Annotated in this window: 123 protein-coding genes, 1 tRNA gene, 1 pseudogene and 1 riboswitch (2 of these 126 running past the window's edge); of the genes and pseudogenes, 52 read left to right on the top strand and 73 right to left on the bottom strand. The window is 28.9% G+C overall.

Going from position 1 to position 115,343, the window contains the following annotated elements:
- A protein-coding gene (locus PB7211_RS03305; RefSeq protein WP_008544579.1) for an Rne/Rng family ribonuclease crosses the window boundary here: on the top strand, nt 1-187 show its final stretch. The gene continues 1,640 nt to the left of window position 1, outside the view; the window shows 187 of its 1,827 coding nt (coding positions 1,641-1,827); its start codon lies off the left edge, out of view; the stop codon is at nt 185-187.
- On the opposite strand, the gene PB7211_RS03300 is transcribed toward PB7211_RS03305, so the two are convergent.
- Both PB7211_RS03300 and thiS read right to left on the bottom strand, forming a co-directional pair.
- Nucleotides 180-956, bottom strand: a complete 777-nt coding sequence (locus PB7211_RS03300; RefSeq protein ID WP_008545000.1) for a thiazole synthase — start codon at nt 954-956, stop codon at nt 180-182. The genes PB7211_RS03305 and PB7211_RS03300 overlap by 8 nt on opposite strands.
- Complete coding sequence (gene thiS, locus PB7211_RS03295) at nt 957-1,175, bottom strand: sulfur carrier protein ThiS (RefSeq protein WP_034398929.1); 219 nt, start codon at nt 1,173-1,175, stop codon at nt 957-959.
- A gap of 16 nt (nt 1,176-1,191) precedes the next feature.
- Here thiS and aroQ point away from each other — a divergent pair, with 16 nt between their 5' ends.
- Genes aroQ through accC form a run of 3 tightly spaced genes read left to right on the top strand, consistent with a single transcriptional unit; the run spans nt 1,192 to nt 3,404 of the window.
- On the top strand, nt 1,192-1,632 hold the full coding sequence (aroQ, locus tag PB7211_RS03290) for a type II 3-dehydroquinate dehydratase (RefSeq protein WP_008544788.1): 441 nt from the start codon (nt 1,192-1,194) through the stop codon (nt 1,630-1,632).
- Nucleotides 1,629-2,063, top strand: coding sequence for an acetyl-CoA carboxylase biotin carboxyl carrier protein (locus PB7211_RS03285; RefSeq protein ID WP_008545970.1), 435 nt, complete (start codon nt 1,629-1,631; stop codon nt 2,061-2,063). The genes aroQ and PB7211_RS03285 overlap by 4 nt, the downstream gene beginning before the upstream one ends.
- A gap of 3 nt (nt 2,064-2,066) precedes the next feature.
- Complete coding sequence (accC, locus tag PB7211_RS03280; protein WP_008544082.1) at nt 2,067-3,404, top strand: acetyl-CoA carboxylase biotin carboxylase subunit; 1,338 nt, start codon at nt 2,067-2,069, stop codon at nt 3,402-3,404.
- On the opposite strand, the gene PB7211_RS03275 is transcribed toward accC, so the two are convergent.
- Together PB7211_RS03275 and PB7211_RS03270 are read right to left on the bottom strand one after the other, a co-directional pair.
- The gene (locus tag PB7211_RS03275) at nt 3,401-3,808 is read right to left on the bottom strand and encodes a DUF2155 domain-containing protein (RefSeq protein WP_008545170.1); all 408 of its coding nucleotides are present in this window, start codon (nt 3,806-3,808) and stop codon (nt 3,401-3,403) included. The genes accC and PB7211_RS03275 overlap by 4 nt on opposite strands.
- A complete protein-coding gene (locus PB7211_RS03270) occupies nt 3,771-4,130 on the bottom strand; it encodes an NADH-ubiquinone oxidoreductase subunit NDUFA12 family protein (RefSeq protein WP_008544642.1) in 360 nt (119 codons plus the stop codon). The genes PB7211_RS03275 and PB7211_RS03270 overlap by 38 nt, the downstream gene beginning before the upstream one ends.
- Nucleotides 4,131-4,245: 115 nt before the next feature.
- On the opposite strand from PB7211_RS03270, the gene PB7211_RS03265 reads away from it, so the two are divergent.
- Nucleotides 4,246-5,070: a TSCPD domain-containing protein gene (locus tag PB7211_RS03265; protein ID WP_008545236.1), complete on the top strand. Its 825-nt coding sequence runs from the start codon at nt 4,246-4,248 to the stop codon at nt 5,068-5,070.
- Nucleotides 5,071-5,073: 3 nt separating this feature from the next.
- Here PB7211_RS03265 and aspS read toward each other — a convergent pair whose 3' ends face one another.
- The 3 genes from aspS to PB7211_RS03250 are packed head-to-tail and all read right to left on the bottom strand — an operon-like array spanning nt 5,074 to nt 8,597.
- Complete coding sequence (aspS, locus tag PB7211_RS03260) at nt 5,074-6,858, bottom strand: aspartate--tRNA ligase (protein ID WP_008544476.1); 1,785 nt, start codon at nt 6,856-6,858, stop codon at nt 5,074-5,076.
- Entirely contained in the window at nt 6,859-7,521 is a 663-nt protein-coding gene (locus PB7211_RS03255; RefSeq protein WP_232208824.1) for a DnaA ATPase domain-containing protein, read from the bottom strand.
- Nucleotides 7,518-8,597, bottom strand: coding sequence for a membrane protein (locus PB7211_RS03250; protein ID WP_008544149.1), 1,080 nt, complete (start codon nt 8,595-8,597; stop codon nt 7,518-7,520). The genes PB7211_RS03255 and PB7211_RS03250 overlap by 4 nt, the downstream gene beginning before the upstream one ends.
- A gap of 11 nt (nt 8,598-8,608) precedes the next feature.
- Here PB7211_RS03250 and purM point away from each other — a divergent pair, with 11 nt between their 5' ends.
- Both purM and purN read left to right on the top strand, forming a co-directional pair.
- Nucleotides 8,609-9,637: a phosphoribosylformylglycinamidine cyclo-ligase gene (purM, locus tag PB7211_RS03245; RefSeq protein ID WP_008545968.1), complete on the top strand. Its 1,029-nt coding sequence runs from the start codon at nt 8,609-8,611 to the stop codon at nt 9,635-9,637.
- On the top strand, nt 9,615-10,193 hold the full coding sequence (gene purN / locus PB7211_RS03240) for a phosphoribosylglycinamide formyltransferase (protein ID WP_008546003.1): 579 nt from the start codon (nt 9,615-9,617) through the stop codon (nt 10,191-10,193). Before purM ends, purN begins: the two co-directional genes overlap by 23 nt.
- Here the strand turns inward: purN and ndk are convergent.
- Both ndk and PB7211_RS03230 read right to left on the bottom strand, forming a co-directional pair.
- Nucleotides 10,183-10,593, bottom strand: coding sequence for a nucleoside-diphosphate kinase (gene ndk, locus PB7211_RS03235; protein ID WP_034399224.1), 411 nt, complete (start codon nt 10,591-10,593; stop codon nt 10,183-10,185). The genes purN and ndk overlap by 11 nt on opposite strands.
- Nucleotides 10,586-12,043 carry a leucyl aminopeptidase gene (locus PB7211_RS03230; RefSeq protein WP_008545210.1) on the bottom strand — a complete coding sequence of 486 codons (1,458 nt, stop codon included), beginning with the start codon at nt 12,041-12,043 and terminating at the stop codon, nt 10,586-10,588. The genes ndk and PB7211_RS03230 overlap by 8 nt, the downstream gene beginning before the upstream one ends.
- 61 nt (nt 12,044-12,104) lie before the next feature.
- Here PB7211_RS03230 and PB7211_RS03225 point away from each other — a divergent pair, with 61 nt between their 5' ends.
- Genes PB7211_RS03225 through rsmA form a run of 6 tightly spaced genes read left to right on the top strand, consistent with a single transcriptional unit; the run spans nt 12,105 to nt 20,011 of the window.
- Nucleotides 12,105-13,232 (top strand): LptF/LptG family permease, encoded by a 1,128-nt coding sequence (locus PB7211_RS03225; RefSeq protein ID WP_034398922.1) that lies wholly within the window; start codon nt 12,105-12,107, stop codon nt 13,230-13,232.
- Nucleotides 13,233-13,236: 4 nt separating this feature from the next.
- On the top strand, nt 13,237-14,310 hold the full coding sequence (locus PB7211_RS03220) for an LptF/LptG family permease (protein WP_034398919.1): 1,074 nt from the start codon (nt 13,237-13,239) through the stop codon (nt 14,308-14,310).
- Nucleotides 14,300-17,344 carry an LptA/OstA family protein gene (locus PB7211_RS03215; RefSeq protein ID WP_008544278.1) on the top strand — a complete coding sequence of 1,015 codons (3,045 nt, stop codon included), beginning with the start codon at nt 14,300-14,302 and terminating at the stop codon, nt 17,342-17,344. The genes PB7211_RS03220 and PB7211_RS03215 overlap by 11 nt, the downstream gene beginning before the upstream one ends.
- A 3-nt stretch (nt 17,345-17,347) precedes the next feature.
- Nucleotides 17,348-18,277: a peptidylprolyl isomerase gene (locus tag PB7211_RS03210; protein ID WP_008544873.1), complete on the top strand. Its 930-nt coding sequence runs from the start codon at nt 17,348-17,350 to the stop codon at nt 18,275-18,277.
- Nucleotides 18,267-19,229, top strand: coding sequence for a 4-hydroxythreonine-4-phosphate dehydrogenase PdxA (locus tag PB7211_RS03205; protein WP_008544145.1), 963 nt, complete (start codon nt 18,267-18,269; stop codon nt 19,227-19,229). Before PB7211_RS03210 ends, PB7211_RS03205 begins: the two co-directional genes overlap by 11 nt.
- Nucleotides 19,226-20,011 carry a 16S rRNA (adenine(1518)-N(6)/adenine(1519)-N(6))-dimethyltransferase RsmA gene (gene rsmA / locus PB7211_RS03200; protein ID WP_008544978.1) on the top strand — a complete coding sequence of 262 codons (786 nt, stop codon included), beginning with the start codon at nt 19,226-19,228 and terminating at the stop codon, nt 20,009-20,011. Before PB7211_RS03205 ends, rsmA begins: the two co-directional genes overlap by 4 nt.
- On the opposite strand, the gene gmk is transcribed toward rsmA, so the two are convergent.
- The 4 genes from gmk to fabD are packed head-to-tail and all read right to left on the bottom strand — an operon-like array spanning nt 20,000 to nt 22,591.
- Nucleotides 20,000-20,632 carry a guanylate kinase gene (gene gmk, locus PB7211_RS03195; protein ID WP_034398916.1) on the bottom strand — a complete coding sequence of 211 codons (633 nt, stop codon included), beginning with the start codon at nt 20,630-20,632 and terminating at the stop codon, nt 20,000-20,002. The genes rsmA and gmk overlap by 12 nt on opposite strands.
- A gap of 8 nt (nt 20,633-20,640) precedes the next feature.
- Nucleotides 20,641-20,880: an acyl carrier protein gene (locus PB7211_RS03190; RefSeq protein WP_008544320.1), complete on the bottom strand. Its 240-nt coding sequence runs from the start codon at nt 20,878-20,880 to the stop codon at nt 20,641-20,643.
- Nucleotides 20,881-20,930: 50 nt separating this feature from the next.
- Nucleotides 20,931-21,668, bottom strand: coding sequence for a 3-oxoacyl-ACP reductase FabG (gene fabG / locus PB7211_RS03185; RefSeq protein ID WP_008544734.1), 738 nt, complete (start codon nt 21,666-21,668; stop codon nt 20,931-20,933).
- Complete coding sequence (gene fabD / locus PB7211_RS03180) at nt 21,665-22,591, bottom strand: ACP S-malonyltransferase (RefSeq protein ID WP_008544977.1); 927 nt, start codon at nt 22,589-22,591, stop codon at nt 21,665-21,667. The genes fabG and fabD overlap by 4 nt, the downstream gene beginning before the upstream one ends.
- Nucleotides 22,592-22,678: 87 nt before the next feature.
- Between fabD and rpsF the strand changes: the two genes are divergently transcribed.
- From rpsF to PB7211_RS03115, 13 genes are all read left to right on the top strand, one after another.
- Entirely contained in the window at nt 22,679-23,032 is a 354-nt protein-coding gene (rpsF, locus tag PB7211_RS03175) for a 30S ribosomal protein S6 (protein ID WP_008544857.1), read from the top strand.
- 2 nt (nt 23,033-23,034) lie between these two features.
- Nucleotides 23,035-23,307 (top strand): 30S ribosomal protein S18, encoded by a 273-nt coding sequence (rpsR, locus tag PB7211_RS03170; RefSeq protein WP_008545601.1) that lies wholly within the window; start codon nt 23,035-23,037, stop codon nt 23,305-23,307.
- A 1-nt stretch (nt 23,308) separates the two neighbouring features.
- Nucleotides 23,309-23,767, top strand: a complete 459-nt coding sequence (gene rplI, locus PB7211_RS03165; RefSeq protein WP_008545455.1) for a 50S ribosomal protein L9 — start codon at nt 23,309-23,311, stop codon at nt 23,765-23,767.
- A 68-nt stretch (nt 23,768-23,835) separates the two neighbouring features.
- The gene (locus tag PB7211_RS03160) at nt 23,836-25,254 is read left to right on the top strand and encodes a replicative DNA helicase (RefSeq protein ID WP_008545251.1); all 1,419 of its coding nucleotides are present in this window, start codon (nt 23,836-23,838) and stop codon (nt 25,252-25,254) included.
- A gap of 20 nt (nt 25,255-25,274) precedes the next feature.
- Complete coding sequence (locus PB7211_RS03155; protein WP_008546110.1) at nt 25,275-27,671, top strand: efflux RND transporter permease subunit; 2,397 nt, start codon at nt 25,275-25,277, stop codon at nt 27,669-27,671.
- A 5-nt stretch (nt 27,672-27,676) separates the two neighbouring features.
- Nucleotides 27,677-28,222, top strand: coding sequence for a CvpA family protein (locus tag PB7211_RS03150; RefSeq protein WP_008544251.1), 546 nt, complete (start codon nt 27,677-27,679; stop codon nt 28,220-28,222).
- On the top strand, nt 28,176-29,657 hold the full coding sequence (purF, locus tag PB7211_RS03145) for an amidophosphoribosyltransferase (RefSeq protein ID WP_050754613.1): 1,482 nt from the start codon (nt 28,176-28,178) through the stop codon (nt 29,655-29,657). Before PB7211_RS03150 ends, purF begins: the two co-directional genes overlap by 47 nt.
- A gap of 2 nt (nt 29,658-29,659) precedes the next feature.
- The gene (locus PB7211_RS03140) at nt 29,660-30,217 is read left to right on the top strand and encodes an HD domain-containing protein (RefSeq protein ID WP_008545915.1); all 558 of its coding nucleotides are present in this window, start codon (nt 29,660-29,662) and stop codon (nt 30,215-30,217) included.
- A gap of 29 nt (nt 30,218-30,246) precedes the next feature.
- On the top strand, nt 30,247-31,542 hold the full coding sequence (locus tag PB7211_RS03135) for a glutamate--cysteine ligase (RefSeq protein WP_008544597.1): 1,296 nt from the start codon (nt 30,247-30,249) through the stop codon (nt 31,540-31,542).
- A complete protein-coding gene (gene gshB / locus PB7211_RS03130) occupies nt 31,535-32,458 on the top strand; it encodes a glutathione synthase (RefSeq protein ID WP_008544771.1) in 924 nt (307 codons plus the stop codon). The genes PB7211_RS03135 and gshB overlap by 8 nt, the downstream gene beginning before the upstream one ends.
- A complete protein-coding gene (locus tag PB7211_RS03125) occupies nt 32,455-33,303 on the top strand; it encodes an FkbM family methyltransferase (RefSeq protein ID WP_008545748.1) in 849 nt (282 codons plus the stop codon). The genes gshB and PB7211_RS03125 overlap by 4 nt, the downstream gene beginning before the upstream one ends.
- A gap of 9 nt (nt 33,304-33,312) precedes the next feature.
- Complete coding sequence (locus tag PB7211_RS03120) at nt 33,313-34,188, top strand: DMT family transporter (RefSeq protein WP_008545880.1); 876 nt, start codon at nt 33,313-33,315, stop codon at nt 34,186-34,188.
- A gap of 43 nt (nt 34,189-34,231) precedes the next feature.
- Nucleotides 34,232-35,542: an MFS transporter gene (locus PB7211_RS03115; RefSeq protein WP_008544643.1), complete on the top strand. Its 1,311-nt coding sequence runs from the start codon at nt 34,232-34,234 to the stop codon at nt 35,540-35,542.
- 9 nt (nt 35,543-35,551) lie between these two features.
- On the opposite strand, the gene PB7211_RS03110 is transcribed toward PB7211_RS03115, so the two are convergent.
- Complete coding sequence (locus tag PB7211_RS03110) at nt 35,552-35,920, bottom strand: TlpA family protein disulfide reductase (RefSeq protein ID WP_008544193.1); 369 nt, start codon at nt 35,918-35,920, stop codon at nt 35,552-35,554.
- Between the two features lie 315 nt (nt 35,921-36,235).
- Here PB7211_RS03110 and PB7211_RS03105 point away from each other — a divergent pair, with 315 nt between their 5' ends.
- The 5 genes from PB7211_RS03105 to PB7211_RS03090 all read left to right on the top strand — a co-directional run bounded on the left by PB7211_RS03105 (nt 36,236) and on the right by PB7211_RS03090 (nt 38,405).
- Nucleotides 36,236-36,523 (top strand): DUF1330 domain-containing protein, encoded by a 288-nt coding sequence (locus PB7211_RS03105; RefSeq protein ID WP_008545583.1) that lies wholly within the window; start codon nt 36,236-36,238, stop codon nt 36,521-36,523.
- Between the two features lie 6 nt (nt 36,524-36,529).
- Nucleotides 36,530-36,703, top strand: coding sequence for a hypothetical protein (locus tag PB7211_RS07960; protein ID WP_008545279.1), 174 nt, complete (start codon nt 36,530-36,532; stop codon nt 36,701-36,703).
- A 2-nt stretch (nt 36,704-36,705) separates the two neighbouring features.
- Nucleotides 36,706-37,713: an HNH endonuclease gene (locus PB7211_RS03100; protein ID WP_008545672.1), complete on the top strand. Its 1,008-nt coding sequence runs from the start codon at nt 36,706-36,708 to the stop codon at nt 37,711-37,713.
- On the top strand, nt 37,703-38,083 hold the full coding sequence (locus PB7211_RS03095; protein WP_008544235.1) for an HIT family protein: 381 nt from the start codon (nt 37,703-37,705) through the stop codon (nt 38,081-38,083). Before PB7211_RS03100 ends, PB7211_RS03095 begins: the two co-directional genes overlap by 11 nt.
- Before the next feature lie 94 nt (nt 38,084-38,177).
- Entirely contained in the window at nt 38,178-38,405 is a 228-nt protein-coding gene (locus PB7211_RS03090) for a hypothetical protein (RefSeq protein WP_008544432.1), read from the top strand.
- Here the strand turns inward: PB7211_RS03090 and PB7211_RS03085 are convergent.
- The 6 genes from PB7211_RS03085 to PB7211_RS03060 are packed head-to-tail and all read right to left on the bottom strand — an operon-like array spanning nt 38,398 to nt 44,605.
- Nucleotides 38,398-39,450 carry a threonine aldolase family protein gene (locus tag PB7211_RS03085; RefSeq protein ID WP_008544170.1) on the bottom strand — a complete coding sequence of 351 codons (1,053 nt, stop codon included), beginning with the start codon at nt 39,448-39,450 and terminating at the stop codon, nt 38,398-38,400. The genes PB7211_RS03090 and PB7211_RS03085 overlap by 8 nt on opposite strands.
- A gap of 2 nt (nt 39,451-39,452) precedes the next feature.
- Nucleotides 39,453-40,568, bottom strand: a complete 1,116-nt coding sequence (locus tag PB7211_RS03080; protein WP_008544514.1) for a serine/threonine protein kinase — start codon at nt 40,566-40,568, stop codon at nt 39,453-39,455.
- 4 nt (nt 40,569-40,572) lie between these two features.
- Nucleotides 40,573-41,790 (bottom strand): aminopeptidase P family protein, encoded by a 1,218-nt coding sequence (locus PB7211_RS03075; RefSeq protein ID WP_008544891.1) that lies wholly within the window; start codon nt 41,788-41,790, stop codon nt 40,573-40,575.
- Nucleotides 41,791-41,794: 4 nt separating this feature from the next.
- The gene (locus PB7211_RS03070; RefSeq protein WP_008544630.1) at nt 41,795-42,700 is read right to left on the bottom strand and encodes a DMT family transporter; all 906 of its coding nucleotides are present in this window, start codon (nt 42,698-42,700) and stop codon (nt 41,795-41,797) included.
- A 50-nt stretch (nt 42,701-42,750) separates the two neighbouring features.
- Nucleotides 42,751-44,004, bottom strand: coding sequence for a molybdopterin molybdotransferase MoeA (locus tag PB7211_RS03065; protein WP_008544933.1), 1,254 nt, complete (start codon nt 44,002-44,004; stop codon nt 42,751-42,753).
- The gene (locus tag PB7211_RS03060; protein WP_008544376.1) at nt 43,997-44,605 is read right to left on the bottom strand and encodes a molybdenum cofactor guanylyltransferase; all 609 of its coding nucleotides are present in this window, start codon (nt 44,603-44,605) and stop codon (nt 43,997-43,999) included. The genes PB7211_RS03065 and PB7211_RS03060 overlap by 8 nt, the downstream gene beginning before the upstream one ends.
- 43 nt (nt 44,606-44,648) lie before the next feature.
- On the opposite strand from PB7211_RS03060, the gene PB7211_RS03055 reads away from it, so the two are divergent.
- Genes PB7211_RS03055 through PB7211_RS03030 form a run of 6 tightly spaced genes read left to right on the top strand, consistent with a single transcriptional unit; the run spans nt 44,649 to nt 52,259 of the window.
- The gene (locus PB7211_RS03055) at nt 44,649-45,047 is read left to right on the top strand and encodes an iron-sulfur cluster assembly scaffold protein (RefSeq protein WP_029453632.1); all 399 of its coding nucleotides are present in this window, start codon (nt 44,649-44,651) and stop codon (nt 45,045-45,047) included.
- Nucleotides 45,048-45,524, top strand: a complete 477-nt coding sequence (locus tag PB7211_RS03050) for an HPP family protein (RefSeq protein WP_008544915.1) — start codon at nt 45,048-45,050, stop codon at nt 45,522-45,524. It abuts the gene before it with no gap.
- Nucleotides 45,525-45,527: 3 nt separating this feature from the next.
- Nucleotides 45,528-46,367, top strand: a complete 840-nt coding sequence (gene fdhD, locus PB7211_RS03045; protein ID WP_008545003.1) for a formate dehydrogenase accessory sulfurtransferase FdhD — start codon at nt 45,528-45,530, stop codon at nt 46,365-46,367.
- Nucleotides 46,368-46,384: 17 nt separating this feature from the next.
- The gene (locus PB7211_RS03040) at nt 46,385-48,040 is read left to right on the top strand and encodes an NADH-ubiquinone oxidoreductase-F iron-sulfur binding region domain-containing protein (protein WP_008545971.1); all 1,656 of its coding nucleotides are present in this window, start codon (nt 46,385-46,387) and stop codon (nt 48,038-48,040) included.
- On the top strand, nt 48,040-50,808 hold the full coding sequence (fdhF, locus tag PB7211_RS03035; protein ID WP_008545972.1) for a formate dehydrogenase subunit alpha: 2,769 nt from the start codon (nt 48,040-48,042) through the stop codon (nt 50,806-50,808). The genes PB7211_RS03040 and fdhF overlap by 1 nt, the downstream gene beginning before the upstream one ends.
- Nucleotides 50,809-50,813: 5 nt before the next feature.
- Nucleotides 50,814-52,259: a protein adenylyltransferase SelO gene (locus tag PB7211_RS03030; RefSeq protein WP_008545649.1), complete on the top strand. Its 1,446-nt coding sequence runs from the start codon at nt 50,814-50,816 to the stop codon at nt 52,257-52,259.
- A 2-nt stretch (nt 52,260-52,261) separates the two neighbouring features.
- Here the strand turns inward: PB7211_RS03030 and PB7211_RS03025 are convergent, their stop codons facing one another.
- Nucleotides 52,262-53,365 (bottom strand): NAD(P)/FAD-dependent oxidoreductase, encoded by a 1,104-nt coding sequence (locus PB7211_RS03025; protein WP_008545548.1) that lies wholly within the window; start codon nt 53,363-53,365, stop codon nt 52,262-52,264.
- Nucleotides 53,366-53,367: 2 nt separating this feature from the next.
- Nucleotides 53,368-53,835 carry a TspO/MBR family protein gene (locus tag PB7211_RS03020; protein WP_034398908.1) on the bottom strand — a complete coding sequence of 156 codons (468 nt, stop codon included), beginning with the start codon at nt 53,833-53,835 and terminating at the stop codon, nt 53,368-53,370.
- Here PB7211_RS03020 and PB7211_RS03015 point away from each other — a divergent pair.
- Nucleotides 53,792-54,619 carry an SDR family NAD(P)-dependent oxidoreductase gene (locus PB7211_RS03015; RefSeq protein WP_008545803.1) on the top strand — a complete coding sequence of 276 codons (828 nt, stop codon included), beginning with the start codon at nt 53,792-53,794 and terminating at the stop codon, nt 54,617-54,619. The genes PB7211_RS03020 and PB7211_RS03015 overlap by 44 nt on opposite strands.
- Here the strand turns inward: PB7211_RS03015 and PB7211_RS03010 are convergent.
- The 15 genes from PB7211_RS03010 to PB7211_RS02945 form a co-directional block, all read right to left on the bottom strand.
- Nucleotides 54,616-54,861 (bottom strand): DUF2061 domain-containing protein, encoded by a 246-nt coding sequence (locus tag PB7211_RS03010; protein WP_034398906.1) that lies wholly within the window; start codon nt 54,859-54,861, stop codon nt 54,616-54,618. The two genes, PB7211_RS03015 and PB7211_RS03010, sit on opposite strands and share 4 nt — an antisense overlap.
- Before the next feature lie 39 nt (nt 54,862-54,900).
- Nucleotides 54,901-55,077 (bottom strand): hypothetical protein, encoded by a 177-nt coding sequence (locus PB7211_RS07955; protein WP_008544457.1) that lies wholly within the window; start codon nt 55,075-55,077, stop codon nt 54,901-54,903.
- A gap of 119 nt (nt 55,078-55,196) precedes the next feature.
- Nucleotides 55,197-55,745, bottom strand: coding sequence for a DUF3833 domain-containing protein (locus PB7211_RS03005; RefSeq protein WP_008544972.1), 549 nt, complete (start codon nt 55,743-55,745; stop codon nt 55,197-55,199).
- Between the two features lie 20 nt (nt 55,746-55,765).
- Entirely contained in the window at nt 55,766-56,944 is a 1,179-nt protein-coding gene (locus tag PB7211_RS03000) for an SAM-dependent methyltransferase (RefSeq protein WP_008545510.1), read from the bottom strand.
- Entirely contained in the window at nt 56,944-57,708 is a 765-nt protein-coding gene (locus PB7211_RS02995) for a DUF1365 domain-containing protein (RefSeq protein WP_008545253.1), read from the bottom strand. Before PB7211_RS02995 ends, PB7211_RS03000 begins: the two co-directional genes overlap by 1 nt.
- Nucleotides 57,701-58,948 (bottom strand): NAD(P)/FAD-dependent oxidoreductase, encoded by a 1,248-nt coding sequence (locus PB7211_RS02990; RefSeq protein ID WP_008545553.1) that lies wholly within the window; start codon nt 58,946-58,948, stop codon nt 57,701-57,703. The genes PB7211_RS02995 and PB7211_RS02990 overlap by 8 nt, the downstream gene beginning before the upstream one ends.
- Before the next feature lie 6 nt (nt 58,949-58,954).
- Nucleotides 58,955-61,825: an aminomethyl-transferring glycine dehydrogenase gene (gcvP, locus tag PB7211_RS02985; protein ID WP_008545393.1), complete on the bottom strand. Its 2,871-nt coding sequence runs from the start codon at nt 61,823-61,825 to the stop codon at nt 58,955-58,957.
- Complete coding sequence (gene gcvH, locus PB7211_RS02980) at nt 61,825-62,205, bottom strand: glycine cleavage system protein GcvH (RefSeq protein WP_008545709.1); 381 nt, start codon at nt 62,203-62,205, stop codon at nt 61,825-61,827. Before gcvH ends, gcvP begins: the two co-directional genes overlap by 1 nt.
- Nucleotides 62,205-63,308 carry a glycine cleavage system aminomethyltransferase GcvT gene (gcvT, locus tag PB7211_RS02975; RefSeq protein WP_008544917.1) on the bottom strand — a complete coding sequence of 368 codons (1,104 nt, stop codon included), beginning with the start codon at nt 63,306-63,308 and terminating at the stop codon, nt 62,205-62,207. Before gcvT ends, gcvH begins: the two co-directional genes overlap by 1 nt.
- Nucleotides 63,309-63,317: 9 nt before the next feature.
- A riboswitch (glycine riboswitch) is annotated at nt 63,318-63,392 on the bottom strand.
- A gap of 210 nt (nt 63,393-63,602) precedes the next feature.
- Nucleotides 63,603-64,112 (bottom strand): TRAP transporter small permease, encoded by a 510-nt coding sequence (locus PB7211_RS02970; RefSeq protein WP_034398900.1) that lies wholly within the window; start codon nt 64,110-64,112, stop codon nt 63,603-63,605.
- Nucleotides 64,113-64,116: 4 nt separating this feature from the next.
- On the bottom strand, nt 64,117-65,400 hold the full coding sequence (locus PB7211_RS02965; RefSeq protein ID WP_029453648.1) for a TRAP transporter large permease: 1,284 nt from the start codon (nt 65,398-65,400) through the stop codon (nt 64,117-64,119).
- A gap of 90 nt (nt 65,401-65,490) precedes the next feature.
- Complete coding sequence (locus PB7211_RS02960) at nt 65,491-66,531, bottom strand: TRAP transporter substrate-binding protein (RefSeq protein ID WP_008545902.1); 1,041 nt, start codon at nt 66,529-66,531, stop codon at nt 65,491-65,493.
- A 147-nt stretch (nt 66,532-66,678) separates the two neighbouring features.
- Nucleotides 66,679-67,557, bottom strand: coding sequence for a DMT family transporter (locus tag PB7211_RS02955; RefSeq protein WP_008544361.1), 879 nt, complete (start codon nt 67,555-67,557; stop codon nt 66,679-66,681).
- A complete protein-coding gene (locus PB7211_RS02950) occupies nt 67,557-68,501 on the bottom strand; it encodes a 5-oxoprolinase subunit C family protein (RefSeq protein ID WP_008544833.1) in 945 nt (314 codons plus the stop codon). The genes PB7211_RS02955 and PB7211_RS02950 overlap by 1 nt, the downstream gene beginning before the upstream one ends.
- Nucleotides 68,494-69,168, bottom strand: coding sequence for a 5-oxoprolinase subunit B family protein (locus PB7211_RS02945; protein ID WP_008544866.1), 675 nt, complete (start codon nt 69,166-69,168; stop codon nt 68,494-68,496). The genes PB7211_RS02950 and PB7211_RS02945 overlap by 8 nt, the downstream gene beginning before the upstream one ends.
- A 28-nt stretch (nt 69,169-69,196) precedes the next feature.
- On the opposite strand from PB7211_RS02945, the gene PB7211_RS02940 reads away from it, so the two are divergent.
- Together PB7211_RS02940 and PB7211_RS02935 are read left to right on the top strand one after the other, a co-directional pair.
- Entirely contained in the window at nt 69,197-69,970 is a 774-nt protein-coding gene (locus PB7211_RS02940; RefSeq protein ID WP_008544001.1) for a 5-oxoprolinase subunit PxpA, read from the top strand.
- A complete protein-coding gene (locus PB7211_RS02935; RefSeq protein ID WP_008545020.1) occupies nt 69,970-70,461 on the top strand; it encodes a tetratricopeptide repeat protein in 492 nt (163 codons plus the stop codon). The genes PB7211_RS02940 and PB7211_RS02935 overlap by 1 nt, the downstream gene beginning before the upstream one ends.
- A 2-nt stretch (nt 70,462-70,463) precedes the next feature.
- On the opposite strand, the gene PB7211_RS02930 is transcribed toward PB7211_RS02935, so the two are convergent.
- Genes PB7211_RS02930 through PB7211_RS02920 form a run of 3 tightly spaced genes read right to left on the bottom strand, consistent with a single transcriptional unit; the run spans nt 70,464 to nt 73,297 of the window.
- A complete protein-coding gene (locus PB7211_RS02930; protein WP_008544551.1) occupies nt 70,464-71,774 on the bottom strand; it encodes a TRAP transporter large permease in 1,311 nt (436 codons plus the stop codon).
- Between the two features lie 2 nt (nt 71,775-71,776).
- Nucleotides 71,777-72,268 carry a TRAP transporter small permease gene (locus PB7211_RS02925; RefSeq protein ID WP_008545187.1) on the bottom strand — a complete coding sequence of 164 codons (492 nt, stop codon included), beginning with the start codon at nt 72,266-72,268 and terminating at the stop codon, nt 71,777-71,779.
- Nucleotides 72,269-72,322: 54 nt separating this feature from the next.
- A complete protein-coding gene (locus tag PB7211_RS02920) occupies nt 72,323-73,297 on the bottom strand; it encodes a TRAP transporter substrate-binding protein (protein WP_008545424.1) in 975 nt (324 codons plus the stop codon).
- 125 nt (nt 73,298-73,422) lie between these two features.
- Here PB7211_RS02920 and PB7211_RS02915 point away from each other — a divergent pair, with 125 nt between their 5' ends.
- Nucleotides 73,423-74,037, top strand: coding sequence for a YjbE family putative metal transport protein (locus PB7211_RS02915; protein WP_034398897.1), 615 nt, complete (start codon nt 73,423-73,425; stop codon nt 74,035-74,037).
- Here the strand turns inward: PB7211_RS02915 and panB are convergent, their stop codons facing one another.
- Genes panB through PB7211_RS02875 form a run of 8 tightly spaced genes read right to left on the bottom strand, consistent with a single transcriptional unit; the run spans nt 74,038 to nt 80,930 of the window.
- Nucleotides 74,038-74,811 carry a 3-methyl-2-oxobutanoate hydroxymethyltransferase gene (panB, locus tag PB7211_RS02910; protein WP_008544240.1) on the bottom strand — a complete coding sequence of 258 codons (774 nt, stop codon included), beginning with the start codon at nt 74,809-74,811 and terminating at the stop codon, nt 74,038-74,040.
- A gap of 51 nt (nt 74,812-74,862) precedes the next feature.
- Nucleotides 74,863-76,425 carry a glutamine-hydrolyzing GMP synthase gene (gene guaA / locus PB7211_RS02905; protein ID WP_008545984.1) on the bottom strand — a complete coding sequence of 521 codons (1,563 nt, stop codon included), beginning with the start codon at nt 76,423-76,425 and terminating at the stop codon, nt 74,863-74,865.
- Entirely contained in the window at nt 76,415-76,852 is a 438-nt protein-coding gene (locus PB7211_RS02900; RefSeq protein WP_008544500.1) for a tetratricopeptide repeat protein, read from the bottom strand. The genes guaA and PB7211_RS02900 overlap by 11 nt, the downstream gene beginning before the upstream one ends.
- Entirely contained in the window at nt 76,852-77,928 is a 1,077-nt protein-coding gene (gene guaB, locus PB7211_RS02895) for an IMP dehydrogenase (protein WP_198001881.1), read from the bottom strand. Before guaB ends, PB7211_RS02900 begins: the two co-directional genes overlap by 1 nt.
- Before the next feature lie 37 nt (nt 77,929-77,965).
- Nucleotides 77,966-78,577: an RlmE family RNA methyltransferase gene (locus PB7211_RS02890; protein WP_034398895.1), complete on the bottom strand. Its 612-nt coding sequence runs from the start codon at nt 78,575-78,577 to the stop codon at nt 77,966-77,968.
- Nucleotides 78,578-79,477 carry a glycosyltransferase gene (locus tag PB7211_RS02885; RefSeq protein ID WP_008544101.1) on the bottom strand — a complete coding sequence of 300 codons (900 nt, stop codon included), beginning with the start codon at nt 79,475-79,477 and terminating at the stop codon, nt 78,578-78,580. It lies immediately after the preceding gene.
- On the bottom strand, nt 79,477-80,280 hold the full coding sequence (gene pssA, locus PB7211_RS02880) for a CDP-diacylglycerol--serine O-phosphatidyltransferase (protein WP_008545496.1): 804 nt from the start codon (nt 80,278-80,280) through the stop codon (nt 79,477-79,479). The genes PB7211_RS02885 and pssA overlap by 1 nt, the downstream gene beginning before the upstream one ends.
- A 2-nt stretch (nt 80,281-80,282) precedes the next feature.
- A complete protein-coding gene (locus PB7211_RS02875) occupies nt 80,283-80,930 on the bottom strand; it encodes a phosphatidylserine decarboxylase (RefSeq protein ID WP_008545615.1) in 648 nt (215 codons plus the stop codon).
- 76 nt (nt 80,931-81,006) lie between these two features.
- Here PB7211_RS02875 and PB7211_RS02870 point away from each other — a divergent pair, with 76 nt between their 5' ends.
- The gene (locus tag PB7211_RS02870; protein WP_034398893.1) at nt 81,007-82,221 is read left to right on the top strand and encodes an NADP-dependent isocitrate dehydrogenase; all 1,215 of its coding nucleotides are present in this window, start codon (nt 81,007-81,009) and stop codon (nt 82,219-82,221) included.
- Here the strand turns inward: PB7211_RS02870 and alaS are convergent.
- The 6 genes from alaS to PB7211_RS02840 form a co-directional block, all read right to left on the bottom strand.
- Nucleotides 82,213-84,879: an alanine--tRNA ligase gene (gene alaS, locus PB7211_RS02865; protein ID WP_008544381.1), complete on the bottom strand. Its 2,667-nt coding sequence runs from the start codon at nt 84,877-84,879 to the stop codon at nt 82,213-82,215. The genes PB7211_RS02870 and alaS overlap by 9 nt on opposite strands.
- 100 nt (nt 84,880-84,979) lie before the next feature.
- Nucleotides 84,980-86,128, bottom strand: a complete 1,149-nt coding sequence (recA, locus tag PB7211_RS02860) for a recombinase RecA (RefSeq protein WP_008545641.1) — start codon at nt 86,126-86,128, stop codon at nt 84,980-84,982.
- Nucleotides 86,129-86,235: 107 nt separating this feature from the next.
- Complete coding sequence (locus PB7211_RS02855) at nt 86,236-87,528, bottom strand: TolC family outer membrane protein (protein ID WP_008545890.1); 1,293 nt, start codon at nt 87,526-87,528, stop codon at nt 86,236-86,238.
- The gene (locus PB7211_RS02850; protein WP_008545384.1) at nt 87,525-88,454 is read right to left on the bottom strand and encodes a uridine kinase; all 930 of its coding nucleotides are present in this window, start codon (nt 88,452-88,454) and stop codon (nt 87,525-87,527) included. The genes PB7211_RS02855 and PB7211_RS02850 overlap by 4 nt, the downstream gene beginning before the upstream one ends.
- Nucleotides 88,455-88,460: 6 nt before the next feature.
- Entirely contained in the window at nt 88,461-88,826 is a 366-nt protein-coding gene (locus PB7211_RS02845; RefSeq protein ID WP_008544721.1) for a GFA family protein, read from the bottom strand.
- Nucleotide 88,827: 1 nt separating this feature from the next.
- Nucleotides 88,828-89,196 carry a GFA family protein gene (locus PB7211_RS02840; RefSeq protein WP_008545493.1) on the bottom strand — a complete coding sequence of 123 codons (369 nt, stop codon included), beginning with the start codon at nt 89,194-89,196 and terminating at the stop codon, nt 88,828-88,830.
- Nucleotides 89,197-89,377: 181 nt separating this feature from the next.
- On the opposite strand from PB7211_RS02840, the gene PB7211_RS02835 reads away from it, so the two are divergent.
- The gene (locus PB7211_RS02835; RefSeq protein ID WP_008545648.1) at nt 89,378-89,773 is read left to right on the top strand and encodes a LexA family protein; all 396 of its coding nucleotides are present in this window, start codon (nt 89,378-89,380) and stop codon (nt 89,771-89,773) included.
- On the top strand, nt 89,751-91,031 hold the full coding sequence (locus PB7211_RS02830; protein WP_008544116.1) for a Y-family DNA polymerase: 1,281 nt from the start codon (nt 89,751-89,753) through the stop codon (nt 91,029-91,031). The genes PB7211_RS02835 and PB7211_RS02830 overlap by 23 nt, the downstream gene beginning before the upstream one ends.
- Here the strand turns inward: PB7211_RS02830 and PB7211_RS02825 are convergent.
- The 3 genes from PB7211_RS02825 to PB7211_RS02815 are packed head-to-tail and all read right to left on the bottom strand — an operon-like array spanning nt 91,024 to nt 94,495.
- A complete protein-coding gene (locus PB7211_RS02825) occupies nt 91,024-92,214 on the bottom strand; it encodes an alginate lyase family protein (protein ID WP_008544502.1) in 1,191 nt (396 codons plus the stop codon). The two genes, PB7211_RS02830 and PB7211_RS02825, sit on opposite strands and share 8 nt — an antisense overlap.
- Before the next feature lie 19 nt (nt 92,215-92,233).
- The gene (locus PB7211_RS02820) at nt 92,234-93,103 is read right to left on the bottom strand and encodes a glycosyltransferase (RefSeq protein WP_034398888.1); all 870 of its coding nucleotides are present in this window, start codon (nt 93,101-93,103) and stop codon (nt 92,234-92,236) included.
- Complete coding sequence (locus PB7211_RS02815) at nt 93,104-94,495, bottom strand: glycosyltransferase family 39 protein (protein ID WP_008544414.1); 1,392 nt, start codon at nt 94,493-94,495, stop codon at nt 93,104-93,106. It lies immediately after the preceding gene.
- 78 nt (nt 94,496-94,573) lie between these two features.
- On the opposite strand from PB7211_RS02815, the gene PB7211_RS02810 reads away from it, so the two are divergent.
- A complete protein-coding gene (locus tag PB7211_RS02810) occupies nt 94,574-95,116 on the top strand; it encodes a TraR/DksA family transcriptional regulator (RefSeq protein WP_008545732.1) in 543 nt (180 codons plus the stop codon).
- Nucleotides 95,117-95,122: 6 nt separating this feature from the next.
- On the opposite strand, the gene ehuA is transcribed toward PB7211_RS02810, so the two are convergent.
- The 5 genes from ehuA to PB7211_RS02785 all read right to left on the bottom strand — a co-directional run bounded on the left by ehuA (nt 95,123) and on the right by PB7211_RS02785 (nt 99,078).
- Nucleotides 95,123-95,911, bottom strand: coding sequence for an ectoine/hydroxyectoine ABC transporter ATP-binding protein EhuA (gene ehuA, locus PB7211_RS02805; protein ID WP_008545478.1), 789 nt, complete (start codon nt 95,909-95,911; stop codon nt 95,123-95,125).
- A gap of 1 nt (nt 95,912) precedes the next feature.
- Nucleotides 95,913-96,599, bottom strand: a complete 687-nt coding sequence (gene ehuD / locus PB7211_RS02800) for an ectoine/hydroxyectoine ABC transporter permease subunit EhuD (protein WP_008544092.1) — start codon at nt 96,597-96,599, stop codon at nt 95,913-95,915.
- Between the two features lies 1 nt (nt 96,600).
- Nucleotides 96,601-97,272 carry an ectoine/hydroxyectoine ABC transporter permease subunit EhuC gene (ehuC, locus tag PB7211_RS02795; RefSeq protein WP_008545953.1) on the bottom strand — a complete coding sequence of 224 codons (672 nt, stop codon included), beginning with the start codon at nt 97,270-97,272 and terminating at the stop codon, nt 96,601-96,603.
- Nucleotides 97,273-97,345: 73 nt separating this feature from the next.
- A complete protein-coding gene (locus tag PB7211_RS02790) occupies nt 97,346-98,191 on the bottom strand; it encodes a transporter substrate-binding domain-containing protein (protein WP_008545141.1) in 846 nt (281 codons plus the stop codon).
- A 101-nt stretch (nt 98,192-98,292) separates the two neighbouring features.
- The gene (locus PB7211_RS02785) at nt 98,293-99,078 is read right to left on the bottom strand and encodes an MOSC domain-containing protein (protein ID WP_008545246.1); all 786 of its coding nucleotides are present in this window, start codon (nt 99,076-99,078) and stop codon (nt 98,293-98,295) included.
- 19 nt (nt 99,079-99,097) lie between these two features.
- On the opposite strand from PB7211_RS02785, the gene PB7211_RS02780 reads away from it, so the two are divergent.
- Nucleotides 99,098-99,925, top strand: coding sequence for a phytanoyl-CoA dioxygenase family protein (locus PB7211_RS02780; protein WP_008544730.1), 828 nt, complete (start codon nt 99,098-99,100; stop codon nt 99,923-99,925).
- 1 nt (nt 99,926) lies between these two features.
- The gene (locus PB7211_RS02775) at nt 99,927-101,618 is read left to right on the top strand and encodes a glycosyltransferase family 9 protein (RefSeq protein ID WP_008544591.1); all 1,692 of its coding nucleotides are present in this window, start codon (nt 99,927-99,929) and stop codon (nt 101,616-101,618) included.
- A gap of 269 nt (nt 101,619-101,887) precedes the next feature.
- Here PB7211_RS02775 and PB7211_RS02770 read toward each other — a convergent pair whose 3' ends face one another.
- The 4 genes from PB7211_RS02770 to PB7211_RS02755 all read right to left on the bottom strand — a co-directional run bounded on the left by PB7211_RS02770 (nt 101,888) and on the right by PB7211_RS02755 (nt 104,697).
- Entirely contained in the window at nt 101,888-102,514 is a 627-nt protein-coding gene (locus PB7211_RS02770) for a glutathione S-transferase family protein (RefSeq protein ID WP_034398884.1), read from the bottom strand.
- Nucleotides 102,511-103,527, bottom strand: coding sequence for an NAD(P)/FAD-dependent oxidoreductase (locus PB7211_RS02765; protein WP_008544282.1), 1,017 nt, complete (start codon nt 103,525-103,527; stop codon nt 102,511-102,513). The genes PB7211_RS02770 and PB7211_RS02765 overlap by 4 nt, the downstream gene beginning before the upstream one ends.
- Nucleotides 103,528-103,848 (bottom strand): 2Fe-2S iron-sulfur cluster-binding protein, encoded by a 321-nt coding sequence (locus PB7211_RS02760; protein WP_029453691.1) that lies wholly within the window; start codon nt 103,846-103,848, stop codon nt 103,528-103,530.
- Nucleotides 103,849-103,929: 81 nt separating this feature from the next.
- Nucleotides 103,930-104,697: a bacteriorhodopsin-like gene (locus PB7211_RS02755; RefSeq protein WP_008544914.1), complete on the bottom strand. Its 768-nt coding sequence runs from the start codon at nt 104,695-104,697 to the stop codon at nt 103,930-103,932.
- Between the two features lie 213 nt (nt 104,698-104,910).
- Between PB7211_RS02755 and PB7211_RS02750 the strand changes: the two genes are divergently transcribed.
- Entirely contained in the window at nt 104,911-106,809 is a 1,899-nt protein-coding gene (locus PB7211_RS02750; RefSeq protein ID WP_008544068.1) for a propionyl-CoA synthetase, read from the top strand.
- Here the strand turns inward: PB7211_RS02750 and PB7211_RS02745 are convergent.
- Entirely contained in the window at nt 106,798-108,102 is a 1,305-nt protein-coding gene (locus tag PB7211_RS02745; RefSeq protein ID WP_034398880.1) for a dihydroorotase, read from the bottom strand. The two genes, PB7211_RS02750 and PB7211_RS02745, sit on opposite strands and share 12 nt — an antisense overlap.
- A 43-nt stretch (nt 108,103-108,145) precedes the next feature.
- Between PB7211_RS02745 and ygfZ the strand changes: the two genes are divergently transcribed.
- Nucleotides 108,146-109,039, top strand: coding sequence for a CAF17-like 4Fe-4S cluster assembly/insertion protein YgfZ (ygfZ, locus tag PB7211_RS02740; RefSeq protein WP_008544912.1), 894 nt, complete (start codon nt 108,146-108,148; stop codon nt 109,037-109,039).
- 202 nt (nt 109,040-109,241) lie between these two features.
- On the opposite strand, the gene PB7211_RS07950 is transcribed toward ygfZ, so the two are convergent.
- The 4 genes and pseudogenes from PB7211_RS07950 to PB7211_RS02725 form a co-directional block, all read right to left on the bottom strand.
- On the bottom strand, nt 109,242-109,379 hold the full coding sequence (locus PB7211_RS07950; protein WP_008545989.1) for a hypothetical protein: 138 nt from the start codon (nt 109,377-109,379) through the stop codon (nt 109,242-109,244).
- 296 nt (nt 109,380-109,675) lie between these two features.
- Nucleotides 109,676-109,790: pseudogene (locus PB7211_RS07895) on the bottom strand (type IV pilin protein); the annotation flags it as partial.
- Nucleotides 109,791-109,795: 5 nt separating this feature from the next.
- Nucleotides 109,796-110,284, bottom strand: coding sequence for a prepilin-type N-terminal cleavage/methylation domain-containing protein (locus PB7211_RS08100; protein WP_008545940.1), 489 nt, complete (start codon nt 110,282-110,284; stop codon nt 109,796-109,798).
- A gap of 123 nt (nt 110,285-110,407) precedes the next feature.
- A tRNA-Leu gene (locus PB7211_RS02725) sits at nt 110,408-110,493 on the bottom strand.
- Nucleotides 110,494-110,548: 55 nt separating this feature from the next.
- On the opposite strand from PB7211_RS02725, the gene nadA reads away from it, so the two are divergent.
- Entirely contained in the window at nt 110,549-111,538 is a 990-nt protein-coding gene (gene nadA, locus PB7211_RS02720; RefSeq protein ID WP_008545491.1) for a quinolinate synthase NadA, read from the top strand.
- 6 nt (nt 111,539-111,544) lie between these two features.
- Nucleotides 111,545-112,378, top strand: coding sequence for a carboxylating nicotinate-nucleotide diphosphorylase (nadC, locus tag PB7211_RS02715; RefSeq protein ID WP_008545347.1), 834 nt, complete (start codon nt 111,545-111,547; stop codon nt 112,376-112,378).
- On the opposite strand, the gene PB7211_RS02710 is transcribed toward nadC, so the two are convergent.
- On the bottom strand, nt 112,375-112,746 hold the full coding sequence (locus PB7211_RS02710; protein WP_008544208.1) for a nucleoside triphosphate pyrophosphohydrolase family protein: 372 nt from the start codon (nt 112,744-112,746) through the stop codon (nt 112,375-112,377). The two genes, nadC and PB7211_RS02710, sit on opposite strands and share 4 nt — an antisense overlap.
- Before the next feature lie 67 nt (nt 112,747-112,813).
- Here PB7211_RS02710 and fumC point away from each other — a divergent pair, with 67 nt between their 5' ends.
- Nucleotides 112,814-114,202 (top strand): class II fumarate hydratase, encoded by a 1,389-nt coding sequence (gene fumC, locus PB7211_RS02705; protein ID WP_008546102.1) that lies wholly within the window; start codon nt 112,814-112,816, stop codon nt 114,200-114,202.
- Here the strand turns inward: fumC and PB7211_RS02700 are convergent.
- Nucleotides 114,190-115,343, bottom strand: the 3' portion of a protein-coding gene (locus PB7211_RS02700) for an AsmA family protein (RefSeq protein WP_008545571.1). The gene runs 349 nt beyond the window's last position; only the last 1,154 of its 1,503 coding nucleotides appear in the window; the start codon falls outside the window, past its right edge; it ends in the stop codon at nt 114,190-114,192. The two genes, fumC and PB7211_RS02700, sit on opposite strands and share 13 nt — an antisense overlap.

The following is a 115,343-nucleotide window of genomic DNA, read 5'->3' as shown; positions in this document are numbered from 1 at the left end:
TATTCAAAATAAGTCAAAAAAAACTATAGAGCTAATTGAACATTATGAAAAACTAAAAAATCTGGAAATACAATTAAAAGAAGAAAAAACTACTGAAAAAAAAGAAAATAAAAAATTTTCAAATAAACCATTTAAAAAGAAACCTTACTTTAAAAAAAAATATACTAAAAAATCAGCTACTATTTGATTATACCAGTTTTTGGAGAAGAAGCATTTCCATACAAATATTTATCAATTCGTCCAGCTAAGTAAGATTGTCGACCTGAAATTACAGCGTTTTTAAATGCAAGAGCCATGTCAAATGGTTTTTTTGCTTTAGCTATTGCTGTATTAACCAAAACTCCATCACAACCTAACTCCATAGCAATGGTTGCATCAGATGCTTGACCTAAGCCAGCATCTATAATTAAAGGTAACTTGGTTTGATTTCTAATAATCTTAATATTTGTTTTATTTTGAATACCTAAGCCCGATCCGATTGGTGCAGCTAAAGGCATTATTGCATCGGCTCCAGAATTTTCTAATCGTTTAGCCATTAAAGGATCATCATTACAGTAAACCATAACTTTAAATCCTTCTTTAGCTAAAACTTCTGTAGATTTCAAAGTTTCTATCATATCAGGAAATAAATTTTGCTTATCTCCAAGAACCTCTAATTTAACTAACTTCCAGCCTCCTATTTCTCTAGCAAGTCTCAAAGTTCTTAATGCCTCTTTTGAAGTAAAGCATCCTGCTGTATTTGGTAAATATGTTATTTTTTTTGGATCAATGTAATCCATCAGAAGAGGTTTATTTTTATCAGTTATGTTAACTCTTCTAACTGCAACAGTTACAATTTCAGCCCCAGAAAGTTTAATAGCTTTTGCACATTCAGACATACTTTTGTACTTGCCAGTTCCAACAATTAACCGAGAACTAAATTTTTTTTTTGCAATTATTAATTTTTCAGTTTTCACTTATCCACCTCCAATAAAATGAACTATTTCAATTTTGTCATTTTTTTTTAGAATAATTCTATTAATTTTTTTTTTATCTATTATTTCCTGATTATATTCAATTGCTACTTTTTTTATTGGAATATTAAGATTTTTAACTAAGTCTGATATACTATGTTTTACTGGAATAGATTTAACTTTACCATTTACTCTAATTTGTATTTTTTTTATTTTTTGCATCGTATATAAGTGTTGAATGAATAATAAAATAATTATTATTAATGGACCAAATATTAATCTATTAGGTGAAAGAGAACAATCACAATATGGATCAACGACTTTTAAAGAATTGGAGGAAAATTGTATAAAAAAATCTAATGAGATTGGAATTGAATTAAAATTCACTCAATCAAATATTGAAGGTGAGTTAGTTAGTTTGATTCAAAATGCCAGAAATGAATATGATGGAATGATAATAAATGCAGCAGGATTTACGCATACATCAGTTGCTATTAGAGACGCACTTGATTTATTTAAAAAACCAATAATTGAACTACATATTTCAAATATATATAAAAGAGAAGAATTCAGACAAAAGTCATTGATAAGCGATATAGTAACAGGAGGAATTTTTGGTTTAGGGACTGAAGGCTATATTTTAGCCATAATTTCATTACAAAAGATCTTACAAAAATGAAAATAGATAAAAGTATTATTAAAGAATTAAGTGACTACTTAGATGAATTTAATCTTACTGAAATAGAAATTACAGAAAAAGATACTAAAATCAAAGTTTCAAAAAATAATGTATCTAGCAATAATCAACCAGTAACAGCTTCTGTTTCTCCAGCTATAAAAAATGAAATTGTTAATAGTGAATCTAATATAAATTCTGGAACTGAAATCACATCACCAATCATAGGGACTGCATATCATGCACCAGAACCTGGTGCTAAGAAATTTGTTGAAGTTGGAAAAAAAATTAAAAAAGGTGATACCATAATGATTGTTGAAGCTATGAAAACAATGAATCACGTTCCTTCAACAGCTGATGGAATAGTTAAAGAAATTTGTGTTGAAGATGGTCATCCTGTTGAATTTGGCCAAACAATTATCATTTTAGAATAAATAATGTTTAAAAAAATTTTAATTGCAAACCGTGGGGAGATTGCAGTTAGAATAATTAGAGCATGTAAAGAATGGGGAATTCCTACAGTCGCTGTACACTCTGATGTTGATAGAGACAGTATGCATGTTCGAATGGCTGATGAAAGTGTATGCATAGGATCGCATCAACCAACGAATAGCTATTTAAATATTCCAAACTTAATGTCAGCAATAGAGCTTACTAACTCGGATGCTGTTCATCCAGGTTATGGATTTCTATCTGAAAATTCTAATTTTGCTAAAATTCTTGAAGATAACAAAATAGGTTTTATTGGCGCCTCATCTAAGCATATAGAAATGATGGGTGACAAAATACAAGCAAAAAGAATTGCAAAAGAGAATGGACTACCAGTAATTGAAGGTTCAGAGGGTGGTGTGACTGACATTGCTCAAGCTAAAGAATTATGTAAAAAAATTGGTTTTCCAGTTTTAATTAAAGCTTCAGGTGGTGGCGGTGGAAAAGGTATGAAAATTGTTCATAGAGAAGAAGAGTTTGAAAATTTATTTTCAACTGCAAAATCTGAGGCTCAAAAATATTTTGGTAATGACGAAGTTTATATTGAAAAGTTTTTTCAAAACCCAAGACATATTGAGGTTCAAATCTTGGCAGGTAAAAATAACGTCGTTCATTTACATGAAAGAGATTGTTCTGTTCAAAGAAGACATCAAAAGTTAATTGAAGAAACACCAAGTCCAGTTCTAAATGATGAAATTAGAAAAGATTTATTTGATAGAACGGTACAAATGGTAAGTAAGATTGGTTATATGGGGGCAGGAACCGTAGAGTTTATTTATGAAGATGGAAAATTTTACTTTTTGGAGATGAACACAAGAGTTCAGGTTGAACACCCTGTAACAGAGATGGTTACAGGTATTGATATTATTAAAGAACAAATTTGGATTGCCTTTTCTGGAGAAACAGCTCTTAAACAAGATGATATAAAGCCTAGAGGTCACGCAATTGAATGTAGAATTAATGCAGAAGATGCAAGTAAAAATTTTCAGCCATCTCCAGGAGTTATTAGCATGTGTCATCAACCATCTGGTTTTAGAACAAGAGTAGATGGAGCTATATTTCAAGGATATAAAGTTACACCTTATTATGACAGTATGGTCTGTAAATTGATTTGTCATGGAAGAAATAGAACAGAGGCTATTCAAAGAATGAATAGATCTTTAGATGAGTTTGTCATTGAAGGAATTACTACAACTATTCCACTACATAAAAAGTTACTAAGTCATAAAAAATTTATTAACTCAGATTTTAATGTAAGCTGGCTTGATAATGATACAATTGTTTAATAACAATTCACAAGCCAAACATCATATACGGGGTGATCAAATGGAGTTATCGAAGGACTTGAGGAGAACATCCATCCATTAAACACAAACACTTCATCTTTATCTTGATCTGTTAAATCTTTTACCTGGATATATGCAGTAATTTCTGGATTATCATCAAATTCTGAATTTTTACATTTTAAACTTTTTATGGATAAGTCTTTAAATTTTACTAATTCACCATTCTTTAATTGGATTAAAGTATTTTTAGAGCTTATTTTGTCTAAAATTTTTAGATCAGTAAAAACACCTTCTGTATTATTTTTTGCAAAAGAAAAGTTACACAAAAAAAGATAGATAAATAAAATAAAATAAAATAAATTTAATTTACTCTTTCCAACTAGAATATTTCTTTTTAATGGCATTTTTGCTTTTATTTGGATAATAGGCCTCTTCTGTTCCAGTTAAATTTGATTGGTGAGGTTTTTGCCAGTCATATTTTTCTAGATTATGTGTTCTTTCGATTTTATTAGGAGTAAAATGCATCCAAGAATACCATTCAACTGGAATTTTTGATGCGTCAATAGAGTCAGCATAAATTACCCATCTTTTTCCATTTTTGCTTTCATAGTATTTGTTGCCTAGCTCGTCATCGCCAACAAATTTTCCAAAAAAAATAGTTTTTAATCTTGTTCCAAACGTATCTTGATTCCACCAAGTGAAAATTTTTTTTAAAAGCGTCAACATAAAATATTTTTTTTATTCAATTAAAAATTGTAAAATTTAAATTAGACTAAAATGTGATTTTGTATATAAATAAATTGTCTGATTCATAAGTTCAATAAATTTAAAATGAGGAAAAATGGCAAAATATTTAGTTGAGACATATTATACGTGTACATTTAAAGTTAATCATTACTTAGATGATATTAATGAAACTGAGTTAAAAAACTTAGAAAAAAGAGATGATGGAAAATTTGAAGTTTTGGATGTTAAATTAGATAATCGTAAAACTAAAAGCCTTGATCCAAACAATAATAAAGTTATTGAAAACAAAAAAGTTGAAGTAGTAGCTAATGTAAACCAATCAACTCAACAGAACAAAGATAATATAATTGCGACTTTAAATAAAAATTCAGAGCGAGGTGGTAAAAGATTTGGAATGCCCGATAGAAGAAAAGGCTACATACAAAAAGCAACAATTGGAGATCATAAAGTTTATCTTCATACGGGTGAATATGAGGATGGAAAAATAGGCGAAATCTTTATTGATACAAGCAAAGAAGGAGAATTGGTTAAAGCTTTAATGAATAATTTTGCAATCGCTGTGTCTCTAGGTCTTCAATATGGTGTTCCTCTTGATGAATTCATTAGCGCTTTTGTTGGAACAAAATTTGAACCCTCAGGAAAAGTCCATGGAAATGATCGAATTTTAAGCGCTAGTTCAATTTTAGATTATATTTTTAGAGAACTAGCTATTTCATACCAAAATAGAGAAGATTTAGCTCACACTCCTTCAATTGGTGGTAATGACGCTAATTCCGTAGATGAACAAGGATCTGAAGATCAAAATCAATTATTAAAAATTGTGAAAGATATCACTAGCAAAGGTTTTGTAAGAAATAATTACAAAAAAAATCTTGTAGATCTCTCTGATGTGAAAATAAATTTGAAGGGAAAAAAATAGTTTTTATTTTTTGATTTTTAAAGCAAGATTTAGTTCTTTCAGCTGTTCTTCATTAACCTCAGATGGAGCTTTCATCATCAAATCTTGAGCGTTTTGATTCATTGGAAACATGGTAACCTCTCTAATATTTTTTTCATTAGCTAATAACATCACAATTCTATCAATACCAGGTGCGATACCTCCGTGTGGGGGTGCGCCAAAACTTAAGGCATTTATCATACCGCTAAATTTTTCATCAACTTGTTTTTTATCATATCCAGCAATTGAAAATAGCCTATACATAAGCTCTGGTTTATGATTTCTTATTGCTCCAGATGACAACTCTATTCCATTACAAACAATATCATACTGATAGGCCAATATGTTTAAAGGATCTTCTAGTTGTTTGTCAGTTAAATCACCTTGAGGCATAGAAAAAGGATTATGACTAAATCCAATCTTATTTGTTTTTTCGTCTCTTTCAAACATCGGATAATCAACTATCCAACAAAAAGCGAAAATATTATCATTTATTAAATCTAGGTCTTGTGCAATTTTATCTCTAGCTAGTGCAGTAATTTTTTCCAGTTCATTTAGTTTTCCACAGGCCATAAAAATACTGTCCCCTACTTCAGAATTTGTTTTTTTCATTATTTCTAATAATGCTTCTTTAGAAAAAAATTTACCTATAGGTCCCTTAGCTGAAAGCTCTCCATCATCTTCAAAAGTAAAGTATGCTAATCCTGAAGCACCTTGCTCTTTGGCCCATTTATCAATATTATCAAAAAAACTTCTTGGTTTATCTTTGGTATTTTTTGTCGAAATACATCTTACTTTAGAGCCAGATTTTGTAAGTTTCTTGAAAATTTCAAATGATACATCCTCACGTGAAAATACTTCTGTAATATCATTTATGACTAAAGGGTTTCTTAAATCTGGTTTATCACTTCCATATTTCAACATTGCATCAGCATATGAAATTTTTGGAAATTGATCATACATCAATTTTTTATCAGAAAATTTTTTAAAGGTATTAACTAATAATTTTTCAACTACATTAAAAACATCTTCTTGTTCAACAAAAGACATTTCTAGATCTAATTGATAAAATTCACCTGGACTTCTATCAGCTCTCGCATCTTCATCTCTAAAGCACGGAGCTATTTGAAAATATTTATCAAAACCAGATACCATAATTAATTGTTTAAACTGTTGAGGAGCTTGTGGCAGTGCATAAAATTTTCCAGGATTTAATCTACTAGGAACAAGAAAATCTCTTGCTCCCTCTGGACTTGAAGAGGTTAATATAGGAGTTTGGAATTCCAAAAAACCTGCACTTGTCATTTCATTTCGTATAAATGAAATTACTTTAGATCTTAAAATTATGTTTTCATGAATTTTTTTTCTTCTTAAATCTAAAAATCTATATTTTAATCTTATTTCTTCAGCATACTCTTGGTCACTGAAAACAGGCATTGGTAATTCTTTGCAAGTTCCTAATACCTCAAAATTATTTATTACAACTTCAATATCACCTGTTTCGATATCCTTATTGACAGTTTCACTTGAACGCTCAACAACCTTTCCGTCAATTTTTACGACTGTTTCTAGTTGAGTTTTTTCTAATTCTAAAAAATTTTTATTTTCTTTATCAATGATACATTGAGTAATTCCATAATTATCACGAAGATCAATAAATAATATATTCCCATGATCTCTTTTTTTATTTATCCATCCAGATATAGAAATCTCTTTATCTAAATCTTGTTTTCTAAGTTCGTTGCATTTATGTGTTCTATACTTGCTCAATTATTCTCCCAAAACTTCTTTAATAATTTTAAAATCTATAGATTTTTTTCTTTTTAAACTTATTTCGTCGATTTTATATATGAAATCAAAAATTTTGCTATACGATCTATCAATTCTTTTAATTATATAGTCTATCAGTTTCTTATCTATAGATATTTGCCTGTCTGATAGATTTTTTAATATTAGTACAAACATTAGTTCATCATCAGGCCTCTCAATATAAGATAAAAGAAAATTTTTAGAACGTGAATTTAAATCATTTAATTTAAATGATATTTCAACAATAGATTTTACAGAAGTCACAATTAAAAATTTATTATCTTGATCAATAATATTTAATAAAGTGAAAAATAAATTTTCTTCTATATTGTTATCAAGATTTTCAATAATAATATTTTCATAAATTTTTATGTCTTTTAAAAACTGATTACTTATCTCACTTGCATTTATTTTTATTCCTTTAAATTTTTTTAAAAAAATATTAACTAAGTGAGATTTTCCTGAAAACTTTTCTCCAATTAGATTTAAAAAATTTTTTTCCCATTTTGGCCAACTACTTAATAATTTAAAAGAATATTCATTACTTTTTGATACATAAAAATCTTGATCTTTAAAATTTTGTTCATGATCAAATTTGATAATCAATTGATTGAAGTTTTTCATTTTAAAACCCATACTCGATCTTGAATATCAAATTCATAATTTTTATTTTTCATAACATTTAAAAAATGATCAGGTGAACCATTAAATATTACCTTATATATGTTGTTTTTATTATTGAATTTAAAAATATAAAAATCATAAATTAAATCTAAATTACTCAAAATTTTTTCAAATTGAGAAATTTTTGAATTATCATCATTATCAATTGAAATTGTTAAAGTTAACTTAATTGAAGTATTAATTTCATTTTTAGATTTCCAATAATTTTCATAAATATCTTTTGAATATTCAATAAATTCTTGAAATTCTTTTTCATTTTTTAGACTTAGATTTGGAAAATCAAGATTTTTTAAATCTATCTTATTATTAAAATTTATTTTGTTTAAAACTCTAATTCCATTATCATTTTTAAAGACGATCATTATGATATAATCTTCTAAGTTATATTTTTTAACTATTTGATTAAAATCATATTTATCTATATTTCTTGAATTATTTTTTATTGAATTGAAATCCTCTAAGTCTTCTGATGGTAAAATAAAGTTTAATAAGTGATATTTTTTAGTATTCAAATTCCAATTATTAAATAAATAGCTTTCAGAAAATATTAAAATTTCATTTTTATTTTTATCTAATATAATTGGTATAAATAGCACATCCTTTTTTATCGGTAAGGATGGAAATATATTTTTACTTTCTAATAAATTAAATACTCTTTTTTTGTTAAAGGATACATTTAAAGATAAATAATATACTTCATTAATAAATTTTTCTTCTTTAATAGAAAAAGTTTCAATCATACCTTTAATTGAGCTTAAAGAAGTTTGTTGAAGTTTTTTTTGATCCTTTGTTTGGACAATAGATAAAACTAATTCATTAAATGCCTCTAAAAACCCTTCATCAATTATTTGATTTTTATTAAAATTTATCTCAAATGGAGTGGAAATCTCTATATCATTGATAGAAAAGCTTTTGGCATTAACATTAGTTGTGGAAAAAAAAATATTTAATAAAGCAAGAAAACAAAAATAAATATATAGTTTACTGAAAGTTAAATATTTTAAATTAAATTTCATAAAACATATTAATGAATAAAAAATTGTTTACCTATAAAAAAAGTGGAGTTAATATTGATGCAGCAGATAGCTTTGTTAATTTCATTTCTTCAGTTTCATCAAAAAAAAAAGGCAAAAAAAAGTTTTCTAATATTGGGGGGTTTGGATCAATATCAAGTATTCCAAATAATATTAAACAGCCTAAAATTGTTGCCTGTACAGATGGAGTTGGTACTAAAATTGAAATTGCTAACACTCTAAACAAATATGATACAATTGGAATTGATTTAGTTGCCATGAGTGTAAATGATTTAATTGTTCAGGGTGCAAAACCTCTTTTATTTCTAGATTATATATCAATAAATAAAATCGATTTAAAAAAACTCAAATCTATAATTAAAGGGATAGTCAATGGATGCAAACAATCATCATGCGAATTGGTGGGTGGTGAGACTGCAGAAATGCCCGGCACATATGAAAAAGGGAAATTTGATATTGCAGGTTTTGCCGTGGGAGTAGTCGGAACAAATAAAATTCTAAGTAAAAATAAAATTAAGAATAATGATCTTGTATTAGCCATCCCTTCAAGTGGTCTTCACTCAAATGGTTTTTCTTTAGTAAGATATTTAATTAATCAAAAAAAAATAAATATTAAAAAAGATAAATTTTTAAAAACTGAACTATTAAGACCAACTAAAATTTATGTAAAAGAAGTTTTAAATTTAATTGATAAAAATTTAATTAATGGATGCTCTAATATAACTGGTGGTGGTTTGGCAGATAATATAAAAAGAGTAATACCAGAAAATTTAGTTGCAGAAATTGATTTAACAAAAATTAATCCATCTAAAATTTTTAAGTGGTTAAAAAAAAATAACATATCTGATAAAGAAATGCTTAAAACATTTAATTGTGGTGTTGGTTTTTGTTTAATAATTAATCCTAAAAAATTATCTAAAGTAAAAAAATATTTCACAAATAGATTTAGACCATATGTGATTGGAAAAATTTCTAAAGGAAAAAATAAAGTTAAATTAAATGGCAATATCAACTGGATCTAAAGTAATAAGGACTGCAGTTTTTATTTCAGGGACAGGTAGTAATCTTAAATCTCTCATAAAATTTTCAAAACTTAAAATATCACCTATATCTATTAACTTAATTGTTTCAAATAATACAAAATCTAAAGGTCTTAAATATGCAAATATTTTTAAGATTAAAAAAAAAATTTTTACTTTTAAAAACAAGACTGATGAAAAAAAAATACTTGTTGAATTGAAAAAAAACAAGATAGATTTAATTTGTCTCGCTGGTTTTATGAAAATATTATCAAAAACTTTTATAAAAAATTTTAAAGGAAGGATATTAAATATTCATCCATCTCTTCTTCCAAAGTTCAAAGGTTTGAACACACATGAGAGAGCAATTAATAAAAAAGAAAAATACTCTGGCTGTACAGTTCATTTTGTTAATTCAAAACTAGATTCTGGAAAAATTATTCTTCAAAAAAAGGTAAAAATTAAAAAAAGTGATACCCCTAAAACACTTGCTAAAAGAATTCTATCCCAAGAACACAGATTATACCCAAAAGCTATTTTAAAAGTTTTTAATCTTTAAAGAAAAAATCTATTTCTATTTTTGCATTTTCAACACTATCAGATCCATGAACAGAATTTTTATCTATTGAAATCCCGTACTTTTTTCTAATAGTACCTTCTTCAGCATCTTTAGGATTAGTTGCCCCCATTAATTCTCTATTGGCTAATACTGCATTTTCTTTTTCTAAAACCATCACAACTATTGGTCCAGATGAGAGGTATGCACAAAGATCATTGTAAAATGGCTTAGTTTCATGAACTTTATAAAATTTTTCAGCTTCAGATTTTTCTATCTGTATCTTTTTTTCTTTAAGAATAGAAAATCCTTTATTTTTAAACATTTCTTTAATCTCATTATCCAAATTTCTTTCGACTGCATCTGGTTTAATTATTGAAAGCGTTTGTTCAATGTTACTCATAATCATCCTCTATTAGTTGATTTAATAATCTTACACCAAAACCAGTTGCGCCACCTGAATTTAAAGCTCCTCCATATTTTGAAAATGCCATACCAGCAATATCTAGATGAGCCCATGGTGTTTTGTTTAAAATAAATCTTTGCAAAAACTGTGCTGCTGTTGTTGAGCCAGCTCCACCTACGTAATTGATATTTTGCATATCAGCATTTTTTGAATTGATAAGTTTATCAAAGTTTTCATGTAGTGGCATTCGCCATAACTTCTCTTCAACTTTTTCTCCAGCTTCAATAAGTTGTTTAGATAAATTATCATTATTTGAAAATAAACCAGCGTACTCAGATCCTAAAGAAACTATAATAGCGCCAGTTAAAGTTGCTAGATCAACCATAAACTCAGGTTTAAATTTCTTTTCAGTAAAAGTTAGTGCATCAGCTAAAACTAATCTACCTTCAGCATCTGTATTAAGTATTTCAATTGTTTTGCCGCTATACGATTTAACAATGTCTCCAGGTCTTTGGGCGTTCCCTCCCGGCATATTTTCTACAAGCCCTACTACGCCAACAGCATTAATTTTAGCTTTTCTTACAGCCAAGTTTTTCATTAAACCAACTACTGTAGCTGAACCTGCCATATCATAAGTCATGTCCTCCATGAACTTAGCAGGTTTTAACGAAATACCGCCAGTATCAAAACAAACACCTTTTCCAACAAATGCCAAAGGTTTGGAATTATTTTTCGCTCCATTCCATTCCATGGTTACAAGATAAGAGCCTCTAATACTGCCTTGTCCTACTCCAAGTAAAGCATTCATTCCGAGTTTTTTTAATTTCTTTTCGTCATAAATATTTATTTTTAAACCAAATTTTTTCAGAGAGTTAATTCTTTTTGCGTATTCATCAGGGTGTAAAATATTACCTGGCTCAGACACAAGATCTCTTGCAAAAAAAGTTCCTTCTTCTAACGCTTTAAATCTTAATTGATCTTGTTTTGATATCTTATTATCATTTCCAACAACATTAATAGAAACAGCTTTTTTAGTTTTTTTTGATTTATATAAATTAAACTCATATGATTTTAATTTTATTCCATGTAAAAAATACCCTATAAAATTTTTGATCTTACTCTTTACTGAATCTGAATTTATAAAATATTCATTTTTCTTCTCATAATTTATATGACTGTGAAATTTAGCACCTAAATTTTCTATATCTGAAGATCTGAAATCTTTTTTGATTGATGCTAAAAATATTGTTTTTTTCGAATTAATCTCAAACAAAAGTAGTTGTTTTTTTAAATCACTATTTTTCAGCAAATCTGAGATATATGAATATTCAGTGTTTGAAATATATTTTTTTACGCTATTGATATTGAACTTTTCATCAACAAATAGCACAAGATTGGATGATACTTTTTTTAAACCGTTATTTTTATAATTAATTTGTATTGTCATAAATTTTAAATACACTCATTGCGAGTAGAGTGCTATATATGAATAAAATTATCATATTTCAATGAAAAAAATAATATTTAGAAAATTGCTGTTAGATTATATGAGTTTTTTTTTAATAGCGCTAATTAGCGCTGGAATAGTAATTTGGGTATTTCAGGCAGTAAATTTTTTAGATATTATGATAGAGGATGGAAGAAGCTATTCAGTTTATATTAGCTATTCTTTGTTAAATTTTCCTAAAATAATCAATAAACTATTTCCATTTATATTATTTTTTAGTTTATTTTATGTGACAATAAAATATGAAAATAATAATGAATTAATAATTTTCTGGAATTTTGGTATAAACAAAATTCAACTAATAAACTTTATATTTAAATTTTCAGTTATATTGATGCTTATACAGCTGATATTTTCAGCTATAATTGTCCCAAAATCACAAGACCTAGCCAGATCATTTTTAAGAAGCTCAACAGTAAATTTTTATGAGAACTTTATTAAACCCAAAAGATTTAATGACACAATTAAAAATGTTACAATTTTTAGTGAAAGAAAAGATATAGATGGAAACTTATATAATCTATATTTAAAAAAAGAGATAAATGAAAATAATTTTCAAATTACTTACGCAAAAAAAGGATACTTTAAAGAGTTTAATAATTTACCAGTACTTGTTTTATTTAATGGCGAAACTATTACAAGTAAGAATAACGAGATAACTAATTTTAGTTTTTCAAAATCAGACTTTCCTATTAATAATACTGAAACTAATTCATTTGTTACTCAACAAAAAACGCAAGAACTTTCATCTTATAATCTATTAAAATGTGTTAAATTTTTAATCCCTACAAAAAAGAATAAATTAGATCCAAAAATTATAAATTGCTCAGAAAGAAATAAAGATAATATTTTTAAAGAACTTTATAAAAGATTTATTATACCAATTTATATCTTGGTATTAACTTTAATACCTCTTCTGGTAACAATTTTGTCAAAAGAAGATTCAAAATATTCAAGATTAAAATTTATTGCATTTTTAATTGGTTTATTTTTTATTATTTTTTCTGAGACGACTATTAGATTAATTTCAGACTCAATAATCAAAAATATCTCAATTTCTTTGTTGCCATTTATTTTTATTATAACTCTCTATTTAATATTCCTTAAAAAATTTAATATTAAAAATTAAAAATATGAAAATATATATAAAATTTTTCACACTTATTTTTTTAAAGTCGTTGTTATATGTAGTTTCAATTATGTTTAGCTTGATATTTATTCTTAACCTGTTGACTGAATTAGAATTTTTTAAGGAAATAGAGGTTTCTTCTGGTTTTCCAATTTTTTTATCATTGTTAAATTCACCTTCAATGATTTTTGAAATGCTTCCTTTCATTTTTCTAATAACAACTCAGTTATTTTTTATTAAACTTTTTAATAATAATGAAATTGAAATATTTAAATATTCTGGTCTTAAAAATACGAGTATTTTAAAAATTTTTAGTTTAATTGTTATTTCAAGTGGAATAATACTAACCATAATATTTTATAACTTTTCAGCTGTTTTTAAAAATTTTTATTTAGAAGAAAAAACCAAGTTTACTTCAGACTCCAAGTATTTAGCTGTAATTACAAAAAATGGTTTGTGGATCAAAGATGAAATAGATGAAAAAATCTATATTGTTAATTCCTCTAAAATTGAAAGTAATTTTTTAATTAATAATTTTATAACTGAATTTGACAAAGATTATAAAGTAATAAGAAATTTAAAAAGTGATAAAATAAATATACAAAGTACAGATTGGCAGGCGTTTAATGTCAAAGTTTATGATAAAAATAATTACGAGATAAAAAAACAATTAAATATAAAAACAAACTTTGATTATAAAAGAATTCAAACTCTTTACTCTAATTTATCATCTCTTAGCTTTTACCAACTTTTTGAATTAAGGAAAAACTATAAAAAATTAAATTATTCTCTTATTGAAATTAATCTTCAATTTTTAAAAATTTTATCTTTTCCTTTATATCTTTTTTTGGTTGCTATTTTTTCATCCTTAATAATGTTTAGAGTAAAAAGATTGCATAATACAACTTTTAAAATTTCATTAGGATTATTTTTTTCTGTAATCATTTATTATATTAATAATTTTTTTATGGTAATGGGTAACACTGAAAGAATATCTCTAATTTTTGCCATATTTATTCCTCTAATCTTACTTTCAATAATAAATAGTTTAATGCTAAATAAGATTAATGAAAAATAAACTAAATTACATATTTTTAATTTTTATTTTTAATTACTTTATTAATTTTAATGCTAATGGAGCAGATATTTTTAATTTTGATGTTACAGAATTAGAAATAATTGAAGAAGGTAATAAATTTATTGGAAAAAATGGTGGAACTGTAACCTCTGAAGATGGCACAGTTATAAAAGCAAAAAATTTTGAGTATGATAAAATTAAAAACATACTTATTGCCTTTGGTAATGTTGAAATTATTGATGAAAAAGAAAATATAATTATTAAATCACAAAAAATAACGTATTTAAAAAATAATGAATTTTTTTTTACAAACGGAAAATCTAAAGCTATTAGTACTGGGATTGTTATAGATGCAGATAATTTTGAGTACAATAAAATTAAAAACATTATAAATGCTTATGGTAACGTCAAAATCGATAATCATGATGAAAATTATTTAATTTACACAGATGAAGCAACTTATCAAAAAAATAAAGATGTGTTTACAACTAAAGGTAAATCAAAAGCTATAAATGAAGGGATTATTATAGATGCTGATAATTTTGAATATAATAAATCAAATAATGTAATTAATGCAAATGGCAATGTTGCAATAGATAACAAAGTTGAAAATTATCTTATTTACGCAGATGATGCAACTTACCTTAAAAATGAGCAATTATTTCTAACTAAAGGTCATTCTAAAGCTATAAACGAAGACATCGTAATAAATGGAGATAATTTTGAATATAATAGAATTGATAACACAATAAATGCTGAAGGTAACGTTAAGATTGAAGACACTTTAAATGACTATTTAATTCTAACTAATGAAGCTAAATATTATAAAAACTCTGAAAAAGTAATTACACAAGGTGAAACTAAAGCAGATATTCAATCTAAATATTATATCACTTCAAAAGATGTCACGTATCTTCATGAAAAAAAAATTATAAGTTCTCAAAACAAAACTAAATTACAAGATCAAAAATCTCAAGTCTATTTTGCTGACACGTTTAACTATTCTATTAATCAAGAAATAATTAAAGGAGAAAATTTTTTGATTATTACAAACTATAATCTTCCAAAAAGTGACAAATTTTTTTTAGAAAATGCAATAATTGATCTTAAAGAGAATAAATTTATTGCAAAAAATACAAAAATTAAAGTTCACAAAGATATTTTTGACAACTCAGAAAATGATCCAAGAATTGAAGGTGTGTCTTCAAGTGGCAATGAAGATTATACTTTGATTAACAAAGGAATTTTTACAAGCTGCAAAAAAAATGATAGTTGTCCGCCGTGGTCAATAAAATCAAAATTAATTAAGCATGATAAAATAAAAAAAAAATTAAATTACGATAATGCTGTCCTAAAGATTTATGACATTCCAGTATTTTATTTTCCAAAATTTTTTCATCCAGATCCATCTGTAAAAAGACAATCTGGACTTATAAAACCAGCAATAAATAGTTCAAATGTGTTAGGTACATCTTTTACATTACCTTATTTTAAAGTAATTTCTGAAAGTAAAGATTTGACTTTTACACCTACGTGGTTTGATAGTGACACATTGATGTCTACTGCCGAATATAGACAAGAAAATAAAAATTCTTCATTGATAACAGATTTTGGATTTGTAAATGGATACAAATCACCAACTACGAGGAAGAAAAACAGTCTATCACACTTTTTCTTAAATTATAATATGGACTTAAAATTAGAAAACTATAATTCAAGTAATTTTAAAATGTCAATTAATAAAGTCTCAAATGACTCATATTTAAATGTATTTGATCAGTACATTACAAGATCAACTTTGAGACCGTCAAATTTTAATAAGCTAACTAATAGTATAAATATTAAATTAGATCATAATAATTTTAATTTTGAAGCAGGTATGAACAGTTATGAAAATCTTCGTATAAAAAATCAAAGTGATCGATATCAATACGTTTTACCATATTACAATTTTGACAAACAGATTATTAAAAATTACTTTAATGGTAACATTTCTTTTAATTCTAATGGAAATAACGTTCTTGATAATACAAATAAACTTGAGACTAATTTTACAAATAATTTAAGTTACAATAGTCTAGACTTTATTTCTAACTTAGGTTTGAAAAATAATTTTGGTGTCAATATTAAAAATTTAAATTCTGTAGGAAAAAAATCATCTAAATATAAATCTAGTTTACAGAGTGAATTAGTTAGCTTGTATAACCTAGATGTGAGTTTTCCACTTAAAAAGAATAGTCAAACATCACAAAATTATTTGACACCAAAATTATCCCTAAGATTCAATCCTCATGATATGAAAAACTATTCAAGTTCAGCTAGAAATATAGATGCACACAATGCATTTGCAATTAATAGACTTGGATTATCTGATACACTTGAGTCTGGAAGATCGCTGACTTTAGGATTGGATTATTCAAATCAACAAAAAAATAATTTAAATAAAATAAATAATTATTTTGAATTAAAATTAGCCACAGTCTTAAGAGATAGGGAAGAAAAATTTGTTCCAAATAACAGCACTATTCATAGAAAAAGTTCAAACTTATTTGGGTCAATAAAAAATAAATTTTCAGAAAATATAGAGATTGGTTATAATTTTTCTTTAGATAATGATATAAATACCTTGGAGTATAATGATATTAATACAACGGTTTCAATTAACAACGTTGTAACAGAATTTAATTTTATTGAGGAAAATGGAGAACGTGGTGACTCTAATATATTTGCAAGCTCAATATCTTACGAACTAGATGATAATAATTTTTTATCATTTGAAACACGAAGAAATAGAAAATTAAATTTAACAGAATTTTATGATTTAGTATATGAATATAAAAATGATTGTTTAACTGCTGGAATTAAATATAAAAAAACTTATTACTCTGATGGAGATTTAAAACCTACTGAAAACTTATTATTTACTATAACTCTATTTCCATTGACTACATATGAGCATGATGCGGGCGATTTACTAGAAGATGAAGACTCTTTTTTAAATAATTTAGAACTATCTAGTAAAGCTTTTAAATAAAAAATGATAAAAATATCTAAATATACAATTATATTTATAATTTATTTATCTTTAATAATTAATCATTCAAAATCATCTGAAAATAAGATTCTTTTTAAAGTAAACAATGAAATCATAACATCATTAGATATACTTAATGAAGTACAATACCTTCAAATTATTAATAAGGAATTTAAAAATATTAAAAAAGAAGATGCATTTCAAATTTCAAAAAATTCTCTGATTAGAGAAAAGATTAAGGAAATTGAAATAAAAAAAATAATTAAGGATATTAAGATCAAAGATCAAGTTTTAAATAATCTTATATTGAATTATTTTAAAGATTTAAAAATTACATCTATTCCTGAATTTGAAAAATTTTTTTTAAATAAAAATATTAATCCAAATATGATAAGAAAAAAAATTACACTTGAAATGTTGTGGAACCAATTGATTTACACGAAATATAAAAAAAATGTTAAAATTAATAAACAATTAATTATAAATGATTTAAAAAAGAACGATAAGCAGTCGGAATTTTTAATTTCAGAAATTTTATTTGATATAAATGAAAATGAAAATTTAAACGATAAATCAAATGTTATTAACAATAGTATTGAAAAGAATGATTTTTCTCAAACAGCTTTAATATATAGTATTTCTAATACTGCAAATAAAGGTGGTAAATTAGGCTGGGTAAAAGAGTCTATCTTAAGTAAAAAAATTTTTAATGAACTTAAAAAATTAAAAATTGGAGAACACACAAATCCAATATTAGTACCAGGTGGTTTTTTGATACTAAAACTTATAGATTTAAGACAAGTAAAGAAAGATTTTGATTTAGATAAAGAAATTAAAAAAATAGTTGATGAAAAAACAAATCAACAACTAAATCGTTTTTCAAATATATATTTTAATAAAGTAAAAAAAGACACAATAATAAATGAATTATAGTCCAATTTTAATAGTCTCGGGTGAACCAAATAGTGTCTTTTTAGAATTATTTTTTAAAATATTCAATAATAATAAAATTAAAAATCCAATAATACTGATTTCATCTAAGAAATTATTAAATCTTCAAATGAAAAAATTAGGTTTTAAAAATAAGATAAGACTTCTAAATATAGATAAGCTAAAATTTTATAAACTTGATAACAAAGTAATAAACTTAATAAATGTAAGATATAACCCTGATAAAGCTTTTGAAAAAATATCAAGCAAATCAAATACATTTATAAAAAATTCATTTGAATTAGCATTTAGAGCTATTAAAAATAATAATATTAATAAGTTTATTAATGGGCCAATTTCAAAAAAAAGTTTTTTAAAAAATAAATTTTTGGGAATTACCGAATATATCTCTGAAAAATTTTTATCAGAAAATACTTGCATGTTAATTTTTAATAAAAAACTATCTGTATGTCCAATTACAACTCATTTACCATTAAAACTGGTTGCAAAGAAAATAACAAAACAGGTTATTTTAAAAAAAGTATCTTTAATTAATAATTTTTATGAAAAAAGATTTAAATTTAAACCACGTATTGCTATTTTAGGTTTAAACCCTCACTGTGAAAGTGTTCATTCATATAATGAAGATGAAAAAATAATTAAACCTTCAATTAAATACTTAAAAAGAAAGTATAATGTGTCTGGTCCATATCCAGCTGATACAATTTTTCTTAAAAATAATAGAAAAAATTTTGATGTAATTGTTGGCATGTATCATGATCAGGTTTTAACTCCTATCAAAACACTCTATGAATACGATGCTATCAATATAACACTAGGTTTGCCTTTTATAAGGATATCTCCAGACCATGGACCTAATGAAACTATGCTGGGCAAAAATCTATCCAACCCACTGAGCTTATTAAGGGCTATAAAATTTTTGGATAAAAATTGATAAAAGCTAAAAAAAGTTTAGGCCAGAATTTCTTAGTGGATAGAAATATTCTAGAAAAAATTACAAATATTATCCAAATTACTGATGAAACTATTTTAGAGGTTGGCCCAGGAACTGGAAATTTAACTTCATTTATTCTTAAAAAAAAACCAAAAAAAATTTTTGTTGTAGAAAAAGATGAAAAACTTGCAAATCATTTAGAGGAAACATTTAAAGATCAACTTACAATTATAAATGATGATATTCTAAAAATAAATGAAAGTTCATTATTTGAGAGTAAAGTAACAGTTTTTGGTAATTTGCCATATAACATATCTACTGAAATACTTAGTAAGTGGATAACAAATTCTTCAAAAGATTTGTGGTTCAACAACTTGATTTTAATGTTTCAAAAAGAAGTAGCAGATAGAATAATTGCTAAATTTGATACGTCTAATTATGGAAGATTATCAATTATAAGTAATTGGAAGCTAAATGTAGAAAAGATTTGTGATATAAAACCTGATTGTTTTTCTCCGAAACCAAAAATTGATAGCTCTTTATTATTTTTTTCACCTAAAAAAGATTTTTTTAAAATAAAAAATCCAAAAAACTTAGAAAAAGTTACTAGAGTCTTTTTTAATCACCGAAGAAAAATGATAAAAAAACCTTTTAATCAATTATTTAATGGTAATCAAAAAGTTTTAGATGAACTTAATATTAATTTAAATTTAAGGCCTCAAAATTTAGATTTCAATACTTATTATAAGTTAACAGAAGCTTATGAAAAATTAGGAAGTTAATTTATTTACATGATTTCTGATAAACTCTAAATCGTAATCCTTAGATCCATTGCTAACTTCAGCATCTATTAAATTTTTAATCTTTGAAAAACAAGTATCCAAATTATCATTGACAACTACATAATCATAGTTAATCCAATGCAATACATCTCTTTCAAATTGTTTCATTCGCTCTTCTGCTATTAACTTATCTTTCATATCTCGATTTGAAAGTCTTTCAAATAGCTCATCTTTACTTGGGGGAAGGATAAAAAAAGTTATTAGCTTGTAATCAAGTTTTTTATTTTTAATTTGGTCGGCTCCTTGCCAATCAATATCAAATAAAACGTTTTTACCTTTATCTAATTTATCAATTACTGGTGTTCTTGAAGTGCCATAAAGGTTGTTGAATACTTTTGCATATTCAAGAAATTCCTCGTTTTTGATTAGTCTTTCAAATTCATTTTCATCAATAAAAAAATAATCTTTGTTAGATGTTTCATTAGGCCTTGGTTGTCGTGTAGTGTGAGAAACTGAGATTTCAAAATTATCAAGACTAGATAACATCTTGACCAATGTGGTTTTACCTGCTCCAGATGGAGAAGATAAAATTATCATTACCCCATGTTTTTCTAAGGGCATTAAAATTATTAGTTAGCTTTTCCTTCGATAAACTTAACTGCATCGCCTACAGTTAAAATTTTCTCTGCTTCGCTATCTGAAATTTCTGATCCAAACTCTTCTTCAAAAGCCATCACTAATTCAACTGTATCTAAACTATCAGCTCCTAAGTCATCTATAAAACTAGATTCCTCAGTTACTTTTGCTTCATCGATACCTAAGTGATCTGCTACAATTTTTTTTACTTTGCTTGAAACGTCTTCTGACATATTGATCCTTTTTTAGTTTTAAATTCTTAATAGTTTAAAAAGCTATTTTGTCAAGCCATATACATGCCTCCATTTACATGCATTGTCTGTCCATTTATATAATTAGACTGGTCTGAGCTTAAAAAAAGAACTGCATTTGCAATATCGTCTGGTTCACCTAGTCTAGCAGATGGTATTTTTGATATTATAACTTCTTTGAACTTTTCATCTATTTTATCTGTCATAGCAGTTTTAATAAATCCTGGTGAAATACAATTTATATTTATATTTTTTTTTGCATATTCAATTGCTAGACTTTTTGACATTGCAACAATACCAGCTTTGGATGCAGTATAATTTGCCTGTCCTAAGTTACCAGTGTGACCTACTACTGAAGTAATATTTACAATTTTTCCAGATTTATTTTTAAGCATTTTTTTAATTGCAAACTTACTTAATAAAAATGTTGAGGTTAGATTAATATTTATAACTTTTTGCCATTCTTCTAAACTCATCCTTATTGCTAAATTATCCTCTGTAATCCCAGCATTATTTATTATCCCATCTAAACTTCCACCTAATTCATTGGTAGCATTATCAATAAATTCTTCAATTTTTTCACTTTGAGAGATATCAAATTTTACTATTTTAATTTTTTCGTATTTTTTTTTAAGCTCTTCTAGTTTTTCAATTCTGGTTCCAGATGCTACAATATTTGCACCTACTTCATTTAATTTTTTAATTATAGCATTTCCTATTCCACCTGATGCTCCAGTTACTATAATATTCTTATTTTCTAAGTTACTCATATTTCTAAACTTTCAATATCATTTTGATTATTTATAGTACTTATTTTTACTTCTTTGTTAATTCTTTTTACTAATCCAGACAAAACTTTTCCCGGACCAATTTCAATAAAATGATTTACATTATTATTGATCATATTTATCACGCTTTCTCTCCATCTAACTCTGTTTTCAATTTGTTTGATAAGTAGTTCTTTCAGCTCATCTATATTTATTATTTCTTCTGCAGTAACATTTGAAATTAATTTTATTTCTGATTGTAAGAAATTTAATTTATTTAACTCTGTGCTCATCACTTGAGTTGCTTTATTCATTAAACTACAATGAAATGGAGCGCTTACAGGTAGCTTAATATTTTTAATTGATTTTTCTTTTAGAATTATAATTAGTTTATCTAAATCTTTGATTTGACCACTTAGAACAATTTGTCCTTCAGAATTATCATTTGCTATTTGTGCTTTGAAATTTTGATCATTTTCTTCTAAAACTTTTTCGATAATCTCGACTGTGGAACCTAAAACTGCAACCATTCCCCCTTCACCTTTCGGAACTGAGTTTTGCATTGCGTCTCCTCTTATTCTTAATATTTTCAAGGTTTCAGAAAAAGGCAAGTATCCTCCACAAGATAAAGCTGAATATTCACCTAATGAATGGCCAGCAAAGTATTTTGCTTTACTTAAATCAATATTAAACTCTTTTTTAACAACATTAAAAATTGCATAACTAATTAAAAAAATTGCTGGTTGAGTATTAGCTGTTAAATCCAATTCTTCTTTAGGACCATCTAATATAATTTTTGATAAAGGATAATTTAGGCTTTCATCGGCCTCTTTAAATAGATTTTTAACAAGATCAAACTTGTCATAAAATTCCTTTCCCATACCAACCATTTGAGAACCTTGACCAGGAAAAATTACTGAAAACATATAAAAAAAACTATTTATTTTGCCTTTTTAACTATTGTAATTGAACATTTATAATAGTATATCCTCACTTTTTATTAAAGAACTTAAATGAATTTATACGAACATACAATTATAGCTAGGCAGGATACATCACCGAGTGAAATTAAGCAATTAACTGAAAAGTATTCTAAAATTGTTGAAAAAAATGAAGGCGAGATTGTTAAAACCGAAAATTGGGGATTAATTAATTTATCATACCTAATTAAAAAAAATAAAAAAGGAAGCTTCATTCACTTTAAGATTAAAGGTAAAGGAAATGTAATAGAAGAATTAGAAAAAAATGAGGCTATTGATAAAAAATTACTTAGATATTTAACAGTTAAAGTTAAAAAATTTGATTTAGATACAAATTATTTTACAAAAAGAGAAGATGATGACAAAAAAGAAAGTTATAAAAACTAATTATGCCTAAGAGACAAAGTGGAAACAAAAAAGGTAAACAAAGTAACTTTGCAAAGCTAAGTATCTTTCAACCTAATAAATATAAATTTAAAAAAAATTGTCCACTTTCAGCGAAAGGCGCACCTGCAGTTGACTACAAAAACATTAGACTTTTAAAAAAATATATGTCTGAAAATGGTAAAATTTTACCTTCAAGAATTACAAATGTTTCTCAAAAAAAACAAAGAGAATTATCTCTTTCAATAAAAAGAGCTAGAAATTTAGCGTTATTATAAAATGAAAGTAATTTTATTAGAAAATGTGAAAAGAGTTGGTTCTATTGGTGAAGTAATAGATGTTAAGAGAGGCTACGCAAGAAATTTTTTAATAGCTAATAAAAAAGCACTATACGCATCAAAAGAAAATATTTTAGAGGTTGAAAAAATTAAAACTGATCTATCTAAAAAAGATAATGAAAAGAAAAAAGAAGCTATTCAAGTTTCTGAACAAATTAATGGTAAAGAATATTCTGTTAAAAAATTAAGTACTGAAAATAATGAATTATATGGTTCTGTTAAACCAACTGAAATAGCAAAATTAATGCAAGAGAAAAATAAAATAGACATTAAACCATCTATGATTCAACCAGTTGAAGAAATTAAATCTTTAGGTAAATTTAAAGTTAAAATTTCTTTACACTCTGAAGTTGATGCAGAGATAACTATCAGTGTTTCATCTGCTGATACAATTCAATAATTATACATTTTTTTCCCCAGCCATTATTAGTAATTTTATTTAGAAGATAACTCTGTAAATTATTCTAAATGGAAAATAACTTAAGCATCGTAAAAGATCAGTTTAAAGAATTACCAAATAATATCGAAGCCGAACAAGCTGTCATAGGCTCTATCTTGGTAAGCAATGATATATTTGATGAAATTAGTACCATAATTTCAAGTATTAATTTTTATGACCCTATGCATCAAAAAATTTATGAAGCAATTGAAAGCTTAATTTATAAGGGCATGCTTGCAAATCCAATCACTCTTAAAAATTATTTTGAAGATGAAAAAGATGATTTAAATGTTCCAGAATATTTAGTTAAAATTACAAAATTTTCTACGTCTGTTCGCCAAGCAATAGAGTATTCAAAAATTATTTATGATATGTTTGTAAGACGTGAATTAATTAAAATTTCAGAACAAACAATTGATAGCGCTAAACTAAATGAGTTAGATACTAATGGTCAAAATATAATTGAAAACTCTGAAAGATTATTATTTGATTTAGCTGAGAAAGGCTCTTTTAATTCTTCTCTAATAAAGTTTGATGAAGCAATGAAACAAACAATTGAAATGGCATCAGCAGCTTATAAAAATGAGGAAGGTATAGTTGGTGTACCAACTGGTCTTAGAGATTTAGACGACAAACTTGGCGGGTTACATCAATCAGATTTAATTATAATTGCTGGACGACCTTCAATGGGTAAAACATCTCTTGCAACAAATATTGCATTTAATGCAGCTCAAAAATTACAAGATAGCGGAAAAAAATCTTCTATAGCTTTTTTTTCACTAGAAATGTCATCAGAACAATTATCAACTAGAATAATTTCTGAACAAGCTAGAATTAGTTCAAATGATATAAGACGAGGAAGAATTTCTGATGAACAATTTGATAAATTTTTAGAAACATCAAAAAATATAGCAGAACTTCCATTATACATTGATGAGACACCAGCAATTAGTATTGCGGCAATGAGTAATAGAGCAAGACGTATAAAAAGATTATTTGGCCTAGATATGATTGTGGTTGATTATATTCAATTAATGAGAGGTACTACTTATAATAAAGATGGTAGAGTTCAGGAAATTTCACAAATCACTCAAGGACTTAAAGCAATTGCTAAAGAATTATCTGTCCCAGTTGTAGCCTTGTCACAATTATCAAGGCAAGTTGAGCAAAGAGATGATCATAAACCTCAGCTAGCTGACTTAAGAGAGTCAGGTTCTATTGAACAAGATGCTGATGTTGTCATGTTTGTATATAGAGAAGGATATTATTTACAAAGAAAAGAACCGAGAGAGGCAACTGTTGAACATGCAGAATGGCAAGCAAAAATGAATGAAGTTGCGCATCTAGCACAAATCATAATTGGAAAACAAAGACATGGACCAATTGGCAATGTAACTCTAGAATTTGAGGAAAGATTTACCAAATTTAAGGATACTCAAACTAATTAATTTCCAATATAAAAGAGTAAATGTTTGCTCATTTATACCAAAATTCAATTTTAAAAAATCCAAAAGCAATATTTACTCTTTTAATAATAGTAATTTTAAGTTTTGGTTATTATTCAAAGGATTTTAGACTTGATGCTTCATCAGAAACTTTACTCATCGAAGGCGACCCTGACTTAGCTTATTTAAAAGAAATAACTGAAAGATATGGGTCTAAAGACTTTTTAATTTTAACTTATACGCCTAATGAGAAAATGGCATCGAATAATTCAATTAATAATCTTCTTAGTTTAAAATATAAAATTCAAAGCTTAGATTGGGTTCATAGCGTTATAACCCTTTTAGATATTCCCCTTTTAAATAACTCTGATGCCCCTCTTCAAGAACGTTTGGAGAGTTTTAAAACTTTGAAAGATGAAGATGTAGATAGAGACCGAGGATTTAATGAAATTTTAAATAGTCCAGTATTTAGAAATTTTGTGATTAGCGAAAATGGTAATACCAGTGGTATAATTGTAAACATTAAAGCGAGTAAAAAATTAGATAATATTGAGAATTTATCTAAAGAAGAAATAGAAAAATATAAAGATCAAATTAAAAAACAGAATCATAAAAATATTTTAGAAATAAGACAAGTTATTCAAAGTTATGGTGATGTAGGAAAAATATATCTTGGGGGAATTCCAATGATCGCGGATGATATGATGACTTTTATCAAAAGTGATATCATAGTTTTTGGATTGGGAGTTCTTTTATTCATTATTGCTACGTTGTGGTTTATTTTTAGAAAATTAATTTGGATAATTGTTCCAATTAGTAGCTGTTTATTTTCAGTAATAATAATGATGGGATTACTTGGAATTCTTGGCTGGAAAGTAACTGTTATATCATCAAACTTTATTGCATTAATGCTGATATTAACAATGGCGATGAATATTCATATGAGTACTCGCTACCTTCAATTAAGAAAAGATCATCCAAACAAAAGTAATTATGAAATAATTTCTTTAACAACCAATAAAATGTTTTGGCCAATAATTTATACAGTCTTTACAACTGTATTTGCTTTTTTGTCTTTGATCTTTAGTGAAATAAAGCCAATTATTGATTTTGGATGGATGATGACTTTTGGTTTAATTACATCTTTTATTATAACATTCACTTTGCTACCTACACTTTTAAGTTTTGTGCCAACTGAAATTATGTCTATTCAAAAAGAACAGAACTCAAAAATTACTTCTTTTTTAGGACTAATTTCACTTAATAATAAGAATATAATTTTTGGACTAACAGGTATTGTTATAATTTTGAGCGTTATTGGTATTAGTAAACTCGAGGTAGAGAATAGTTTTATAAATTATTTTAATAAAAATACGGAAATTTACAAAGGTATGAAACTTATTGATGAGCAATTGGGTGGCACAACACCATTAGAAGTAATTTTAAAATTTCCCTCTAAAGACAAAGAAAATAAAGAAAAATCTAATGAAGATGATGAATTTGAGGATTGGGGTGATGAGGAAGACTCAAATGATGAAAAATATTGGTTCACTAAAGATAAAATTGATAAAATTGCTTCAGTTCATAACTATTTAGATGGTCTACCTCAAGTAGGAAAAGTTTTATCTTTTTCTTCTATTATTGATGTTGCCACGCAATTAAACAATAATAAGCCACTAGGTACATTAGAAATGGGAGTGCTCTATTCTAAAATTCCAGAGAGTATTAAAACAGAAATAATAGATCCATATATTTCTCTTAAAAATAATGAAGCTCGAATAAGTCTAAGAATTATAGACTCACAAGAAAATTTGAGAAGAAATGATCTCATTAATAAAATTAATTTTGATCTCAAAAATAAAATTGGATTAAATGAAGAAGAATTCAAATTAGCAGGAGTTTTGATTTTATTTAATAATTTGTTGCAAAGTTTATTTAAGTCTCAAATTTTAACTTTAGGATTAGTGATGATCGGTATATTCTCTATGTTTATCATTTTATTTAGAAATATAAAATTGTCTTTAATAGGAGTAGTTCCAAATTTTATTGCTGCATTTTTTATTTTAGGAATTATTGGTCTTTTGGGAATTCCATTGGATATGATGACAATAACAATAGCTGCTATTACTATTGGTATTGCAGTAGATAATAGCATTCATTATATTTATAGGTTTAAAGAAGAATTTAAAAAAATTAAAGATTACAACAAAACATTAAAAGTCTGTCATTCAACCGTTGGTGTAGCGATTTTAAATACATCGATTACGATTGTCTTTGGGTTTTCAATTTTAGTATTATCTAAATTTATACCAACTATATATTTTGGGATATTTACAGGGCTTGCAATGTTATTAGCAATGATATCTGTTTTAACGTTATTGCCTTCATTAATTTTAATTATTAAACCTTTTGGGAGATGATTTAAGTGCTAGATACCTTAAGGGAATTTTTTAGTGATATATCAATTATTGATTTTTTATATCTTGTTATTACAGTTTTATCGCTAATTGAGTGTTATAGAAAAGGATTTGTATTAAGTATTTTATCAATGGCTAAATGGATTTTAGCCTATGTTATTACTTTAATTTTATTCCCAAAAGTAAAACTATATTTTAAAGATATTATAGATAGTGAATATGTTCTGGATATTGGGCTAGGTATTGGAATTTTTATAGTCGTTATATTTATTGTTCTGCTTATTAATAAGGGAATAAGTAAAGCAGTTAGTTATACCGGTATAGGTGGTCTAGATAAGGCATTTGGATTCTTTTTTGGATTTATAAAAGCTTATATAATTGCAGTTTGTATTTTTTCAGGGATTCATATCGTCTACAACTATGATAAATGGCCGCTAAATATTGAACAATCATACATCTTTCCATACCTTGAAAAAGGTAGTAATTATCTCATAAAAGAATTTCCAAATGAAAAAACATATCAAGATTCTAAAGAAAAAATTGAAGAACTTTGATCCAAAACTAAAAGAAGAGTGTGGTGTTTTTGGTGTAAGTAATGCAACAGATGCTTCTGCTTTAACTGCACTTGGACTTCATGCTTTACAACATCGTGGACAAGAAGGTTGTGGGATAGTTACATTTGATGGTGAAAAATATTATTCAGAAAAGAGATTTGGATTAGTTGGAGATAATTTTAATAAAGAAAAAGTACTTAAAAAACTAAGAGGAAATTATGCAATTGGACATAATAGATACAGCACAACTGGTGAAAATACTTTAAGAAACATCCAACCTTTCTTTGCTGACACTAATGCAGGTGGAATTGGCGTTGCACACAACGGAAATTTAACTAATTCAATATCACTAAGAAATAAATTAGTGGAAGATGGTGCTATTTTTTATACAACTTCAGACACTGAAACCATTGTTCAATTAATTGCAAAATCTAAAAGACCTAAGACAATTGATAAAGTTGTCGATGCAATATTTCAAATTCAAGGTGGCTATGCATTAGTAATGTTAACTCAAAATTCTTTAATTGGTGTTAGGGATCCTTATGGAATAAGACCTCTTGTAATTGGAAAATTAGGCAAAAGTTATGTTTTGGCCTCAGAAACATGTGCTTTAGATATCATTGGAGCAAAATTTGTAAGAGATGTTGAAAATGGAGAGATAGTTTTAATTGAAAATGATGAGTTAAAGAGTATCAAGCCCTTCCCTCCTAAAAAAGTTAGGCCTTGTGTGTTTGAATATATTTATTTTGCAAGACCGGACAGTATACTTGATGGTAAAACTGCATACGAACATAGAAAAAATATAGGTATAGAACTTGCGAAAGAAAATAATATAGACGCAGATGTAGTGGTACCTGTTCCAGATAGTGGAAATGCGGCAGCACTTGGTTTTGCTCAACATTTAAAGATTAATTATGAGCACGGTTTAATTAGAAATCACTATGTTGGAAGAACTTTTATTGAACCAAGTCAACAAATTCGAAGCCTGGGCGTAAAGTTAAAACTAAATGCTAACCAAACAACTATTAAAGAGAAAAAAATTATATTAATTGACGACTCTTTAGTCAGAGGAACAACATCTTATAAAATAGTTAAGATGCTATACGATGCTGGTGCAAAAGAGGTGCATGTTAAAATTGCTTGCCCAGAAATAAGACATCCAGATTTCTATGGTGTAGATACCCCAACTAAAAAAGAACTATTAGCTGCTAATAAAACTAACGATGAAATTTGTGAATATATTGGAGCAAAATCTTTAAAATTTTTATCTATAGAGGGATTATATAGAGCAGTTGGTTTTGATAAAAGAAATGAAACTTATCCTCAGCTTACAGATCATTATTTTACTGGTGACTATCCTGTAAAACCTATTGATGAACTTGGAGATAATAAAGTTACTCAACTATCCTTACTAAGCACTGCGTCTAATAACTAAAAATGAAAAAAGTAAATTTTACAGAGATGAAAAATGGTACTAAAGAGGATTACCAGCTATTAGAAAAATATGAAAAAAATTATGAAAGACAGACTGCTGAAAGAATTTTAAAATATTTATCTGCTCAAACAACTACCTTAGAAGGTTATCAAATCACAAGGCTTGAACACTCTTTGCAGGCTGCTACCAGAGCTTTCAAAAATGGAGAAGATGAAGAGATGGTGGTTGCTACATTATTACATGATATAGGTGATGATTTAGCACCAATGAACCATTCTCAATATGCTGCCTCAATCCTTAGACCTTATGTTTCTGAAAAAACATATTGGATAATAAAACATCATGGACTTTTTCAGACCTATTACAGTGCACACCACTTAGGTGGAGATAGAAATGCTAGAGATAAATTCAAAGACCATAAGTATTATGAAGCAACAGTTGATTTTTGTGAAAATTATGATCAAGCTTCATTTGATCCTGAATATAAAAGTATGACTTTAGATGAATTTTCACCGATGGTAAGAAAAATTTTCTCAAGGACACCTTATTATTTTCTTTAAACGCAACAGTAAGATATAATCTTAAAATAATGATAAATTCTAAAGAACAAATAATCAAATATTTCGAGTCTGGTATAAAAGACACAAAAGACTTTAGAATTGGAATTGAACATGAAAAGTTTCTTTTCAATAATCAAGATGATAAGAGAGTTGATTATTCAAAAATTAAGGAAATGTTTTCCTCTTTATTAGAATTTGGTTGGAATCCAATTTTAGAAAAAGGAAATATTATAGGATTAAATAAAGGTGGTAAAAATATTACTCTTGAGCCTGGTAATCAAATAGAGCTATCTGGCGATAAACTTATAACACTTCATGAAGCATGTGCAGAGTCGCATGATTATTTATTCGAATTGAAACAAGTTACCAAAAAATTAGATATCAAAATTGTAAGTGCTGGATTTGATCCAATTTCAAAATTAAAGGAAATTCCAAATAATCCAAAACAAAGATATGAATTAATGACTAAAGACATGCCTCTAGGAGGAGAACTTAGTTTAGATATGATGTATCGAACCTGTGGCACACAGTTGAATATTGATTACAATTCTGAGGAAGATTTTGTAAAAAAATTTAAAATTGTTAATTCTATTGTTCCAATTTCAATTGCTTTGTTTGCAAACTCATCAATAGTTGAAAAAAAAAATAGTGGCTATCTATCCTACCGATCTAAAGTTTGGCAAAGTACTTCTAGAGGTGGATTACCAAAATTATTTTTTGAAGAATTAAATTTTGAAAAATATGCAGAATTTATAATTAATTTTCCTATTTTATTTATTCAAGATAAAGACACTTATATTTCAGGTCTAAAATATACTTTTAAAGACTTTATGGATGGAAAAATTGATGAAATAAATAATAGATTACCTAATGAAAGTGACTTGACTACTCACTTAAGCACAATTTTTACAGAAAATAGACTAAAAAAATATATAGAACTCAGATCTATGGACACTTGTGGCTGGGATTGTTTATGCGCTGGTCCTGCTTTTAATGTTGGAATGTTATACGGTAATTTAGATGAAGTGTATGAACTAATTTCTAATTGGGATAAAGAAAAAATAATTAACGCTTATTTAGAAGCGCCAAAAAAAGGTTTCAATACTCAACTAATGGGTAAAGATCTCTTTTATTGGGCTTCAACTTTATTAGATTTATCTAGAAAGGGATTAGACGATAGAGATATTCTCAACAAAAGTGGAAAAAATGAAACATTGTTCTTAAATCATTTACAAAAACTAATTGATAATAAAACTACCAACGCAGATCATATGATTAATAAATTTTCAAACAATGAAGATTTAAGTGAATTATATGATGAATAAAATTGTAGCTATACAAGGAAATCACCCTTCAAAATTAAATCCGGTTACGGATACTAGCGTTTTCTTAGCTCATGAAATTCAAAATAGAAAATATAAAATATTTTATTACGATCCTAAGAATCTATCTGTAATTCACTCTAAGGTTATAGCCAAAGGTTTTTTTATTGAATTTAACTACAATAAAAAAAAATTTTTCAAAATTCTTAAAAAACAAAGTTTAGAACTTACGCTTTGTAAGTATATTTTGATTAGACAAGACCCCCCATTTAACCTTGAATATATTTCAGCTACATACATTTTAGATACCATTAAAGATAAAGTTAAAATAATTAATAACCCAACATCAATTAGAAATATTTCTGAAAAACTTTATTCAGTAAAGTATCAAAAATTTATGCCAAGTACTATTTTCACTCAAAATATTGAAGAAATTAAAAAATTTTTTAAAAAACATAAAAAAGTAATTTTAAAACCAATACATAGTTTTAGCGGAAATGATATTCATTTATTAAATACATTTAATCTTAAGCTAATTAAAAAGTTTATTAAGCAGCATGATCATATTATGTGCCAAAAATATTTGCCTAAGATTAGTAAAGGCGACAAGAGAGTATTTTTAATTAATGGTAAAGTATGTGGTGCTATATCGCGTGTTCCAAAAAAAGGATCTTTCTTAAGCAATATGAGCAAAGGTGCTAAACCAATAAATATTAAATTAACTAAATTAGAAAATAAAATATCAAAATTAATTGCAAAAGATTTAAAAAAAGAAAATATCTATTTTGCAGGCATTGATTTTATTGACCAAAAACTAAATGGAGATATCAATGTAACTTCCCCTACTGGGTTAAAAACTTTATTTGATTTATCAGGTATAAATCTTGCAAGGATCTTTTGGAAAGATTTAAAACTATGAAGAAATCAACTGAATTAATACAGCTTTCTGAAACTAAAATTTTTATAATTAAAATAATCCTTTTTTTGGGTCAAAAAACATTTTTAGGGAGAGGCAAAATTAGAAAAATAATAATAGATTTTATAAATTTTTTTATTGGAATTGGTAATATTGATAATTCTAGATTTGTCTGTAAAGTTAACAAAATACCTCTTCACTTTTACAACGATAAGTTAACCGGAATTAAAGTTTACTTTGGAAGAAATGAAAATAAGGAAATAAATTTTATTAAAAGTAAATCTTTAAACAATAGTGTCTTTATTGATATTGGTTCAAATATGGGTCTCTTCACACTTAATGTTGCGTCACTTTATAGTAATAATAATAAAGTCAAGATTATCGCGATTGATGCAAATCCAATTAATAACTTAAGATTAAAAAGAAACTTGAAATTATTAAAAAAGAAAATCTCTAAAATTTTTTCAATTGTAAAAATTAAAAATTGTGCACTAGGTGATAGAAATAAAAAAATTTACTTTGATTTTACTCCAGGTTTGGCAAATGGACGAATAATTAAAAAAAAAAGTAAAAAAAATATTGTAGTTAACTGTAGAAAGTTAATAGATATAGTTAAAGAAGAAAAATTAAATTATATCACAAATCTTAAGATAGATATTGAAGGATATGAAGATAGAGTTCTCTTATCATTTTTAAAAAATTGTAAAAAAAATCTATACCCCAAAAATATAATTTTAGAACATGCCTCTAATCATTTATGGAAATATGATTTAGTAAAATATCTTTATAATCTTGGATATATTAAGGTTTTTAAAAATAATGCTAATATTGTGATGTCTTTAAAATAGATTTTATCAATGAATAAACTTTCAAACCAAAAAAAAGGGTCTCTTTTGGCATTTATTGCTGTAATGTTGATTACTCCAGACTCAATTTTAATTAGACTTTCTAATATCGAAACTTGGGGAATGCTTTTTTATAGAGGTGCAATTCCTTTTGTGGTTGTTCTTGTTGGACTTATATTTTTTTATAAAAATAATCTCTTTAAAGCATTAATAAACATAGGTTATCCTGGTATTTTTTACGTTATTAGTTTTTCTATTTGTAATATTACTTTTATAATTTCTATTCAAAATACGAATGTTGCTAATACGTTAGTAATGATTGCAATGGCACCAATGTTATCAGCTATATTAGGCAGTATATTTTTAAAAGAAGTGCCTGACAGTAAAACTTGGATTGCTATTATTATTACTCTAATTGCAGTCACCTATATCTTCCACGATTCTATTGAAATGGGCAATTTTTATGGTGATTTATTTGGTATAATTACCGCTTTTGGTCTTGCTTGTAACGCTGTCATCGCTAGATATGCCAAAAATAGAGATCTTGTTCCATCTGCTGTAATTGGAAAACTATGTGTAGCAATTTTTGCTTTCTTTTTCGTAGATACTTTTGCTCTTGTTGGTACTGACTTAATATTTGTTCCTTTAATGTGTGTGATGTGTGTAGCTATCCCATTTGTTTTAGTAACAATTGCACCAAGATTTATACCAGCTGAAGAGGTAAACCTATTCTTTTTACTAGAAACAATCATAGGTCCTTTTTGGGTCTGGCTAGTTATCAATGAGCAACCAAGTATCGAGACAATTCAAGGTGGGATTGTTATAATACTGACGATAGCCATCCACTCGTTTTTGAAGCTTAAAAATACTAAGCGATTGTCACAATAAAGACTTGATTCACGAATAGATCGAACTAAATAGGGCTGAATTTATGCAAAAAATATTAAAAAACTCTTGGGCACTTTTTCTTGGTATGGGCCTAATTATGTTAGCTCATGGTTACCAAGGTTCACTTTTAGGTGTAAGAGCTGTTAAAGAAGATTTTAGTTTAACAGCAACAGGTTTTATGTTGTCAGGTTATTATGTTGGATATTTTATTGGAGCGAAAACAATAACCAATCTAATTTCTAGAGTAGGTCATATTAGAGTGTTTGCAGCTTTTGCATCCATTGCATCAATAGTTGTTCTTATGCACTCAATCTTAATTAATCCTTTTACTTGGTTTGTCCTTAGAGTGATTACAGGTATTAGTATGGTTTCCATATATACAATTGCAGAAAGTTGGTTAAATGACAGATCCTCTAACAAAAATAGAGGAAGTGTTTTGTCTATTTATATGATCATACTTTATGGATCGATGGCGATTGGAATGTTCTTTTTGAATTTTAGTTCACCAGTAAATTTTCAACCTTTTATACTTATATCTTTATTCATGTCTTTGGCTTTAATTCCAATATTGTTGACGAAAAAAAAAGCTCCTACATTTAAAAGAATTACAGGAATGAGTTTAAAAGAACTTTACAAAGTATCACCATTAGGAATGATTGGATCTCTTTTTTATGGAACCGCTCAGTCAGCTTTATTTTCTCTTTTACCGGTTTATGCAGCATCAATGAATTTTTCAATTTTAGAAATTTCTATTGTAACTTTTTTGGTTGCAATTTCAGGTGCGTTATCACAATGGCCTATAGGAAAATTTTCAGATAGTATTGATCGTAGGCGGGTAATTATTTATACAACTTTTGCAGCTTCATTTTTTGCTCTTTGTGCAATTCTTAGTAGTGGCACAATGTTTTATGACGGAGTGCTTGGATCTAGTAAGACTTTGTTTTATATTTCAATTATTTTATTTGCATTTGCAAGTCTACCAATGTTTGCAATAATTTTTGCGCATACAAATGATTTTATTCCAAAAGAAAAATTTGTGTCAGCAGGGGCTGCATTACAATTTGCATTTGGTTTAGGTGCTATAAGTGGACCTTTTTTATGTTCATTATTTATGAATGCTACAGGTCCTAACGGTTATTTTGTATTTTTAATTGTTTTCCACGGAATAATTGGAATTTTTGGATTATATAGAATGAAAGTTAGAGATACAAAAGATAATCCAGACTCTCAATTTACTCCTATGCCACAAACTATTACGCCTATAGGTATGGAGCTAAACCCTACAACTGAACCTATTGAAGAACCAATTAAACCAATAGATGAAACTGTAGTCGAAGAAAATAAAACCTATTAAATTTCTATATTACTTAGAATTAATTTGAGAGTAAATCTCTTCTTTATTTGTCTGACCAATAGAACGTGAAATTTCTTTATTGTTTTTATAGACAACTATTGTTGTCCAATAATCAATATCTAAAAATTTAGCAATTTTTTTATCTTTAGTCTGTTCAAAGCTCAAGAATATCGTGTCTTTAAAGTCCTGTTTAGCCTGGTCTAAAATCTTAACTTGTTCTGCGCAAGTTAAACAAGTTTTATTCCATGAGTGTATAACGACTGTTTTCCCTTCTAATTGAGATTTTTCAAATATCTCATTGGTGAAAGTAGTTCCTTTGCTTACTGCTATAGAATTAATGTTTAAAAAGATAATTATTAAAATTAAGATATTTTTCATATAAAATTTATAAACTATAAAATTAAATAAGTGATGAACAAAGAGGACGCAAGTAAACTGTGGAAAATGATACAGGAAGCTGGCGATTATTTGGGGGATTAGAGGTTCAATCTATCCTGCATTAAGCTGCATTATTCTACAGTACAAATGCGGATATTAAAAAGTTAGTTTGAAATAAATCTCTTAAAGACTCATCAATTTAATTAAAAAACTCGATCACACACTCGACACAAAAAAGATAAATCAAACAGCTATTTTAAAGCAAATAGACTCATGGTTTAGGATTTGTTACATTAAAACATAAAGGAGAAAATTATGAGCAAAGGATATTTGATAGCACATCTTAAAGTACACGATAAAGAAGGTATGGAAAAGTTTAAACAAATGTCTGGACCAACTATTGGAGAGCACGGTGGCAAAGTTCTTGTTCGTGAACCCAGTCCTGACGTAAGAGAAGGTGAAAATTTAGGTACTGTTATATTAATTGAATTTGAAAGCATTGATGCTGCTCGTAAATTCTATGAGTCAGAAAAATATCAAGCGGCTAAAGCGGTTAGAGAATTAGCGGCCAAAGCTCATCTAGTTTTAGTTGAGGGGAATTAAAACTCAGTGAAAAGATTTGAAAAAATATTTAGAGGCAAAATTTCTTATAAAAGAATTGATCAATACGTTAATTTAGTTCGTAAAACGTTAGATCCTGATGATGACATGGCAATAGAATTTGATATCCAGGATGATTATCAGCATATTAAAATTGAGGTACTTGATAGAGTACTTCATTAATAATGAAATTTACAAACTATGACTGGGCTCAAGCCATATTATTATATGGATTAAATGCAGGTACTCATAAAATTGCTCTGTTTAAAACCTTAAATCATTTTTATAACAATGATCAACATACTATTTCCTGGCAAGATTTATCAGAACAATATTTTAAAATTTATTTTGATAGATTGACAAATGATCCAAGACCTCAACAAAGCAATCCTTTTAGAAGATCTGTCCAAGAGACAGTGTTTTATAAATTAAAAAATAATAGAATTAACTATGATCAAGCAATAAGTGAAATAGGTAAAGATGGCTTTAATGATGTAATTCCAAGATTTCAGTCATTTGGTAAGGATAAAGAAACACTTAAGAATTATTTTTATGAATATCAATTTGGTAAAAAAATAATATTGAAAGATAATTTTTTTGAAATTCCAAAAAACCAAATGATTAGTCTAGAAAAAGAAGCAGAAATGAAACATAGTATGCTTGAGGGTGCTTACTTAATCAAGAGAGACAATTTTAAATTAGAAAATGATATTCGAAATATATATCTAACAAACGGTCATGACAGGAAAGATCTTTCAGATCAAAGAGATTTTTTAAGAGCATATCAATCAAATATATGCTTTCTATGTGGTTTAGAATTACTTGAAAATGAAACCCCTCCTGTAGAACATTTAATACCTAGAGATTTATTGCAGCATGATGAAGAATGGAATTTAACTGTTAGTCATAGGATGTGTAACGAAAATAAACTAGAAGCATTAGTTGGACCACATTATATTGAAAAGTTATTCAACAGGAATGAAAATATCATTGGAAGTAGCCATCCTTGGAAAGGAAAGATAGTTGCATCTCTAGGCTCGACTAAAAATCAAAGAAGAAAAACTTTATTAAATCATTACGAGAATGCAAAGCAAGTTTATGGTAATAATTATTGGATGGGAGATAAAGATTATAACAGGGAAAAAGACTTATTTTTTAAAAGATTTTTAACAGTATTAAATAATGGAAAATAATAATTGTATATTCTGTAACAAAGAAAAATTAAATATAATTTACGAAGATGATATTTTTTATGTGATAAGAGATGCATATCCTGTAACTACGGATCACACATTAATTATCTTAAATGAACATAACAAAACATATTTTGATCTTAGAGATAAAGATATTATTCAATTAAATAATATAATAAAATTTCAAAAAGACAGTTTAATAGGAAAAGATAATAGCATTACTGGATTTAATATAGGAATAAACCAGGGAGAAACTGCAGGTCAAACTGTAATGCATCTTCATATACATTTAATACCAAGGCGTAAAGGAGATATAGATGACCCAAGAGGTGGTGTTAGAGGTGTAATTCCATCAAAGCAAAAATACTGATGTGAAAAAACTTTTAAGATAATGATTGTAGGATTTTATAGGATAACTCGACACTAACTCGACACAGAAGAGATAAAACAAGGATTTAAGTAGTTTGAATAAAGAAAACGCAAATAAACTCTGGAAAATTATTCAGGAAGCTGGCGATTATTTGCGCGGTCAGCTGCCCGACCACCCAAATCATCCTAAAGGAAGAAACTCCTACGCCCATGTAGCGATATGTGTGAAAGATAATTTTAATGCAAGTTACAAAGATATTCCTGATGAAAAATTTAATGAGGTGGTAAATTATATTGAATATCTAAAACAAAACCCTAGTTAGTCTTATTGAGTATATTTAAAAACTCATCAACATCATTATCCTTAGTATTCCAAGCTGCAACTAATCTCACTGCTTTACCGTCCCACTCGTCTTCATTTATTGTATAGCCCTCGGAATTTAAATGTTCAATTTTATTTCTTGGAAATGTTGCAAAAACCTCATTAGCTTCGGTTGGAAAAGATAAATTAATATCAGGGTGACTAATCAATCCATCACTGAGTTTTTTTCCCATTTTATTTGCGTGTCTTGCATTTTTAATCCAAACATCATTAGTTATATAAGCATCTAATTGAGCAGATACAAAACGCATTTTTGATAACAAATGCCCTGCTCTTTTCATTAAAAAAGTAACATTGCCAACTAAATCTTTTTTAAAGAAAATTATAGCTTCTGCAGCTAAACAACCATTTTTGGTTGCACCAAAAGATAATACATCAATACCTGACTTCCAAGTCATCTCGGCTGGCGTTACATCAAGTGACACTAATGCATTTGCAAATCTAGCGCCATCCATATGCATATTTAAATTATGATTATGAGCAACATCTGATATTTTTTTTATTTCATCTAATTGATAAACTTCTCCTGTTTCACAAACTTGTGTAATGCTAACAGACGAGGGTTGAGTATGGTGTACAATTCCTTTTCCAGTAATCGCTTCATCTAGTTCTTCAGCAGTTATTTTTCCTTTAACACCCTGGAGAGTAACAAGTTTTCCACCACCAGTGTAGAATTCTGGAGCGCCACATTCATCAGTGTTAATATGGGACATTTTATGACAATAAATATTACCAAATGATGGTGTCATCGTTGATAAAGCTAAAGCATTAGCAGCTGTTCCTGAAGCTGTAGGAAAAACTATAACTTCTTTTTCAAAAATTTGAGAAAATTTATCTTGAAGTTCTGTTGAAATTTGGTCGTTTCCATAAGGAGTGCTGTCTCCTTCATTAGCTTTAATAATTGCATCTAATACTTCTGGACAAGCACCCGCAACATTATCTGATGCAAATTTAACTCTTTCTCTTTTTGTTTTAATTTTTGCCATATCTATTGCTTTGGAAAATAATCTTTAAGATCACCTTCTCGATAAACATCTGCAGTACAACAATGAAGTCCACCTCCAAATGCGTAAGCATCTCTAAGTTCTACAGGAACTACTTCCATGCCTAATTTGTCTAGTTGTTCAGCTTGATAAACTTCACTCTTTTCAACACAAACTGTTTTTGGGTCAAGAACTAACACATTCATTGATAGCCATGTTGATGAATAACATAGAGGAGGCGGTTCATTATGTGCAGGTTGAGCACTATCAATAATTTCCCAGCCATTATCTTCAAATAGTTTTCTTTGTTCTTTTGGTAGTCTTCTTTGAGGATTGTTAATAATTAATCCTTCTTTGATTGGAGTAAAAGTTGCATCAATATGTATTGGATAAGGGTCACCTGGAAAGTTAACTGCATGAACTCTATGATCTTTGTAATGTCTTTTTAACCAATCAATACCTTTTAAATTAGTAGTAAAGCCATGTTGAACGACCAAGTCTTTACCAAATCTTAAAACATCAGCAGCATCAAATAACGGTTCTTCTTCAGTTGTTACAAAAAACTTATCTTTAGTCCATTGTAATCTTTTTTGAATACCAATCTTGTCAGATAAATAATCTTTTCGATAATCAGCATCTGTCAGTCTTGGTTTTGGAGCTGACTCATGTCTCATATTAGGATCAGAATTATAATAATCTTTCAACAAAGGTCGGTAGCATAGATATTCAAACCATCTACATCGATAACTCATGGTTGCTTCTAAAATTTCATTTCCAACGGTAAGCAAAACATCTCTTGGAGGCATACATCCAAACATAGTTTCTGCTTCCCAATCTGGAGTAGATGTTTTTTGATTAAAATCTATTGGGGTTGGACGATCTACTTTAATTCCTTTTTTCTCAAGCAAGCTTGCAAAATTATCTAAAAGTTGATTTGCTTTATCAACAGTGTCTTTTGTTCTAGGGCCAAACTGACCTCTCATATCACTATCCTCTGGAACCTTTGCATCTAAAGCTGGCTCTGGTGCTGGAATACATGTTCCATCCGCTCTACCAACAATTACATGTTTTAACGAATCCCATTCATTCCAACTATTAACGATAGTCTTTTGATCATTCATAATTTTAATTTTGTATAATATTATGTTCAGGCCCGAAAGGAAATTTTGTAATATTCTCAGCACCTTCTTCACCAATAACTAAAATATCATGCTCTCTATATCCACCTGCCCCTGGATTTCCTTCGGGAATCATAATCATTGGCTCCATTGAAATGACCATATTTTTTTCGAGGACAGTATCGATGTCTTCTCTAAGTTCTAATCCAGCTTCTCTTCCATAAAAATGAGAGAGAACTCCAAAAGAATGACCATACCCAAAAGTTCGATAATGCAAATAACCAAGTTTAGCAAATAATTCATTCAGTTCATGGCATATATCAGAACATTTTACACCAGGTTTGATAAGTTCTAATCCACGTTTATGAACTTTTACATTTGCTTCCCATGCTTTAAGTGAAGCATCATCAGCATGATCTAAAAATAGTGTTCTCTCTAATGCTGTATAGTATCCAGAAATCATTGGAAAAGTATTTAGAGATAATATGTCTCCTTTTGTTAATTTTCTATTTGTCTTTGGATTATGTGCACCATCTGTATTAATCCCTGATTGAAACCAAACCCATGTATCCATATATTCTGCACCAGGATAAGTTTTTACAATTTCTCTTTCCATTCGATCACGTCCAGCAATTGCAACTTCAATTTCTGTATTACCTTCTCTAATATTTTTTACAATTTCCTCTCCACCTAGATCGGCTATACGAGCTCCATTTTTAATAATCTCAATTTCTTCATTAGATTTGATCATTCTTAATTTCATTAATTCTTTTGAGACATCACTAAAAACTGAAAAAGTAAAAATAGATCCAATTTTTTCTCTCATATCTAGTGTTACGTGATCATTCTCAAGTCCAATATTTTTAGGTGGATCGTCTCTACCAATAATTGATACTATTGCTCTGAGAAAATTATCTCTTTTCCAGTCAGTATAAATTACATTATCGCAGTGTGATCTTCTCCAAGGTTGACTTGCATCAATGTTTGCTGAAATAGTTGAAATTTTATTTTTAGTAATAACGCATCCATAAGGTCTTCCAAAAGAACAGTAAATAAAACCAGTATAATAAGCAATATTATGCATTGAAGTTAAAATAACCATGTCTAGATTATTTTTATCCATAACATTTCTTAAATTATTTACTCTTCTGTCATACTCAGAATTACTGAAGGGAAGTTTAACCTTTTCACCATTTTTTAATGTAAAAAAATCAGGTCGTTCCATATGATTAATTTAATCCGATATATCTTTTATTCCATCTCATTAATAAACTGTAATAAGTAAGAGATATAAATAAGAAAAAACCACCAATAATAGTATTAGTCGAAGGAATTTCATTGATACCAAACAAAGGTAACCACACCCAGAATATTCCACCAATGACTTCAGTTAGAGAAAGCAGAGTTAATTCAGCAGCTGGAATTGCTTTAGATCCAATTGAATATAAAATTAATCCAAGGCAAACTAATGTTCCATGTAAAGAAAACAGTGCACTATTGTAACTAGATGAAAAGAAAACTAAGTCGTTGGTTAAAATCATTATTGAAGCAAAAATAACACAAAAAAATCCTGCAAAAGCAGTTGTAGTAAATTTTGGAGTTTCTTTACGCCACCTTAAAGATACTGAGAATATTGAAAAACCAACTGAAGATGTAATTCCAAAAATAAAACCTACCATGGTATTTTGGTTGTCGGTTCCAATTGCCATAATAGAAATTCCTATTGTTGCAATAATAATTGATATCCAAACATTCAAAGTAATTTTTTCTCTTAAAAATAAAAAAGCTAATAAAGCTGTAAAAAAAGGCATTGCAGCTAAACATAATAACGTGATTGCAGCACTTGTATTGGTTATTGAAAACATAAAACAAATCATTGCAATACCAAGACCGGAGCCACCTATTAGTCCAGAGATACCCATCTTAAAATAATTTTTATAGAAATCTTTTCCCTCTTCAAAGAATAGATATAAATTTAATAAAATAAAAATTGTTGAGCCTCTTCCAAAAATATATTGCCATGGGATTAATTGAGGATCATTCATGTATCTAACAACTAGTGGTCCAAATGACCAAATTAGACCTGCAAATAAAACTACCGGAACAGCTATTTTAGGATTTTTAAGTATTAACATAAGCAGATATTTAATTGTAAATAGATTTAACTACAACAAAAATGACATTTCTATATTAAGGCTTGATTTGATTGATTTGGTAAGTAGCAATCTACAATTTCACCTTTCTTAAATTTTGATTTACCAGATGGTAATATTGCCCAAATATTTGATTTTACAAATGATTTAATTCTAAAAGACTCCTGGCCTTTTAAAATTTCGACTTCAATTTTTCCATCTTTAGTTGTGTTTAATTTACTTTTAGCAAATCTAGTAAAATTTTTTTTCTTCAAAAAATCATTTTTTAAAACTGCCTTAATCGGCTTTTCTGCACTAAGTCCTAAAATTTTTTCAAAATAAGGGTACACAAAAAATCTAAAGCAAGCAGCTGATGACATCGGATTACCTGGTAGTCCAAAAATTGCTTTTTGGTTGTTTTTTATCTTTGCAAACAATATAGGTTTGCCAGGACGTATAGATACACTTTTAAAATAATTAGATAGTTGAAAAGACCTTACTACACTTGGTATATAGTCAAATTTACCTGCTGAAACAGCTCCTGAAGTAATAATTATATTTATATTAGACCTTAACATTCTATTGATCTTGGTTTTATATAGTTTTTGATGGTGATCCTTTAAAATCCCACCATCTATAAAATTAAATAAAAAGTTTTTATCTAAATTTCTAATATATTGACTATTTGAATTTCTCACTTTCCAATCAGGGATATTATCTTTATTAGAAATTTCATTTCCTGTTGAAAAAAATAATATATTTATTTTTTTTTTAACTTTGATGTTCTTAATACCTAAAGTTTTAAAAGCGAGTATGTGATTTGGTTGAATTATAGTATTTTTTTTTATTACTAATTCATTTTTTTTATAATCAGATCCTGCAAATCTAACATGATCATATTTCTTAACTTTTTTATCAATTATTATGTATTTTTTTTTGTTTTTGTTTGGATGAAACTTAATCTGTTCGATTGGAATAATAGTATCAAAGCCTTTTGGAATAATTCCTCCTGTCATGATCTCAACAGTATTAAATTTCTCTATTCTTTTTTTAAATGGTTTGGCGCCAGCTGCAACAGAACCAATAATTTTGAATTGTTGAGGTAATTTTTTTTTAATTTGTTTAGTGTCTTTAGAATTTATTGCGTAACCATCAAAAGCTGCATTGTTTCCTGAAGGATAATTCATTTTTGAGTAAATATTTTCAGATAAAACTCTATTTAATGAATTCATACTTTTAATATTTTCATCTTGAATTTTAATAATTGCTTTAGACAAAATTTTTTTTGAGTTTTGATAACTAATCATTTTTTAAATACTCTTTAGCTTTTATTAAATCTTCTTTGGTATTAATATTGAAGAAAGGATCTTTGTTTTCAAACTTCATATTAATTGACTTTACACCAATTTTATTTGCCCACATTTCAACTTTTCTTTCACCATTGTCCAAGTCCTTTTCTAATCTATCTAATAAATCAATAGACCAAAGTCCAAATATATTATGTCTAGTATCATTAGAGTTAATAAAAAAAAGTTTACCTTCATAATCTTTAATTTCTTCTAGAAAATTATTTAAAATTTTTTTTTTAAAAAAAGGCGTATCCGATGGAAAAGTTGAAATCCATTTATAATTTTTATTATTTTGCCTGATCCATTTCATAGCAGTTAAAATACCTCCTAAAGGACCTAATCCCCTTTTTGTATCTTCAACTAATGAAATTTTATTTGAATTATTATATTTAATTTTATTATTTGAAATTAATAATACCTCTTTAAATTCATCAATAATTTCTGATAAAATATAATCTATCAACAATTTATCTCCTAATTTAACTTGGCATTTATCTTCACCAAACCTTTGGGACTTTCCGCCTGCTAGTACAACACCTAAAATATTGCTATGATCCATCCACCAAAATATAAAACATTAAAATTTGAATTAAAGAAATATAATGGACCTTAGAATTTTAGAGATAGCATCGCACACTGAAAATAATAAGATTATTGAGGACTTCACTCATAAGTCTAAACATAAAAATCCTCTATGTGGAGATGAAATGGAAATCAGCTTAATTGTTAAAAACGATGTGATTAAAGATATGGGATATCAATGTAAATCTTGTGTTTATTGCCAAGCTTCTGTGAGCTTACTTTCTAGAAAAATAAAAAACCAAAAAATTGACGAAATAAAGACTTTTATTGCTAATAGCGAAAAGTTATTTGATGATGTTAAAATTAATATTGAAAAACATTGGAAAGATTTTATGGAAATTTTAGATAAAAAAAATCTTGCTCGTAAAGAATGCTTATTGCTACCTTTTAAAACTATTTTAAAAGCTTTAAAAATTTAAATGATAAAAATTACAAAACCTACATTACAAAAAGCATTAATTGCTGGTTTTTTCTCTGCATTCACTATCGGTGTATTAACTGTATTAACTTACAAAAGTACTCTAGGTTATTTTTTAGCAGGATCATTTGGTTCATCGATGGTTTTATTATTTGGTTTTCCTGAAAGTCCTTTTGCTCAGCCTAAAAATGTTTTTTTTGGACATCTAATCACAGCTTTGGTTGGTGTTATATTTGTTAATTTTATTCCTCTGCCAATTTATATTAATATTGCTTTAGCTGTTGGTGCTGGAATATTTTTTATGATTTTACTTAATGTGGTACATCCCCCTGCAGGTGGAAATCCAATAATAGTAATTATTGGAAGTGCTTCTTATGATTTTTTAATAAGTCCAATAATTTTTGGTTGTATCATAATTTTATTATTAGCAATTTTAATTAATAAATTCATACTAAAAAAAAATTATCCTTTAAAATAATTTATGAATTCAAAATATAAAGTTTTAAAATTTAACTCAAAGAAATTTGAGTCAATTGATGACTTAATTTCAATTGAAGAGCCTTTAGAAATTTCGTTAAAATATAAAGATGAAAATAACTGGATTACACAAAATCTTTCTATTACAATGAGAACGCCAGGTGATGATGAAAATCTAGTAAGAGGATTTCTATTTAACGAACAAATAGTTCAAGATATTAAAGATATTGACTCCATAGAAAGTTATGGAAAAAAAGTAGGTCAATATAATATTCAAAACAAAATTTTAGCAACACTTAATAATTCTCAGAACGTTAATATTTCTAAAATTAAAAGAGATTTTTTAACAAATTCATCTTGTGGTGTATGTGGTAAATCATCATTAGATGCTTTAGAAATAATTAAAAAAGATAAAACAAGCTCTGTTGAACCACAAATTTCAAAAGAGGTCATTATTGAGTCGCCAAATATTTTAAAAAATAATCAGTCAGAATTTAGTAAAACTGGAGGAATCCATGCTAGCGGTCTATTTAGTAGTAATGGTCAACTTATTGATCTTAAAGAGGATGTCGGAAGACATAATGCGCTAGATAAACTTGTGGGTAGTATATTAATTAATGGAAAACTAGAGCCAAAAAATCAATTTATAACCTGTTCAGGCAGATTAAATTTTGAATTGGTCCAAAAAGTATTAATGACTAATATTGGCATAATGATAGGAGTTGGTGCGCCAACTAGTCTTGCTATAGACCTAGCGAATAAGTTTGACATGACCCTTATTGGTTTCGTAAAGAGAGATAGTTTTAATATTTACACAAATAACAAAAAAGTTAATGTGGATTAATTTAAAAAAGGGTAACGGTGTCAAAAAACATAAGTAATTTATCTGGAAGAATAGGATTAAAAGATAATCTATTTAAACAAATTTCAGAAAATACATTAAGTGAAAAACCTCAAGATATTAAGGAAATTGCCAAAAAACATAATCTTGGAGTGTCAACTCTTCATGGGGCAGAGTCTTTTTATGAATTTTTAAGACCTGCTCACAGAGAAAAAAAAGCATTTGTGTGTAATGGTAGTGCATGTATGTGTGCAGGAACACAAGAAAAACTAAAAGACACTCTAAAAGAAAAACTTGGTGATGATAAAGTTGGTGAAATGTTTTGTCTTGGTCATTGTTATGAAAATAATGCATTTCACTATGATGGTGAAAATTATGCAGGAAAAGATATAGAAAAAATTGATCAAATTTTAAAAGGTGAAGATATCAAACAAGAAAAATTTTTTTCAAAAAGTTTTGCTACAACAAGTTTTTTAATGGATGATAAGTTTTCATCGACAGACCAATTTAAAGATCAATTAAACAAATTTTTAAAAGTTGATAAAAAAGAAATCATTAAATCATTATTAGACTCTAATCTAACTGGTAGAGGTGGCGCAGGTTTTCCTACAGGAATGAAATGGGATTTTTGTAGTAAAGCAAAAGGTGATAAAAAATATGTTCTTTGCAATGCAGATGAAGGAGATTCAGGCGCCTTTTCGGATAGATACTTGTTAGAAGATCAACCATTAAAAGTTATCTTTGGAATGGTAATTTGTGGTCTAGTGATTGGAAGTGATGAAGGTGTTTTGTATATAAGAGGTGAATATCCAAAATCTATTGAGGCTATTAATGGATGTATTAACGAACTTAAAAAATTAAATCTTTTAGGTGAAAATATTTTAGGAACAGATTTTTCTTTTGATTTAGGAATTTGTATTGGTCAGGGTGCTTATATTTGTGGTGAAGAAACTGCATTGATTGCATCTATCGAAGGAAGACGAGCAGAGGTAGATGTTAGACCCCCTTTTCCTGTTACAGAAGGTTTATATAAAAAACCAACTGTCGTAAATAATGTAGAAACTTTAGCTGCTGCAACTGGTATTTTAATTAATGGTTCTGAAAAATTTTCAGCTATAGGAAATAAAAAATCTGCAGGAACAAAATTAGTGTGTCTTGATAGTTTTTTTAATAATCCAGGTGTCTACGAAATTGATATGGGAACATCTATGAAAAAAATATTTGAAGAAATTGGTGGTGGATATAAAGAAGCTGTCAAAGCATTTCAAATAGGAGGTCCATTAGGCGGTGTTGTGCCTTTAGCTGAGATTGATAATTTAAATTTAGATTTTCAAGAATTTACTGCAAAAGGATTTATGCTAGGACATGCAAGTGTGGTAAGTATTCCAAAAGATTTTTCAATGTCAGAATATATTCATCATCTATTTGAATTTTCTGCTGAAGAATCGTGTGGAAAATGTTTTCCTGGAAGACTAGGATCATACAGGGGTAAAGAAATGTTTGACCAAGCAAAGAAAAAAACAGCAAAAATTCCCCTTAAATTGCTTAATGAATTACTAGTTACGATGCAAAAAGGATGTTTATGTGCTCTTTGTGGAGCAATCCCTACTCCAATAATGAATATTCTTAAGTACTTTGGAGATGAAATGAAAAATGATATGGTTAAGGATAATTAATGAGTTCTGAAAAAAGAAAAATTGCTTATATTGACGGAAAGCCCTATGAAATTGGTGCTAATCATACATCAATATTAAAATTTGTTAAAAGTTATGTTGGAGAAAAGAAAGTTCCAACTCTTTGCGATGATCCAAACCTTGCTCCATATGGAGCTTGCAGAGTGTGCTCTGTTGAGGTTGCGCTTGAAAAAGATGGTCCAACAAGAGTTGTTGCATCTTGTCATACACCCGTTGCTGAAAATCAACATATCTTTACATCAAATGAATCATTAAAAGATCTTAGAAAAAATATCGTAGAATTGGTTTTAACAGACCATCCTATGGAATGTGATAGTTGTGAGGTTAATAATAATTGTGAACTTCAAACTGTTGCTAATGATCTTGGTATCTCAGATCATAGATACAATAGTCCTAAACAACATAAAGGAATTCCAAGAGATACTTCTCATGACTATATGAGAATGAATTTAGATAATTGTATTAATTGTGGAAGATGTGTCAGAGCTTGTGACGAAATTCAAGGTTCATTTGTTTTAACTATGAGTGGTAGAGGATTTGAGTCTAGAATTACAACTGATAACGATATGATGTTTGGTGACTCATCATGTGTTTCTTGTGGAGCTTGTGCACACACATGTCCAACAGATGCTATCTCTGATGTTTTTCAATCTAAATCTGCAGCTGTAGATAAAAAAGTTAGAACCACATGTTCATATTGTGGAGTTGGCTGTAATTTAGAAGCATCAATCAAAGATGATAAAGTTGTAGCAATTGATACACCTAAAGAAACAGAAGTAAACGCCGGTCATACTTGTATTAAAGGAAGATATGCATTTAGTTTTTATGATCATCCTGACAGATTAAAAACTCCATTAATAAAAAGAAATGGAAAGTTTGAAGAAGCTTCATGGGATGAAGCGTATGATTTTATAAAAAAAGAAATGAACAGAATTGTAAAAGATAATGGTCCAGATGCATTTGCAGGAATTTCATCAGCAAGATGTACTAATGAAGAAAACTATATATTTCAAAAAATGATTAGAGCAGCTGTTGGAACTAACAGTGTTGATTGTTGTGCACGTATTTGTCATTCGCCTACAGCATGGGGTATGCAACAAACATTCGGAACGGGTGCTGCAACTAATTCTACAGAAGATATTTATCATGCTGATTGTTTTATAGTTATTGGAGCAAACCCAACAAATGCTCACCCAGTAACTGGTGCAAAAATTAAACAGCAAGTAATGAAAGGTAAAAAACTAATTGTATTAGACCCTGTAACAACTGAATTAGCAAGACTAGCAGATTACCATATCAAATTAAGACCTGGAACTAATGTTGCAGTACTGAATATGATGCTGCATTTTATTATAAAATCTAAGCTATATAACGTAGATTTTGTAAGAGATAGAACCGAAGGTTTTGATAATTTTATTAAAGAAATAGAAAGACAAGACGTAGATCATTTAGCTAGTGTTGCAGGTGTTGACAAACAAATGGTTAAAGAAGCGGCCATAACCTATGCAACTGCTAAAAATTCAATGGAATTCCATGGTTTAGGAGTTACTGAACAAGAACAAGGGTCTAAAACAGTAATGCTTATTGCAGATCTTGCAATGATTACAGGAAATATTGGAAGAAAAGGTGTTGGTGTAAATCCACTTAGAGGACAAAACAATGTTCAAGGAGCTGCGGATATGGGTTGTCAACCACATCAAGGAGCTGGTTACTTTGAGGTTGCTGATAAAAAAAATCAAAAATTTTATACCGAAAAATATGGTGTAACTCATCCAACAAAACCAGGATTAAAAATTCCACAAATGTTTGAGGCAGCAATTGAGAAAGAATTAAAAGGTCTATGGATTATTGGAGAAGATATTGTGCAAACAGACCCCAACAGTGCACATGTTGTTGAGGCAATGAACTCGTTAGAGCTTTTAGTTGTTCAAGAAATATTTATGAGTGAAACGGCTAAACTTGCAACGGTTGTATTACCAGGAACAACTTTCTTAGAAAAAGATGGAACGTTTACTAACACTGAAAGAAGGATACAAAGAGTTAATAGAGCGGTTCCACCACTCCCTGGTACAAAACCAGATGGAGTTATTGTAACAGATATGATGCAAAAACTTGGTTTTGATCAACCCACATATGATGCAGATAAAATGTTAAAGGAAATTGCAGATGTGGTTCCTTTCTTTAAAGGAGTAACAAGAGAAAGGCTCGGTAAGCTTGGATTACAATGGCCAGTTCAAGAAGATGGAACTGATACACAAATTCTTCATACAGAAACATTTAAACTTGGAAAAGGAAGACTTAAAAACTTTGATTGGAAAGAGTCAACAGAAATAGAGACTAATAAAAAAGATTATCCTTTAATTTTAACGACTAGTAGAGTCCTACAACATTATAATGCTGCAACCATGACTAGAAGAACAAAAAATATAAATATAGTTGATGAAGATGTTCTGCTTATTCATCCAAACGATGCAGCAAATAGAGATCTTAATACAGGTGATATTGGAAGACTATATTCAGGACGAGGTGAAGTAGCTTTAAAGGTTGAAGTCACTGATAAAGTGAAAGAAGGAATAGTATTTACAACTTTTCATTTTCCTGAACACATGGTTAATATGGTTACGGGTCATGGAAAAGACGAAGAAACTATGTGTGCTGAATACAAAGTATCTTCGGTAGAAGTTCAAAAAATTTCTAATCAGTTTAAAACAGAAGTAAAGCCTAAAGAAAATCAAGCTGAAGTAGTTTAATTTAAATGACCATTGGTTGGCATTTTGATAACACCTATTCAAAACTTTCTGATAATTTTAAAGAAGTAATCAAACCAACGCCTGTTAAAGATCCTGAATTAATAATATTAAATGAAAAACTAGCTAAAGAATTAAATTTAGATTTTTCTAATATATCAAAAAAAGAATTAGCAAAAATTTTTTCAGGTAATGTTTTACCTGAAGGAAGTTCCACAATTGCCCAAGCTTATGCAGGTCATCAGTTTGGTCATTTTACTATGTTGGGAGATGGAAGAGCTGTCCTATTAGGTGAACATTTGGTCAATAAAAACAAGCGTTTTGATATCCAATTTAAAGGGTCAGGAAAAACATCATTCTCTAGAAGTGGTGACGGACGTGCAGTATTAGGACCAATGCTTAGAGAATATATTGTTAGTGAGGCTATACATGCATTAAATATTCCGACTACAAGAAGTTTAGCTGTAATTAGTACTGGAGAAAAAGTTGTTAGAGAAAATTTATTACCTGGAGCGATTTTAACACGTGTAGCATCTAGCCATATTCGTGTAGGAACTTTTCAATATATCGCTGCTAAACAAAATATAGATGATTTAAACACTCTAGTTAATTATACAATTGATAGACACTATCCAGAAATTCAAACATCTGATAATAAAGCATTAGACCTTTTAAATCTTGTTATGGAAAAACAATGTCAGCTAGTTGTTAACTGGATGCGAGTTGGTTTTATTCATGGTGTAATGAATACAGACAATATGGCTATCTCAGGAGAAACTATTGATTATGGTCCTTGTGCATTTATGGATCATTATGATCCAAAAACAGTATTTAGTTCAATAGATAGATTTGGAAGATATTCATTTTCAAACCAACCACCAATAACTAAATGGAATTTGGCTAGATTTGCTGAGTGCCTCATACCAGTGATCGATAAAGATGAAGATGAAGCAATTAAAATAGCAAGCGAAACTATTAATAATTTTCAAAATATATATGAAGAAAAATGGTTAAACATGATGAGAGATAAACTTGGTTTTTTTGGAGAAGATCAAAGAGATAAAAAGATAATTGAAGATTTGCTCAATTGGATGGAACAAAATAAAGCAGATTATACAAATACTTTTTGTTACTTAATGAACAAAGACTCTATTAGTAATGAAATCTATAAAGATCAAAAATTTTTAACTTGGATTAAAAACTGGAAAAACAGAGTTTTAATTAATAATGGCTCTATAGAAAAATCTTTAAAACTTATGAAAAATACTAATCCAACTGTAATTCCAAGAAATCATAAAGTTGAAGAAGCATTATTAGCTGCAAATGAAAATAATTTAGATAATTTCAATAAGTTACTGTCCGTTTTGGAAAACCCGTACGATAATTTAGAAAATATTGATGAATTCCAATTTCCATCCTCAAATAATAATTATCAAACTTATTGTGGGACTTAATTCTATAAAACGTAAGGTTCAGGTCTAGCACTATTACCAAGCACTCTTTCAACTGAAAAATCACTTATATCAATCGTTTGATATGAGCCAGTAGTAATTAATTCTGTTAAGGCTCTTCCGATTCCAGGTGCTTGCATTAAACCTCTTCCTGTAAAACCTGAAGCCATATATACATTTTCATATTTAGGATGTTTGCCAACAACCGCATTGTTGTCTAATTTATTACAATCATAATAGCCTGCCCAACCACCAGTTAATTTTAATTCTTCAAATGCTGGTATTCTTTTAGCTAATGCGGGCCAAACTAATTCCTCAAAATCATTCCAAGCTGGTTCTAAATCTTCTGCATCAAATACAGAATGTGGAGAACCTGCAAGATACTCACCACCTTCTGGTCTCCAATAAACTCCGGTGGTTAAATCACCAGTTAATGGCATTTCTTTTATATATTTTGGACACTTAACTCTAAAAACTGTGTGTTTTTGGGGTACTACAGGAATGTCATCTAGCAACTTTTTAGTCCAGCATCCAGCAGCAGATATTATAGTTTTTGCTTTAATTTCTGAGATACTTTTTACTTCTCCTTTAATAAATTCTGTTCCTAATTCAATAGCTTTACTTTTTAATGCACCATGAAACATGAATGGATCAATCCAACCTTCGCTTTGATTGTCTGTGTAAGTGGCTGTCTCAATCCCATCATTATTAATGTAAGGAAAAACATTTGATAACTCAGAACCCTTAATATTTTTTGTTCCTGCATCACACTCTTTATGATTTTCAAGAGCTCTGTATTGTTCTTCTGCATGTTCAGGACCAAACATTAATAAATAGCCATTAGTTACCATGCTAGCAGTAGGATTAGGATTTTTTTCTGTTTTTAAAATCTCAGGAATATTAAAGATAAACTCTCTAGCAAATTTACCTAAAAGGATATTTTCTTTTTGAAAAAATTGTCTTCTAAATCCACCTAATGATAAAGGGAATGAAGCGGTTTTATATGTGGGATCTCTTTCTATTACTTTAACTTTTCTTCCTTCTTTTGATAAAAAGTATGCAGTAGCTGTACCGATTATTCCACCACCAATAATTACTACATCATCCATATTTAATTTAATATTAATAAGCTCGTATTAAGAATTAATGCAAAGCAACACCAAAGTAAATATGGAATCATTAAGTAAACGCTAAGCAGATTGACACGTTTAAACCTTATTATGAGAATTATTATCAATACGATTAATATAATTAATACTATTAGTGCTAAGAGAATATTATGGAATACAAAAAAAATTATACTCCAAGTTGTATTAAAGATTAAATGAATAAAATAAATATAAACTGTATTCATGTTTCTGTTTTTTGAATGCCAATAAAACCAAATTGCTACTGTCATCATTAAATAAAGTGTTGTCCAAACAGGTGCGAAAATCCAATCTGGTGGATTAAACGATGGTTTAATTAGTTGTGAATACCAAGGCTCTTTAAAATTAATAGTAGCTAATCCGCCAATTAAAGAAGCTGAATAAGTAATGAAAAAAAATAATATAAAAGTTAAAAATTTATTTTTAATCATGATAATAATATATCAATATAATATGAATAAAAAAACTATTTGGATCACAGGTGGTAGCACAGGTATAGGTAAGGCTTTAGCAATTAAATTTGCAAGTAAAGGCTGGAATGTTGCTGTATCTGCTAGACGTGAGGAACTTTTGAAAGAGTTGTCGGATGATTATGAAAATATATCTTCTTTTCCTCTCGATGTAACTGATCAAATAAAATGTACAGAAGTATTCAATCAAATCAAAAATGAATTTGAAAATATAGATATTTGTTTTTTTTCAACTGGAACATGGAACCCAAAAAAAGAAAAAGATATTGATATTGAACAAATAGAAGATGTTTTCAAAGTTAATTTCTTTGGAACAATTAATACAATAAAAGCTGTCGAGAAATATTTTAAAGATAAAAAAAATGGTATTATTACAATAGTTTCCTCTATAGCAGGTTATCGAGGACTACCAAATTCTACAGGATATGGTCCATCAAAGTCAGCATTAAATAATTTAGCTGAAAGTTTATATTTTGATTTTAAAAGATTTAATGTCCGTATTTGTTTGGTTTCACCTGGTTTTATTAAAACGCCAATGACCGATAAAAATGATTTTAAAATGCCATTTTTAAAGACTTCTGAGTATGCTGCAGATAAAATTTATGATGGATTAATTAATAAAAACAATTTTGAGATACATTTTCCTAAGACACTCACTTTAATCTTAAAATTCTTGAGCTTTTTACCTAGTAGTATTTATTTTGGTTTACTAAGTAAACTTACAAAATATCAAAAAAAAAATTAATTTTTATTAAGATTTTTGCTAATCCACCATTTATCAAGAATGAAATACCAAATTGAATTAGCTAGAGGCTCTATAATTGCATCAGTTAAAGCTATAACAAATGATACATCAGCAACTAACATAAGAACAGTTATTGCAATAGCAAAATGACCAATAGTATAAACAATAGTTCTTAATATCGAACCCTTATTATTTCTAAATATATTTTCGGCTGCTTTGAATATACCTGTTGTAACTTCCATTTTTGTTTATAGGATAAATAGACTTCTTTTTAATTATTTTTAACTTTGTGAACAAACATCTTTAATAACAGGTACATTTGCACAATCATTACATTTTGTCTTTTGAACAATACAACCGTTATCAAGAACTTTTACATCTACAACTCTATCACATTTAGAGCATATAGATGAAACTGTAAGTCCACATTTTTTACAACTATAGTTTTGTGTTTCCATTATTTAATAATATTTTTTTTTAATGAAGAAACAACAAGATTGTTGGCGAATGATAATCAATCTCACATTTTTTTTGAGAATGATTATTGTTAGCTATAAAAACACAATAAAGAAAAAAATTAATCTTTTACAAATACGACTGTTAATTCTGCTACCTTAAAACCAAATTTAGTCATTGTCGCTCGATTTATAGCAACTCTTTCATCTTGTTTAAAAATCCAATCATCAAAAGTAATTTTCATTTCTTTACCTTTAACAGGAACTAATAAAACATACTCAAATTTAAATGCTGGTCCATAAGAATATCCTATTGCTTTACCAACAACATCTCCAGCTGTACCTTCATAATTATTTTCATCAATTTTAGTGATAGTCCATACTCTATTTTGAACTTCGCCATCATCCCAATTAAATTTTTCTTTTAAAATTAATTGTTTGCCGTCCCATGATCCATCCAAATCTGCTGAAAATTGTCTGGTAACTTTTCCTGAACGATTTTGTAAAACACCCCAAGCCTTAACATTTCCTGTTAAATACTCCTCTATTATAAGTCTTGGTTCTTTGTTTTTAAAATCTTCAGGTTTCATTGCATTGTTGTTTGAACAACTTGTAATTAAGAAGAGTGAAATTATCAATAAAATAGAGTTAACAATTTTTATATGACGCATCTAAAACTCCAATATATTCATTATTTGTTTTGAACCGAAAATTGAATTAAATCAATATTTTTTGATTTAAATCCAGCCTCACAATAAGATAGATAAAATTCCCACATTCTCTTAAAGGTTAAATCAAAACCTTGGTTTTTAATCATATCCCACTTTTTATTAAATTCTTTTTTCCAAATCGCAAGTGTATCTGCATAATGATCCGCATATGAAATATATGAATTAACAGTTAGTCCATTTTTAGAAACTAGTTTATTGATAGTATTTTTATTGGGCAAAAAACCTCCGGGAAAGATATATTTTTGAATAAAATCTTGTTTATTTTTGTATCGATCAAATAAACTGTCATCTATTGTAATAGCTTGAATGCCTGCCTTGCCTCCATCAGCTAAATTATTTTTCAATGTTTGAAAATAACTTTCTAAGTAATTTTGCCCAACTGCCTCTATCATTTCAATCGAAGCGATTGAATTATATTTACCTTTTAAATCTCGATAATCTTTTATTTCAATATTTACTTTTTCATTTAACCCACAATTATGAATTCTCTCTTTAGCGTACTCGAATTGCTTTTTTGAAATTGTGATACAATCAAGTTTAATATCATAGTTTTTACCACAATATTCTGCAAAACCGCCCCATCCACAACCAATTTCTAAAACACGATCTCCAGTATTAGGTTGGATTAGATTAATTAACTTTTGATACTTGTTATTTTGTGCTTCAGACAAATTTTTAGTTTGTTCATCAAATATAGCACTTGAATAAGTTAGTGTTTCGTCTAGCCATAAAGAAAAAAAATCATTTCCAAGATCATAATGCTTTGCAATATTTGCTTTACTCCTACTTTTTGTATTTTTGACAAATTTATTTTTAATAAAATTAAGGAATTTAAGATCTAATATTCCAGAAAATTTATGGACAATGTCTATATTTCTAGCTGTAAATTCAATTAAATTAGATAAATTATCAGTTTCAAATTCATCTCGCATATAACACTCAGCAAACCCTACGCTTCCTTTTTTTATCAAATTAAAATTTAATGCTGGATTTTTAATTTTTATAGTTGCTTTTAATTTTTGATCTGGGTTACCAAATTTTAAGATTTGACCTGAAAAAGTTGTTATTTCTATGTAACCATAAACAACTTTATTGAGAATACTAAAAACTATTTTATCTGCTATAGTATGTAAAATCATCAATTCTCAATCGTAATATTATTCTTACTTTTAATATTTTTTTTAATGAATTTAATTCCTTTTATCCACAATTTAAACGCTTCATAATGTATCGCTAATATAATTTTAAAGGTCATTATTGGATGTTTTATGTATGATTTAAGTAAATACTTTGAGTTTAAATCAGTTCTTGCACCCTCTTGGGAAGCAAATAAAATCTTACCTTCACTATCATATTGATCAATTACAACTGATATTTTATTTCCTGGTTTTAATATTCTAAAAAAATAATTGCATTTCATTTCAATAAAAGGAGATACATGAAATTTTTTTGAACAATTGTTTTGAATTAAATTATTATCTTCCTCAACTCTAAATATATAAGTATGTTGTTCACCAAATGTATTTTTAACTTCATACAAAATTGCAATAAGTTGTTTGCTTTGATTGTATACGTAAAATACACTCAAAGGATTGAATACAAATCCAAAAATTCTTGGGTAACATAATAATTTAATACTTATATTTTCTGTAGGAATTTTATTTTTTTCTAAATTTTTATTTACCCACTCTATCAAGGAGGTTCCATTTCTATCACCATGATCTTTGTCATAGAAACTGACTAAATTAAATCTATTATAGGAAAAAAGATTAATTTTTTTATCTAACTGATCTAATTCAGATAGATCTATTAGTAATGAAAAAACATTGTATTTAAAATAATGAACTTTTGGTTTAAATCTTTTGTGAATAACATGACCGTTGTAAATTGAAGAATTAATCATTTAAGGTTTTAAGCATTTCAATAGAAGATTTTATGCCATCTTCATGAAATCCGTAACCAAAATAACTGCCCGCGTATAAAGTATTGTTAATATTTTGAATTGATCTTAATTTTGACTGATTTTCTAACGCTTTTTGATCATAATAAGGATGAGTAAAATCTATTGTATTATAAATCAGATCAGGATTGATATTGAAAAAAGGATTTATAGTTAAAAAAATATTCTTATCTACTTTGAGGTTTTGTAATTGATTTAGCCAATAAGTGACTGAAGATTGTTGATTATTTTTTGGATTTAACGAAGAATTCCAAGAACACCAGGCTTTTCTATTTTTTGGCATTGAACTTTCATCCGAATGAATGACTGCTTTATTTTTTCTATATTTAAAATTACTTAAAATTTCTTTCTCTTGAGTTGTTAAATCTAAAACAATATTTAAAGTTTCATCTGCGTGAGAAGCGAGCACTACTTTATCATAAGTAAAAAATTCATTCTCAGATCCATAATAAACTTTTACTAGATTGTTTTCTCTTATAACTTTATTTATTTCATAGTTTTTAAAATATTCCCCACTTATACTTGATAGAATTTTATTCACATATGTTTTGCTCCTATTAGAAACTGTGTACCATTGTGGACGATTTTTAAGTTTGAATAATCCATGGTTTTTAAAAAAATTTAGAAAAAAAACCATTGGCATTTGAGAGGCCTCATAAGGAGGCATTGACCATATTGCTGAAACCATAGGAATTATATGATAATCAACAAAGAATTTTGATTTTTTTATTTTTTTTAAATATTCTCCAAGCGTAATGTGTTTGTCTAGATTGTTAGCATCTAAATTTTCACAATTTTTATAAAAATTTAAGATTTCAAAAAACATTTTAACAAATTTGATATTAAACAAATTTTGTCGATTAGAAAAAATACCGTTTAAGCCTTTGCCACAATATTCAATATTACTTTCTTTGACTGTAACTGAAAATGACATGTCACTTTTTTCAATTTTAACATCATTTTCATCAAAAAATTTTATTAAATTTGGATATGTGACTTTATTAAAAACCATAAAACCAATATCAACTGCAACTTTTTCCTTTTCGCTATAAACAACATCAAGAGTATAAGAATGTCCACCAAATCGATCTTGCTTTTCAAACAAATCAACTTTATGTTTTTTTGATAAATAATAGGCTGAACTTAATCCTGATATACCTGACCCAATAACAGCTATTTTCATTAATTATTATGCTGCATCTTCTTTAAACTCATCCATACTAGGACAAGTACAAAAAATATTTTTATCTCCGTATACATTATCCACTCTTGCTACGGGAGGCCAAAATTTATTTGTTTTTAAGAATTTTGCTGGATATGCAGCTTGCTCTCTTGAGTATTTATGACTCCATTCATCTGAAGCTAATTCAATATCAGTATGTGGTGCATTTTTAATTGGATTATCGACTTTATCAAATTTACCTGACTTGATCATGTCTATTTCAGATTTAATATTAATTAAAGTATCACAAAATCTATCCAGTTCAGATAAGCTCTCGCTTTCTGTTGGCTCGATCATCATTGTACCAGCTACTGGCCATGACATTGTTGGTGCATGAAATCCATAATCTATCAATCTTTTAGCTATATCTTCCTCGGTAATACCCGTTTCACTTTTAATAGATCGAATGTCAATTATGCATTCATGAGCCACATTTCCGTTTGAGCCTTTATAAAGAATTGGATAATGGTTTTTAAGTCTATGGGCTATATAATTTGCATTCAATATTGCAACTTGTGTGGCTAGTTTTAAACCTTGAGATCCCATCATTTTTATATACATCCAAGAAATTGATAAAATACTTGAGCTTCCCCATGGTGCTGCTGAAACTGATCCAATTCCTGTAGCAGGTCCACAATCTTTAACAACTGGATGATTTGGTAGATAAACTTGTAAATGTTTTTTACATGCTATCGGTCCCATTCCTGGTCCTCCTCCACCATGTGGTATACAGAACGTTTTATGCAAATTTATATGACAAACATCTGGACCAAAATTACCAGGTCTTGCTATACCAACAAGCGCATTTAAGTTTGCACCATCCATGTAAACTTGTCCACCATGTTCGTGAATTAATTTACATATATCAGTTATTTTTTCCTCAAATACACCATGAGTAGATGGGTATGTGACCATTAATGCTCCAAGGTTTTCAGAATGTGTTTCAGCTTTTTTCTTTAAATCTTCAAAATCAACATTTCCTTCTTTGTCACAATCAACTACAACCACTTTCATGCCAACCATTTGAGCACTAGCTGGGTTAGTTCCGTGTGCTGAGCTTGGTATTAAACAAATATTTCTATTTTCTTCGCCTCTATCTAAATGATATTTTCTAATTACCATTAATCCTGCATATTCCCCTTGAGCACCTGCATTAGGCTGAAGTGAAACTCCAGAAAAACCAGTAATAGATCTTAGCCAATTTTTAAGATCTGTGAACATTGCTCTATATCCTTCCATCTGTTCAATAGGAACAAACGGATGAGGCTCAGCTAATTCTCTCCATGAAATAGGTATCATTTCAGCAGTAGCATTTAATTTCATAGTGCATGAGCCAAGTGCAATCATAGTTCTGTTAAGTGCTATATCTTTATCTTCTAATTTTTTTAAATATCTAAGCATTTCAGTTTCTGAATGATATGAATTAAAAACAGGATGTTCTAAATATTTTGATGTTCTTAATAAATTTTTTGGTAGATTAGGCAAACTTGCAGAAGGATCCTCTCTTTTAATTGACTCCGCTGCATTAAAAATTTTTAATAATTGATTTGCTCTATAAACATTTTTCTTTTCATCAAAAGAAACTGCTAACATTTCAGAATTAACTTTTCTGATGTTTACTTTTTGATCTAGTGCATTTTTATAGATTTGATCAGTTTTTTCTTTAGTAACGATTGTGACTGTGTCAAAGAAATGATCTGAATAAATCTCATATCCTGATTGTTTTAATTTATCTGCAAAGTTTTTAGCTAATTGAGAAACTCGCTCAGCAATAGTACGAATGCCTTCTGGACCATGATATATAGCATATGCTGCTGAAACAATTGCTAACAACGCTTGTGCAGTACAAATATTACTTGTGGCTTTGTCTCTTCTAATATGTTGTTCTCTTGTTTGAAGCGACAATCGGTAAGCTTTATTTCCATGCCTATCAACTGAAACACCAATAATTCTTCCTGGCATTGATCTTTTAAATTCATCTTTAGTCGCAAAGAATGCAGCATGTGGTCCACCATAACCCATTGGAATTCCAAATCTTTGAGAGCTACCTACGGCTATATCTGCACCTAGTTCTCTAGGAGTTTTTAGTAGTGCTAAAGCTAATAAATCAGAGACTAGGACTGCCTTACCGTTTTTTTTATGGATTTTACTTATTGCTTCACTAGGATCTTTGATATCTCCCAAAGTTCCTGGATATTGTAATATTCCGCAAACCAAATCTTCTTTTAATTGATCCAATACTTTATCTTCATCGCCAACTAGTACTTTTAAACCCATTGGTTCTGCTCTTGTTTGAATTACATCTATTGTTTGAGGATGACAATTTTCTGATACAAAAACTAAATTACTATCCTTTTTATTTAATCTGTGACTTAATCCCATGGCCTCTGCAGCTGCTGTTCCTTCATCTAATAAAGACGCATTTGCTATATCCATACCTGTGAAATCAACAATCATTTGTTGAAAATTAAGTAGCATTTCTAATCTACCTTGAGCTACTTCTGGCTGATAAGGTGTATAAGCAGTGTACCAACCTGGATTTTCTAAAATATTTCTTAGAATTACGTATGGAGTGTAAGTTCCATAATAACCCATTCCTATAAAGTTAGAGTAAATTTGATTTTTTTTCGAAATTACTTTTAATTTTCTTAATGCTTCATATTCTGAATTTGACTCACCAATATTTAATTCATCTTTTAATTGGATTTTTTCTGGAACTGTACTTTTGATTAAATCATCTAGTGATTTATAATTAAGTTCCTTCAACATTTTATTTTGATCTTCATCAGAAGGTCCAATGTGTCTTTTTAAAAAATCTTTTTGAGAATTATGTAACATTAGCTTGAGCTCTCCTTTGCAAATTTTTCGTATTCTTCTTTGTTCATAAGGCTATCCATTTCAGATTGATCTTTCATTTTAAGTTTAAAAAACCATGCTGATCCTTCTGGATCTTCATTAATTTTGGAAGGATCATCAACTATAGCTTGATTAGTATCTACTACCTCGCCACTAATTGGAGTATAAACATCGCTTGCAGCTTTTGTAGATTCTACCACCCCTGCAGTACCATCTTTTTCAACATTAGATCCTTTTTCAGGAAGTTCAGCAAAAACTATATCTCCAAGCATTTCTGTTGCATGCTTTGTAATTCCTATTGTAGCTACATCTCCCTCTAAAGTAATCCACTCATGTTCTTTCGAAAATTTTACTTCACTCATTAATTTACTCCTTTCACATAATTTTTTTTATAAAATGGTAATGCACAAATATTTGCTGGATATTTTTTTCCTCTAACCTCAAGCAAAATCTTGGTATCAACTTTTGAAAAATCTTTATCAACATAACCCATCGCTATAGGACCATTTACACTTGGTCCAAACGTTCCACTTGTTATCTCACCGATTTGCGACTCTGTATCATTAAATATTTTAGTTTTTTCTCTAGCAATCAATCTACCTTTAGGTTTAATCCCTACTCTTATTTGATTTGCTCCATCTTGTATTTGGTTCATAATTTTTTCTGATCCAATAAAACCTCCATTTGACAATCTTGATTTTGAGATTGCCCATTTAAGGTTTGCTTCAATTGGTGTTTTATTTAAATTTAGTTCGTGACCATATAAACATAATCCAGCTTCTAATCTCAAGGTATCTCTTGCCCCAAGTCCTATAAGTTGTGCCCCTTTTTCAATTAGATTTTGCACAAATTTTTCAGCTTTATCGTTAGAAATTGATACTTCAAATCCATCTTCACCTGTGTAACCTGATCTAGTGACAAATAATTTTTGATTATCAGAATCAAACCAATTTCCTGACATAAAATTTAGTTGGTCGACCCCATTTATAATTGAGTTTAAAATTTCAACAGACTTAGGTCCCTGAATTGCTATCAATGATCTATTGTTGTCTAAATTCATTTTAAATTTCGTACCTAGAAGATTGGATAAAATCTCAAAATCTTTATCTTTGCATGCAGCATTTAGTATAATTAAATATCCATCTTCAATTTTAGTAATAATTAGATCATCATAAATTCCAGCATCCTCGTTCATTAAAAAACTATACTTAGAACTGTTTTGTTTTAGATTTTTTAAATCTAAAGGAAAAATTTTTTCTAATTCTTCTGTTAAGTTTTCATCACCATATATAAATAGCTGACCCATGTGAGATACATCAAATATTCCAGAATGAAGTCTTGTAAATTTATGTTCCTCAATAATACCTTTGCTGTATTGTATTGGCATCTCATAACCAGCAAACTCTACAAATTTAGCTTGATTGTCTTTGTGTAGATTATTTAGTGAAGTCTTTTTTATTTCCATATTAACTCGTTTTACCCATCTGTATATTTGCCTGAGAGTTTTGCTCCTTCGGCGAGAATTTAATCTCTTTCCAGAGTTAATATGTTACGGTCCTTTTTACCTGAGAGTTTCCTGGGTGGTTGCTCCTTCGGCCGAATGATTTTCCTTAATACTAAGGCTCTATTCTGTCTCCCGTCTGCATCAACACTTATTTATAAATAATGTACTGTTAATATAAATTACCAAAGATTTTACGACTTGTATACATTAAAGAAAGTCTAAGTAAGTGAAGAATGTGACAATAAATATATTAAACTATGTCTTTTTCACAAAAGAAATTAGAGCACCAGCTGTTGTCAAAAATCCAGCTAATGGCAAGATTGCAACTGCATATTTCTTTGGCATATAATTCTCTTTGAACTCAATACCCTGAAAGCTAATTTCGAAATACCACATCTCCCAGTATTTCCCACGCATACCTTCTACAAGTTCAACTCCATAAATCATCAGAACTATACCAATTATCATAATCATTACTTTCCAGAACTGACGTATATATAGCGATATTCTATTTGGTAATTTTTCATAAATTAAATTTAAAGCTATATGCTCATTATCTCTAGCTGTTAAAGAAAGTGCAATAAACATCAACCAAATATTACTTAATACTGTTAGTAGATCTCCCCAAACAGGAGGGTTATTGAAAACATATCGCATGGTGACGTTATAAATAGTGAAGCCAACCATCGCAGCTAAAAAGATTGAGCACATAGCTTCCAATATACGATGGATAGAACGGTCAATGTTGTTTAAAAATTTCAACATATCGCTAACTACTCATTAGGTTTGGAAGAAACATGGTTAATTCAGGAATAACAAGAATAAAAAATAAAAGTAAAAACAGCCCAATTAGATAGGGAATTAATGCAACAGCTACCTTTTCTAGGCGTACCTGTGCTATTGTTGCAGCAGTAAAATACGCAACACCAACAGGTGGTGTCACTGATCCTATTAAAAAGCCAACTATTACAACGATAGCTGCTTGTACTTCAGGAAAGCCAGCTTGAGCCATAACGTTAACTAGCACTGGGCCAACTATGATAATGTTTACCGCTGAGTCCATTACTGTTCCTAGAAGAAAAATGAATAAAATCACTGCTAAAATAAAGATAATAGGAGAATCTGTGAGGCTTAGAAGCCAGCTTTCAAGATCACCTATTGCACCTAAAGATGTAAGTAACCAACTGAAGGGTCCTGATGCAGCTATTATAATAAAAACCATTGCTGAATTACGAAACGCCCGACGAAAAGCACCCGTGCATTCTTTCCATTTAATAGTTCGATAAACGAATACACCTGTTAATAAAGCAACCATTGCTGTGATAGCGCCAGCCTCAACAACTGATGCCACACCGCCCATTACTGAACCCACCAAAACTAAAGGTATGAGAAGAGCGAAAGACGATCTATATAATTCTTTACCGGCTCGACGTATCGAAAATGGTTCATCACTACGCTCAAAATTATATTTGATCGCAAAGTAATGATTAATTATCATGATCACAACGCCTATTAATACACCTGGAATAATCCCAGCAGCAAATAATGCTGCAATAGAAATCTCTGTTGAGTTAGCAAGTACGATCATCATGATACTAGGCGGAATTATCCCTCCTATGGTTGAACTTACGCCTGTAACTGCAGCAGAAAACGCAGCAGGATATCCAGCTTTTTTCATAGCTGGTAAAACTAATGCTCCAACTGTAGCTGTATCTGCTACTACAGAACCATTCATCCCCGCAAAAAACATGCTCACAAGAACATTAACTTGGGCCAACCCTCCTCGTATACGTCCGATTAATGCTCTGCTCAAAGCTACTAAACGGTCTGTAATTGTTGCGCTTGTCATTAACTCACCTGTTAACATAAAGAATGCAATTGCAGTTAATGGCACTGAGTCAATAGCATTAAACATTTGACTAGGGATCAAAACAAGCGGTACAGCGTCGGTAAATAAAATATAAACAAATGGTATAAGAATTAATATGAAGCCAATGGGAGCACCTAATAAGATTAGAAAAAGGAGTACTACGAGTAGAATGATGCTTTCCATAGATACTTATATGTTATGAATTGTTTAAGGTAAAGATCATCTAACTCTTATCGAGCTAAATGATCTTTACACAGTTTTTCTTTGAACGATTTACAGAGCCCCAGCTTTCTCTAACTGAGCTACGAATCCATCCATTCCTTGTTCTAGAAGTACTCTTTTAGCTACTTCTGGTTCAAAAGTACCTTTAGCGTCTAACCAAGCACCAATTGCACCTGCTCTCCACTTAGACATTTCAGCTTCAGTTGGTACATACCACTCTTTAGCAGATGCTTTAATGGCATCTTCACCATTTTTAATCCAAGCATTATCTAACTCGTTAACTTTTTCTCCATAAGCATCAGCTGCCTTGTGTAACCATTTTCTCTGCTGATCAGACAATGCATTGTACTGTTTTGCATCCATCGCTAGAATGTTTCCTGACCACATACCACCAATTTCAGTGAAATATTTTGCTACTTCATGAAGTTTTGCTACGTGCTGCCATGGACTAGCAACATACTGACCTTCAACTACACCTGACTGTAGACCTGAGTATAACTGGCTCCAGTCATAAGGAGTTGGAGTTGCGCCCCAATTTTTAACTAGCATGAACTCAACTGGACTCTTTGTAGTACGCCATTTCAATCCCTTCATATCGTCTGGAACATGAACTGGTTTAGTTGCATTTCCAAGCTGTCTAAATCCACCACTTGAATATACAGAAAGACAAATATGACCAGCGTTTTCAAGAGCAAGTTTACACTGCCTTTCAGCTAACCATTCATCTGATATTCTTTTTGCATCTTCTAGTGATTTGAAAATAAATGGCAAATCGAAAATTGCTAACTCTGGTCCAAAATTACCATAGTTTGCAGTTGAACTAGTCCATAAAGCTATAAGCCCTTGATTGGCTTGTTCACCACATTTTTGTTCAGCGCATAAGCTTTTTTGATAATGTGGTTCAATTTTCATTTTACCACCAGAAGCTTTTGCCAAGGCTGGTATTAATGCTTGATCTATTGCATCACCAATTGGCATACCTAGTCTACCAGTGGTTCCAAGCTTAAGAGTTACCTCTGCATAAGCGGCTTGGGCAAAGAAAGCAATTGCAAACACTTTTAGTAGTGTCTTACAAATTTTTTTAGCAATCATATTATATCCTTTCAATTAAATTAAACATTGTCTAAATATTTTGAATTATAGTAATCTAAATTTACAATTGAGTCGATAGTGGAATATGAAGTATTAAACACATGAAAGATTGTGTTTAATTTAATCTTAAAGTTAATCTATTTAAGTTTAGTGAGAGATACTTTTTTTACTCTTAACCAGAAGTGAGTAAAATTGTATAAGTACAGCAAATAAAATGATGGCTCCTCCGATTAATCCAAATAATGAGGGTCTTTCACTCACGAATAAAAAAGCCCAAAGAGGTCCTAAAACAGACTCTGACAACATGATTATTCCTACCATTGCTGAAGGGGTTGTTCTAGCTCCAGTTGTTATAAATATAAATCCAAGACCAACTTGAAAACAACCAGCTAAAAAACCTAAAAAAATATCATGTGGTGAAATCATTATCTTTGATGAAAGTAAATAACCGATTAAGCAAGAACAAATACCTGCAACAAATTGTGCTGGAACCATATCTACTGTTGGAAATTTTCTGACTATCATAATTAACACTGCAAAAGTAATTGGCATTGTAAAAGCAGCTAAATTTCCTGATAATTCACCTGGTGTTAATGAATTTCCAACCATAAGCAAAACTCCTGTCATTGCTAAAATAATTGATGTAAATGTGATAGCTGAAATCTTCTCTTTTAAAAAAAAATATCCAAATATCGCAAGAAATAAAATTTGAAGTGAAATAATAAAATTTGTGTTAGCAACAGTAGTATTATACATAGCAAACACATATCCACAGAAACCAAAAGATAAAATAATACCTCCAAAAAATCCTGGAAAACCAGAGTCTTTAAATGCTTTAAATGTTTTCTTTTTGTAACTTATTAAAAGAAACGTCAGAACTGTAAGTGAAAAAAATAAAGATCTCCAAAATAAAATTTGCCATAAAGTTGCGCCTTCAAATGATTTAACAATTAACCCACCAAAACTTAGACTAAAAGCACCTAAAAAAATTAAAAAAGGTCCTGGTAATTTTGATATTAAATTCATTAAATTTGTGAGATTAAATTTTGAGTTTCCATCTCATATAACTTAAATAAAGTTTCTGCATCAGATAAATCTATTTCTTTAAACTTTATTTTTGATCCAGGTGAAATTTGAACCAATCTGTCATAATCAACACTGGCAACTACTCCAATTTTTGGATATCCACCAATTGTACCATGGTCTGATAACATAATGATTGGATTTCCATCAGCTGGGACCTGTATAACTCCTTTTAATAAACCTTCTGATTTAATATTTGTATTTACTATATTTTCAATTTTTGGACCCTCTAATCTCATGCCCATTCTGTCGGATAATTTCGAAACTGTGAATTGTTTCTCAAAAAAAGTTTTTTTTCCTTCTTCTGAAAAATAATCAAAATTAGTACCTTTAATAACTCTAATATTTTCTATCTTCGAATTTAAATAATCAATTTTTTTATTTTTTTGGTTTGAATTTATTTTACGGATATTTATTTTTTGTTCATTGGTAAGTTTTTTTCCATCATTTGATCCAATATTAGCTTTAGTATTTATAGAGCAGCTTCCCCATTGAAATTTTAAATCAATCTCTCCACTAATTGCTAAATAACCATATACAGATTTATTGGTTGATAAAATATTAATCTCATCACCATTTTCTAGTTGATAGGTTTCGTAACATCTTCCCTCTATTTCATTATTTTTTTTATTTAATTTAAAAATAACATCTCCGGTAACAGTTATTGTTATCTTGTCACCATTGAACTTTAATAAAGGTCCCTGGTATGCAAATTCAATTACTGGTGAATCAACTTTATTCCCAACTAATTTATTTGCTAAAAGAAAATTTCTATTATCCATGGCTCCACTAAAAGGAATTCCTATGTGATATAAATTATTTCTTCCCTTATCTTGAAAAGTTGTATTTATACCTGCCCTTTTTATCTCAAAATAATTATTATCCATTTAAGTCTTTATACTCTTCCATTGATATTCTTTTAAATTTTACTTTGTCTCCAGGATTAATAAGATTGGGTTCTTTTTCTTTTGCAATATCGAATACATTTAATGGAGTATTTCCAATAATGTTCCACCCACCAGGGCTTTCAAAAGTATAGATATTTGCAAATTGTTCTGTAAGTCCTATTGATCCTTTTGGTACTTTTACTCTAGGAGTTTCTAAACGTTGTGCCCTCATTTTTTCCTCTAAATCTCCTAAAAATGGCATACCAGCAATAAATCCAGTCATATAACAAAAAAATTCTTTATTAAAAAAAACTTCTAAAATTTGCTCTCTATCCAAATTTAATTTTTTTTCTAACCTTTCAATATCTAGAGAAAATGATGAGTCGCAACAAACAGGAATTTCTAATTTTTTATTATTTAACTTTTGAGTTTCCTTAATTTGAATATTCTCGACTATTTCTTTAATTTTTTTAAAATTTGTTATTTTAAGATCAAAGGAAACTATTAATTTATTATAAGAAGGAGTAAGGTTATTTATTCCTTCTATATTTTTCTCTCTAATAGTTTCAAAAAGTTTAATTACTTTGGAATTAATATCTTTGTTAACCTCAGTACCAAAATCACAGTATAAAGCTGCGTCACCAAGATTTGATATATTTTTTATCATGTCATGTTATACTTCAACAATTAAGACTATGGAAATTAATATAAATTGTGATTTAGGTGAAAAATCTAAACATCATTCTAATAAGTATGATCCTGATTTACTTGAAATAGTAAATTCAGCTAATGTCGCCTGTGGTTTTCATGCTGGTGATAACGAGTCAATGAATCAAGTAGTGGAAATATCAAAAAAAAATAGCGTTAGTATTGGAGCCCATCCATCATTTAACGATCCAGAAAATTTTGGAAGACAGAGAATGAATCTATCTGCAGCTGAGATCCGTAAATTAATTATTGACCAATACGAAATTTTACAAAAAATATCTGAAAATCATGGGGAAAAGGTTACTCATATCAAACCACACGGTGCATTAAATAATATGGCATGCGAAGATATCGAACTTGCTACTACTTTAGCTAAAGCTATCAATGAAATAAGTAAAGATTTGATTTATCTAGTACCAACCGGATCAAAAATGGAAGAGGCAGCAAAAAAATTAAATATGAAAATAGCCTGTGAAATTTTTGCTGATAGAAATTATGAGGATGATGGAAACTTAGTTTCGAGAAAAAAATCTCACGCACTAATAACAGATCCAGAACAAGCTAAAAAACATGTGTTAAATATGGTAAAAAATCAGGCACTTAATTGTCACAGTGGAAAGCAGATACCTTGTGAAATAGACTCTGTATGCATACATGGAGATAATGAAAGTTCACTCGCTACTGCTAAATCGATAAGAGAAAACTTAGTAGAGAATGGACTTATTTTAAAACCTTTAAATTTAATGGAGAAATTTTTGTAATGATTAAAAAAATTTTATTAACTTTTTCAATACTCACTTTGCTAACTGTAAGTTCATATTCAGCAGGAACTAGTAGTGATAGTTCTACTAAAGTAAAATCTGATTACGATAAGGCAGTTAAACTTATTGAGTCAGCCAAAAAATATGAAAAGAAAGATAAAAAAGAAAAAGCAAAGAAAAGATATGAAAAAGCTCAAAAACTATTACTAGCATCTAATAGCAAAACACCTAATAAAGCAGACACTCTAAATTATCTTGGTTTCACAACAAGAAAACTTGGAGATTACAAGGGCGGTGAAATGTATTATTTGCAAGGTTTACAGATTGAACCAAACCACGTTGGTATTAACGAGTATTTAGGCGAGCTTTATGTAGTAACAAATCGAATAGATTTAGCTAAAGAACGTCTTGCTATTTTAAAAACTTGTAATTGTGAAGAATACGATGAGCTTAAAGAAATAATTGAAGGAAAGAAAAAATCTAAATATTAATTTTAATTAATATTCTGAGACATTTGATCTGGCAGCCATAAAGCTATTTCAGGAAAAATAATTATAATTATGACTGCTAAGATCATAAGTAAAAAGAGTGGAAAAGCACTTTTTGCAATAAATGACATATCTTTATTTGCCATTCCTTGTAGCACAAATAAATTAAAACCTACCGGTGGAGTGATTTGTGCCATCTCAACAACAATAACAAGATAAATTCCAAACCAAATCATATCAAAACCAGCTTGTCTGATCATAGGCTCTATGATTGCCATTGTTAAAACTACAGCTGAAATTCCATCCAAAAACATTCCAAGAATAATGTAAAAAATAGTCAAAATAAAAATTAACATATAAGGGGATAGACTTAATTCTTGTATCCAAATTGCAAGATTTCTAGGTAAACCTGTAAAGCCCATTGCTAATGAAAGAAAAGTAGAACCAGCTAAAATAAATGCAATCATACATGATGTTTTTGTTGCTCCTAATAAAGATAATTTAAATGAGTTTTTATTTAGAGTTCCTTGAAATAAAGATAAAATTAATGCACCAACAACACCTAGTGATGCGGCCTCTGTTGCAGTTGCTATACCGGTATAAATTGATCCAATGACTGCAGTTATAAGCAAAACAACCGGTAATAATTGTTTTGATTTTTTAATTTTTTCTAAAAATGAGAAATTTTCAGAAATTGTAGGCATCTGCTTTTTGTTAATTGTCGACCAAATAACAACATAAAGCATGAAAATAACTGCAAGCATTATTCCTGGAAGAATTCCTGCCATAAATAGTTTAGCTATAGAATCTTCAATTGTAACTCCATATATTATCAATATTATTGATGGTGGAATTAATAATCCAAGAGTTCCTGAGCCAGCTAAACTTCCAAGAAGAATTTTTTCCGGGTATTTTCTTTTTCTTAATTCTGGTATTGACATTTTGCCTACTGTTGCAACAGTTGCTGCTGAAGATCCTGAAATAGCAGCAAATAATCCGCAACCAACAACATTAACATGAATTAATCCTCCAGGTAATTTTGATAACCATGGAGACAGACCTTTAAATAAATTTTCTGAGAGCTTTGTCCTAAATAATATTTCTCCCATCCAAACAAATAATGGTAATGCAGTTAAAGTCCATGATGAGCTTGTCCCCCAAATGGTAGTTGCCATAGCATCTCCAACTGGTCTAGTTGTAAAAAGCATCATACCAATTGCTGAAACAGCAATCATACTAAGAGCAACCCAAACTCCTGATCCAAGTAAAAATAATAGTAGAGAAATAAAAAAGATTGTTAAAAATACTTCATTCATAACTATTTAATTTTTTTACCTAAAACTGAATTAATTAAATGATGAAATACACATATAAAAAAAATAATAGAACCAAGTGCTACAGAAGATTGAGGTATCCATATTAAAACCTCATCTGCTCCCTCGCTACGTTCTTCAAATTTAATAGAGATATAAGTCATTTTAGTAAAATAAAATGCTAAAAACCCTGAAAAAATTGTTGCAACAAACAAGCACCAAATCTCAGCTAATTTTTTATTTAGTGGTTTTAGTTTCTCTAAAAATAAAGTTATTCTGATATGAGCTTTGTCATAAAATGTATATGACAATGCAAAAAAAGATGATGCAGCCATGGAGTAGCCTGAGTACTCAGCTAAACCTCTTATATAAAAACCAAAAATTCTAGATGAGATACCTGTAAGTATAAACAGTAGTACTGCTATTAAAAAAAAAGCAGCTAAATAACCTGACCCAATATAAAGAAGAGTTAAATTTTTATTAATTTGTTTTATCATAATAAAAAGGCCGTTTTAATTTAAACGGCCTTTATTAATATATAATATAACTTTTTAATTGTAAGCAGCTAGAACAGATTGTCCTCTAGAACCAGCTCTACTAGCCCATTCTTTTGACATTGTTGATCCAACTTCTTTAAAGTGATTGTTCAAAGCAGAGTTAACTTTTCCTACTGTCATACCTGCATCTGCCAAAGCTTTTTTATCAGCTGTATTTCCCTTTTTAGAAAGAGCCCAACCTTTTTTTTCAGCTATAGCAGCTTCAGACATAACTAATTTTTGAGTTGCAGAATCTAACTTGCTCCAAGCATTTTTGTTTACAATTATCATATTTTTTGGATACCAAGCTGCGATATCATAAAAATACTTCACACCATTTTCCCATATTTTACTATTTTTTCCAGTAGTAGGTGATGTAATCATACTTTCAACTGCTCCAGTTGAAAAAGCCTGACTTATTTCTGCCGCTTCAATTTTAGTTGGTGCCATTCCTGTTAGTTCAGCCAATCTAATTAAAGATGAGTTATAAGCTCTAAACTTTAAACCTTTAAGATCATCTTTAGAGTTGATTTCCTTTTTGCTATAAAGACCTTGAGCTGGCCATGGTACAGCATATAAAAAAACTAAACCTTTTGAATCTAAGCCTTTAACAATTTCTGGTTTTGAAGCCATATATAGTTTCATTGCATCATCATACGATGAAGCTAAGAAAGGTTGTGAGTCTATTTCTAATAAAGGATCTTCTTTACCTAAAGCAGACATAAATCTTTCTCCAATTTGAGCTTGTCCAGTTCGGACTGCTCTAAAGATTTCTCCACCTTTATATAATGATCCACCAGGGTGAGTTACTATAGTTAGTTTACCACCACTTTTATCTGATACATTTTTAGCAAATTCCGTAGCATTTGCAGAATGAAAATTAGATGCACCATAAGCTAGTGCCATATCCCATTTTTCTGCAGATGATGCAAAATTTGAAGTTAACAATAATGCTAAAAAAATTGTTAACACTTTATTTATTATTTTCATCAATACTCCTTTTTTAAAATAGTTATTTCATTATGAATCTAGTTCAAAATCAATTTAAAAAATTGTTTATAATTAAATCTTTAATATATTGCTTTCCTGTAATATTTTAATATTATCAATACACCTTGATTGAAGAAGCCATAATTTTACTCCAAATTATCTTTATAGATATAATTTTAGCAGCTGATAACGCCATAATTATTGGCCTAATAGCAGCTAATTTTGTCCCAAAATATAGAAAGCAAATAATTTTATGGGGAGTAGCTGGTGCATTAGTATTTAAAGTGGTTTTTGCAATATTTGCAACTTATCTTTTTAAATTCTATTTCATTAAAATTCTAGGTGGTTTACTTTTAATTTGGATAGTAAATGATTTGAGAAAAGATTTGGTTGAGATGAAAACCAAAGTTAAAACTCCAACAAAAAAAGGTAAAGAGCCATCCTACATTCAAAGTGTATATAAGGTACTATTTGCAGATATTACAATCAGTTTCGATAATGTAATTGGTGTAGTTGGAGCTGCCAAAGGTTATTTTGGGTTTATGATTTTTGGACTAGTTTTATCGGTTGTTTTAACAGGAGCACTAGCAACAATTATGGCAAAATACATTCAAAAAAATATGTGGATTGCTTATGTTGGTTTAGTATTTATTCTTATAGTTGGGCTTCAATTAATTATTGGTGGATTAGTTGACTTAGAGATACTTAAAATTAATGAAGACTTTATTAAATATTTTTAATTAATAAGAGTGTTTTTTTGAAGGAAATGTTTTTTTTCTTACTTCTTCTGAATAATTTGAAACAGCTTTAACAATTTCTTTTCTAATATTAGAATATTTTTTAACAAATCTAACATTTATTGGGTTAAGACTTAAAAGATCATCTGTTACTAAAACTTGACCATCACAGTTCGCAGATGCTCCAATACCGATTGTTGGAATATTAACATTTTTGGTTATAATTTTTGCTAAGCTACTTTCTACACATTCTAAGACCATTGAAAATGCTCCAGCAGATTCTAATAGTTTTGCTTCATTTAGTATTTTTTTACGTTCTGAAATCTTTTTTCCCTTAAATTTAAATTTTTTTGCTGATTGCGGTAATACACCTAAATGGCCCATAACAGGAATTTTGTTTTTAACTAATAATTTAACAATTTTAAAAATTTTCTTTCCGCCTTCTAATTTCACTGCATCACATTTAGTTTTTGTCATGATTTTTTTAGCATTTATTAATGCTTCTTTAGAGTTTCTGTAAGTATTGTAAGGCATATCAACAACCATTAAGCTTTTTTTAACTCCCATTCTCACACTCTTAGAATGTTCAATCATCATATTTAATGTGACCTCTCTTGTAGATTTATAATTATATAAAACAGATCCAAGAGAATCACCTACTAAAATTAAATCACAAAAATTATCTAAAATAGAAGCAATATTTTTTGAGTAAGCTGTTAAACTTACTATCTTTGATTTATTTTTTTTATTTATAAAATTTGAAATTTTTTTTTTCATTTTTTTAAATTGATTTTAAATACTTAATTAAAATAGTTTATAATTATAAAATCATTCTAATTCAATAGTGCTAGGTGGCTTGGAAGTAACATCATAAACCACTCTATTAATACCTCTAATGCTATTAACAATTTTATTTGAGATAATTTGCATAAATGATTTTTTAAATTCATAAAAATCAGCTGTCATTCCATCCTCAGAAGTAATTGCTCTTAACAAACATAAATATTCATAAGTTCTATTATCTCCCATAACACCTACTGTTTTGACAGGTAATAGAGCTGCATAAGCTTGCCATATTTTGTGATAAAGTCCATGATCCCTTAATGCTTGAATAAAATAATGATCGGCTTCTTTTAAAATTTTTATTTTTTCATTTGTGATTACACCAGGCATTCTAATTGCAAGACCAGGGCCCGGAAAAGGGTGTCTTGATATAATTTCATTATTTAAATTTAATTCTAAACCAAGCTTTCTTACTTCATCTTTAAATAAAAACTTTAATGGCTCAACAAGTTTTAATTTCATTCTTTTAGGTAAGCCTCCAACATTGTGATGAGACTTTATTTTTGAAGTTTGACTTCCTGTAACAGATTTACTTTCAATTAAATCTGGATAAAGAGTTCCTTGAGCTAAAAATTTTACGTTTTTTATCTTCTTAGCATAACGTTCAAATATTTTAATAAATAAATTACCAATTATTTTTCTTTTTTTTTCTGGATCTGAAACATTAGATAATTTTTTTAAAAATTCTTTTTCAGCATTTACATATATTAGATTCATTTTTAAACGTTTCTTAAAAGTTTGAACAACTTGAATTTCTTCATTTTTTCTTAAAAGACCGGTATTAACAAAAATACAAAATAATTTTTTACCTATGGCTTTGTTCAGAAGTTGCGCAACTACACTACTATCAACACCACCTGATAATGCGCAAATCACTTTATTTGATCCTACTTGACTTCTTACATCTTTAATTAACTTTAATTTTTGATCTTTAGATGACCAATTTTTTTTAATTTTACATATTAGAAAAACGAAATTACTAATTATTTTTTTTCCATTTTCAGTATGTGTAACTTCAGGATGAAACTGAACTCCATAAAATTTCTTAATTCTATCTTCAACAATGGCAAATTTAGAATTTGTACTTGAAGCAACTGCTCTAAAATTTCTTGGAATTTTTGAAACTTGATCTGCATGACTCATCCAAACTTTTTTTGTATTACTCTTTTTAAAAAAATTAGAGGTTAAAAGACTATTATTTTTTTTATAGATATTTGCTAAACCAAATTCACGGTGTTTTGATTGTTTAACTTTGCCACCATTAAGTTTAGAAAGTATTTGATGTCCAAAACAAATACCTAGAATTGGTATGTTCAATTGTAAAATTTTTTTATCAAATGAATATTTATCTATTTGATAAACATTTAGTGGTCCTCCAGACAAAATTATTCCTTTAATAGTCTGATCAATATCTTTTAATTTAATTTTTTTATGACTTACAATCTCAGAAAAAACTCCTAATTCTCGTACTCTTCTTGCTATCAATTGAGTGAACTGTGAACCAAAATCAACAATTAAGATTTTGCCAAGATTTTGATCAAGACTCATTTTTTGGTTCTATGTTTTTAAGAGACTCTTGAATTTGATCATTTTCATCACATAGCTTATTACAAACTTTTACGAAGGTTTCGGATAAAGTTTTTACTTTTGAATAATTTGATTTTTTTAAGGCAACTTTCATTGACATCAATAATGCCTCTTCATTACTCGGGTCAATTAACAATGCTGTTTCTAAATTATTTTCTTCTTTTCTTTGATCATCTTGATGATTATAGATTTTAGCTAAGTACAAATAAGTTTTGGCATCTTTTGGATTATAAACTATATTTCGCTCGAAAATAAATTTTGCTTCTTCATATTTTTTATCTTGATATTTTTTTAATGCTTCATGAAAAAAATTTTCTTTACTAAATGCTACTGTTGAGCTTGTAATGACTATTATAATTGAATTTAATATATTTAAAATTTTGTGCATTAATATTTATTATCGTTTTTTATTACATCTACGTTGTGTACCATACTCTCATAAAAACCTGCTTTAGTAATTTTCACAAAATTAGGTTTATTTCTAAGTTTTAAAATATCTTTAGATCCAAGGTAACCCATAGAAGATTTTAGTCCTCCTATCAATTTAAATATAATTCTACCTACATCTCCTTTATACTTTGCAAATCCTTCAACACCTTCTGGTACATACTTTGATGTATCTTTTTGTTTGCTTTGAAAATATCTGTCTGCTGATCCTTTGTTCATTGCACCAACAGATCCCATTCCTCTAAAACTTTTAAATAATTTTCCATTTTTTTTTATCAATTTTCCGGGGGCTTCATCAGTACCAGCAAACAAAGAACCTATCATCACTGCATCTGCTCCAGCTGCAAATGCTTTTGCCAAATCTCCTGAATATTTAATTCCACCATCCGAAATGATTTTTATATTTTTATTTTTAATTCCATTTCTAACTGATAATATTGCACTCAATTGAGGTACACCAATACCAGCAACTAATCTTGTAGTGCAAATCGAGCCTGGTCCAATTCCAATTTTAATTATATCAACTCCTAGTTTTATTAAAAATTTTGCAGCCTCTGGTGTTGCAATATTACCACCACATAATGCAATTTTTTTATTTTTAATTCTCTTGATAAATTTAATAATTTCTGCAACTTTCTTTGTGTGACCATGTGCTGTATCAACGACTATTAAATTTACTCCTTCATTAACTAAAGCTTTTGCTCTAGTAAATTCATTTGGTCCTGCGCCAACCGCAGCTCCAACTAATAATTTTTTCTTTTTTACTTTTTTAATTTCTATAATTTGCTCTTTAACATTTAAATTTCTATGAATTACCCCAATTCCTCCAGCTTTTGCAATTGCTATTGCCATTTTGCTCTCTGTTACAGTATCCATGGCTGATGACAGTAAAGGTATTTTTAATTTGAGATATTTTGTTAATGCTACGCCAGTATTCACTTCTGAAGGCAAAATTTCTGAATATTTTGGCGCAAGAGTGACGTCGTCAAAGGTAAGTGCTTCTTTAATAGGAACCATGATCATTTATATACGATTCCTTTTAAATTTAAAGTCTCTATCTGAGATTTTTACATATTATAAAACTCTCTTTAGAGTCTTTTCTGCTAGATTTTGGTTTGAAAACCTTAACTTCTTTAAAATATTTTTTTCCTTCTGCGACTATTTCGTTAAAAGTGCCTCCCATAAAAATTTTTGAAATAAAAAAACCATTCTCTTTTAATAAATCTTTAGCAAAAAACATGGCTTCCTTGCATAGCTCTCCAGTTTGAATTGAATCTATATTTTTTATTCCAGTCGTATTTACCGCCATATCTGACAAAACAACATCTACATTAGTATTAGTGTGTTTTTTTATTTCATCTTGAATTATTTGTTCTGTAAAATCTCCTTGAATTTGAACAGTATTTCCAATTGGTTCCATTTTTTTTAGATCTATGGATATCAATCTTCCACTTTTTGTGACCTTTTCAGCATATTGAGACCAACTTCCAGGAGCTGCTCCAATATCTATTACTGTAATACCACCTTTGAATATTTTAAATTTATCATCAATTTCAATTAACTTATACGCCGATCTTGCTCTATATCCATCGACTTTAGATTGTTTGACGTAAGTATCTCTTCTTTGTTTATTAACCCAATTTTTTGAAATTTTATTTTTTTTCAATTAATTTCTAAATCTTAATTTCATATCTATTATTTTGCCATCTACAGTTTCTACTCTTGAAATATAATCTTTGTTATTTCTTATCGCATCATTGTTTTTTCCAGCAAAATGAACAATACCAATTTGATGATTTGGCAAGTAAGGTTCAACTAAAGTATTTCTTTTTTCATCAAATTTAATCCCGTCAACAAGAATCCAGTTGCAATAAGCAGGTAATATTTCAACTGGTAAGTTATCTGAATATATTGTTATATTCATAGCAATTTGTTCTGAACCCCAAATTTTGCCTGCCTTCAAAGCAATTTTTAAATTTTTTTGCCAGACTTTCCAATGAGGTGCATTTTCTTCTAATGCAAATACACCAATATTTAAATGGGGCTTAAGAGCAACTTGTCTTGCAATTTTTTCTGAAAACCCAGATGATTTTGCATGTTTATAATTTTGTGATTTAATCCTTGCAAAACCTCCTAAAAACCAGTCAGCTCTTATAACATTTCTGTAAGCTCTATCAGCTGATGTTGAGATTGATAATTTATGATTTTCGCAACCTTTAAAATACAATTCAATTGCTCCCCAGGAATTAACCCAAGCATCTGCATCGATCCACATATATTTTTTATAATTAGGAAAATACTTTGGTAAAAAAGCTCTAGATACCTGACTTTTTAACCATTCCCTTCCTTTAATTTTAAAGTCAGGAACTTCAATGTCCCAATCTGCTGGTTTTATTTCATCAACTTTTGATGACAAAATTGATTTTTGGTCATTAGTCAGCCCTGCATCCATAATGCAGATTGCAGTATTTTCGCTCTCTTTAAACCGTTTTATTGAGTTTACTAATTCATTTAACAACTCAAAGTAATTTGAGTCTGCTAGAGATATAATAACATTTTCTTTCATTATAAAATGTCTTCAAAATCATCGTCTTCCAAATTGGGTTTATCAGCATTTTGTTTTTTTAACTTATTATAATGAAAATAGCTTATTGGAAGCATTAGCAAATAAAGAATAACGCTTATTGATATCGCTATAAAAGGGTAAATAAGAATAAATCCAAAAAATAATACAATTCCAAATAATAAAAAAATGGTTGTTTGTCTCTGAATTACTATTTTCTTAAATGAGTAAGTTGGAAATTTGCTTATCAATAACAAAGATGTAACAATAAAAAAAATTGGAACAATAATGTTATTATCAATTTTAACGAAGTTAAAATTTGTCATACTGATAACTAATGGTGTTAAAACTAAAATTCCTCCAGCTGGAGATGGAACTCCTTCAAAAAAATTATCTCTCCAAGATGGTTCTTGGTTTGAATTGATATTAAATCTTGCTAATCTTAAAGCTACACAAATCACATAAATTAAACATATCAACCAGCCTAATCTTCCAAGTGAACTTAAAGTCCAAAAATACATTATAAATGCTGGTGCAACACCAAAACTTATCATATCAGTTAGAGAGTCTAGTTCTTTTCCAACTTTTGAAGTCCCTTTAATTAGTCTTGCAATTCTTCCATCTAATCCATCAATTAATGCTGCAAAAATTATTGCAATAATTGCAAGATCAAACTGTCCATTGAAAGAAAACCTGATCGAAGTAAGCCCTATACAAACACCTATTAAAGTTAACATGTTTGGTAAGATCATTCTTACATTTTTCTTCTCAGAAATTACCTTGAGATTATTTTTAGGCTGTTCCATAATTATTTTTTAGCTAATAACGTTTCACCTGAAATTGTTTTTTGGCCAACTTTTACTAATGGATCATAGTTTTCATAGTAAACATCCGTTCGACTTCCAAACCTAATCATGCCTATTCTCTCTCCTTGATTAAGTGTTTGGCCATTATTTGTTTCACAAACTATTCGTCTTGCAATTAAACCTGCTATTTGAACAACTATAATATTATTACCTGCATTATCTTTAATCTTATAATAATTTCTCTCATTATCTTCGCTAGCTTTATCAAATGATGCATTTAAAAACTTTCCAGGTTTATATAAAATTTCTTCAACAGTTCCTGAGCATGGCGTTCTATTCACATGACAATCAAATACATTCATAAATACACTTATTTTTTTAAATTTTTGGTTTTCTAAACCAACTTCTTTTGGTCCATCCACTTCTTCAACTTTAATTACTTCACCATCGGCTGGACTTACTAAATAGTTATCATCTCCAATGATAATTCTTTCAGGATCTCTAAAAAAATAATACACCCAGATTGTTAAAAGAATTCCTATAGTTCCTAAAAAACCACTAAAGGCTAAAAGGACTAAAGTAACAATTACAGAGATTACCAAGAACTTATAACCCTCTGTATGTATTGGAGGAAATATTTTGTTAAACATATTCTTCTATTTGCTAATTTTTGATTAATATGTATATAAACCAATCAAATTCAATTAATAAGATAAAATTATTTTAATGAGTAAAATCAAGGTAAATAACCCCATTGTAGAGTTAGACGGTGATGAAATGACTAGAATTATATGGGACTTTATAAAAAACAAACTCATTCTCCCATATCTTGATTTAGGAATAGAATACTACGATTTAGGAATGAAAAGTCGTGATGACACAGATGACCAGATCACAATTGACTCTGCTAATGCAATAAAAAAAATAGGGGTAGGTATCAAATGTGCAACTATAACTCCTGATGAAGCTAGAGTTGAAGAGTTTGACTTAAAAAAAATGTGGAGATCGCCTAATGGTACTATTAGAAATATTATCGGTGGTACTGTTTTTAGAGAACCTATAATTTGTAAAAATATTCCAAAACTCGTGCCATCATGGACAGATCCCGTAGTGATTGGAAGACATGCATTCGGTGATCAATATAGAGCAACTGACTTTAAAGTACCTGGTAAAGGTAAAATGGAAGTAAAATGGACATCTGAAGATGGAAAAGATGAGATAAAATATGAGGTATTTAATTTTACTGGTCCTGGTGTTGCCCTTTCAATGTACAATTTAGACAAATCAATCAGTGACTTCGCAAGATCTTGTTTTAGCTATGGATTGATAAAAAAATGGCCAGTTTATATGTCTACAAAAAATACAATTCTCAAACAATATGATGGAAGATTTAAAGATATATTTCAGGAAATTTTTGACAACGAATATAAAGAAGATTTTGAAAAAAATAATTTAACATATGAACATCGTTTAATTGATGACATGGTTGCATGTGCAATGAAGTGGAGTGGTAAATATATTTGGGCATGTAAAAATTATGACGGTGATGTTCAATCAGATACGATGGCTCAAGGATATGGTTCTTTAGGTTTAATGACTAGTACTTTGTTAACTCCAGATGGAAAAGTAATGGAAGCGGAAGCTGCTCATGGGACAGTTACTAGACATTATAGAATGCACCAGCAGGGTAAAGAAACGTCTACAAATCCAATTGCCTCTATTTTTGCATGGACTAGAGGTCTAGCTCATAGAGGAAAACTAGATAACAATGATGAGTTAATTAAATTTGCTCAAACTATAGAGAAAGTCTGTATCGAATGTGTTGAAAATGGTTCAATGACAAAAGATCTGGCTATACTCGTAGGTCCATCAAGCAAATATTTAACCACTAATCAATTTTTAGATGAAATTGATGGTAATCTCAAAAAGAAATTAAATTAAAGTTTTAAGCTTTTCAAAAGCCTCATCAATTTTAGATTTATCCTGACCACCAGCTTGCGCGAAATCTTTTCTTCCACCTCCACCCTGTCCACCAATAATTTCAGAACCTGTTTTAACAAATTTAACAGCATCAAATTTATTAGTTAATGTATCAGTTACACCTACCGCAATTCCAACTTTGTCGTCTTTAGCTGCAAATACAATTACTATACCTTCGCTTAATTCTTTTTTTCCTTTATCTACAAGTTTTCTTAATTCTTTAGGAGGTAAACCATCTACATTTTGAAATCTTATTTTAATTCCATTAATTTGTTCATCTTTAATTATATTTTTTGTTTTATCTTCTAATATTGAATTTACTGAAATAGTTTCTAGTTGTTTTGTTAAATTTTTAATTAAAATTCTTTGATCACTTTCATCTAAAGAAGGTTTTCCGCCAAGCTCTGTTATTTGTTCAGATAAATTATTGATAATTTGATCATTTTTTTCTGAAGAAATATTAGATAATTTCTCTTTATTGTTAAGGTAATCCTCTAATTGTTTATCTCTTAGTGCTTCTATTCTTCTAACACCTGCAGCAATTGAGGATTGGCTAACTATCTTAAATTTACCAATATCCCCCGTATTTCTAACATGTGTTCCTCCACATAATTCCGTTGAAAAATAACTACCATCATCATCTCCCATCGACAGAACTCTTACTTCCTCTCCATATTTTTCACCAAAAAGTGCTAAAGCTCCGTTTTCAACTGCCTCATCAGGTGTCATTAATCGTGTTTTTACATCTGATTTTTTTGAAACCATATTATTTACGAAACCTTCTATTTTATCGATTTCTTCCGTTTGAATTGGTTTCATATGACTAAAATCAAACCTTAGTCGGCTAGGCTCTACTAAAGAACCTTTCTGTGTAACGTGTTTGCCTAAAACCCTTCTTAATGACTCGTGCAATAAGTGCGTCGCAGAATGGTACGCTCTAGTATCATCCCTTCTTTCTACATTGATCTTTAATTCAACGTTGTCTTTTAATTGAATTGACCCATTAATAACTTTTCCATAATGAACAAATAAATCACCTAATTTTTTTTGAACATCAGTTACTTCAAATTTAAAATCATTTCCTGCAATTTCTCCAGTGTCTCCTACTTGACCTCCAGACTCACCGTAAAAAGGGGTTTGATTAACAATAATCATTCCCTCGTCACCATTTTTTAACTCATCTACTTCTTTATTATCTTTTAGTAAAGAAAGTACGGCGCCTTCAGCTTGATTAGTCTCGTAACCAAGAAATTCTGTAGCTCCTAATTTATCTTTTATACCAAACCAAACATCTTCTACAGCTGCATCACCTGAACCTTTCCAATTTTTCTTTGCAAGTTCTCTACTTTCTTTCATTAATGATTGAAATTTTTCTGAGTCAATTGACATGGATTTGTTTCTTAGAATATCTTCAGTTAAATCCAATGGAAATCCATAAGTATCATATAATTTAAAAGCTACTTCTCCAGGTAAAACTTTATCTATTTTAGAAATCTCTTCATTTAAAATTTTAATTCCTCTATCTAAAAGAACTAAAAATTTTTCTTCTTCCATTTTTAATGTTTCTTTGATTAAAGATTCAGCTCTTACTAATTCTGGATAGTTTCCTTTCATCTCATCCCTAAGAGTTTCAAATAAATTAAAAAAAACTGGTTCATTTGATCCTAATAAATGGGAGTGTCTCATTCCTCTTCTCATAATTCTTCTAAGCACATACCCTCTACCTTCATTAGAAGGTAACACACCTTCTGCAATTAAAAATGAACTCGCTCTTAAATGGTCTGCAATAACTCTAAAGCTTGAAAGATTAGAATTATCAGATTTAACTTTTAGTATTTCAGAGGCTGAATTTATTATCTTTTTAAAATGATCTGTTTCATAATTATCATGAGTTCCCTGCAATAATGCGGCTATTCTTTCAAGGCCCATCCCTGTATCAACTGATGGTTTAGGTAGATCAATTCTTTTTTCTTTAGAAATTTGTTCAAATTGCATAAAGACTAAGTTCCATATTTCTATAAACCTATCTCCATCTTCATCTTTTGTGCCTGGAAGTCCTCCAGCTAAATGATCACCATGATCATAGAATATTTCTGAGCAGGGACCGCATGGTCCTGTCTCACCCATTGACCAAAAATTATCTGAAGTAGCTATTCTAATTATTCTATCATCGTTAAAACCGGCTATTTTCTTCCAAAAATTGAAGGCTTCATCATCTTCATGATAAACTGTTACATATAGACGATTTTTATCAATTCCAAAATCCCTAGTGATTAAATCCCAAGCATAATGGATTGCTTGTTCTTTAAAATAATCTCCAAATGAAAAATTTCCCAACATTTCAAAGAATGTATGGTGTCTTGGAGTGTAGCCAACATTTTCTAAATCGTTATGTTTTCCACCCGCTCTTACACACTTTTGTGAAGTAGTGGCTCTTTGATAATCTCTTTTCTCAAGACCAGTAAATACATTTTTAAACTGAACCATTCCTGAATTAGCAAACATTAAAGTTGGATCGTTATTTGGAACCAAGTTACTCGACTCTACAATCCTATGATCATTCTTTTCAAAATATTTTAAGAATGTATTTCTTATTTCATTTAATGATTTGTCAGCCATATTTTTAAAATACAGCTTTTTTATTTTATGTCTAGATAACAGTAAGGGAAAAAAGGCGCTTAAATTAAGCGCCTTTTAATAATTAAAGATGACTTTTTAACTAATTCTTTTTAGTAGGAACTACTTCCTCTTTCTTTTCTGCTTTTGGATCTTCTATTTGATCTTTTGCAGCCTTTTCAGGGTCAAGCGGGTTTCCTTCAATCTTTTTTTGAATTACGCCTGCTTTTTCTCTAATAGCTAATTCTATTTCAGCTGCTACTTTAGGGTTCTGAGCAAGATAAGTTTTAGCATTTTCTCTACCTTGACCTATCTTTTCACCTTTATAAGCATACCATGCACCTGATTTTTCAATAATATCAGCTTTTGATCCTAGATCGACCAATTCACCCATTTTACTAATTCCTTTTCCATACATTAAGTCAAACTCGACAACTTTGAATGGTGGTGCTACTTTATTTTTGACTACTTTAACTCTTGTTGAGTTTCCAATAATTTCATCTTTATCTTTAATTGCACCAATTCTTCTAATATCCATTCTAACAGATGAGTAGAATTTTAAAGCATTTCCACCTGATGTTGTTTCAGGACTTCCAAACATAACTCCAATTTTCATTCTAATTTGGTTAATGAAAATCATCATTGTATTTGTATTTGAAATTGAACTAGTAAGTTTTCTTAATGCCTGACTCATTAATCTTGATTGAAGACCAACATGATGATCTCCCATTTCACCTTCAATTTCAGCTTTTGGCGTTAGTGCTGCAACTGAGTCAATTACGATAACTGAAATAGATCCTGATTTAACAAGAGTATCTGCTATTTCTAGTGCTTGCTCACCAGCATCTGGTTGTGAAATTAAAAGTTCTTCTGTATTTACACCTAATTTTTTTGCATAAACTGGATCTAGTGCATGCTCAGCATCAACAAACGCACAAATTCCTCCAGCTTTTTGAGCTTCGGCAACTACTTGTAATGCTAATGTTGTTTTTCCTGAAGATTCTGGTCCGTAAACCTCAACAATTCTTCCTTTTGGCAATCCACCTATTCCTAATGCTAAATCAAGACTTAAAGATCCTGTAGATACAGACTCGATATCCATAGCTCTTTTTTGTCCAAGCTTCATTACTGAGCCTTTTCCAAAATTGTCAGTAATCTGAGCTATTGCTGCATCTAATGCTTTGTTCTTTTCTTTGATATCCATTTCTTGATCTTTAGTAGATTTAACTACTTTTAGGTTACTTTTCGTCATTTTTAGCCTCTTTTTTTAATTTTTTTAACACTCGAATCATGAGATTAAATGTACACATTTTGTTCTCATTAGCAATATATTTATTTTTAATCAAAAAAATCAAATAATTACTTAAGTTTTAGATATTGGCTATTTAATAACCCAACTGATTTTAACAAATTATATTGGGCCATAAGGTAATTTCTTTCAGAATTCGCTAAAGATATTTGAGCTGAAAGTAATAATGAATTTGATTGGATAACATCAAGTGTCGTTCTAGAACCTCGTTCGTATTCTGCAGCAATTCCTTCATTTGCAATTTTTGCTGCTCTTACTTGTACTTTTACAGAATTTAGAAAACTTTTTGATGAAGCTAAACTTGACCAAGCACTAGCTACATTAGTATCATTTGTTCTCATCACATCATCTAATAATAATCTTTTTCTAACTGTTAAATTTGTATTTTTATTAATTTTTGATTTCTTTTTACCCCCTGAGTAAAATGGCCAACTGACTGTAGCTTTTAAAATATCTTTATCTTTTCTATCAATGGTTGAACTTAAGTCATCAGCGAAAGATTTCTCTAATGATAATGATGCTGTGGGTTTTAAATCTGTCTCTGCTATTGCTAAATCTTTTTCTGATTGAACTACATCAAAATTTGCTATTTTAATATCTGGATTATTTTGTTTAGAAAGATTTATTGCTTCATCTAAACTCTTTGGAATACTAACAATTGAGTTTGAGTTTTTTTTAAGAGATTTTGGATTATCAATTTTTCCAATAATATTTTCATAATTTAATTTACTAATTGTTAAATCACTTTTTGCTTGAGTAAATTGAGCTTGAGCACCTGCAAGCGAAGATTCTGTTTGGGCTAAATCAGCAATCGTAATTTGACCTCTATCTAATCTTATTTTATCATTTTCAAGTTGCCTATTTAATAAATTTAAATTTTTTCTATTAATAGATAATTTTTCTCTAGCTAATATTAAATTTGTAAAAACGTCAATTGCACTATACAAAACATCCTGTTCTTTTTTAATCAACTTTGCTTTTGCTAAATCTAATCCAATTAAATTTTTCTCAAATGATAAATCTCTTCCATAATCAAGAATTGTTTGTTCTAATTTAATAGATGTTGTCAATGGATCAGCATCACTACTTGAAGCATCTCCTCCACTTTGATTTGTAAGTTTATTAGTATTTTCTATACTCTTTGAGCCACTTAAAGTTAAAGTTGGTTTGTAATCTGCTTTTGAAATATTAATATCTTCTTCAGATGCTTTGATGTTTTCTCTTTCTGCATTTAACTGAATGTTATTCTGATAAGTTTGATTTAAAGCATCATACAAAGTTACTGCTAAAGCATTACCAAAATAAAATAATGTTAAACTGATTAGTATTAATATTTTTCTCATTTTTTTTTATATACTGCAGATTTAATCTGATGGTTATTATTTAAATTTAAAACTATAGAAGCATATTTAGGCATTTTTTTGAACATGTTTTCTGTAATTCTTTGATACGTTTGCATGAATTTAAATACATCACTCTTGTTCATTATCTTGTGGCTAGAAGATTTTTTACTCTTCAACCATAACTTATGCTCTTGTTTTAATCTCCATTTTTGAAGCAAACTAAAGTTTTGCGCTTTTAAATAAATCATACAATTAAGTTGAGAATACAATTTTTTATATTTAGTTTTTAGTTGTTTATTTACATAATTTCTCCATAGGAGCTTTGGGTCGTTAGTTTTTTCAAGTGAATTTATTGATTTTTTTAGTGTCTTATTTAATTCAGCTTTTGCGCCAACACACCAACCTTCAAATATTACTACATCAGGTTTTTCCTTAAGTTTATACCAATATTTTTTAGGAGACCTATCGTCAATAGCTTTATTGAAATCTGGTAATTCAATTTTTTTAAAATTTTTACTTTTTACTTTTTTAAAAAAATTAAGCATCATTTGTACATCATGAGTGCCTGGCACACCTCTTGTCATCAGCATGGGATGTATTTTTTTTGATAAGTTTAATCTCTCTTTTCTAGTTTTATAAAAATCGTCAATAGAGATTTTAAATACGTTTAGTTTAAAATACTTTTCTAATATAATTTTAACAATCGAGCTTATAGTTGTTTTACCTGCACCTTGTCCTCCAGCCAAACCAACAAAGTAGGGTTTTTTATTAATATTTTTATTTGCAATCCAAAAACACATTGGAATTAAAAAAGACTTTAGCATTTTATCTTTGTTGCTAAACTTTTCTGTTTTAATTTCTTGTAATTTAATAAACTTAAAACAATCTTTTTTTACTTTATTAAAACAGATATCTATCTTATTCATTAGTGGTTAATTTTTTTGGTCTAATGGATGATTTTGACCATCGTTTACTGCAACATCTTTTAAAGCAAAAGTATTTATTTCATCAATGCATCCAACATTAAAACCTGTCATTGCTGGATTAATTCTTGGATTGTGATGAGTATAAATTCCACAAATCGAACAAAAATAATGTTTGGCTACCTTTGTATGAAATTGATAAAGTTTTAATTTATCTTCTCCTTTCACTATTTTAAAATCTTCATTTTTAACCATAGACATTATTGCTCCCCTTCTTTTACAAATAGAGCAATTACATTTTATCACCTTTGCTAAATCTCCATCCAAATTAATTTCTGCCTCAACTTCTCCACAATGACATGTTAATTTTTTCATTTTATTTCCTGTCTTTTATATGATTTTGACCATCGTTTATAAAGGTCTTTAGTTTAAATAGCTCACTTGTTTTTATTTCATCTATACAACCTACATTGATACCATAAGAATTTGGATCACTTCTTCTTAAATTGTGTGTTTGAACTCCACACTCTGAACAAAAATGATGTTTAGCTACTTTTGTATTGAACTGATAAATTTTTATTTTATCTTCTCCTTTGACAATCTTTAAATCTTCTTTATTAACTGTTGTAACCATTGTTCCTTTCCTTTTACACATTGAACAATTGCATCTCATTAATTTATCTATTTCTTTTTTAAGATTAACTTGGATTTCTACTGCACCACAATGACACGATAATGTTTTCATTTACTTTTTTTATCTATTTAATATTTAATTTAAACTATCTCTGGTTAAAGTTATCCACAAGTACACAAAATGTAGTTCCAATGTTCACCTTTTGATTCACTTTTGATTCAGTTACAGACTCAAAATACAACCTCTTGCGTGCATTGTATAACTAGTCTATAAATAAGAACAAAACAAGAACATGAAACTAACAATCCCTTATTATCTACATAAAGCAGGCGCTGGTTTTCCATCTCCCGCAACTGATTATATCGAAGAAGATATTGATCTTAATATGCATTTAATAAGAAATGTTCCAGCTACCTTCATCATCAGGGTGCAAGGTAAATCAATGGTAGATGTTGGAATTAATGATGGAGATTTACTGGTTGTCGATAAAAGTATAAAGCCAAAAAACTTTTCAACAGTAATTGCAAATGTTCATGATGAGCTTGTGGTTAAAAGTTTGGTTCAAGAAAGAGATAAAAAGTTTTTAACGTCAGGATCTAAAGAATTTACTGACAGAATTTTAATTAACGAAGAACAAGATATTTTTATTTGGGGAGTTGTAACTTATGTCATCCATTCCACGTACTAAAAAAATAGCATTAGTTGATTGTAATTCTTTTTATGTTTCTTGCGAAAGATTATTCAATCCTAAAATAAGAAGAAAACCTGTTGTTGTTTTATCTAATAATGATGGTTGTATTATCTCAAGATCTAATGAGGCAAAAGCATTAGGAATTAAAATGGGTGAACCTTACTTTAAAGCAAAAGATATTATTATTAAAAATAAAGTAGAAGTTTTTTCATCTAATTATTCTTTATATGGTGATCTATCTAGAAGAGTAATGCGAACTCTTAAAAGATTTAATTCCGATATAGAAATTTATTCTATTGATGAAGCATTTTTAGATTTATCAAATTTTCTAGATCAAGATGTAGAAAAAGTTGGAAAAGAAATTAGAGAAACAGTTTTACAATGGACGGGTATTCCAACTAGTATCGGAATTGCTAAAACAAAAACTCTAAGTAAAATTGCAAACCATATAGCAAAGAAAAAGCAATCAGGAGTTACTAGTTTAATTGGGATTGATAATTTAGATCCTGTTCTTGAAAAAGTAGAAATTAATGATGTATGGGGTGTTGGTAGACAGCTAACAAAATTCTATCAAAAAAATGGTATCTATAACGCTAAGCAACTTAAGAATAAATCGAATACCTGGATCAAAAAATGCTCTAATGTTTTAAGCTCTAGAACCGCAATGGAACTTAGAGGAATACCTTGTATAAATTTAGAAACTACTCAAACTAAAAGAAAGAGCTGTGTAGTTTCAAGGTCATTTGGTAAAAGAATTGAAAAATTTCAAGAACTAAAAGAAGCAGTTGCCAACTATTGCTTGAATGCGTCTGAAAAAATTAGATCAGAATCTTTAGTTGCAAAAGCAATTACAGTTTTCGTTCGAACGAGTCCTTTTCAAAGAGACTATGGTTATTATTCAAATGCTAAAACAATTGATTTTCCTATTGCAACAAACAATAGTATTGAAACTGTTAAGACTGCGGTTGCAATACTACAAAGTATATTCAAAAATGGTTATCGTTATCAAAAAGCAGGTGTAATGCTGACAGGACTACGTAATGACGATGGTAGAAAAAATCTATTTTCATCTGAAAAAGATGAAAAAATAAAAAGTTTAATGCAATCAATTGACAATACCAACTATAGATATGGAAGATCTACATTAAGTCTTGCAAGTGCAGGTGTTCATAAAAAATGGAATATGAGAAGACAGTATTCTTCTAAGATAGATACAGCTGATTTTTATTGTTTGCCAACAATTAGAGCTATTTAGTAAAATGACAGTTTGGTTCTACAACTGTCCATGATGAAGTGCCAAAATTTCGTTTTGAAATATTTTCAAAGTTAAAAACTATTTTTCTTTGATAATTATTAAGATTACCTTGGTTAGTAGACCATTGTTTTAATCTTTGAACATTCTCATGATCTGGAAATCGAGTTACATAAGCATAGAGCCATCCCCAATTACTACTTGATCTAATATCAAGATCTTGAACCTTATAGTTCTTTGCAGGTCCTGGCGATTTCATCTCTTTTGCGTATTTAAATACAATTTCATTAGTCTCTGTAAAATCTATAAAAAACTTAACAAGATTGTGAAAATTTTTTCCCTTATAATCATATTCCCAAATGTTATAGCCTTGGTTTTCAGCGATAATTGCTATTACGGATAATGCGTTCATAGCCCGTCCTTGGTAAAACATAGCTCTTCCACCACGTCTTGTTTCAATAGGTAAGCTACCATCTTTTCTTTGATATCTAATTGCCGCTTCATAGTTTAAAAAGGCTTTTCTAAAAAGCTTATCATCACTTAACAAAATACCAAGCTGCATATGGCTTATCGCAGATGATAATGCATGATTATGTGCTCTCTTTGGAACACCAATTGCTTGAGTTCCATCTTTGTATTTCATGTCATACATAAGATGTTTATTTTTCTTTACTATCTTTTGAAACCAATCTTTAATTATCTTATCCTCATCTTCGGGGACATTGATTACTTGCTTAACAAATGAATATCCTGCCATCATTGGTGATGCTATCCAAAGATTGACCGTTAAAGTATCATTCCAATGTCTGCCTTCATGGTTAGAGGGTCCTGTTCTTTTTGCAGCGTCAGATTTTGCCCAATCTAAAATTACTCTTTTTACATTCTCACAAGCTTCAATATTTCCTCCGCTACATGGACGTTTAAAATTTTCAAAACTATCTAGAGCAGACATAAATCTATTATCCAGGCCATATCCTGATGGAGCATCAACTTTTGCTAGTGGTAAAACAGGATTGTTTGTTTGATTTACATACATACTAGTAATGCATCCATCTAAATTTTCTGGAATTGGAAAAATAATTTCTGGCTTAATGATTGTTGCCTTTTTTTTTATTTTTTTAAAATCACTATAAGAATTATTTGAAATAAAAATTGATAAAAAAACAAAAAATAAAATTTTTTTCATTTTAACAAAACAATTTAAATTATTTTATTTTATCAATATCGTGGATGTTTGTTAAACAATTGTTAAATTCTTCAATATTTTCTCTCAGAGCTAAACTAGAAATTGAATAAATCATTACGAGTAACAAAACCAAAGGAAATGAGGTAATAATTGAAGCATTAGTTTGCATTAGAAGAATATAAAAAACTATAAATAAAGCGGAACGAATTAAAACTGTTTTACGAAATACACTAATAATTGAAAGAGAGTGTTTTAATAAATTAAAAAAACTCATTTTTGAGGGTCCAAAATATCTGACGCCCCTAATAGAGGGTAAAGATACTAAATCTTTTTCTATTTTTCTTAATGACCCTGAAAAACTACTCCAAGTAGCCTTTTCCTTTAGCATTTTTTCAATTGTTGATTTTGAAAGACAAGTAAAGTTTCCAAATTTAATTGACTGACCTGTAAATGCTAAAGTTAAAAATTTGTGAAATTTATAACATATTTGAAACAATAATCCCTCTGACCGCTTCACTCTCTCTCCAACAATTGACTGTTCTCCTACTTGTTCCGAAAGTTCAATGAAGTTTTTAATCTCTTCAGGTCTATCTTCTCCATCGCCATCCATTGGAATTACATAATCAAATTCTTTTTTCTCAAAAATATATTTTAATCCTGAGGCGATACATCTTGCATGACCCCTATTTTCTTTCATATTGATGATTTCAAAAGAATTAATATTTTCTAAGTTTTGATAAGTATCTATTATTTGTTGAGATGAAGCGTCATTTATAACAACAACTGATATTTCAGAATTTAAATCTTGTATTTCAAAATTAATATTTTCGATTAATTTTTTTAAAGATTCCCTGTCATTATAAATTGGAATTAATAATATAATTTTCATTTATTTTCTTAATCCAATCATACAAATGCCCTGTTTGGCAATTTTACCAAATTCCCCAGGACATAAATTTTTTAATATTTCTGGATTACCAACATAAATTAATCCACCAGAGGGGTCTAATTTGTCGACTTTTCCATCAATACTAAGGAACCATTTAGGCCTATCACTTAAATGATAAGACAAATTACCGGCATGCCATTCATCACCTACTACATACATGATATCATTTGAGAAATTTTCAGACCATCTTCTATCAACAAGATCTGCAATTTGTCTTCCAAAATAGTCAGTTCTTTTGTTATCTTTTGAAAGAGACACGTAAGCATAAAGTGAAGGGCTTAATAAAAATAAAAGTAAAAAACCAAAAGCAAATTTTTTAAGTTTTTTGATGTTTATTTCTGATTTAAATACATAAATAAATAAAGTGCCAAAAAATAAATAAAACGGTGTCATCCACATTGTTCTGATCTTAGACCCTGTAACTACTGATGTTATCAACATGAGTAAGATTGGTAAAATGTTAATTGCCAATAAAAAAAGTAATTTTTTATCTTTAAAATTAAATTTGAATTTAATTTTTTTTATTAATAGCCAAACTAAAATTAAGAATGGAATTAATAATCCAATTTGTTTTATTAAAAAAATAAATGGGAATTTTATGTGATCAATTACACTAGATTGTTCTAATCCAGTTCTGGCAAGTCCATAAGTTAAAGTTATAAAATCGTTATTATTGAGCCAAATTAAATGAGGGACTAAAATAATTAAAAATATTTCAAAAGTTATTAAATATTTAAAATCAAACTTTCTTTCTCTCTTAATAAATATTAAATAGATAAATAAAAGATCAATTGAAACTAAAAGATAAAAAAATAAATATTTTGATAAAAATCCAAATGCAGCAAATAAACCAACTAAAAAACAGTCAGTAAATTTTATTTCTTTGCTAGTATAAATTTTCCATGAAAAATAAACTGTTAATGACCAAAATGGTAGTTGGCAAACATTAACGTTAAATTCGGGAGTTGTGAAATTATAAAAATAAATTGCTTCAATAAGTAAGACTGAAATTAAACCCAGTATATCATTATTAAAAAATTCTTTAGAAAATTTAAACACATAATAAAAAGAAATAATTACAAAAATTTGACTAAGTAAATAATAAGCCCAATCTTGTGAACCAAAAATTTGAAAAAAAACTTCTGGAAAAAATGCACTCATTGGAGGATGTTTGTTAAATCCCCAATCTAAATTACTTCCCCAAGCTAAAGCCTCGATAGTATCAAGTGGTAAATTTTGATTTGTTAGAGAGGGAACCAATGTCCAAAATATAAGATGTAATAAAACAAAAATGTAAAAAATATTATTTATATTCTTAGTATAATTAGTCATTTATAAATATTAATATTAATTTAGCTTACTTGACACCCTTAATTTGCTGAATATACTCCGAAAATTCAAATTTTAAGTATGCCAAAGATTACTAAAGTTAAAAAAAAAGTTTCAAAAGTTAAAGTTAAAGTTTCAAAAGTTAAAGCTAAAGCAGTTAAAGTAAAACCTAAAACTGTAAGTAAACCAAAAGTAGTTGCCAAAGCACCTATAAAAATTTCTAAAACTTATGTTCCAAAAGATACTGAAAAATATATGTGCGAAAAACATAAAGTATTTTTTAGAATGAGACTTACTGAGTGGAAAAAAGAATTAGTTAAAGCAAATAATGAGGCACTTTATAACGGTAGTATGGATGATAATAGCATTTCTGCTGATATTGTTGATCAAGCAAGTTCATACACTGATAAAAATGTCGAAATGAAAGCTATTAACAGACAAATAAAACTAATTTCAGAAATAGATAAAGCGTTAGCAAGAATTCGAGAAGATATTTATGGATATTGCCTAGATACAGCTGAGCCAATTGGATTAAAAAGATTAATGGCTAGACCCGTAGCTAAATACACAATCGCTGCACAAGAAAAGCATGAAAAAGATGAAAAAGTTCATGCAGATGATTAATCTTAATTAATTAGCATCTAGAACTGCGTGTAAGAACTGTTTGGTTCTTTCATTTTGTGGATTACCAAACAATTGTTCTGGTGGACCTTGTTCAAATATTTTTCCCTCATTAAAAAAACAAACTCTGTCTGAAATTTCTCGTGCAAATCCCATTTGGTGAGTAACCATTATCATTGTTAAATTATGTTCTTTATTTAAAGATCTAATTACATTTAAAACTTCTCCTACAACTTCAGGATCTAATGCTGAAGTGATTTCATCTAATAACATTACCTTAGGTCTCATTGCTAATGCTCGTGCAATAGCAACTCTTTGTTGCTGGCCTCCAGATAGTCTACTTGGGTGTTCATCTTTTTTATCAGATAAACCAACTAGCTCTAATAAATCTAAAGCTCTTTGCTCTGCCTCATCCTTTTTCATGCCCAAAACTTCGATAGGTGCTTCAATACAGTTTTGCAAAGCTGTCATATGAGGAAATAGATTAAATTGTTGAAATACCATTCCAATTTTTGATCTTCTCTCACGTAGATATTTTTCACTAGCCTCAACTAATTTACCATCAGATTCCATATGTGTTAAAGGTTCTCCATCTAAATGAATTACCCCTTGGTTTATTTTTTCTAAAGTCATCAATACTCTTAGAACAGTCGTTTTTCCTGATCCAGAGGGTCCAATTATGGAGACCATTTCATTTTTTTTAATTTCTAAATTTAATTTATCCAAAACAACTAAATCTCCATATTGTTTTGTTACATCTGAAAAATTAACAATGATATCTGATGAATTTTTTTCCATATTAAAGTTGTTCTTTTTTTATTTTTCCTTGAGCTAAATTAACATTTTTTTCTAATTTTCTAATCCACATTGCTGCAGGAATTGATAAAGTTAAAAATATTATTCCTACTATAGTATATGGCTCTAAATAACGATAGTTATATCCACCAACAGCAGTTGCTGCATGGAATAGTTCTGCAACACCAATAGTAGATAGTAATGGAGTATCTTTAAAGATACCAACTAGATAATTTCCCATACCTGGTATTGCAATTGGAAATGCTTGAGGTAAAACAATTTTTCTATACGTATAAAAAGTGGAGAAATTCAATGCTCTACATGCTTCCCACTGCGTTTTAGGCACGCCTTCTAAAGCTCCTCTATATACTTCCGATAAATAAGTGCCAAAATGAAGACCAATTGTTATCATTCCACAAACCCAGGCTGATAATGTAATTCCAAATTGAGGTAGAACAAAGTAGACAAAGAATAATTGGATTAATAGAGGTGTTGATCTAATAAATTCAACAATTTCTCTATTGAACATATTTACTATTTTAATTGGGGTTCTTTGACCTAATAAAAATAATAATCCAACGATTGCAGCAATAGCATAACCAACTCCAGCAGCTAAAATTGTGTTCAAAGTTGCCCATAACATTTGTGGCAATATCTCTATTGCAAAATCCCATCTCCACTCTGCATTCATATTAAATTTTATCCTTTCCTACTTTTCTAGCCGCTAAAACTTCCAACCATCGTAAAAACGGAACAAGAAAAAATCTAGAAATTATATAATAAATTAAAAGTGCAGTTCCAAAACATTGGGCTGAAAGCCAAGTAATTGAATTAATTTGTTTCGCTTCAAATGTTAAATCAACTACAGTCACTAAAGCAACAAGTGCAGTTGCTTTTAAAAGTTCTACAGTTAGATTTGCAGCAGGAGGCAATATAATTGGAAATATTTGAGGTATAATTATTTTCCTCATTCTTTTTGCTGGTGTAAAGTTTAGTGCAAATGCACCTTCCCATTGACCCTTAGGAACTGCTAAAATTCCACCTCTTACAATCTCTGCTCCATAAGCGCCGAAGTTCATTCCTATAGCAACCACCCCCGCGGTAAATGCTTCTAGTGTCAGTCCGAAAAAGGGCAATACATAGTAAAACCAAAATAATTGGACCAACAAAGATGTTCCTCTAAAAAATTCTATATATACTGTTGCTGTTCCTTGAATTAGTGGATTTTTTGATAAACGCATTAATCCAAAAATTAATGAAATGATTATATAAAGAATAGTTGAGCAGACTAATACCTTAATAGTAGTAACCGTTCCAAGTAACATGGTTGGACCATGTTCGGATAAAAATGCAAAATAGCTCACTCTTAAAACCTTATGATTAAAAAAAAATCAGGCGACGAATTATTGTCGCCTGATTAATTAAAAATTAATATTTTTATTTAGTTGAACAAGCCCACTCAGTAGTCATTTCAGGAGGAGGTAATTGAGCTTTATCATAGCCATATTTACCAGCTCTTTCTAACATCTTAGCAGGATTTGCCATAACTTTTGCTAAAGCAGCATTAAAGTTATCTCTAAACTCAGTATCAGTTTTTCTAAAACCAATACCAACTACGTTTACAGTTTCCATAGGCATTAACTTTGGATCTGTTACTTCAAATGCACCACCTGTTTTTTCTTCATGCTCTTTAGCACCAAAGAATGTTTGAACAGCAACGTCAGCTCTACCTGCTTTCATAGCAGCTAAAATTCCAACTTCACCTTCAACTAATAACATTTGACTATCTGGAACACCAAATTTCTTAGCAGCTTCTACTGTGTTGAAACCAGCACCAGTTACAAGTTTTGCACCTGTGCTAATTACATCAGCATAATTGTTAATATTTTTAGGATTTCCTTTTGGTACTAACATCGCATCTCCAAAAACTCCAATTGGATCTGAAAAGTTGATGTTTGCACATCTACTTTTTAAAATGTACATACCACCAGTAATCATGTCTGATCTATTAGCATTAATTCCTGGAATTAATCCTGACCATTCAAATACTTTAGTTTCATGCTCAGTAATTCCCATTTCTTCAAGGACTGTTAACGCAATCATGTTAACAAAACCTAAAGCTTCACCGTTATCACCAGCGTAAGCCCATGGCACTGCAGTACCAAAACCTAGTCTTAACTTGTGTCCATCTTTTAATCTATCAGTTAATGTTGCAGCATTAACAGATGAAATACTAAAAAGAATAACAAGAAAAACTGAAATAGATTTAATTAATTTATTCATTATCTTTCTCCCATTGTTTAATATAAACAAAGGTTAACAAGATTTCTAATTTGATGCAAATAAACTTGAATTTCTAGATCAACTTATAATTGAATCTGATGCTAAATATTTATTGTATCTCCAATATTTATTTCACCATCATCTAAGGCAGTTAAATAAATTCCCATTTCAAAATGATTATAAGTTTTTTTTAATAATTGAAGTAAGTTAAATGTATTATCATCTGTTTGAGGTTTTAAATTAATTGCAACACATCTTGGAATGTTTTTTTCTACTTTAAAAGAAACATTGTTGATCTTGATTATTTTGCCAATCCATTCACGTTCTTTCCAAGGTTCAATTCCATCTATACAAATATTTCCTCTAAATATTGAGCTTTCAACGTTCCTATCAATTTTTTCTCTAAAATCATTGATGCTTTGTATGTTTAATAGTGAGACTGAATTTACAAAATTAACTTTGTTTGAAATTGAAGTATCAAAAAAAGGAAATTCATGATTTTTCATTAAAGTTATTGGTTGCTTTAAAGAACTTTCTAATTCTGAAATTTTATTTGAAAGTTCTTCCCGTTGTTCTGACTGGTTTATATCAATGGTTAATATTTCTTTATCTTTTAAAGTGAGAGTTAGTTTTTCATCTTTGAATATAAAATTATATTTATTTAATACTGGTGAATTTTTTAGAGTTAAAACTTTGTTCCATTTGCCTTTTCTATCATCAAGGCTTTTTTCAAATAATTTTGCCTGTTCTTTATCTAGGTCTTTTGCAAATGCAAAAATTCTATCACTAACAATTCCAATATCTTTTTTAATTATACAATTTTCAATTGTCTGAAATGATACGGATTTAACTGGGCAGTAATTTATTGAAGAAATAGTTGCGCTCATATAAAGTTTTCAAAATAATATGTCTTATCTTTCTTCAAATCAACTTAAACAATATGAGGATGAAGGATTTGTTTCTCCAATAAATATTTTTTCAAAAGAAAAAGCAAATGAAATTAGAAATGAAATAGAATTAATAGAAAAAGAAATGCCTGGTGAATTAGATAAGTCGGGTAGATATAATGCTCATTTAATTTCACCTCTATTAGATGAAGTTACACATCATCCTAAAATATTAGATGCTGTTCAAAGTTTAATTGGTGATAATATACTTGTATGCGGAACAACTCTTTTTATCAAAAATGCAAATGAAAAAGGTTTTGTTAGTTATCATCAGGATGCAAAATATATAGGCTTAGAGCCACATAATTGGGTAACTGCTTGGGTTGCAATAACAGACTCTAATGAACACAACGGATGTATGAGAATGTGGTCAGGTTCACATAAAGATAATTTAAAAGATCATGACCAAATGTTCAACGAAGGAAATTTATTAACGAGAGGTCAAACGATTAACAATGTACCAAAAGAAAAAACTACACCATTGATACTTGAAGCTGGCCAAATGTCTTTGCACCATCCAACTGTTGTTCATGGTTCTGATTTAAACAAAAGTGATGATCGAAGAATAGGCTTTGTCATACAAAGCTATATAGGAAGTAATGTTAAACAAGTTTTGGGCAAAAATAGTGTTCAGATAGCTAGAGGTAGGGACGACTTTAATTTTCATGAAAAAATTTCAAGAGCTAAATCTTTAATGAATAGAGATGATATAAAACTAAAAAAGCGAGAAAACGATTATCTTCAACAAATTTTCTATAAAGGTTCAAGTAAAAAAGGATCATACTAAAATGTCAGATTTAAAAGAAATAGCTGACAATATAATAAATAAAAATTTTGATCAGGCATTAAAGCTTTGTGATATTTATCAAAATGACAATAATAAATATATAATCTTAAACTTTAAAGGTGCTATTTATTTATCACAAAATAATTTTGAAAGTGCAGAGATTAATTTTTTAAATTCTTTTAAAGAAAATGATAAATTTATTGATCCCTTAAATAATCTTTTTCAACTTTATTTTAAAAAAAAAGATTTTAAAAAACTTTTACTTTATGCAAAAAAGTTAATTGATATAGATAGCTCAAATCCCTCATACAATTACAAACTTGGATATGCTTTAGAGCAGAATAATAAGATTGAGGAGTCAATTAAATACTATAAAAATTGCATAAATTTTAATGGTAGAGATAAATTAAAAGCTTTAAATAATATTGGTGTACTCTATAGCAAACTCAATAAAGAAAATATTGCAAATCAGTATTATTTAGATGCTTTAAAGATTGATCAAAATAATACCGTTACAATTAACAATCTTTTATCAAATTATTTAGAGCTAAGAGATGAAAAAAATTCAGATATTTTTTACGAAAAAGCAAAAAATATAGATCAAAACACAATTCATTTTTTATTTAACAAGGCGGAATATTTAATTCAAAAAAATCAGGTAAATGATGCAATTAAAATTTTAGAGAGTAATAAAAATAAAGATTTTAAATTTTTTAAAAAATTAATTAGAATTTATTTTTTAATTGGAGAAAAAGATAAAGCGCAAAATCTACTTAATGAATTTAAAAAAATAGAGTCAAACGACCCAGAATATTTACAATTTCTTGGAATGCGTTCTCTCTTTCAAGGAAATTTTGAAATTGGATGGAAATATTATGAGTACAGATATTCAAAATTAAGAAATATTTTTAATAGTATAGCTGAGTGGAAAGGAGAAAATATTTCTCAAAAAACTATTGTTGTTTACAATGAGCAAGGACTTGGAGATAGTATTCAATTTTCAAAATTTTTAATTCCACTTCTGAAATTAACAAAAAACGTAACTTTTTTAGTACAAAAAAATATTTTTAATATCTTTAAAAAAGATATTCCAAATTTGAAAATTATATCAGAAGAAAATTTTCAAGAAAAATTTGATTTTAAAATTTCATTGGGTTCTTTGCTCAAATTTTTTTACAAAGAAAAGATTGATGAAAATTTTTTAATTAATAATAGAAGTTCATTTGAGTTACCTTTTAACATAAATAAAGATAAGCTTAATGTTGGTATAGCATGGTCTGGCTCGTTTAATGGTCCAAATGAACCTTATAGATCTATACCTCTAGAGACATTAAGTAAGATATTTTCTTTAGATGTTAATTTTTATTGTTTACAGAATGAAATTTGGGAAAGAGATTTAGTTCAATTTAAAAAAACTAAAATTAAAAATCTGGGAAATTATAGCTTAAGTGATATGGTTGCAATTATTCAAAATTTAGATCTAATTATTTCATCAGATACTTCAATTCTTCATCTTTCAGCTTCACTAAACAAAGAAACTTGGGGACTTTTGAATTCATATCCTGATTGGAGATGGGGGGCTTTTAGTAAATTACATCCGTACAAAACATTAAAAATATTTCATCAAAGAACTTTTAATAAATGGGACGATGTTGAGTTGGAAATATACGAAAATTTAAAAAAAAGAAAATGACAATCTTCAAGAAATTTTTTATAAAGGTGCTTCTAAATAATGTCAATTATAGTTAAAAAATGAAAAGAAAAAAATCAAAACAAAACTCAATTTCATTTCTTTTCGCTAAAAAATATATTTATATTTACTATCCTATTATTTGGATAGTTCTGTTATTATATGTGTTTACGAGATGAATAGTAAATTAATATTAATTATTATTATTGTTTTAGCCATTGAGCTATCAGGTAATGGTATCTTAACTTCTCTTTTTAAATTGATGAACTAGATTATGGTTGAGGAGGTAAATCTTTCTTATTCATAAATTGATATCCTTTTATTACTGCCTCTCTTTTAGAGATATCTGAATACCATCTTGATAAATTTTTAAAATTCTTAAGACCTATATCATGCCACTCATGTCTAGCAATCCAGGGCCAAGTTGCAATATCGGCTATAGTATATTTTTCACTTGCAAGAAAATCTGAAACATTTAATCTACTATCTAATTCTTGGTATATTCTTTTTGTAATTTTAAAGTATCTTTCTTCTCCAAATTCACTTTTACCAGGATTGTAATGATGAAATTGATGATGTTGACCAATCATTGGTCCAATTGTTCCCATTTGAGCCATTAACCACTGGTTAATTTTTAATCTATCTGATTGATCATAAAACTTTCCACTTTTTTCTCCCAAATACATAAGGATTGCCCCTGATTCAAAAATACTTTTGTTATTTTCATGATCCGTAATTACTGGAATTTTGCTAAATGGACTTATTTTTATAAATTCTTCTTTAAATTGATCATTATTGCCTAAATCAACTTTAGTTACTTTGTACTCATAGCCAATCTCCTCAAGCATAATAGATATTTTTTTACCATTTGGCGTATCAGCGGTAAAAAGTTCTATCACTTTTTAACGCCAAGTCTTTCTTGTGCTGCTTTTGATGTCGTTGTGAACTCAAACCTAAGTTTTTCATCTGGTTTTGCATATTTAAAACAGCCTCTAGCTGCCAAAGCTCCCTCATGAAAACCTGATAAAATCAATTTGAGTTTACCTGGATAAGTACAAATGTCACCGATTGCAAAAATTCCATCAATATTGGTTTCAAAATTTTCCGTATTCACTTCAATAGCTTTTTTATTAATATTTAGTCCCCAATCTAAAATTGGACCTAATTGCATAATTAATCCAAAAAAACCAAGAACATAATCTGTTTTAAACTCTTTAGTTTCTCCTTCATCATGCTTAATTTTAACTGATTGAATATTTTTATCTCCAGCGACTGAGTCTATTTGATATTTTGTATATAAATTAATTTTTCCTTGATCGTTTAGTTCTTTAACTTTTTGAACACTAGACTCTGCTCCACTAAAACCATCCCGTCTATGAATTAAGTTTACTTTTGATGTGTTTGAGAGCTCAATTGCCCAATCTAGTGCTGAGTCTCCTCCACCAAATATTGAGATTGTTTTATCTTTAAAAACTGTTTTGTCTTTAATTGAGTAAAATATTGAACTTCCCTCAAATTTTTCACACTCCTTTAAAGGAAACTTTCTAGGCTCAAATGAGCCAACACCACCAGCAATTACAATGCTTGCAACATCAAATTCTTGTTTTCCACTTGTTTTAACAAGCCATCTGCTTTCAACTTTTTTAAGTTCTTCTACTCTTTCATTTAAATGAAATTTTACATTAAAAGGTTTTATTTGTTGCAACAAATTAGTTGTTAACTCTTCACCAGTGCACTCTGGAACAGCTGGTATATCGTAAATTGGTTTGTCTGGATAAAGTTCAATACATTGTCCACCTGCTTTATCAAGGTTGTCAACTATCTCGCAGCTTAAACCAATTATTCCTAATTGGTGCGCACAAAATATTCCTGTTGGTCCTGCTCCAATTATTAACACATCTTTTTTAATCATTTAAACTTGCTTTGATGGAATATTAACCACCAGTCCATCTAATTCATCTGAAATAGTTAATTGACAACTCAATCTACTATTTTGTTTTGGTTCAAACGCCATATCGAGCATATCTTCTTCACCATCTTCTTTAGTTGGAAGTTTATCTAACCATTCCTCATTTACATAAACATGACAAGTAGCACATGCCATTCCACCTCCACAATCCGCATCAATACCAGGGATATCATTTTGAACTGCACCCTCCATAACCGTAAGTCCATTTTGAACATCAATTGTATGTGTTTGGTTGTCGTGTGTGATGTAATTTATTTTTGCCATGAATTAGATATAAGCTCTTAAAAAAAAAGGGCAAGTATGTATAAACATACTCGCCCTAATTAAATATTTTACTTAGTAAAACTACTTAGCTCTTTTTCCGCTTGAACTAGTTGCAGCAGCCCAAATTACTAGACCAAATGCAATTTTGTTAACAAAGTCAGCTAAGTTGTAAACAACGTTAAGTGATTCTGCATCTACACCACCTGTTAGGTAACCAAATACATAACCTAATGGGTAAATTGCCCAACCTACTGTAACGATCATTCTCATTGCACCAAAAGCAGTTACAAGTGCCTTGTTCCCACTTTTTGCTGCAGCTTTACCTGCTTCACCAGAGAATACTTCATAAAGAATGTATACCCAACCTGCCATACCGATAATGAAACCAAGTGTAGCGTTGATGTATCCAGCTTCTCCTAAGTATCCACCTACTAGCATTACTACTGAACCGAGTAGCAATCTCCAGAACATTCCAGAATTTGCTTTACCTACAGCAGATAGAATTAAATAGAATTCAACCATTTGTAGAGGCACAGTAATTAACCAGTCAATATATCTGTATACTGTTGGCGAGTCTCCAGTAGTCACCCATACTTCTCTCATGTACATGTAGTGTATGAATGCAATACCAGTTACTAGACCTGCAACGATCACTGAAGTTCTCCAGCCCGCTGCTACGTTGCCAGTTTCCATGAAGAAGAAAGCAGTAGCTGCTAACATACCCATAGAGATAACCCAAAACGAAATTCCAACGAAATCATCTTGTGCTAACATGGCGTCTGCGTTTGCAACACCTGTAACACCTAATAGTGCAACAGCTGTAAGCGCAAACAATTTAAGTTTTTTCATAAAAAACTCCCTCTTTAGTTAGTTTTTATTGTTTAGTTTATATAAACTAGGCTTAGGTTTACCTAAACCAAGATAGTGCGTTAAATAACAAATAATTTTAGATTATAGAAGACTTAATTGTCATTAATTAACATTGATTTTACTTATTTTTTAAAATTAAATACAATTTTTAATTTAAAAACCAACAAATTTAACGAAATCGAATCAAAATCTATGTCAAAAAAATTTAGTGAAATTTACGAGCAATCTATAAAAAATCCTGAAAATTTTTGGCAAGAAGCATCAAATGATATTTTTTGGTTTAAAAAACCTACTAAAATTTTAAATAAATCTAACCCTCCTTTCTATAAATGGTTTGAAGATGGTGTCACCAATACTTGTTATAACGCCTTAGATATACACATTGATCAAGGTAAAGGTAAAAAAACTGCTTTAATATACGATAGCCCAATCACTGGTAATAAAAGTCAATTTACATATGAAGAACTTAGATCAAAAGTTTCAAAATTTGCAGGAGCGCTCAAAGATCAAGCTGTAATTAAAGGGGATAGAGTAATTATTTACATGCCTATGATACCAGAGGCAGTGATAGCTATGCTTGCTTGTGCAAGAATTGGGGCAATTCACTCTGTTGTATTTGGTGGCTTTGCATCAAATGAACTTGCTAGTAGAATTGATGATAGTAAAGCAAAACTATTGGTAACTGCATCATGTGGATTTGAGCCTGGAAGAACAGTTGAATACAAACCTCTTGTAGATGAAGCTGTAAAATTAGCCAATCATAAAATTGAGAAGATGATTTTATTCCAAAGATTAGGTCATGAAGTAAAATTAAATGCTCCATTAGAGATCAGCTGGGAAGAGGCAATTTCGAATGCTAAAGATGCTGACTGTGTTGAGATGAATTCAAATGAGTTTGCTTATATTCTTTATACCTCAGGAACAACTGGAACGCCTAAGGGTATTGTAAGAGATATTGGTGGTCACATAGTTGCATTAAAGTGGACTATGAAAAATATCTACAATATTGATACTAACGATATTTGGTGGTCAGCAAGTGATATTGGATGGATTGTTGGACATTCTTATATTGTCTACGCTCCATTATTTAAAGGATGCACAACTGTTCTGTTTGAGGGAAAACCGGTTGGCACTCCTGATGCTGGAGCTTTTTGGAAAATCATATCAGACTATAAAGTAAAATCTCTTTTCACAGCCCCTACTGCATTTAGAGCAATTAAGAAAGAAGATCCTGAAGGTAAGTTTTTCTCAAAATACGATCTTAGTAATTTTGAAAGCTTATTTCTTGCAGGTGAGAGAGCAGATCCAGATACAATTAAGTGGGCAGAAAATTTACTGAAAATTCCAGTGATTGATCATTGGTGGCAGACGGAGACTAGTTGGGCAATAAGTTCTAATTGTACAGGAATTGAAATGATGAAAACAAAATATGGTTCAGCTTGTAAAGCGGTTCCAGGTTACGATGTAAAAATTATTAAACCCGATCAAACTTTAGCTAAACCAAATGAAATGGGTGACATTGTTGTTAAACTTCCATTACCACCTGGAACTTTTCCAACATTGTGGAATGCAGATCAAAGATACAAAGAAAATTATATGACTAATTACGAAGGTTACTATCAAACTTATGATGCAGGACACATTGATGATGATGGTTATATTTGGATTATGTCTAGAACCGATGACATTATAAATGTTGCAGGACATAGATTATCAACCGGTGCCATTGAAGAAGTTTTATCTGAACATCAATCAGTTGCTGAATGTGCAGTACTTGGTATTGCAGATAAATTAAAAGGACAATTACCAATTGGATTAGTTGTTCTAAAATCAGGAGTAGATATAGATAATGATACTATTTCAAAAGAATGTGTTCAGATGGTTAGAGATAAAATAGGACCAGTTGCGGCATTTAAAGTTGTAATTGTTATCAAAAGATTACCCAAAACAAGATCTGGTAAAATTTTACGGGGAACTATTAGAAAAATTGCAGATAACGTGGAATATAAAGTGCCACCTACTATTGATGACCCTGCAATACTTACTGAAATTAAAGAAGATTTAATAAAAAATAATATTTTAAAAGACTAAAGGTTTTCCTTCAGGATCTCCTAAAATCTTACCGTCTTGCATTTTAATTTTGCCAGCAATAATTGTATGTGTTGGTGTTCCCTTGAATTTATCTCCATTAAATGGTGTCCATCCACATTTACTCTCAATATTTTCATTTTTAATTTCAATTGTTTTATTCATATCAACAATTGTAAAATCAGCGTCAAATCCTTCTTTAATAAATCCTTTATTTTTAATACCAAAAATTTTTATTGGATTTTCACACACAAGGTTCATCAATTGATTTAGAGTAAGCTCTCCATCATTTACGTGATTTAACATAACAGGCATTAAAGTTTGAACCCCTGGCATACCTGATGGTGAATTAGGATATTCTTTTTCTTTATTAACTTTAAGATGTGGGGCGTGATCTGAGCCTATTGTGTCATTTAAATTATTTTTAACTGCATACCATAATCTATCATAATGAGATTTATCTCTTATTGGAGGATTCATCTGAGCATAAGTTCCAAGCTTGTCATAACAATCTGGAGCATAAATTGTTAAATGCTGTGGAGTTATCTCAAAAGTAATATTTCCTTTATGTTGCGATAAAAAATCTACTTCATCTTTAGTAGTTACATGAAGAACATGAGCTCTTTTTTTGTATTTTTCAGCAATTCTTACAATTCGTCTCGTTGAGGAGATCGCACATTCAACACTTCTCCAAACAGGATGTGTATGAACGTCTCCTTGTTTAATTAACTTTTTATTCATATTCAAAATTGCCTCATCCTCAGAGTGAACTGCCACAACTTTTGAGGCGTTTTGAAAAACCTTATCTATATCATCTTCTTCAGCAACCAATAAATTACCTGTTGAAGATCCAGCAAAAAGTTTAATCCCACAGCAGCCTTCTAAACCTTCTAAGCTTGCTAAATCATCTGCATTATCTGCTGTTGCACCAAAATAAAAAGCGTGATTGCAATACATTCTATTTTTAGCAAGATCTATCTTTCTTTGGAATTCTTTCATATTAGATGTTGGAGGATTAGTATTTGGCATTTCAAAAACACTTGTAATTCCACCTGCTACTGCAGCTCTACTTCCAGAATGCAAATCTTCTGTATCTGTTGAACCTGGTTCTCTAAAATGAGTCTGAGTATCAATACATCCCGGTAAAACGGTTTGACCTTCAGCGTTTATAGTTTCTTTAGCTTCATAAGTAATTTCACCAATTTTATGAATTTTTCCATCTTTAACAGCAACATTTACTTCTTTTAATTGTCCATCGATGTAACATTGTCCGTTTTTGATTATAAGATCTAACATTTTAAGAAAATGTTATTATATTACATCAAAGGATTAATCAATTATGAATATTAAAAATGTTTACATTTTAGATGATAGAGCGATCCTTTACGTGAATGGAGAAGATGCAAAAGAATTTCTTCAAAATCTAATAAGCAATGATGTAAATAAAGTTAGCGATACAAATAGTTGCTTTACATCTCTGCTTTCTCCGCAAGGTAAATTTTTATTCGAATTTATTATTATTAAACATAAGTCTGGCTTCATAATTGATTGTGAAAAACCTCAGGCAGATGGATTATTTAAGCAACTAAGTATTTATAAATTACGATCAAAGGTTGAAATTTTAAACTTAAGCAACGAATTCGTAGTTGCAGCCTTTAGTCATGAAAAATTTCTTACCTTTGATGAAGCACAAGATGTTCCTGGATTTACCTTGAAATACAGAGAGGATCCTATTTTTTTAGACCCAAGGAATAAGCAATTAGGAGCAAGGCTTATCATAAATTTAGAGAAACTTTATCTGTCACTTAAAAAACTAGAACTGCAGGACTCTAAACTTCATGATTACTATTCATATTGCCATAAACTTGGAATAGTTCCAAAAGATCTAAACAAATTACAAAATAAACTATTTGGTATTGAGTGTAATTATGAGGAATTAAATGGAATTGATTTTAAAAAAGGTTGTTACGTTGGACAAGAAAATACAGCAAGGATTAAGCTTAAAAATAAACTCTCAAAAAGATTATTGCCTATCAATCTAGTTAAAGGTGAATTAACTGAAGGTGAAAGTATTTATCATAAAGAAAAGGAAATTGGTAAAGTATTGATTGAAAAGGATTACCCTTTTGCTCTAATAAAATTTCAAGATGTAAATTTAAGTGAAAATATTGATTTTAATACTAAAGACGCTTCGATAAAAATAGAGAAACCTGATTGGATAAAAACTAATTAGTTATTTAAATATATAAATAAATATTAAGATTATAAGCACTATAATTACCCAGATGCTGAGATTTTTAAGAAATTGTTTCAACTGAGAATTTGATTGTAAAAAACCTGGAAGTACTAGTAGTAAAACTCCCAACATAAATACTACTGAAAGTAATTTATCCATACTCGAAAATCTTTATCATAATATAATTTTTTGTTTTTGATTATCTGAACTCACAAAAATTAATTTCATTTGATAAATAATCATCAGAACCATCCTCATCAATATCACCAAGATTAACTTTAATACAAGACATGTTTCCTGCCATACCACACGTATTATTTTTATGAGCATAACCCATTGCCAATTGACCTTTTGGAACGTTTGATGGTGGACATGTTCCATTACTCCATGAAGATCCTTATATAGAACTATTTAGTGGATTTTTTATTCCATAATTTTCTAAATATATCTTATAGGTAATTGAATCTGCATTTAACATATTCTTAGAGAAACTTGGTGTATTACATGTATGACTATTTGGGGATCTTCCATCTAGATAAGGGCCAAAAGTAACTTGTATTTCATTAAAACATCCAGTGGCTGAATTTAAAATTTTTTTTTCTATATTTGCATATCTTGTTTCTAATGTTTTAATTTTTGCACTACTAGTATACCCACTATAAGCAACTACACCTACTGCAGCTAGAATACCAATGATGGCTACAACAACTAGAAGTTCTATTAATGTAAAACCTTTTTGCTTAGTCATAAAAATTATAATCCACTTAAATCAATGTCATTACTACAAACATGATTTGGAATACTACATTGAGTTCCAGAACAAGGAGTTTTAACACAAGTTATAACTTGAATTTTTGTTCCAGGAGATCTCAACCTGTTATATCCAACATCTGTATCATTCGTAATATTTCCACCATGAGAAATTGGAGGTTTAGAGTCATAAGGATTCTTAAAATTTGTATTTAAAACTTCAACGGTTGCTTTTGCGACAATATCTTTCCAAGTTGCAGTTCCACTTTTTGAGCAATCTAATTTTCCTTCCATAGCAGTGCTTTCACCTATCGAACATTTTAGAGCTTCTGTCGTTATATATTTAACTATAGCTTGATGATTAGAAGTAGCTGCTGATTTTTTTGCGCCACTTGTATACCCACTATAAGCAACTACACCTACCGCAGCTAATATACCGATGATTGCAACAACGACTAGTAGTTCTATTAGAGTGAAGCCTTTTTGTTTCATAAAAAAATATTATCAAATTTAAAATTATGAGTCTAAAAATACTTTCTATTAAACAAATAACTCTCTTTACCAACACAATAGATTTATAATTTTTATTAAAAAGGTCCCATAAAAAATTCATTTTGGTGCGGTCGGAGAGACTCGAACTCTCATGGACTAGGTCCACACGGCCCTCAACCGTGCCTGTCTACCAATTTCAGCACGACCGCAATATGTCTCATAATAAATTAATGACAATGACGTTTCAAATTGATAAATTTTACCATGGAATTTACACAAGAAGTTAAAATAGCGACAGATCCTATTTATCAAAAGATTTCAAAAGTAATGCCTGAAATTGAGTGGTCAGTGCATGCTCCATACATTCATAGAATTAATCAATTAAAGAAAGAAAAAAATGCAATTGTTCTTGCACATAATTATCAAACTCCAGAAATATATCATGGTATAGCAGATGTAGCTGCAGACTCTTTGGCTCTTGCAATAGAAGCCGCAAAAACAAAAGCAGATATAATTGTAATGGCGGGAGTTCACTTTATGGCAGAAACCTCAAAATTAATGAGCCCAGAAAAGAAAGTTTTGCTTCCAGATATGGATGCAGGTTGCTCCCTATCATCATCTGTAACTGGCAAAGATGTAAGATTACTTAAAGAAAAATATCCAGGGGTACCAGTCGTATCTTATGTAAATACTTCAGCAGATGTTAAAGCAGAAACAGATATTTGTTGTACATCTGCAAATGCTGTAAAAATTGTAGAGTCACTTGGTGTTAATAAAGTTATATTTTTACCTGATGATTACTTAGCAAAATACGTAGCTTCACAAACCAATGTGGAAATTATTGCTTGGAAAGGGATATGCATGGTTCATGATCAATTTAATGAAAAAGAAATTTTTGATATACGAGAAAGAAATCCTGGAATTAAAATTATAGCACACCCAGAATGTCCACCTGAAGTAATTAAGGCTAGCGACTTCGCTGGTTCTACAGGTGGTATGATTGATTATGTTAAAAGTAATCAGCCAAAAAAAGTAATGATGGTTACTGAATGCTCCATGAGTGATAATATTCAAGTTGAAAACCCTAATGTAGAATTTATTAGACCATGCAACCTATGTCCTCATATGAAAAAAATTACGCTTCCAAAAATACTAGATTGTTTAGAAAATGAAACTGGTGAAATAATAATGGATAAAGAGACAATTGAAAAAGCTAGAATTCCAGTTGAAAGAATGGCTGCTGTAGGCAGATAAATTTTAGTGTCGAAAATAAAACTTAGTAAAGATTTTATTCGTAACACTGTTAAACTTGCATTAAATGAAGATCTTTATCCTTCTGGAGATATAACCTCTAATCTAATTAATAATAATAAAATTATCAAAGTTAAACTTCTATCAAATCAGGAAGCAATTATTGGTGGATTATTATTTGTCCATCATGCTTTTAATTTAGTAGATCCTAAAATTAAATTTTTAGTTAAAAAAAAAGATGGTTCGAAAGTTAAAAAAGGGTCTTTAATTGCAATAATTGAAGGTAAAGCAAAGAATATTTTAATTGCTGAAAGAGTTGCACTAAATTTTTTATCTCATATCTCTGGTATAGCAACAAAGACAAATAAATTTGTTAAACTTGCTGGTAAGAAATGTAAGATTTGTTGCACACGAAAAACTATTCCAAACTTGAGAGTTATTCAAAAATATGCAGTTAAATTAGGTGGTGGCACTAATCATAGATTTAATTTAAGTGATGAGTTTTTAATTAAAGATAATCATATTGCCTCATCAAATATCCAAGATCTAGTATCACATGCTATAAAGAATAAGAAAGGAAGAAAAATTACTGTTGAAGTTGACAATTTAAATCAGCTTAAAGTAATTATGGGTCTTAAATTTAATACTGTTTTATTTGATAACATTAATATTAAAAATCTTAAGGCTGGAGTAAAGATTGCTAAAAAATATTACGAAACTGAAGCTTCAGGAAATATCAATTTAAAGACAATTAAATCAGTTGCTTCAACTGGTGTAGATAGAATTTCAATTGGAAGTATTACACATAGTGCAGCAGCGATTGATTTTAAACTAGAAATCTAAGATACAAACTTTGACAAATCAGGTTTGAAATAATTCGGTCCTTTCATTACTTTGCCAGACTCATTATAAATTGGGTTTCCATCTTCCCCTAATTTGCTCATATTTGAATTTTGAACTTCCTCAAAACATTTGTCCAAATCAATTCCAAATGCATGCCCAGCACCATAGGTAACATACAATATATCTGTCAGTGCATCTGCAACCTCTAATAAATCTTTATTATTCATTGCCTCGGTCAGTTCTTGCAATTCTTCCTTAATAAGATCTATCCTTAGTTTATTGATCTTCTCTGTACTTAATGAAGGTTCTGTTTTGACCTCTTGTCCAAAAGTTTTCATAAAAGTTCCAACTTTATTAAAATTCGACATATTGCTCCTGTAAGTTTTTTAAATTTTATTGTATGTTAATAATTATTTATTACTTACATATTAATCAATGAAATTAAGAAAAGAATTTGACAGTATAGGAAGTGTTAATGTTCCAAATGATAAATATTGGGGGGCTTCAACTCAAAGATCAAATAAATTTTTTAATATTGGAAAAATTTTAGTAAACATTTCAATCATAAAATCCATTGCAATTATCAAGAGATCAGCTGCAATAGTACACTCTAAAGATAAATTAATTAACAGTAAAATATCTAAAGCAATTATTAAAGCTTCTGATGAGGTAATTAAAGGTAAATTGGACAAAAACTTTCCTTTAAAAGTCTGGCAAACAGGCTCTGGAACCCAAACTAATATGAATGTTAATGAAGTAATTGCTAACCGTTCGATTGAAATTTTAGGTGGTAAAAAAGGAACAAAAAAACCAGTTCATCCTAATGATCATGTAAATAAATCTCAATCTACTAATGATGTGTTCCCAACTGCTATGCATATTTCTATCGCTCAAGAAACAATTAGTAAATTATTACCAAATTTAAAAATTTTAGAAAAAGAGTTAAAAAGAAAATCACGTGAGTTTAAAGATATTGTAAAAATTGGAAGAACTCATCTTCAAGATGCAACACCTCTTTCTCTTGGACAAGAATTTTCAGGTTATCATGTGCAGATACAAAAAAGTATTCAAAGAATTGAAGTTGCATTAAAAGAAATATTTGATCTTGCTCAAGGAGGTACAGCTGTTGGAACAGGAATAAATTCTAAAAAAAATTTTGATAAAAAAATAGTAAAGGAAATTTCTAAATTTACAAAAATACCATTTAAACCAGCTGCAAACAAATTTGCGGAACTTGCAGCACATGATTCAATTGTTAACTTTTCAGGAACATTAAACACTTGTGCTGTGGCTTTAATGAAAATATCTAATGATATTAGATTTTTAGGCTCAGGACCTAGAGCAGGATATGGGGAACTTATATTACCTGAAAATGAACCTGGTTCATCAATTATGCCAGGCAAAATAAACCCAACACAATGTGAAGCTGTTACGATGGTATGTGTAAAAGTAATTGGCAATCATAGCGGTATAACTATTGCTGGCTCTCATGGACATTTTGAATTGAATGTTTTCAAACCATTAATTGCACATAATATTTTACAATCGATTGACTTAATAGCTGATAGCACGAAAAATTTTGCTCTTTACTGTGTTAAAGGAATAAAAGCTAATAAGAAAAAAATTCAAGAACATCTGGATAACTCATTAATGTTAGTAACCGCTTTAGCTCCTCACATAGGTTATGACAATGCCGCAAAAATTGCAAAGACTGCATTAAAGAATAATACAAAACTTAAATTTGAAACATTAAAAACAGGGTTAATAAGTGAAAAAGAGTATAATAAAATCGTTAATCCAAAAAAAATGATCTATCCGGAGTAAGATTTAAGCGCCTCATTTATTAAATTTTTAAAATAAACTCTATTTTGAAGAAGAGTATCTTTAGAAACAAATTGATTTAGTATCTGATTTACTTTTTGATTCATTAATCCATCTATTTCAATACTATTAAGAGTGGTTATTTTTTGGTCAAAATTGTAGGCAAAATTTAATTTAATTTTTTTTATTTCTTTTCGATAATTTCTAGGTGTTTTAAAATACTTATAAATTTCATAAATGTCATAAATTTCAATTATAATATTGCCATCCAAAACTAAATTATTATCTTTTACATAAATAAGGCTATTAGATATTTGAAAATCAACATTATCTGACCAGCTGAATTTGGTATTATTAATATCTACTAATCCCTCTTCTATTTTTAAATTTAATACTAAGTTAATCAGATCATTATATGGAGCAATTTTTTTAGCTTTTATAATTGTATCTATGTTTAAATTTTTATTATTTAATAATTCTGTTTTAAATAATTGTACTAAGATACTATCAGAATTTAAAACTTGATTTAAATTAATTTTATTAACGTCACCAGATATTTCTGAAAAAAATGGAATAAAATTAATCATACCTTCGTATTTGAAATTACTATCTAAAGATTTATCTAAATAATTAAAATTAAATAAATTCTTTTCAATTTCATATTTTCCTTCACTTATATTTTTATTGTGAATAAATTTAATTGATCCTTTTTTATTTGAATTTTTTTTACTATATTCATTAATTACTTTAAGATTTAAAAATTCAAAATTTAATTTACTGATTATTTTTTTTTCATTAATATCATCTTTTAATTCTATCGTATATGGAAGATTAAAAATTTCACAATTTGCTAAAAGAGTGTTTTTTTGATCCTTTAAGTCAAAATAATATTTCAATTGATTAACACTATTTATAAACAAAACATCATTATCAATATTTCTGTAAAATATTTTACTATCATTAATTTCAAAATTAAAATTTGAAAAATTATTATTCAAAAGTTTAGTAAAAAAATTATAATTCTTATTATTTAAATTAAAATTAACATTATTAAGAATTACATCATCAATTTTAATATTATCAAGAGAGAATAGATACTTGGGTGAAATATAAATTTTAATTCTTTCTACATCTGCAAAGTTTT

It is taken from the genome of Candidatus Pelagibacter sp. HTCC7211 (genome assembly GCF_000155895.1).
In the GTDB taxonomy this organism is placed as follows: Bacteria; Pseudomonadota; Alphaproteobacteria; order Pelagibacterales; family Pelagibacteraceae; genus Pelagibacter.
The sequence above is the reverse complement of the archived record's forward strand: the minus strand, read 5'-3'. Positions and strand labels throughout refer to the sequence as shown.

Bases quoted from the DNA above. Each gene is read 5' to 3' on its own strand.
- PB7211_RS03230 (WP_008545210.1), bottom strand. From the start codon at position 12,043: ATGACAATACAAATTAATTATAAAAATAACGGTTTAAAAAAAGTATCA.
- PB7211_RS02835 (WP_008545648.1), top strand. From the start codon at position 89,378: ATGAAACTAACAATCCCTTATTATCTACATAAAGCAGGCGCTGGTTTT.
- PB7211_RS03205 (WP_008544145.1), top strand. From the start codon at position 18,267: ATGAATTATAGTCCAATTTTAATAGTCTCGGGTGAACCAAATAGTGTC.
- PB7211_RS02850 (WP_008545384.1), bottom strand. From the start codon at position 88,454: ATGAATAAGATAGATATCTGTTTTAATAAAGTAAAAAAAGATTGTTTT.
- pssA (WP_008545496.1), bottom strand. From the start codon at position 80,280: ATGGAACAGCCTAAAAATAATCTCAAGGTAATTTCTGAGAAGAAAAAT.
- purF (WP_050754613.1), top strand. From the start codon at position 28,176: ATGAAAAAACATATCAAGATTCTAAAGAAAAAATTGAAGAACTTTGAT.
- PB7211_RS02995 (WP_008545253.1), bottom strand. From the start codon at position 57,708: ATGATTAATTCTTCAATTTACAACGGTCATGTTATTCACAAAAGATTT.
- PB7211_RS03220 (WP_034398919.1), top strand. From the start codon at position 13,237: ATGAAAATATATATAAAATTTTTCACACTTATTTTTTTAAAGTCGTTG.
- PB7211_RS03075 (WP_008544891.1), bottom strand. From the start codon at position 41,790: ATGGAACGACCTGATTTTTTTACATTAAAAAATGGTGAAAAGGTTAAA.
- ndk (WP_034399224.1), bottom strand. From the start codon at position 10,593: ATGAGTAACATTGAACAAACGCTTTCAATAATTAAACCAGATGCAGTC.
- PB7211_RS03060 (WP_008544376.1), bottom strand. From the start codon at position 44,605: ATGGATCATAGCAATATTTTAGGTGTTGTACTAGCAGGCGGAAAGTCC.
- PB7211_RS02830 (WP_008544116.1), top strand. From the start codon at position 89,751: ATGTCATCCATTCCACGTACTAAAAAAATAGCATTAGTTGATTGTAAT.
- PB7211_RS02925 (WP_008545187.1), bottom strand. From the start codon at position 72,268: ATGATAAAACAAATTAATAAAAATTTAACTCTTCTTTATATTGGGTCA.
- accC (WP_008544082.1), top strand. From the start codon at position 2,067: ATGTTTAAAAAAATTTTAATTGCAAACCGTGGGGAGATTGCAGTTAGA.
- PB7211_RS03025 (WP_008545548.1), bottom strand. From the start codon at position 53,365: ATGGATGATGTAGTAATTATTGGTGGTGGAATAATCGGTACAGCTACT.
- PB7211_RS03160 (WP_008545251.1), top strand. From the start codon at position 23,836: ATGGAAAATAACTTAAGCATCGTAAAAGATCAGTTTAAAGAATTACCA.
- gcvT (WP_008544917.1), bottom strand. From the start codon at position 63,308: ATGGAAATAAAAAAGACTTCACTAAATAATCTACACAAAGACAATCAA.
- purN (WP_008546003.1), top strand. From the start codon at position 9,615: ATGGCAATATCAACTGGATCTAAAGTAATAAGGACTGCAGTTTTTATT.
- PB7211_RS02755 (WP_008544914.1), bottom strand. From the start codon at position 104,697: ATGAAAAAACTTAAATTGTTTGCGCTTACAGCTGTTGCACTATTAGGT.
- PB7211_RS03115 (WP_008544643.1), top strand. From the start codon at position 34,232: ATGCAAAAAATATTAAAAAACTCTTGGGCACTTTTTCTTGGTATGGGC.
- PB7211_RS03050 (WP_008544915.1), top strand. From the start codon at position 45,048: ATGATAAAAATTACAAAACCTACATTACAAAAAGCATTAATTGCTGGT.
- PB7211_RS03015 (WP_008545803.1), top strand. From the start codon at position 53,792: ATGAAAAAAAATAATATAAAAGTTAAAAATTTATTTTTAATCATGATA.
- PB7211_RS02990 (WP_008545553.1), bottom strand. From the start codon at position 58,948: ATGAAAATAGCTGTTATTGGGTCAGGTATATCAGGATTAAGTTCAGCC.
- PB7211_RS02960 (WP_008545902.1), bottom strand. From the start codon at position 66,531: ATGATTGCTAAAAAAATTTGTAAGACACTACTAAAAGTGTTTGCAATT.
- PB7211_RS02920 (WP_008545424.1), bottom strand. From the start codon at position 73,297: ATGAAAATAATAAATAAAGTGTTAACAATTTTTTTAGCATTATTGTTA.
- PB7211_RS03080 (WP_008544514.1), bottom strand. From the start codon at position 40,568: ATGAATGATCAAAAGACTATCGTTAATAGTTGGAATGAATGGGATTCG.
- PB7211_RS02950 (WP_008544833.1), bottom strand. From the start codon at position 68,501: ATGGATAATAATTATTTTGAGATAAAAAGGGCAGGTATAAATACAACT.
- guaB (WP_198001881.1), bottom strand. From the start codon at position 77,928: ATGGTTCCTATTAAAGAAGCACTTACCTTTGACGACGTCACTCTTGCG.
- PB7211_RS03120 (WP_008545880.1), top strand. From the start codon at position 33,313: ATGAATAAACTTTCAAACCAAAAAAAAGGGTCTCTTTTGGCATTTATT.
- PB7211_RS08100 (WP_008545940.1), bottom strand. From the start codon at position 110,284: ATGAAACAAAAAGGCTTCACTCTAATAGAACTACTAGTCGTTGTTGCA.
- guaA (WP_008545984.1), bottom strand. From the start codon at position 76,425: ATGAGTCTTGATCAAAATCTTGGCAAAATCTTAATTGTTGATTTTGGT.
- PB7211_RS03210 (WP_008544873.1), top strand. From the start codon at position 17,348: ATGATAAAAATATCTAAATATACAATTATATTTATAATTTATTTATCT.
- PB7211_RS02970 (WP_034398900.1), bottom strand. From the start codon at position 64,112: ATGTTGAAATTTTTAAACAACATTGACCGTTCTATCCATCGTATATTG.
- PB7211_RS03055 (WP_029453632.1), top strand. From the start codon at position 44,649: ATGGACCTTAGAATTTTAGAGATAGCATCGCACACTGAAAATAATAAG.
- fabD (WP_008544977.1), bottom strand. From the start codon at position 22,591: ATGTTTTCAGTAATTTTTCCTGGTCAAGGTTCTCAAATGGTTGGTATG.
- PB7211_RS02760 (WP_029453691.1), bottom strand. From the start codon at position 103,848: ATGGCAAAAATAAATTACATCACACACGACAACCAAACACATACAATT.
- PB7211_RS03085 (WP_008544170.1), bottom strand. From the start codon at position 39,450: ATGGCAAAAATTAAAACAAAAAGAGAAAGAGTTAAATTTGCATCAGAT.
- PB7211_RS02815 (WP_008544414.1), bottom strand. From the start codon at position 94,495: ATGACTAATTATACTAAGAATATAAATAATATTTTTTACATTTTTGTT.
- PB7211_RS02965 (WP_029453648.1), bottom strand. From the start codon at position 65,400: ATGGAAAGCATCATTCTACTCGTAGTACTCCTTTTTCTAATCTTATTA.
- rpsF (WP_008544857.1), top strand. From the start codon at position 22,679: ATGAATTTATACGAACATACAATTATAGCTAGGCAGGATACATCACCG.
- PB7211_RS03105 (WP_008545583.1), top strand. From the start codon at position 36,236: ATGAGCAAAGGATATTTGATAGCACATCTTAAAGTACACGATAAAGAA.
- gshB (WP_008544771.1), top strand. From the start codon at position 31,535: ATGAATAAAATTGTAGCTATACAAGGAAATCACCCTTCAAAATTAAAT.
- PB7211_RS03270 (WP_008544642.1), bottom strand. From the start codon at position 4,130: ATGTTGACGCTTTTAAAAAAAATTTTCACTTGGTGGAATCAAGATACG.
- PB7211_RS03030 (WP_008545649.1), top strand. From the start codon at position 50,814: ATGACCATTGGTTGGCATTTTGATAACACCTATTCAAAACTTTCTGAT.
- PB7211_RS03005 (WP_008544972.1), bottom strand. From the start codon at position 55,745: ATGCGTCATATAAAAATTGTTAACTCTATTTTATTGATAATTTCACTC.
- PB7211_RS02845 (WP_008544721.1), bottom strand. From the start codon at position 88,826: ATGAAAAAATTAACATGTCATTGTGGAGAAGTTGAGGCAGAAATTAAT.
- purM (WP_008545968.1), top strand. From the start codon at position 8,609: ATGAATAAAAAATTGTTTACCTATAAAAAAAGTGGAGTTAATATTGAT.
- PB7211_RS02785 (WP_008545246.1), bottom strand. From the start codon at position 99,078: ATGAGCGCAACTATTTCTTCAATAAATTACTGCCCAGTTAAATCCGTA.
- PB7211_RS03190 (WP_008544320.1), bottom strand. From the start codon at position 20,880: ATGTCAGAAGACGTTTCAAGCAAAGTAAAAAAAATTGTAGCAGATCAC.
- PB7211_RS02935 (WP_008545020.1), top strand. From the start codon at position 69,970: ATGATTAAAAAAATTTTATTAACTTTTTCAATACTCACTTTGCTAACT.
- PB7211_RS03265 (WP_008545236.1), top strand. From the start codon at position 4,246: ATGGCAAAATATTTAGTTGAGACATATTATACGTGTACATTTAAAGTT.
- PB7211_RS02930 (WP_008544551.1), bottom strand. From the start codon at position 71,774: ATGAATGAAGTATTTTTAACAATCTTTTTTATTTCTCTACTATTATTT.
- PB7211_RS02765 (WP_008544282.1), bottom strand. From the start codon at position 103,527: ATGATTAAAAAAGATGTGTTAATAATTGGAGCAGGACCAACAGGAATA.
- PB7211_RS03140 (WP_008545915.1), top strand. From the start codon at position 29,660: ATGAAAAAAGTAAATTTTACAGAGATGAAAAATGGTACTAAAGAGGAT.
- PB7211_RS03010 (WP_034398906.1), bottom strand. From the start codon at position 54,861: ATGGAAGTTACAACAGGTATATTCAAAGCAGCCGAAAATATATTTAGA.
- PB7211_RS02775 (WP_008544591.1), top strand. From the start codon at position 99,927: ATGTCAGATTTAAAAGAAATAGCTGACAATATAATAAATAAAAATTTT.
- PB7211_RS03125 (WP_008545748.1), top strand. From the start codon at position 32,455: ATGAAGAAATCAACTGAATTAATACAGCTTTCTGAAACTAAAATTTTT.
- recA (WP_008545641.1), bottom strand. From the start codon at position 86,128: ATGACGAAAAGTAACCTAAAAGTAGTTAAATCTACTAAAGATCAAGAA.
- gmk (WP_034398916.1), bottom strand. From the start codon at position 20,632: ATGCCCTTAGAAAAACATGGGGTAATGATAATTTTATCTTCTCCATCT.
- PB7211_RS02840 (WP_008545493.1), bottom strand. From the start codon at position 89,196: ATGAAAACATTATCGTGTCATTGTGGTGCAGTAGAAATCCAAGTTAAT.
- PB7211_RS03155 (WP_008546110.1), top strand. From the start codon at position 25,275: ATGTTTGCTCATTTATACCAAAATTCAATTTTAAAAAATCCAAAAGCA.
- PB7211_RS07955 (WP_008544457.1), bottom strand. From the start codon at position 55,077: ATGGAAACACAAAACTATAGTTGTAAAAAATGTGGACTTACAGTTTCA.
- PB7211_RS02940 (WP_008544001.1), top strand. From the start codon at position 69,197: ATGGAAATTAATATAAATTGTGATTTAGGTGAAAAATCTAAACATCAT.
- fabG (WP_008544734.1), bottom strand. From the start codon at position 21,668: ATGAGTAACTTAGAAAATAAGAATATTATAGTAACTGGAGCATCAGGT.
- alaS (WP_008544381.1), bottom strand. From the start codon at position 84,879: ATGGCTGACAAATCATTAAATGAAATAAGAAATACATTCTTAAAATAT.
- PB7211_RS03255 (WP_232208824.1), bottom strand. From the start codon at position 7,521: ATGAAAAACTTCAATCAATTGATTATCAAATTTGATCATGAACAAAAT.
- PB7211_RS02780 (WP_008544730.1), top strand. From the start codon at position 99,098: ATGTCTTATCTTTCTTCAAATCAACTTAAACAATATGAGGATGAAGGA.
- PB7211_RS03095 (WP_008544235.1), top strand. From the start codon at position 37,703: ATGGAAAATAATAATTGTATATTCTGTAACAAAGAAAAATTAAATATA.
- panB (WP_008544240.1), bottom strand. From the start codon at position 74,811: ATGAAAAAAAAAATTTCAAATTTTATAAATAAAAAAAATAAATCAAAG.
- PB7211_RS02900 (WP_008544500.1), bottom strand. From the start codon at position 76,852: ATGCACAAAATTTTAAATATATTAAATTCAATTATAATAGTCATTACA.
- gcvP (WP_008545393.1), bottom strand. From the start codon at position 61,825: ATGTTACATAATTCTCAAAAAGATTTTTTAAAAAGACACATTGGACCT.
- fumC (WP_008546102.1), top strand. From the start codon at position 112,814: ATGAAATTAAGAAAAGAATTTGACAGTATAGGAAGTGTTAATGTTCCA.
- PB7211_RS03110 (WP_008544193.1), bottom strand. From the start codon at position 35,920: ATGAAAAATATCTTAATTTTAATAATTATCTTTTTAAACATTAATTCT.
- PB7211_RS02945 (WP_008544866.1), bottom strand. From the start codon at position 69,168: ATGATAAAAAATATATCAAATCTTGGTGACGCAGCTTTATACTGTGAT.
- aroQ (WP_008544788.1), top strand. From the start codon at position 1,192: ATGAATAATAAAATAATTATTATTAATGGACCAAATATTAATCTATTA.
- PB7211_RS02790 (WP_008545141.1), bottom strand. From the start codon at position 98,191: ATGAATAAATTAATTAAATCTATTTCAGTTTTTCTTGTTATTCTTTTT.
- PB7211_RS07950 (WP_008545989.1), bottom strand. From the start codon at position 109,379: ATGGGTTATGCTCATAAAAATAATACGTGTGGTATGGCAGGAAACATG.
- ygfZ (WP_008544912.1), top strand. From the start codon at position 108,146: ATGAATATTAAAAATGTTTACATTTTAGATGATAGAGCGATCCTTTAC.
- PB7211_RS02750 (WP_008544068.1), top strand. From the start codon at position 104,911: ATGTCAAAAAAATTTAGTGAAATTTACGAGCAATCTATAAAAAATCCT.
- PB7211_RS02875 (WP_008545615.1), bottom strand. From the start codon at position 80,930: ATGTTTAACAAAATATTTCCTCCAATACATACAGAGGGTTATAAGTTC.
- PB7211_RS02955 (WP_008544361.1), bottom strand. From the start codon at position 67,557: ATGAATTTAATATCAAAATTACCAGGACCTTTTTTAATTTTTTTAGGT.
- PB7211_RS03100 (WP_008545672.1), top strand. From the start codon at position 36,706: ATGAAATTTACAAACTATGACTGGGCTCAAGCCATATTATTATATGGA.
- gcvH (WP_008545709.1), bottom strand. From the start codon at position 62,205: ATGAGTGAAGTAAAATTTTCGAAAGAACATGAGTGGATTACTTTAGAG.
- rplI (WP_008545455.1), top strand. From the start codon at position 23,309: ATGAAAGTAATTTTATTAGAAAATGTGAAAAGAGTTGGTTCTATTGGT.
- PB7211_RS02710 (WP_008544208.1), bottom strand. From the start codon at position 112,746: ATGTCGAATTTTAATAAAGTTGGAACTTTTATGAAAACTTTTGGACAA.
- rpsR (WP_008545601.1), top strand. From the start codon at position 23,035: ATGCCTAAGAGACAAAGTGGAAACAAAAAAGGTAAACAAAGTAACTTT.
- PB7211_RS02825 (WP_008544502.1), bottom strand. From the start codon at position 92,214: ATGAAAAAAATTTTATTTTTTGTTTTTTTATCAATTTTTATTTCAAAT.
- PB7211_RS02870 (WP_034398893.1), top strand. From the start codon at position 81,007: ATGAGTAAAATCAAGGTAAATAACCCCATTGTAGAGTTAGACGGTGAT.
- nadA (WP_008545491.1), top strand. From the start codon at position 110,549: ATGGAATTTACACAAGAAGTTAAAATAGCGACAGATCCTATTTATCAA.
- ehuA (WP_008545478.1), bottom strand. From the start codon at position 95,911: ATGGAAAAAAATTCATCAGATATCATTGTTAATTTTTCAGATGTAACA.
- PB7211_RS03215 (WP_008544278.1), top strand. From the start codon at position 14,300: ATGAAAAATAAACTAAATTACATATTTTTAATTTTTATTTTTAATTAC.
- PB7211_RS03020 (WP_034398908.1), bottom strand. From the start codon at position 53,835: ATGATTAAAAATAAATTTTTAACTTTTATATTATTTTTTTTCATTACT.
- PB7211_RS03285 (WP_008545970.1), top strand. From the start codon at position 1,629: ATGAAAATAGATAAAAGTATTATTAAAGAATTAAGTGACTACTTAGAT.
- PB7211_RS03135 (WP_008544597.1), top strand. From the start codon at position 30,247: ATGATAAATTCTAAAGAACAAATAATCAAATATTTCGAGTCTGGTATA.
- ehuD (WP_008544092.1), bottom strand. From the start codon at position 96,599: ATGAATGCAGAGTGGAGATGGGATTTTGCAATAGAGATATTGCCACAA.
- fdhD (WP_008545003.1), top strand. From the start codon at position 45,528: ATGAATTCAAAATATAAAGTTTTAAAATTTAACTCAAAGAAATTTGAG.
- PB7211_RS03000 (WP_008545510.1), bottom strand. From the start codon at position 56,944: ATGATTTTACATACTATAGCAGATAAAATAGTTTTTAGTATTCTCAAT.
- thiS (WP_034398929.1), bottom strand. From the start codon at position 1,175: ATGCAAAAAATAAAAAAAATACAAATTAGAGTAAATGGTAAAGTTAAA.
- fdhF (WP_008545972.1), top strand. From the start codon at position 48,040: ATGAGTTCTGAAAAAAGAAAAATTGCTTATATTGACGGAAAGCCCTAT.
- PB7211_RS03225 (WP_034398922.1), top strand. From the start codon at position 12,105: ATGAAAAAAATAATATTTAGAAAATTGCTGTTAGATTATATGAGTTTT.
- PB7211_RS02820 (WP_034398888.1), bottom strand. From the start codon at position 93,103: ATGAAAATTATATTATTAATTCCAATTTATAATGACAGGGAATCTTTA.
- PB7211_RS02885 (WP_008544101.1), bottom strand. From the start codon at position 79,477: ATGAAAGAAAATGTTATTATATCTCTAGCAGACTCAAATTACTTTGAG.
- PB7211_RS03250 (WP_008544149.1), bottom strand. From the start codon at position 8,597: ATGAAATTTAATTTAAAATATTTAACTTTCAGTAAACTATATATTTAT.
- PB7211_RS03065 (WP_008544933.1), bottom strand. From the start codon at position 44,004: ATGATTAGTTATCAAAACTCAAAAAAAATTTTGTCTAAAGCAATTATT.
- PB7211_RS02745 (WP_034398880.1), bottom strand. From the start codon at position 108,102: ATGTTAGATCTTATAATCAAAAACGGACAATGTTACATCGATGGACAA.
- PB7211_RS02855 (WP_008545890.1), bottom strand. From the start codon at position 87,528: ATGAGAAAAATATTAATACTAATCAGTTTAACATTATTTTATTTTGGT.
- PB7211_RS02810 (WP_008545732.1), top strand. From the start codon at position 94,574: ATGCCAAAGATTACTAAAGTTAAAAAAAAAGTTTCAAAAGTTAAAGTT.
- PB7211_RS03070 (WP_008544630.1), bottom strand. From the start codon at position 42,700: ATGTTAATACTTAAAAATCCTAAAATAGCTGTTCCGGTAGTTTTATTT.
- PB7211_RS03275 (WP_008545170.1), bottom strand. From the start codon at position 3,808: ATGCCATTAAAAAGAAATATTCTAGTTGGAAAGAGTAAATTAAATTTA.